Source organism: Aeoliella straminimaris, from assembly GCF_024054565.1.
GTDB lineage: Bacteria > Planctomycetota > Planctomycetia > Pirellulales > Lacipirellulaceae > Aeoliella > Aeoliella straminimaris.
In genome coordinates, this window is record NZ_JAMXLR010000038.1 from 57,672 (window position 1) to 173,014 (window position 115,343).

General features: G+C 56.8%; 86 protein-coding genes, 1 tRNA gene and 2 pseudogenes (2 of these 89 cut by a window edge). 53 read left to right on the forward strand and 36 right to left on the reverse strand.

The genetic code is table 11. The annotated features are described in order from the left end of the window. A protein-coding gene (locus NG895_RS12275; RefSeq protein WP_252852801.1) for a hypothetical protein crosses the window boundary here: on the forward strand, nt 1-4,826 show its 3' portion. The gene continues 1,150 nt to the left of window position 1, outside the view; the window shows 4,826 of its 5,976 coding nt (coding positions 1,151-5,976); its start codon lies beyond the left edge, outside the window; it ends in the stop codon at nt 4,824-4,826. 272 nt (nt 4,827-5,098) lie between these two features. On the opposite strand, the gene NG895_RS12280 is transcribed toward NG895_RS12275, so the two are convergent. From NG895_RS12280 to NG895_RS12290, 3 genes are all read right to left on the reverse strand, one after another. Beyond that, nucleotides 5,099-6,028 (reverse strand): hypothetical protein, encoded by a 930-nt coding sequence (locus NG895_RS12280; protein WP_252852802.1) that lies wholly within the window; start codon nt 6,026-6,028, stop codon nt 5,099-5,101. A 135-nt stretch (nt 6,029-6,163) separates the two neighbouring features. Then, complete coding sequence (locus NG895_RS12285; protein WP_252852803.1) at nt 6,164-7,489, reverse strand: ArsB/NhaD family transporter; 1,326 nt, start codon at nt 7,487-7,489, stop codon at nt 6,164-6,166. A 938-nt stretch (nt 7,490-8,427) separates the two neighbouring features. Continuing rightward, complete coding sequence (locus NG895_RS12290; RefSeq protein ID WP_252852804.1) at nt 8,428-8,694, reverse strand: hypothetical protein; 267 nt, start codon at nt 8,692-8,694, stop codon at nt 8,428-8,430. A 339-nt stretch (nt 8,695-9,033) separates the two neighbouring features. Here NG895_RS12290 and NG895_RS12295 point away from each other — a divergent pair, with 339 nt between their 5' ends. From NG895_RS12295 to NG895_RS12340, 11 genes are all read left to right on the forward strand, one after another. Further along, nucleotides 9,034-9,336 carry a hypothetical protein gene (locus NG895_RS12295; RefSeq protein ID WP_252852805.1) on the forward strand — a complete coding sequence of 101 codons (303 nt, stop codon included), beginning with the start codon at nt 9,034-9,036 and terminating at the stop codon, nt 9,334-9,336. Nucleotides 9,337-9,539: 203 nt separating this feature from the next. Next, a complete protein-coding gene (locus tag NG895_RS12300) occupies nt 9,540-11,672 on the forward strand; it encodes a bifunctional DNA primase/polymerase (protein WP_252852806.1) in 2,133 nt (710 codons plus the stop codon). Between the two features lie 504 nt (nt 11,673-12,176). After that, nucleotides 12,177-12,305 carry a hypothetical protein gene (locus NG895_RS30260; protein WP_261360811.1) on the forward strand — a complete coding sequence of 43 codons (129 nt, stop codon included), beginning with the start codon at nt 12,177-12,179 and terminating at the stop codon, nt 12,303-12,305. Between the two features lie 11 nt (nt 12,306-12,316). Further along, complete coding sequence (locus NG895_RS12305) at nt 12,317-12,715, forward strand: hypothetical protein (protein ID WP_252852807.1); 399 nt, start codon at nt 12,317-12,319, stop codon at nt 12,713-12,715. Between the two features lie 104 nt (nt 12,716-12,819). Further along, complete coding sequence (locus NG895_RS12310) at nt 12,820-13,515, forward strand: HNH endonuclease (RefSeq protein ID WP_252852808.1); 696 nt, start codon at nt 12,820-12,822, stop codon at nt 13,513-13,515. 58 nt (nt 13,516-13,573) lie between these two features. After that, on the forward strand, nt 13,574-14,071 hold the full coding sequence (locus tag NG895_RS12315; RefSeq protein WP_252852809.1) for a hypothetical protein: 498 nt from the start codon (nt 13,574-13,576) through the stop codon (nt 14,069-14,071). Nucleotides 14,072-14,124: 53 nt separating this feature from the next. Beyond that, nucleotides 14,125-14,760, forward strand: coding sequence for a hypothetical protein (locus NG895_RS12320; RefSeq protein WP_252852810.1), 636 nt, complete (start codon nt 14,125-14,127; stop codon nt 14,758-14,760). A 103-nt stretch (nt 14,761-14,863) separates the two neighbouring features. Beyond that, nucleotides 14,864-15,070 (forward strand): hypothetical protein, encoded by a 207-nt coding sequence (locus NG895_RS12325; RefSeq protein WP_252852811.1) that lies wholly within the window; start codon nt 14,864-14,866, stop codon nt 15,068-15,070. Nucleotides 15,071-15,106: 36 nt separating this feature from the next. Next, nucleotides 15,107-17,284 carry a hypothetical protein gene (locus tag NG895_RS12330; RefSeq protein ID WP_252852812.1) on the forward strand — a complete coding sequence of 726 codons (2,178 nt, stop codon included), beginning with the start codon at nt 15,107-15,109 and terminating at the stop codon, nt 17,282-17,284. Then, nucleotides 17,281-17,754 (forward strand): hypothetical protein, encoded by a 474-nt coding sequence (locus NG895_RS12335; RefSeq protein ID WP_252852813.1) that lies wholly within the window; start codon nt 17,281-17,283, stop codon nt 17,752-17,754. Before NG895_RS12330 ends, NG895_RS12335 begins: the two co-directional genes overlap by 4 nt. Nucleotides 17,755-17,982: 228 nt before the next feature. Continuing rightward, nucleotides 17,983-18,903, forward strand: a complete 921-nt coding sequence (locus NG895_RS12340; RefSeq protein WP_252852814.1) for a hypothetical protein — start codon at nt 17,983-17,985, stop codon at nt 18,901-18,903. 304 nt (nt 18,904-19,207) lie between these two features. On the opposite strand, the gene NG895_RS12345 is transcribed toward NG895_RS12340, so the two are convergent. Continuing rightward, nucleotides 19,208-19,936: an NYN domain-containing protein gene (locus tag NG895_RS12345; RefSeq protein ID WP_252852815.1), complete on the reverse strand. Its 729-nt coding sequence runs from the start codon at nt 19,934-19,936 to the stop codon at nt 19,208-19,210. A 499-nt stretch (nt 19,937-20,435) separates the two neighbouring features. Here NG895_RS12345 and NG895_RS12350 point away from each other — a divergent pair, with 499 nt between their 5' ends. The 3 genes from NG895_RS12350 to NG895_RS12360 all read left to right on the forward strand — a co-directional run bounded on the left by NG895_RS12350 (nt 20,436) and on the right by NG895_RS12360 (nt 22,505). Continuing rightward, a complete protein-coding gene (locus NG895_RS12350; protein WP_252852816.1) occupies nt 20,436-20,918 on the forward strand; it encodes a hypothetical protein in 483 nt (160 codons plus the stop codon). Between the two features lie 104 nt (nt 20,919-21,022). Beyond that, the gene (locus tag NG895_RS12355; RefSeq protein ID WP_252852817.1) at nt 21,023-21,205 is read left to right on the forward strand and encodes a hypothetical protein; all 183 of its coding nucleotides are present in this window, start codon (nt 21,023-21,025) and stop codon (nt 21,203-21,205) included. Between the two features lie 100 nt (nt 21,206-21,305). Further along, on the forward strand, nt 21,306-22,505 hold the full coding sequence (locus NG895_RS12360; RefSeq protein ID WP_252852818.1) for a tyrosine-type recombinase/integrase: 1,200 nt from the start codon (nt 21,306-21,308) through the stop codon (nt 22,503-22,505). 2 nt (nt 22,506-22,507) lie between these two features. On the opposite strand, the gene NG895_RS12365 is transcribed toward NG895_RS12360, so the two are convergent. The 20 genes from NG895_RS12365 to NG895_RS12460 all read right to left on the reverse strand — a co-directional run bounded on the left by NG895_RS12365 (nt 22,508) and on the right by NG895_RS12460 (nt 44,117). Next, nucleotides 22,508-22,591: transfer RNA gene (locus NG895_RS12365), tRNA-Leu, on the reverse strand. Nucleotides 22,592-22,885: 294 nt separating this feature from the next. Further along, nucleotides 22,886-24,349 (reverse strand): hypothetical protein, encoded by a 1,464-nt coding sequence (locus NG895_RS12370; protein ID WP_252852819.1) that lies wholly within the window; start codon nt 24,347-24,349, stop codon nt 22,886-22,888. Next, on the reverse strand, nt 24,346-26,547 hold the full coding sequence (locus NG895_RS12375) for an ABC transporter substrate-binding protein (protein WP_252852820.1): 2,202 nt from the start codon (nt 26,545-26,547) through the stop codon (nt 24,346-24,348). Before NG895_RS12375 ends, NG895_RS12370 begins: the two co-directional genes overlap by 4 nt. A 154-nt stretch (nt 26,548-26,701) precedes the next feature. Further along, on the reverse strand, nt 26,702-29,980 hold the full coding sequence (locus NG895_RS12380) for an outer membrane protein assembly factor BamB family protein (protein ID WP_252852821.1): 3,279 nt from the start codon (nt 29,978-29,980) through the stop codon (nt 26,702-26,704). 55 nt (nt 29,981-30,035) lie between these two features. Beyond that, nucleotides 30,036-30,530, reverse strand: a complete 495-nt coding sequence (locus tag NG895_RS12385) for an ExbD/TolR family protein (protein WP_252852822.1) — start codon at nt 30,528-30,530, stop codon at nt 30,036-30,038. Nucleotides 30,531-30,632: 102 nt separating this feature from the next. Further along, a complete protein-coding gene (locus NG895_RS12390) occupies nt 30,633-31,169 on the reverse strand; it encodes an ExbD/TolR family protein (RefSeq protein WP_252852823.1) in 537 nt (178 codons plus the stop codon). Nucleotides 31,170-31,215: 46 nt separating this feature from the next. Continuing rightward, complete coding sequence (locus NG895_RS12395; protein ID WP_252852824.1) at nt 31,216-31,854, reverse strand: MotA/TolQ/ExbB proton channel family protein; 639 nt, start codon at nt 31,852-31,854, stop codon at nt 31,216-31,218. 22 nt (nt 31,855-31,876) lie between these two features. Beyond that, a complete protein-coding gene (locus NG895_RS12400) occupies nt 31,877-32,764 on the reverse strand; it encodes a hypothetical protein (RefSeq protein ID WP_252852825.1) in 888 nt (295 codons plus the stop codon). 81 nt (nt 32,765-32,845) lie between these two features. Continuing rightward, nucleotides 32,846-33,826, reverse strand: a complete 981-nt coding sequence (locus tag NG895_RS12405) for a hypothetical protein (RefSeq protein ID WP_252852826.1) — start codon at nt 33,824-33,826, stop codon at nt 32,846-32,848. A gap of 87 nt (nt 33,827-33,913) precedes the next feature. Next, nucleotides 33,914-35,545, reverse strand: coding sequence for a hypothetical protein (locus NG895_RS12410; protein ID WP_252852827.1), 1,632 nt, complete (start codon nt 35,543-35,545; stop codon nt 33,914-33,916). Nucleotides 35,546-35,708: 163 nt separating this feature from the next. After that, nucleotides 35,709-36,149 (reverse strand): amino acid kinase family protein, encoded by a 441-nt coding sequence (locus NG895_RS12415; RefSeq protein WP_252852828.1) that lies wholly within the window; start codon nt 36,147-36,149, stop codon nt 35,709-35,711. Between the two features lie 182 nt (nt 36,150-36,331). After that, entirely contained in the window at nt 36,332-37,333 is a 1,002-nt protein-coding gene (locus tag NG895_RS12420) for a hydantoinase/oxoprolinase family protein (protein ID WP_252852829.1), read from the reverse strand. A gap of 8 nt (nt 37,334-37,341) precedes the next feature. Beyond that, nucleotides 37,342-38,355 (reverse strand): ATP-grasp domain-containing protein, encoded by a 1,014-nt coding sequence (locus tag NG895_RS12425; protein WP_252852830.1) that lies wholly within the window; start codon nt 38,353-38,355, stop codon nt 37,342-37,344. Nucleotides 38,356-38,377: 22 nt separating this feature from the next. After that, entirely contained in the window at nt 38,378-38,695 is a 318-nt protein-coding gene (locus tag NG895_RS12430) for a metal-sulfur cluster assembly factor (protein ID WP_252852831.1), read from the reverse strand. A gap of 18 nt (nt 38,696-38,713) precedes the next feature. Continuing rightward, nucleotides 38,714-39,034 (reverse strand): Rieske (2Fe-2S) protein, encoded by a 321-nt coding sequence (locus NG895_RS12435; protein ID WP_252852832.1) that lies wholly within the window; start codon nt 39,032-39,034, stop codon nt 38,714-38,716. A 4-nt stretch (nt 39,035-39,038) separates the two neighbouring features. Further along, nucleotides 39,039-40,382, reverse strand: coding sequence for a Fe-S cluster assembly protein SufD (gene sufD, locus NG895_RS12440; protein ID WP_252852833.1), 1,344 nt, complete (start codon nt 40,380-40,382; stop codon nt 39,039-39,041). Between the two features lie 54 nt (nt 40,383-40,436). Next, on the reverse strand, nt 40,437-41,852 hold the full coding sequence (sufB, locus tag NG895_RS12445) for a Fe-S cluster assembly protein SufB (RefSeq protein ID WP_252852834.1): 1,416 nt from the start codon (nt 41,850-41,852) through the stop codon (nt 40,437-40,439). A 60-nt stretch (nt 41,853-41,912) separates the two neighbouring features. After that, nucleotides 41,913-42,728, reverse strand: coding sequence for a Fe-S cluster assembly ATPase SufC (gene sufC / locus NG895_RS12450; RefSeq protein ID WP_252852835.1), 816 nt, complete (start codon nt 42,726-42,728; stop codon nt 41,913-41,915). Between the two features lie 72 nt (nt 42,729-42,800). Next, nucleotides 42,801-43,400 carry an NADH-quinone oxidoreductase subunit B gene (locus NG895_RS12455; protein ID WP_252852836.1) on the reverse strand — a complete coding sequence of 200 codons (600 nt, stop codon included), beginning with the start codon at nt 43,398-43,400 and terminating at the stop codon, nt 42,801-42,803. 69 nt (nt 43,401-43,469) lie between these two features. Continuing rightward, the gene (locus NG895_RS12460) at nt 43,470-44,117 is read right to left on the reverse strand and encodes a helix-turn-helix transcriptional regulator (protein ID WP_252852837.1); all 648 of its coding nucleotides are present in this window, start codon (nt 44,115-44,117) and stop codon (nt 43,470-43,472) included. Between the two features lie 304 nt (nt 44,118-44,421). Between NG895_RS12460 and NG895_RS12465 the strand changes: the two genes are divergently transcribed. From NG895_RS12465 to NG895_RS12495, 7 genes are all read left to right on the forward strand, one after another. Continuing rightward, nucleotides 44,422-46,125 (forward strand): alanine/glycine:cation symporter family protein, encoded by a 1,704-nt coding sequence (locus NG895_RS12465; protein WP_252852838.1) that lies wholly within the window; start codon nt 44,422-44,424, stop codon nt 46,123-46,125. Between the two features lie 573 nt (nt 46,126-46,698). Beyond that, nucleotides 46,699-49,722 carry a hypothetical protein gene (locus NG895_RS12470; RefSeq protein WP_252852839.1) on the forward strand — a complete coding sequence of 1,008 codons (3,024 nt, stop codon included), beginning with the start codon at nt 46,699-46,701 and terminating at the stop codon, nt 49,720-49,722. Nucleotides 49,723-49,808: 86 nt separating this feature from the next. Then, nucleotides 49,809-50,672, forward strand: coding sequence for a hypothetical protein (locus tag NG895_RS12475; protein WP_252852840.1), 864 nt, complete (start codon nt 49,809-49,811; stop codon nt 50,670-50,672). 94 nt (nt 50,673-50,766) lie between these two features. After that, nucleotides 50,767-51,849, forward strand: a complete 1,083-nt coding sequence (locus NG895_RS12480; RefSeq protein ID WP_252852841.1) for a dockerin type I domain-containing protein — start codon at nt 50,767-50,769, stop codon at nt 51,847-51,849. 186 nt (nt 51,850-52,035) lie between these two features. Then, the gene (locus tag NG895_RS12485; RefSeq protein ID WP_252852842.1) at nt 52,036-54,564 is read left to right on the forward strand and encodes a PQQ-dependent sugar dehydrogenase; all 2,529 of its coding nucleotides are present in this window, start codon (nt 52,036-52,038) and stop codon (nt 54,562-54,564) included. A 380-nt stretch (nt 54,565-54,944) separates the two neighbouring features. Next, nucleotides 54,945-56,018, forward strand: coding sequence for a DUF1559 domain-containing protein (locus tag NG895_RS12490; protein WP_252852843.1), 1,074 nt, complete (start codon nt 54,945-54,947; stop codon nt 56,016-56,018). A gap of 53 nt (nt 56,019-56,071) precedes the next feature. Then, complete coding sequence (locus NG895_RS12495) at nt 56,072-56,482, forward strand: hypothetical protein (protein WP_252852844.1); 411 nt, start codon at nt 56,072-56,074, stop codon at nt 56,480-56,482. A 166-nt stretch (nt 56,483-56,648) separates the two neighbouring features. On the opposite strand, the gene NG895_RS12500 is transcribed toward NG895_RS12495, so the two are convergent. Next, nucleotides 56,649-57,683, reverse strand: coding sequence for a hypothetical protein (locus NG895_RS12500; RefSeq protein ID WP_252852845.1), 1,035 nt, complete (start codon nt 57,681-57,683; stop codon nt 56,649-56,651). 119 nt (nt 57,684-57,802) lie between these two features. After that, nucleotides 57,803-58,729 carry a DUF1559 domain-containing protein gene (locus NG895_RS12505; RefSeq protein ID WP_252852846.1) on the reverse strand — a complete coding sequence of 309 codons (927 nt, stop codon included), beginning with the start codon at nt 58,727-58,729 and terminating at the stop codon, nt 57,803-57,805. 726 nt (nt 58,730-59,455) lie between these two features. Between NG895_RS12505 and NG895_RS12510 the strand changes: the two genes are divergently transcribed. The 16 genes from NG895_RS12510 (at nt 59,456) to NG895_RS12585 (ending at nt 84,755) form a co-directional block, all read left to right on the forward strand. Continuing rightward, nucleotides 59,456-62,074 (forward strand): glycosyltransferase, encoded by a 2,619-nt coding sequence (locus NG895_RS12510; RefSeq protein ID WP_252852847.1) that lies wholly within the window; start codon nt 59,456-59,458, stop codon nt 62,072-62,074. Then, nucleotides 62,071-63,837 carry an ABC transporter ATP-binding protein gene (locus tag NG895_RS12515; protein WP_252852848.1) on the forward strand — a complete coding sequence of 589 codons (1,767 nt, stop codon included), beginning with the start codon at nt 62,071-62,073 and terminating at the stop codon, nt 63,835-63,837. The genes NG895_RS12510 and NG895_RS12515 overlap by 4 nt, the downstream gene beginning before the upstream one ends. Then, a complete protein-coding gene (locus tag NG895_RS12520) occupies nt 63,834-65,624 on the forward strand; it encodes an ABC transporter ATP-binding protein (protein WP_252852849.1) in 1,791 nt (596 codons plus the stop codon). The genes NG895_RS12515 and NG895_RS12520 overlap by 4 nt, the downstream gene beginning before the upstream one ends. Before the next feature lie 25 nt (nt 65,625-65,649). Continuing rightward, complete coding sequence (locus tag NG895_RS12525; RefSeq protein ID WP_252852850.1) at nt 65,650-66,594, forward strand: sulfotransferase family protein; 945 nt, start codon at nt 65,650-65,652, stop codon at nt 66,592-66,594. Between the two features lie 41 nt (nt 66,595-66,635). Further along, nucleotides 66,636-67,181, forward strand: coding sequence for an acyltransferase (locus tag NG895_RS12530; protein ID WP_252852851.1), 546 nt, complete (start codon nt 66,636-66,638; stop codon nt 67,179-67,181). Beyond that, on the forward strand, nt 67,181-67,753 hold the full coding sequence (locus NG895_RS12535; RefSeq protein WP_252852852.1) for an acyltransferase: 573 nt from the start codon (nt 67,181-67,183) through the stop codon (nt 67,751-67,753). Before NG895_RS12530 ends, NG895_RS12535 begins: the two co-directional genes overlap by 1 nt. A 15-nt stretch (nt 67,754-67,768) precedes the next feature. Continuing rightward, nucleotides 67,769-68,953, forward strand: coding sequence for a hypothetical protein (locus NG895_RS12540; RefSeq protein WP_252852853.1), 1,185 nt, complete (start codon nt 67,769-67,771; stop codon nt 68,951-68,953). 50 nt (nt 68,954-69,003) lie between these two features. Further along, on the forward strand, nt 69,004-70,149 hold the full coding sequence (locus tag NG895_RS12545) for a hypothetical protein (protein ID WP_252852854.1): 1,146 nt from the start codon (nt 69,004-69,006) through the stop codon (nt 70,147-70,149). Continuing rightward, nucleotides 70,146-71,297, forward strand: a complete 1,152-nt coding sequence (locus NG895_RS12550; RefSeq protein ID WP_252852855.1) for a glycosyltransferase family 2 protein — start codon at nt 70,146-70,148, stop codon at nt 71,295-71,297. The genes NG895_RS12545 and NG895_RS12550 overlap by 4 nt, the downstream gene beginning before the upstream one ends. 515 nt (nt 71,298-71,812) lie before the next feature. Beyond that, nucleotides 71,813-72,874, forward strand: coding sequence for a sialidase family protein (locus NG895_RS12555; RefSeq protein WP_252852856.1), 1,062 nt, complete (start codon nt 71,813-71,815; stop codon nt 72,872-72,874). A 700-nt stretch (nt 72,875-73,574) separates the two neighbouring features. Continuing rightward, nucleotides 73,575-74,927, forward strand: coding sequence for a Gfo/Idh/MocA family protein (locus tag NG895_RS12560; RefSeq protein ID WP_252852857.1), 1,353 nt, complete (start codon nt 73,575-73,577; stop codon nt 74,925-74,927). Between the two features lie 784 nt (nt 74,928-75,711). Further along, nucleotides 75,712-78,321, forward strand: coding sequence for a CARDB domain-containing protein (locus NG895_RS12565; protein WP_252852858.1), 2,610 nt, complete (start codon nt 75,712-75,714; stop codon nt 78,319-78,321). A 651-nt stretch (nt 78,322-78,972) separates the two neighbouring features. After that, on the forward strand, nt 78,973-79,317 hold the full coding sequence (locus NG895_RS12570; protein WP_252852859.1) for a helix-turn-helix transcriptional regulator: 345 nt from the start codon (nt 78,973-78,975) through the stop codon (nt 79,315-79,317). Between the two features lie 41 nt (nt 79,318-79,358). Then, on the forward strand, nt 79,359-81,473 hold the full coding sequence (locus NG895_RS12575) for a peptidase domain-containing ABC transporter (RefSeq protein ID WP_252852860.1): 2,115 nt from the start codon (nt 79,359-79,361) through the stop codon (nt 81,471-81,473). Between the two features lie 19 nt (nt 81,474-81,492). Then, entirely contained in the window at nt 81,493-82,950 is a 1,458-nt protein-coding gene (locus NG895_RS12580) for an HlyD family secretion protein (protein ID WP_252852861.1), read from the forward strand. Nucleotides 82,951-83,132: 182 nt separating this feature from the next. Next, nucleotides 83,133-84,755: a TolC family protein gene (locus NG895_RS12585; protein ID WP_252852862.1), complete on the forward strand. Its 1,623-nt coding sequence runs from the start codon at nt 83,133-83,135 to the stop codon at nt 84,753-84,755. A gap of 492 nt (nt 84,756-85,247) precedes the next feature. Here the strand turns inward: NG895_RS12585 and NG895_RS12590 are convergent, their stop codons facing one another. The 6 genes from NG895_RS12590 to NG895_RS12615 form a co-directional block, all read right to left on the reverse strand. Continuing rightward, nucleotides 85,248-87,275: a glycoside hydrolase family 97 protein gene (locus tag NG895_RS12590; protein WP_252852863.1), complete on the reverse strand. Its 2,028-nt coding sequence runs from the start codon at nt 87,273-87,275 to the stop codon at nt 85,248-85,250. Between the two features lie 139 nt (nt 87,276-87,414). Then, entirely contained in the window at nt 87,415-87,894 is a 480-nt protein-coding gene (locus tag NG895_RS12595; protein WP_252852864.1) for a hypothetical protein, read from the reverse strand. Nucleotides 87,895-87,976: 82 nt separating this feature from the next. After that, complete coding sequence (locus tag NG895_RS12600) at nt 87,977-89,005, reverse strand: DUF1559 domain-containing protein (RefSeq protein WP_252852865.1); 1,029 nt, start codon at nt 89,003-89,005, stop codon at nt 87,977-87,979. Nucleotides 89,006-89,154: 149 nt separating this feature from the next. Then, complete coding sequence (locus tag NG895_RS12605; protein ID WP_252852866.1) at nt 89,155-90,282, reverse strand: hypothetical protein; 1,128 nt, start codon at nt 90,280-90,282, stop codon at nt 89,155-89,157. Between the two features lie 101 nt (nt 90,283-90,383). Continuing rightward, the gene (locus NG895_RS12610; RefSeq protein WP_252852867.1) at nt 90,384-91,535 is read right to left on the reverse strand and encodes a LamG-like jellyroll fold domain-containing protein; all 1,152 of its coding nucleotides are present in this window, start codon (nt 91,533-91,535) and stop codon (nt 90,384-90,386) included. A gap of 61 nt (nt 91,536-91,596) precedes the next feature. Beyond that, a complete protein-coding gene (locus tag NG895_RS12615; RefSeq protein WP_252852868.1) occupies nt 91,597-92,676 on the reverse strand; it encodes a LamG-like jellyroll fold domain-containing protein in 1,080 nt (359 codons plus the stop codon). 714 nt (nt 92,677-93,390) lie between these two features. Between NG895_RS12615 and NG895_RS12620 the strand changes: the two genes are divergently transcribed. From NG895_RS12620 to NG895_RS12655, 9 genes are all read left to right on the forward strand, one after another. Continuing rightward, the gene (locus tag NG895_RS12620) at nt 93,391-93,915 is read left to right on the forward strand and encodes a sigma-70 family RNA polymerase sigma factor (RefSeq protein ID WP_252852869.1); all 525 of its coding nucleotides are present in this window, start codon (nt 93,391-93,393) and stop codon (nt 93,913-93,915) included. Further along, entirely contained in the window at nt 93,912-95,696 is a 1,785-nt protein-coding gene (locus tag NG895_RS12625; RefSeq protein WP_252852870.1) for a hypothetical protein, read from the forward strand. Before NG895_RS12620 ends, NG895_RS12625 begins: the two co-directional genes overlap by 4 nt. Before the next feature lie 181 nt (nt 95,697-95,877). Continuing rightward, a complete protein-coding gene (locus NG895_RS12630; RefSeq protein ID WP_252852871.1) occupies nt 95,878-98,652 on the forward strand; it encodes a sulfatase-like hydrolase/transferase in 2,775 nt (924 codons plus the stop codon). Nucleotides 98,653-98,734: 82 nt separating this feature from the next. Beyond that, nucleotides 98,735-100,222, forward strand: a complete 1,488-nt coding sequence (locus NG895_RS12635; RefSeq protein WP_252852872.1) for a sulfatase family protein — start codon at nt 98,735-98,737, stop codon at nt 100,220-100,222. 199 nt (nt 100,223-100,421) lie between these two features. After that, the gene (locus NG895_RS12640) at nt 100,422-100,700 is read left to right on the forward strand and encodes an alpha-L-fucosidase (RefSeq protein ID WP_252852873.1); all 279 of its coding nucleotides are present in this window, start codon (nt 100,422-100,424) and stop codon (nt 100,698-100,700) included. A 17-nt stretch (nt 100,701-100,717) separates the two neighbouring features. Next, complete coding sequence (locus tag NG895_RS12645) at nt 100,718-101,065, forward strand: alpha-amylase family protein (RefSeq protein ID WP_252852874.1); 348 nt, start codon at nt 100,718-100,720, stop codon at nt 101,063-101,065. Nucleotides 101,066-101,299: 234 nt separating this feature from the next. Continuing rightward, nucleotides 101,300-101,872 carry a hypothetical protein gene (locus tag NG895_RS12650; protein WP_252852875.1) on the forward strand — a complete coding sequence of 191 codons (573 nt, stop codon included), beginning with the start codon at nt 101,300-101,302 and terminating at the stop codon, nt 101,870-101,872. After that, a complete protein-coding gene (locus NG895_RS30885; RefSeq protein WP_425267226.1) occupies nt 101,863-101,997 on the forward strand; it encodes a hypothetical protein in 135 nt (44 codons plus the stop codon). Before NG895_RS12650 ends, NG895_RS30885 begins: the two co-directional genes overlap by 10 nt. Before the next feature lie 371 nt (nt 101,998-102,368). Next, nucleotides 102,369-102,530, forward strand: coding sequence for a hypothetical protein (locus NG895_RS12655; protein ID WP_252852876.1), 162 nt, complete (start codon nt 102,369-102,371; stop codon nt 102,528-102,530). A 247-nt stretch (nt 102,531-102,777) separates the two neighbouring features. Here the strand turns inward: NG895_RS12655 and NG895_RS12660 are convergent, their stop codons facing one another. Further along, nucleotides 102,778-103,359, reverse strand: coding sequence for an Ig-like domain-containing protein (locus tag NG895_RS12660; protein WP_252852877.1), 582 nt, complete (start codon nt 103,357-103,359; stop codon nt 102,778-102,780). 3 nt (nt 103,360-103,362) lie between these two features. On the opposite strand from NG895_RS12660, the gene NG895_RS12665 reads away from it, so the two are divergent. Then, on the forward strand, nt 103,363-103,695 hold the full coding sequence (locus tag NG895_RS12665; protein ID WP_252852878.1) for a hypothetical protein: 333 nt from the start codon (nt 103,363-103,365) through the stop codon (nt 103,693-103,695). Between the two features lie 120 nt (nt 103,696-103,815). Here the strand turns inward: NG895_RS12665 and NG895_RS12670 are convergent, their stop codons facing one another. The 3 genes from NG895_RS12670 to NG895_RS12680 all read right to left on the reverse strand — a co-directional run bounded on the left by NG895_RS12670 (nt 103,816) and on the right by NG895_RS12680 (nt 107,551). After that, nucleotides 103,816-105,831, reverse strand: a complete 2,016-nt coding sequence (locus NG895_RS12670) for an FG-GAP-like repeat-containing protein (protein WP_252852879.1) — start codon at nt 105,829-105,831, stop codon at nt 103,816-103,818. A 113-nt stretch (nt 105,832-105,944) separates the two neighbouring features. Beyond that, nucleotides 105,945-106,268: a hypothetical protein gene (locus tag NG895_RS12675; RefSeq protein ID WP_252852880.1), complete on the reverse strand. Its 324-nt coding sequence runs from the start codon at nt 106,266-106,268 to the stop codon at nt 105,945-105,947. A 593-nt stretch (nt 106,269-106,861) separates the two neighbouring features. Further along, complete coding sequence (locus tag NG895_RS12680; RefSeq protein ID WP_252852881.1) at nt 106,862-107,551, reverse strand: GntR family transcriptional regulator; 690 nt, start codon at nt 107,549-107,551, stop codon at nt 106,862-106,864. 380 nt (nt 107,552-107,931) lie between these two features. Here NG895_RS12680 and NG895_RS12685 point away from each other — a divergent pair, with 380 nt between their 5' ends. From NG895_RS12685 to NG895_RS12700, 5 genes and pseudogenes are all read left to right on the forward strand, one after another. Next, nucleotides 107,932-109,524: a sodium:solute symporter family protein gene (locus tag NG895_RS12685; RefSeq protein ID WP_252852882.1), complete on the forward strand. Its 1,593-nt coding sequence runs from the start codon at nt 107,932-107,934 to the stop codon at nt 109,522-109,524. A 39-nt stretch (nt 109,525-109,563) separates the two neighbouring features. Next, nucleotides 109,564-112,563, forward strand: a complete 3,000-nt coding sequence (locus NG895_RS12690) for an exo-alpha-sialidase (protein ID WP_425267227.1) — start codon at nt 109,564-109,566, stop codon at nt 112,561-112,563. 725 nt (nt 112,564-113,288) lie between these two features. Continuing rightward, complete coding sequence (locus tag NG895_RS12695; protein ID WP_252852884.1) at nt 113,289-114,077, forward strand: GntR family transcriptional regulator; 789 nt, start codon at nt 113,289-113,291, stop codon at nt 114,075-114,077. A 675-nt stretch (nt 114,078-114,752) separates the two neighbouring features. Continuing rightward, a pseudogene (locus NG895_RS30890) lies at nt 114,753-114,797 on the forward strand (hypothetical protein); the annotation flags it as partial. A gap of 88 nt (nt 114,798-114,885) precedes the next feature. Next, a pseudogene (locus NG895_RS12700) lies at nt 114,886-115,343 on the forward strand (glycosyl hydrolase) (it continues 88 nt past the right edge of the window).

Genomic DNA, 115,343 nt, shown 5'->3' on the forward strand with positions numbered 1-115,343 from the left:
ATACCGAAGTACCCGCTCTTAGGGTGGCTGCGGGAAGTGTCGGTGCATTGGGTGGTGTGATGTTACTTGCATCAGTGCGCCTCGCTTGGCCGCTCCCGTTTGCGCTGATTGCCACAGCACTGGCCAACTGCGTGCTGTGGGCCGTCTTGGCGTGGTGTGCCCGGATACCTCGCCTCAACGTGTTGGCAGCAGTATTCATGACGCTGGCCTGGTTGATCGGGGCGGCAATCGTAGATCAGCAAGTCAGTTGGAACGTGGCCGACGCGCAGGCGATTACCAACTCCATTTTCTCGGCACTCGGTGGCCAACGAATGCTACCGGTTGTGGCGGTGTGCTGCGTACTTGGAGCCGTGTGCCGGTGGATGGGGGCCAAGGCCACGGCCATCGAATGGGGAGCTTCAGCCGCAACGGCCACATTGGTGAGCTTCTTGTTGCTCATGATTTTCGGATTCGGCCGCGTCGGCGATCCTGCAAACACTGTTTGGTACTTCGTGTTCTATGCCGTACTCGCAACCACAGCGGCATGGATATTCGACAGTCTTCCACTAACACGCGCCGCCGTGACGTTTGTGCTCGTGGCGTTCGTGCAGTCAACCGTGTTCCGATATGGAGAAGGCTGGCACGACACGAGAGCGTGGATCCTGGCGATGCTGTTATTCGGCACTTTGAACATTATCGTTAGCAGCACCGCAATGCTATGGCAACCTGTCCGAACTAAAACGCTTCGTTCGGGTTTCGCCACAGCCGGGCTGGCTGCGGGGATAGTGGCCGCCGCACTCCTGTTGTTTCTTGGGTGGAGACTTGACTACGATTCAATCGCCATTGGTGTCGCATGGTTGGCTCTGCTATGGCTCGCCTTAGCCTGGCTGCTCCGCGAGTCTCAGCTGTTTGTGGCTTTCCAGGTTTCACTCGCAGTTGCTGTTGGCGTCATGGTTACATCGTACCTCGCCAAGCAATCGTGGTACGCCGAAGAGTCCACGCCCTGGTTCGATCCGTGGTTCTGGCAGGCCCAAGGTATCGCCCTCGCGGCCTCGGCGACAATCTGGAAAACCCTCAGGATTGTGATCAGTCGGCTCCCGCAGGTATCTCGCAACGCCTTGAATGCGGACGTGAGCCGTCCTCCCTGGGCAACGTTTGATCGCTTTGCGGGTGGCCTGCTTTTTACTCTTACCATCTTGCTGGCATCATACGCCGTCTATCCTGGCATGGCTCAGGAGCTTTCACCTTCGGTGGAGGCCGGAGCTCGGGTTCCGGTGCCGCTTTCGGTGCTGGAGTTACCGAGTGTATCGTCTCACCACGCAGGTGGATGGGGTAGCTGGTTGCTGCTGACCGCGACCGGTGTGCTCGTCGGACTTGGATGTTGGGATCGAAGGCCCAGCTTGCATATTGTTGCGTTGTATGTTCTTGGTGCCGCAGCATGCCTGCTGGGCGCGTCTCTATTCGCCCAGCAAACCGCTGCTGCTTCGGCACTACGCTGGTTGCTCGGCATCTATACGTTATTGGCAGCGATAACCATCGCTGCTCGACGACACTTACGGCCCAGGCTGGCAGCCGTTGGAGTCGAAATTGACACTCCACCACCACATTTTCTGGGCGCCAGCTTGTCGCAAGCCAGCCGAACCATTGTCGTGGCACTAGTTGCAGGACTGTATCTGGCGATTGCCGGCTTTGTCATCACCAGTTCGTTCCGTAGCGGGCCACTGACGCCCGGTGCTGATCGCATGCTCCTCTGGTCCGGAGTACTAGCGGCAGTTGGTGCAATCGTCTGGCTTGTGATGACGTTGCCAGCCGTGAGGAAAAACAACCCTAGCGAGGTGGAGAAGGCAACTTATTCTGGAGTAACCAGGATTGGTCGTCATCTAATCGGCCTGTGCCTGGTTCTGCCATTGCTGATCGTCTTCGCCTACATCTTGGCCAGCAAACTCACGCAGCACCCGCTCATCGGACCAGACCCGAAGTCCTGGTTTGGTGATTTGGGTAACTCCCTGCTCTACGGCGGGCCACTGGCAATGTTCGCCGTTGTACTGCTAGTCTTCGCAATACGTGAAGCATCGAGCCGCTTTGCCTTCAGCTTCGGTTTGCTCGTAGCTAGTGTTGCAACTCTTGTGTACTTGCTCGAACTGGCTGCCGCTGGGCGATCGCTTGACGCCGTGGCATGGATCACGCTTGCTCAACTCAACGCAGCCACCATGGCAGTCGTGGCGATCGGGTGGTGGCTCGCAATGGTGTGGCGATACGACCGACATACGGATACGAGGCGAAATCCGTTGTTGTTGCAGGTGCTGGCCGGTCTTGCGGTCACCTTCAGCGCTGAGACTTTGCTTGCCGGATGCTGGGGAGTATTCGTCAGTCCCACGAACCTCACATGGCAAGCATCCGTCGCCAATACCCTAGGGTTGGTATCAGTATCTCTCGCAACAATAGCGCTTTGGCTAACCACCAAGCCGTCAAAAGTCGCGTTTACAACAATGCATGTCGCCGCATTGTCGCTCTTGGTGGTGACCTTGCTCACCAATGCTGCAGTGAAAATTGACACTGGCAACTGGGAAGCGTTTCATACCATGCTGGTGATGTCGGCGGCTGCTAGCTGGGCTCTCGTGGTACTGCCTACACCGTGGCGTACCCCCTTGTGGTCCACACTGTTTGCCGGAGTAACCACAGTCATCTCAATACGTGAACTCGTGCCGGGTGCCGTTACCCCTCAATGGCCTTGGTGGAGTCTTTTTGGCTTGGTATCCGTGTATGGAGTGCTCTTGCGTATCGCCTGGGTTCGAACGGCTCGCTGGCCCATTTGGCTTGCGTCCCCCGCTCTCGCCATCGCGGCCCACGCCTGGTGGTGGAACCTGATGCCACAACGTGGCGCACAAGTGGAGATCAACTTCTTAGATCTGACCGCGATCGTTCTGGCAATCGCATCCATCGGATCGGTGCTGGTTGAGCTGCGGTTCACAAGTCGTTTGGCGAGCGATCCTTCGCCACGCTGGCGGCTCATCGGTTTTCACCGATTTGCCGTCTGGCTCGCCATCGCAGTCGTGTTGTTGGGTGTAGCAATAGAGCTATCCAAGGTCGGCAGCACTCCTGGATTGGGCACTTATTGGTGGCTGGGACTATTGGCCATTGTCTCCGTGCTTTGTGCCATCTTCACCACTCTTTGGGATCCTTGCATTCGCTGGCCGATCGTTGCCTTCTACACGCTCAGCCTGGCGGCAGTCGGCAAGTTTCTTGGAATCCTGTCGCTCGAAGGAGACGACTTCACTTGGGCACTGGCAATGGCACTGGGAGCGTTCGTGCTGGCTACCAGCTATCTCTGGCAACGTCGCCAGGCGATTGCGGAGTTTGCCATAAGGCTCGGAGCCCCAGCCCATCTTCGCGAGCGACTCCACTCACAGATGTGGATTCTCTCTGCCAACGGGCTAGCCATTCTGGTTGTTCTCGCCTTAGTTGTTCAGATTGAGTTCACCCACACGATGTTCAGTCAAAGAATGACCGCGGCGTACTCCGTACTCGCGTGCGCTGTCGGGCTTGCCTTCCTGGCAGCCGGACGTGTCGAACCGCCACTGCGATATCTGGCAATTGCAATGGGGGCGCTATTTGCAGTGGCATTTGCCTGGGCTTGGATACCGCCTGGTTTGGAGGTAGCGAACTTGCATCGCCTGGTAGCTGCGGGAGTTGCCATTGCGGCAATGGTACCTCTCTATGGCACACTGCTGGTAAAAATCTGGCGGCGAAGCAATCCTTGGGTCGAAGCTGCACAAGCGAGCATTCTGACTCTAGTTGCCGTAGCTGGGGTATTGCTGGTGGTAACACTGGCATCCGAAGTGTCGTTTTTTGTCCATGGCAAGGACGCCCCTCTGGTTTGGCCCGCGGTTCTCGCAGTCGCCTTGGCCGTTATGGCGTTGGCAGTGAGTTCACTTGCGGCAGCTCTAATACCCGGTCGTGACCCGCTAAATCTCAGTGAGCGAGGTCGCACTGCCTATGTTTATGCCGCTGAGGCCTTTGTCGGCCTGCTGTTCGTGCATATTCGAGTGACCATGCCTTGGCTGTTTGCCAGTTGGTTTGCCCAATACTGGCCGTTTGTCGTTATGTTCCTCGCTTTTGCTGGCGTGGGCCTTTCCGAGTGGTTCGCCCGACGTCAAACGAAAGTGCTGGCTGAGCCTTTGAACAATACTGGCCTCCTGTTGCCACTACTGCCCGTCATCGGATTCTGGTCTTCAGGTCAGGCAGGTCAATACTCGGTGCTGTTGATTGCTGTGGGATTGCTATACACCACGATGGCCTTGATGCGTAAAGCACCTGTCTTGATGGGATTGGCGCTACTGGCATTCAATGGCAGCTTGTGGACGATGCTGAATTCCGTCGAAGGATTGGGCTTGTTGCGGCACCCTCAGTTCTGGCTCATTCCGCCCATACTATGTGTGCTGATTGGAGCAGAACTCAGTCGCAGGCACCTGAGTGCTTCGACCCTCAGTACGGTGCGCTACATCTGCGCGGTGATGATCTACGCCTCGTCGACCGCCGACATATTCATCAATGGAGTAGGCGCTGGCTTATGGCTGCCCCTGGTTCTCGCCGCGCTGTCGTTGGCAGGAGTATTCGCCGGCATCCTACTTCGAGTACGTGCGTTTCTTTTCCTGGGAATTGCGTTTCTGTGCGTATCCTTGTTCTCTGTGGTTTGGCACGCAGCGGTTGAGCTGGAGCGGACCTGGATCTGGTGGGTAGCAGGGATACTCACGGGGACGGCCATCATCGTGTTGTTTGGGCTCTTTGAGAAGAAACGCGAACAGGCCCTTGTCTTGGTCGAGCAGATGAAGCGGTGGGAGCCGTAAGCTCTGTATCAGCACTACTCGCAAGTCGAGCTATGGCACCGGGTGCACTAGTCGTTCAGCTGGAACTTCATTGCTGACGGAACGCCATGGCCAAGGCGACATAGATCGCGGCAACTCCAGACAAGAGCCTTCCGGCAGGACTGTGATACGAACACAATCGATGCGATCGAGGACCTTCCCATGCACGCTAAAGGAAAATGCTGCGGTACTCGGTGCTACTAATCTCGACGGTCCTCCTTCGCGCACTCGTCGACTATCTATTGACTCCCTCATCAATCGACGGGAACCACAAGCACCGGATGCGGTGATCGCCTCACAAAGTCGTGTATCTCGTTTCTCGAATCGTGGTCGTGACGGACGAGGCCCAAGGCAATCAGTGCAGGGTGCGTTTTGGGATGTTCGGGTGTAATCGGCTGCTCGTCTGCTTCGTATCGAATGATTAGCTCGTAGGCGAACCCTTGCTTTCTGGATGACCGTTGAAGTCCAGAATGCAGTCGGGCGTAGGTGCGGGCTAGCGCGTCTTCCAGATCCTCGGGATTAAACTCGGCATCGGGCTGCAGCGAGTTCATGATCTCCCTGAAATTCTTGTACGTGCTTTCTTCGACCATCAGCAGTAGTTCCAACCTTCCGCTCGGCTGAACGAGCCCCGCAGCCCAATTGGCCGTCTTTTCTGCAGCCGCGTTTTCTCGCGTCAGGACGATCCGAATATGGTCGGAGGGGTCCCGCCCTACCGCGTCGGGGCGGCGAATGAAGATCGTGGGGATCTCGGACCGTGCCGCTATCACCTCCATCACGGTTCCTGCGCTGTCTTCTCCCAGTGATTCGAAGTCTCGACGAAACGGGCACGGTAGCATCAGCAGGTCGGCGCCAAAGGACTCGACAGCCGCGAGGATTTGATCGTAATCCTCTTCAATGGATGCATCCACGTCGACGATTGTTGCGTTCGCTTCGACGTGCTGCCCTGCACTTGCCGATGCTTCGCCACCGATGGCCAGGTAGCCCATCTCGCACGCCAAACGGCTTTGTAGTTGTTTCGCGAACAGCGTGAGGGCATGATCTTGACTCGAACCGTCGGTCGCCACAAGGACTTTGCGGGGCCGCTGTTGTGAGATTTCTATGGTAGCACCTACATCTGCACGCTCGAACAAGTCCATCGAGTCACTGAGTTCGTTATCGACATGGCGTTGAGTTGGGTCAGGCATTGTTGAGTTCTCCCAGCCTCCGTTCACTTGGTTACAGCAGCTTGTACAGGACTTTTCGATGGCTAACGCCAACGACCTGGGACTTCTGGCGAAACGTCCCGGAGGCCACCGCTCACGGTGGAATCTGCTTCATCGCTATCGCGGCAGAGGCGGAATCCACCCCATCGAATTCAAAGTCAACAGATACGCGATCGCCCCGGCGATCTGAATAACCATAATCGTACCACCGAGGCGGATGAATTCCCCCCACGACACAGTCTCGTGCGCTTCTTTCTTCAACGTGTACAGAGCGATGACGCACGATATCGAACCAATTGGTGTCCCGTTGCCACCAAGGTTACAGCCAAGGATTGTCCCCCACCAAAGTGGCTCTACGGCGACGCCACCGTCGCCAATCTGGTCGACAACGGGAATGAGCGTTGCGGCGACAGGAATGTTGTCGACAATCGCCGAGGCGACAGCCGAAAATATCGTGAGCAATGCAACCAACAGCCCGGTGCTTCCATTCGACAGGTCGACAACCTGTTCGGCCAACCAACTGAGAGCCCCTGTCGCCTTAACGCAGCCAATGATTAAGAACAGCCCCAGAAAGAAGAGTATGATCGTCCAGTTGACCTTAGCGATAGAGTCCTCAATGGACTTCCCGGCGAAGAGCAGTGCCGCGGTGCCGCCGGCGATGGCGATGAAGTCCATTCCCACTCCGAGTTGTTGCGCCAGGGCAAAGCCAACAACCGTAATCAACAAGATGATGGCGCTGCGAATGAGCACCCGACGGTCTTCCACAAGTGCCCAGGCGTCGAACTGCTCAATGCGGACCTTTAGGTCCGCCTGTTCCGATACGCTTTGATTCCATGGCAAGGACCGCCGGAATGCAAACCGCAATAAAGCCAGTGCGATAAGGAAGCTGATCAGAGCATAAGGCGCGGACACCATCAGGAAGTGAACGTAGGGAATGCCGGCCTGTGTGCCAATCATGATATTCGGCAAACCACTTGCAAAAGTGACCACCGCACCGCTGTTGGCGCAAATGGCGACTGACAGCAAAAACGGTTTAGGGGGATAATCTAGCTTACGGCAGATCACCAGGACCAAGGAACTGAGGATGAGCATCGCCGGCACGATGGTCAGCACCGCAACAAACAAGAATGTTAACGTGCAAATTGCGAAGTAAAGCGCCGAAGCCCGACCACCCGTCGCTTTGACCATCAATATACTGAAGAAGTGAAACAAGCCACTCCGCCCGGTGACGTCGACAAGTATCCCTGTCCCAATGATGACGCCAAAGATGTTGAGATCGTGGGAGAGGATTTCGTAGGTGGCGTCGTAGTTGGGCAATACGCCCAGGATAAGTGCCAGCGGGACGAGGACGACGGCGCCTGCCAACGCCGCGACGGTCTTGTGAAAGCTATCAAGGGCAACACCTACGTAGGTGGCTATCATCCCCAGGGCGAACAGAATCATCACCCACGCGGGCGCGCGAGCCCCCGGCTCGACAGCGGCAATTAGCAGTGTTTCAGAGAACTCCATCATCTCTCTCTCGGGTCAGGCTCGCTATTTCTGAGCCGATACGTTCTGCACCGCACTCTCCGGACAGCCATTCTACGCAAAGCAGCCGTCCGCGGGCAGGTGGAGCCATCATTCGCGGCTTAGGAAGAAGCCCCTTGAGTAGAGACCGAAGGCTCTGAGATCCCAAGTGGCTCTTGAGGTAGCTCTTCTTACAGAGGCCCAGGTCGTTGCCCAGTACCTACGAATGATGTGGAAGCATAGTAGGCACGGCGCAAACACCAGGAGGTCACTTCAGTGCCATAGGCGATACAGGGCGCTAGCCGGCCGTGATATCGGCTAAGTGAGATAACTTGAAGCTGGTGCAGCCAACGCTGAGCTCACTCGACAAGTCGTGTCGACTTGTCCGGCGCGCTGCCTGTTGAACAGGGAGCGAAACCATCGGTCACCGGCCTTTGTCGGCGATACCCCCGACGCGGCCATCAATGCTCCGAAAGCGGCACTTGCAATCGCTCCGCCAATTTGGCGGCAGGTATTCAAGACGCCACTTGCTGTTCCGGCCCGTCGACTCGGCACACTGTTGAGCAATGGCGAGGTCGCCGAGGGCACGGTAAGTCCACCACCAATTCCAACGGGCACCATCCAGGCGACAATAGCCGGAACTGTGCCCTGTCACCTCTGGTGGTACACGAGATTACCTACCTTACACTACGGGCGTAGAACACCAATCACACGATTGGTCACCACGGTGCGGGTAGGTCAGAAACGACCGAGAAAAATAGAGTACCGGAGGTGGGACTCGAACCCACACGATCTTGCGATCACTGGATTTTGAATCTGAGTTCACCTGCTCGTTGATTTTTATTAGCTTTCTCGCCCCGCAAAACACAGGCTTTTCACAACGCAAAAAGTCGAATCGGGAAGCGACTTGCTAACACTTCGCTAACACCCACCACGTACCCCGCAGGCCACAAGCCTAGCGGGGTGTTTTCGTTGAAATCGCTGGCGGCCGGGTCGAAAACAGCCGTCCGGTCGAAGAATTCCAAAAAGTTTTTTCGTGCGAAAGCGTGCGAAAGCGTGCCATAGCGTGCCATAGCGTGCCATAGCGTGCAAAGTGGTTTTGCCGCTGGTGTTTTGGATGCGACAAACTTCTGGTTGCGCATAAACTGGGGCCTTATCACCACTGCGGCAACCAAAGGCAACAGAAGCTACTGCCTGCGACAGACTGCCCCAAACCGGAACGACAAAATCCAAAAAGTATTTTCGTGCGAGAACTTGCGAAAACTTGCGAGAACGTGCGAAAGCGTGCGAGAGCGTGCAAAGTGGTTTTGCCGCTGGTGTTTTGGATGCGACAAACTTCTGGTTGCGCATAAACTGGGGCCTTATCAGCGAAAGCTCCTGCCGAAACCAACGAAAGCTTCTGCTTGGACAGATCACCGAAACGTGGCCAAAATGGTCGCCAGCATTCACGACACCCCCTTACCGAAATTGGAGTTCAAACAATGGCCGTACCCGCCCTTGGTACCGAGGCAATTCTTCCCGACGCCCTCTACCCGGTGTCGGCCTTCGAACGCACCGCCGGCATTTCGCCAGCGCGTCGGTCCGAAGCCAAGAAACACGGCATCGAACTAGAGGTTCTCGAAGTCGGCCGGCGGAAGTTTACCACCGGCAAAAATGCCATCGACTACCTACACCGACTGGCCGCGCACACGGCCGCGCCACGCTGCCCCGCGCAGTTCACCACCATGGCAGGCCCGCAGGCCGGCCCGCAAGCGCGTGAGCACTTCGGCGCCAGCCGGAACTAACCAAACAGCCGCGGTAGCTCGCCCTGCGAGGCGCCAGCTAGACGCTGTCGACGCGTCGCCGGGCGTCGCGGCATTTTCGAGACAACGCCGGCCGTGGGGGCTGGCTAAACGTAATCCGTTCGCCCTGCCGGGCCTGGTCGACCGCTTCCGGAAACTGCGGTCGGCCAGGTCTCAAGGGTGAGAGCTTTTTGGAGAATGGATTTTTGAACGGAATCTTGGACCAAGCGGCGGCCGAAGTCGACTACAGCGACGCGGTAAGTGAGAAACACCAAGCGGCCATCGAGTACGCACAGAACGGCGATCCTGTTTTTCCATGCGTGGAAAACGGCAAGCCGCCAGCCTGTGAGCACGGCTGCAAAGACGCGACAACCGACCTGGCGACAATCCACGCCTGGTGGTCCGAAAATCCGGAATATAATATCGGCCGATCGACCGATGGCTTGCTGGTGGTCGACGTTGACGGCAAGTCGAACCCCTGGCTGTACGACATTGGATCGGAACGCCAGTCGGAATTGTTGGCGGCGCCGCACGCTACCACGCCTAACGACGGCCTGCACTTTGTGTTTCGCCAGCCAGACGGCGCGAATTACCGGAATACGACAGGTCACCTGGCAGAGAAAGTCGACACCCGGGCCAACGGTGGCTACATCGTCGTGGCCCCATCGACCATCGACGGCCGCGAATACTTGTGGCGAGGCCAGGACGGCGAACTGCCGCCTTTCGACCAATTACCGGTGGCGCCGGCCTGGCTGTTGGACGCGCTGGCGGCCAGTGACAAAAAGCCGAAGCAACGCAAGGCCGGCACCGACGGCGCGGCCGCCGTACGCGGTAGCATGCCGGTCTACCGCGAGGGTGAGCGGAACGACGCGCTGTACCGCGAAGCCTGCAGCCTGGCCAACGTGGTTAAATCGCCTGGCGTCTTGGAGGCAGCGTTGCAGCGGACCAACGCCGAACGTTGCCAGCCACCGTTGCCGCCGGCCGAGGTGTCGCGGATCGCGAACAGCGCCGCGGAATACATTGGGGCTGGCGGTAATTGGCCGACCGCGCAGCCGGCGCCGGCGGTAGTTGAGCCTGACGAGGCGTTTCCGACGCACCTACTACACCCCGGCGGCCTGCTGGAAGAAATCATCGAATACCACCTGGCGACTGCCTACAGGCCGGACCGCGGCATAGCGTTTTCCGCTGCCCTGGCTTTGGTGTCGACCATCTTAGGCCGCAAAGTTGTGGACGACTGGGGCACCAGACCAAATCTGTACATAGTCCAGCTGGCGCCGCAGGGTGCCGGCAAAGACGCCGGACGCCTCGGCAACGAAAAACTGCTGATCGAAGCCGGCGCCGAGTGGTTGCTACTGGCCGGCGACATCGCCAGCGCTACGGGGCTCGAAATGGCCATCAGACAGCACGGCGTCGGACTGCTGCAGATCGACGAAGCCGGCGACAGTCTGCAGGCGATGATGGGCCAAGGGGCAGCGCCGCACATAGCGCAGGCCGTCGCGGTCCTGAAAAAGCTGTACACGTCAAGCGGCGGTTACTATCGCGGGAAGTGCTATGCCAACCAGGACAAAAACCCGACTATCGTTATCTGCCAACCGTACTTAACCGCCTACCTGACGGCGACGGAAGACCAGTTCAAGAAATCGCTGCAGGCTGCTTCGGTGCTGGATGGCTTTATGTCGCGGCTGGGGGTGTTCGAGGCCGCCAATAAAAAGATACCGTACACGCAATCGCCGCAGCTGGACTACGGCCGCCAGTCGATCGTCGGCAAGGTAAAAGCCTGGGTCGATTACCAACCTGGCGGGAATCTATCGTCTACTTCGACAGGCAACCCGGCGCCGGTCGAGATTCCATCATTAGACGGAGCGGTCCGCATCTTCGCTGAACACGACAACCGGTGCACCGACCTGGCCAACAATGATCGCGACGCCTACCGCGGCTTGTGGTGCCGGGCGCACCTGAACGCGCGGAAGTTTGCGTTAATCCACGCCTGCAGCCTGGCTGGTAAGCCGGCACCGAAATCGGTCGCCGCTGAGTCTGCTAAGTGGGGCTGCGAGCTGTCCGACTACTTGACGCGGCAGCTGGTGGCTATCGCCCGCGACGACGTCGCCGAATCGCCGTTCGACGCGGACTGCAAAAAGGTGGTTCGGTTCCTCAAAGGACGGAAGGGGCGAGCCACGGGCGACCAGGTCCGGCGCGCACTACGCCACCTTTCGAAACGCGACCGGGCAGCCGTCATAGAAACCATGGAAGAGGACGGCCGAATTGGCCGCGAGACGCAATACCCAAATGGCCCTGGGCGCCCGGCGACCGTCTACTACTTGGCTGCGGAGAGGGGTTGAGCATCCTTTGGCCGGTATGGCCGGTAATTGGCCGGTAATTTGGCCGGTAATTCAAGGGCAAAAACAACATATATATATGTTGTTTTTTATTATTCATACATATTACCGACCATTACCGACGCCCCCCTCTGTTAACTCAAAAAGAGAGTGGCCCCTTGAGGAAAAAGAACACCCCTGGTCGGTAATGGCCGGTAATTCGAAAACAGCGAGCACGCCCTAGAAAAACAGGGTTTTTTTCTCCGAGATACCGGCCAAAAAGCATGGTCGGTATTCAATTACCGGCCACCACGGAGCTGCACCACCATCGGGACTGACCCGGACTCACCCGGATTGGTTCCGGTGACCCACTACTGACACACACCGCCGCGACGGTCGCGGCACACTGGCCACCAAAAACGAGAACCACGCCAACCGACCCTAGCGCCCCAAAGCGGGTTGGCCAACACAGCAGGAGTAACGACGCGGGGCGAAAACGAACTGAGCTTCGGCGAGGAGGTCCAACTGATGAAGACCATCGCCGAGCAGCAGGGGATTTCCGTTGAGACAGTCGCGATGGTCGCGCTGCAAAAGGAAGTCCGGACATTGCAGGAACTGGTCGCCACCGTCGGCGACCTGGTCATTGCGAAACTTTAACCGGGGGACCGATGAGAATTCGATTTAAACCAACCGAGGCCAACGCATTCCAGGCCGAACGCCAACGGCAGACCGCCGAGCAACGCGCACGCGAACTGGGCGTCGACCCTGCCGGCAAGAGTCGCGACCAATTGACGGCCGCGGTGGCCGCCAGGTTAAAGCAGGGCACCGCACGCAAGCCGTCGCAGCCTGCGAAGCCTGCCGGCGATGCAAACAACCTGGCAGCCGGCGGACGCAACGCAGAGCCTGTGCGGCGTTCTAGTGACACGTCCGAACGACTGGCGAACTTCCAGCCACCAGGCGGCCGGCAATACCTGCTTATCGAAGGCGGAGAGGAGCGTTTGGAAACGGCGCCGTCGAAGGCGTTCCGCAGTTTCAGCGGCGCCGGCGCGTCGTTTGTGCTGGCGTAATCGCCACCCCCGCGGGTCCTACTTTGGGATCCGAGCGAAGCAACCAAGGGGAACTGCACATACCACCAACTGCCTATCTACCCCATCTGAAAGGAGATAACGGGGTGTATAAGACTAAACCGCTGCCAGATTTGTCGGAACAGGACGCCAAGCGTTTCTGGTCGCGCGTCGCCAAGACGCCTGACGAAGTAAACGATGGCTGCTGGGCGTGGCTAGGGGCCAAAAACCAGGAAGGCTATGGTCTGTTCAAGCTGAGCCAGACCAAGCAGGTATTCGCCCACCGGGTCGCCTATCGGCTGGCCACTGGCAAGCCGATTCCGCCCGGCCTGGGTGTCTTGCACTCTTGCCACAATCGCTGGTGCGTTCGGCCAGGTCACCTGCGGGCCGGCACGCACCAGGAGAACATGCGCGACCTAGTTAGGACGCGGCCGCGCGGCGAGCAATGCAGCAACGCAAAACTTGACGTCGCGCAGGTCGCCGAGATCCGCAGGCGATACAAGCTGGACGGCCAGACCGTCCAGCAGATCGCCGACGAGCTAGGCGTTAGCATCGCGGCCGTTCGCGACGCGGCGACAGGTAAGACTTGGTCGCATGTTACGGGTGCCGTAGCTCGCAAAAATCCGGCGCGAGCGTCGAACACCAAGCTGCAGCCGAGTGACAAGCCATTGATTCTATCGCTGGCTCGGCAGGGCTGGTCGCACGCGAAGATTGCCGAACGGTTCGGCGTTAGTCGCCGCGCGATTGGCTACGTGCTGTCGGGCCAGCGGTGGGCAGGGATTCAACCACCATCGGGGAACTGAAACTAAAGCCGTGCCGGTTGTCGGCTCGGATGAACTCAAAGAAGACCGAGGGAAAATTATGGCACTGTTGCCTACCAAACACATTCCAAGACCACAAAAACTAGGCACCGCCGAAGGCAGCCCAAGCACGGCCGAAGTGGTCGCGGACCGCGCGGCCGTCGAAAGCGGCGCGCAGACGTACCGTACGGTGTTCGACGCCAACGACCTGCAAACCTTGGCCACCGATAAAGAAGCCGCTGGCGTGGTCAGAACGCCGATTAACCCCGCCTGGCCGTACGGCAGGTCGGTGTCACCCATAAACATGCGAGAACAAAGCCCCATTGCCTGGTTCCCACCTAGCGACTGGATGTTCAAGATGGTCATGCCGGTCCCGCTTTACAACCGGTGCGTCGCCGAGTTCGCATCCGACGGCGGCGACGCCGATCGCAACCTGTTCCACGCGGTGCTTTCCGTCGTACGCCGGGGCGTGAAGGTCGATCAACTACCGCCAGCGGCCAAGACTGTTTACGACGATGGCGTTTCTCGCGGATGGGACAAGCAGGCGCCGACGTACTAACGGGCCAATTGCGACAAGCACCCAACATCAATTTTCTAAAAGGTAAGATAACTATGCAAGCAACAATCTCCGCCCGACGCCCCAAGTCCGTCACACTGGACCAGGTGGTCGACGCGGCCGACCCACACACCTGGCGATTCGCAGGCGAAGAGGTTAACGCCGCGATCACCGAACTACAGGCCGAAGCTATCGAGCTACAGGCCGCGGCGGCGGGCGACGTCGAACGCGCGTTGCAGGACTCGACCGGCGACACGTACGAAGACCTGCAGCGAAAACGCGACATGCTGGCCGCGGTCCGCTATTCGTGCGGCCAGAAGGCCTTGGAGATCGCGCAGGCCTGGCACCAGGTAATCGACCAGGCTGAAGTATCGCTGCGAGCCAAGCAAGGCGACCTGGCCGCCGTAGCCGACAAGGAACGCGAGAAGTCCCGCAAAGCATTGCTAAAAGCCAACTCCGGGCCGGAGAGCGATCCTGTTTTTGCAAACGCGCCGCAGGTTGCGGAACGAAAGTTCGCGCATAAAGTCGCCGCGACTACCAACGTGGCGAAGGCCATGGCGGACGCGAACGACTGCCGAAACGAACTGCGGGCGATCCCAGAGCACCGGCGACGCGCCCAGCAGGCAGTCAGCCTGGCGGAACGTTACCTGGCCGATTTCCGTCGCCGGTTCATCGAATCGGCGGCCCGGTAACCGGCACCACCAAAGCCGGCCCGGGAGTGGTTCCCCGAGCAAGGCCGTTGCGGTCAGACTTCCACCGCGGCGGCCGGCCGGCTTATCACCCGAGGGGCAACCAATGCAAGACGACAGCGAACGTTTCGACATGATGGACCGACCGACGGCCGCAACCACGATGGCCACGGTAGACGATTGGCACGCTGTGGATGAGGCAGCGGACCCGCGAGAGGACCCGACGCCCGAGCAGATCGCCGAGCGGTGCGCGGAGGTCCGGCGGGGCTGGTCCAAGAATCGAACACTAAAAAGGGCTGCCTGGCAGTCGTAACCAACTTAATTTTGAGGAATGGGGGGCAAAAGTATCATGGCAAATAGAAGCATCGAAGCCGGCCGCGCGTTTATGCGGTTGTTTGTGGACGACAACGAACTTCGCCGCGGCCTGGACAAAGCGGCGAAGCAAATGCGGGCATTCGGCCAGTCTATCGCCAAGGTGGGCGCCGGGTTTACTGCGCTGGGCGCGACCATCGTGGCACCGCTGACGGCCGCGGTTAAAATTTTCCAGTCGACCGGCGACGCGCTCGACAAAATGTCGCAACGCACCGGCGTCAGTGTCGAAGCGCTTTCGGAAATCGGGTTTGCTGCCGAGCAGTCGGGAAAAGACCTGGCGGTTTTCGAAAAGGCGTTTATCGGCCAGGCCCGCAGCATTCGAAACCTAGAGCGGGGGCTATCGACGTCCGCCGAGGCTTACGACGCGTTAGGACTGTCCATCGAAGACCTGCAGGGGCTGGCGCCGGACGAACAGTTTGCGCTGATCGCCAGGCGGCTGGCTGGAATCGAGGACCCGACCCGCAAAGCGGCCCTGGCGATGGAAGTATTCGGCCGCGCTGGTTCGCAGCTGGTCCCGCTGCTGGGCTCGCTGGACGGCCTGCGGCAGCAGGCGCGAGACTTAGGCCTGACGATCGACACCGAAACCGCGCAGAGCGCAGCAGAGCTGACGGACGCGTTTAACGAAGTCCGGCGGGTAGTCCTGCGGACCGCGGTAGCGATCGGCGCCGAACTGGCCGAACCACTGATTAAGGCTGCCCGCTGGATCCGCGACACGGCCAAGGCGTCGATAGCTTGGGCGAAGGAAAATGGCGGCCTAATCCGATCGGTGGCAGCTGTTGGCGCCGGCCTGGTCGCTGTGGGCGTTACGCTGGCGACCGTCGGGGCTGGGTTCATCGCGGCGGGGGCTGCTGTGACGGGCTTTACCGTGGTTGTTAACGCGTTGAACGTGTCGCTGGTGTTTCTAGCCGCGAATCCGTTGGTTGCCCTGGTGGCGGCCATTGGGGCCGTTGTCGTAGGCCTGGGGCTGTGGGTGGCGGCCACTAAAGAGTCGACGGCCGCAAACCGCGATTCCATAAAGAGCGTCCAGGACCTGGCGGGCGAACTGAACGCGGCCAGGTCGGAGTTCGCAAACGCCGGCGACGAAGTCGACATTTTCCGGGCCAAGCTGGCCGCGTTCCAGGGTGGCCAACAGCTGACCGGCCAGCAGCTGGTCGCGCAGGCGAAGATTGTGCGCGAACTGCAGGACGCGTTCGGCGATTTGGGCATTGTGTACGACCGGACCACCGGCGCAATTGCCAACCTGGACGAAGCGTTAACCAAACTGGCGGCGTCGGAGAAAAAAGCAGCGGCCACCAAGGCCTACGAAGATTCGCTGGACCAGGTCAACGCAGAGGCGCTAAAGGCCGCGAATCGCATGCGCGAACTGCAGCAGCAGGTGGAGGGCCTAGAGAGCAACGGATTTGGGCTGCAGTTTCGATCAGCTGGCGTTCTGACGGCGAAAAGCCAGTTGGAGGAAGTCGCGAAGGTCTACGAAGACCTGGTTACGCGTCGCGACGAATTGAAACTGCAGTTTGACGCAGACATCCGGGCCATCGACCAGGCGTCTAGTCGCACGCTGGAAATTACCGCCGAGCAGGCCGGCGCCGTCGCCAACCAGGCTGGCCAGTCGATCGCCGCGGGCATCGAACAGGCGTTCGGCGTTGGTATCCCGGCTGTTTCGTCCGCTATCGAAAGCCTGGGGGCAGCTGCACAGCGCAGCGCCGAAGCTATTCAGCGCGAGAAGGAACTGCGCGAGCAACAAAGGCTGTCCAGTCTCAGGCTTTCGGACGAACTGGCGGCGCTGAAGATCGCCACCACGCAAGACGGCCTGGCGGAGCGAAAATCGCTGATCGACCTGCAGACGCAACAGGACCGCCGCGACCTGAAAGGCGAAGGGTTGCTGACGCCTGAAATAGAGGCGGCACTAAAACAGCGCGGCGAACTGCTAAAGCAGCAGGCCGAACAGGACTTCGAACGGTTTAACAAGAAACCGAAAAACGACCTGGCGGCCGCCGAGTCGCGGGGAACGTTCAGCGGCCGGGCTGCGTCGCTGGGCGCGTTGAACAACGCCGGGAGTATCGACAAAGAGCAATTAGAGGAGTTGAAAAAGCTGGTCGATGAGGCCGGCAGAACTCGCAGGGCTATCCAGAACGGAAAGGGGGTGCCGGTAACATGATGACGGACCACAGCGAAACCGTCGCGCACGTCGAGCGCATCTGCCTTTCGGGGCTGACGCGGTTCGATGGCTCGGAGCATGACCAACGCGCCGCGAAAACCACAGCCAGCTTGGTGGCCAACCTGGCCGACCTGTTGGACAGCGGCGAAGTCGAGGCCTGGCAGCTATCGGCGATCGAAAACGTAAACGACGTTATCCAATTCTTCACCGACTGGCAGCGGGACCGCGGCGACATCGACCAGGACGAATACGACCAGCGGACGCTGGAGACACAGCGGTTCCGGCTGGTCGAATTAGTGGGGCCGACCTGCGGCCAGAAACAATCGCAGGACGTCGACCGCGCAGTCTGCGAGGCCGTCCAGGCCGGCTGGGTCACGCTGGACGACCTGCGCGAGCTGGAGACGGCGGAGAACGTTGTCCGGTTGCTGAACCGGGCAGCGGACGAAGGGCGGCGCCAGCGGCTGGAGTAGGCGGCTGCGGAGACTGGGGGCCGGCTGGGGATGTATGGCCGGGAGGTTCTTTGACAATTTGAAAGTCTGCGCCCTTGCCCACGTGTGGCGGGGCGTGGGCTATTGCGTTGGACTGTGTATTCCCATGACTTGAAAATTGATTGCGAATTCGGCCAAGATTGAATTCGGTGCGTCGAATATGCTGGGTGTACGTACATTTACTATGTTCAGTTTTGGGAGAAAGATCGAATGCGGGTTCCGTTTAATCTCGCCTCTATAGTCGGTTTTCTCGGGAATTACTGGCTTCTGATAGTCGGCTTAGTGGCGGCCATTGCCTGTATCGCCTTGCACGTTAGGCGAGACCCTAACACGCCGTACGGTCCGTTGGTTATTATGGCGGCCGCTGGCCTTCTCGCCATCGGGGGGACTTGGTGGGGCGCCGTCCAACAGATGGCGGCAGACGAAAAGGTCCAGACGGACCTGGAGACGGCCAACCAAACTCTTGTCAAGGCAACCGAGAAGCAGGACCAGACGATTGCAGAACAGGCGAAGACGATTGCGGAACTGGAGCGGACGCAGGAAATGCTGACTGGCGGCGACGGTGCTATTTTCCTTGAGTTCACCGATTCGCAGGCCGTCCTTCGAAACACGGGGAAGTATCCAGTTCACGACGTCAGGTTCGTTGTAGTTGACCTAACGAAAGGCATATTAGACTGGAGAAAGAACCCGAACAAATCGGCCAAAGAAGTGTTCAACCAGCAACGAAGACCTGCCGAGTTTGAGACCATAAGGCCAGGCGGCCGCACGGCGATGTATGCGTTCAGGTTCCCTCCCCAAGGGGCCAGGCACTACTATGTGATTGAGGCCTCAGTCTGGACCAGCATTTTTCGGCAGTTCGCTGTCATCGACCATACCGAGGACGGCGCAATGACCTATGCGTACAAGGTCGTTAGGTGTGACATCGACAAACTCCGGTACCAGGATTTGTCGCCCCCTGTGGTGCAAGTTGACGAAGACTTCCCTCGCAATGCGGAGGGGAAGGTCGATTGGATTGACTACTTGGATAACAGTTGCTTTAGTGACGAAGATGCACTCCAGTACATAAAGCAACACTTATCTCCTCCTCAGGCAACTGAAGGCGGGGGGGCAGAGCCAACAGCCGAAGAGTAGCAGGCGTGGAACCGGACGAAGTCGACGTAACAGAGAACAGCGACCCGGTGGCCTGGGTGCTGTCGAAGAATCTTCACCGCAAACCATTGCTGCCGGCCGTCGTCTGTGTGCATTAATGGCCAAGTGTCGATTGTCATTCGACGCCTTCGGATCTTCGAGTTGCCCACCCACTACGTTTCAACGCCGAGGTCTTCCACTGCGTCCCAAGAGTCGAACTCGTGAACGATGACAATCTGCTGGCCTTTACGGCGCGATCGTTGGCCATGGGTGTACCCGTAGACTGACTGGACTGGCGACTCATCGTCTATGCTGGTTCGTACCTGAATATTTTGGGGAACTCTGCGGCAGCGCAGGAGCATAGAACTTGCAAGTTAGTGTGTCTCCGCAGTTCGGCTCCGCCGCCAATTCCCGGGACCTCGAGGTAGTAGTACCCCTGTGCTTCCGCGACTTTCTTTTGAAAGTCTTTCCCAGGAAGGTCGGTAGGGGCGAGGATTCTGGTGTGAGTATTATTATTCGAGAACTTTGCAAGGTCGCCATTCGACATGGAAGGCCATTTATGCGATCCGCGAAAGCTGCCGTCTGTGAAAAAAAGAACCTCTCTCCAAGACATGCAGTGCGATTCGTCCGCAGCGTCGACCAGAGCATCGCTGAACGAGTCGGATATATAGACAAGCCTCAAGTACATTCCTGCCAGCTTTAGTGCCTCCAAAACCGGCAAAAAGTCCTGGTCTCCTGCTATCAATGTCGCCGATCGCATATTTCCGTGCAATGTGTGCGACAACATATCCACCGCGAGTTTTACGTCTACCTGTTTTTGACGCTTCTTTTTACCCATGGTCCTGCCGACAAAAACGTGGCACCCCCTGGTACGGTTGAACTCCCGCATCAACTCGTCGAAAATCTGGCCTGCGTTGGCATCGGCAGCTTGCGGGTGTGTGTCCGAGACCGGCGAGGCGTCGTAGTAAAAAACCTTGGTGAATACATCGGAAAACACTTCCAGGCTAAGCTGAGGCACGTCCTCCGTAAGCAGCATGGCAGGTAGCCTGCTGATTCCTCCTCGCAGGTATGCACCGTCTATGAAAAGGTAGGATGGCCGTTCTACCGCCGGGGTGTTTTGGTCGTTAGTCCAATACATTCTGGCCTCGCTACGCGGCAGGTCGAAATCTGCAGGTTGTCTGCTTTTAGGACCATTCTAGCGAAACAGTGGTTCGCGGTGGAGGTTTCACAAGCCGGAGCGAAGCAACCCAAGCTGCTTCTCTGAGGTCCTGGGCGAGTGACGTAGCAGTGTTGACACCAGCGCCCCCCGTGGCACAATGACGGGTGCTAAACCCTGTCGCCCGCGGCTGCTACCGCGGACGGCAAAAGAGGACATCTGACAATGCTAAATCTTCATCTGAAATCAGAGCGCGTCCGCGCGCAGGTTTGTGGTACCCGTAAGGGCCACGGGCGGTGTCAGATGCCGCCTAGCAAAGCCTACGCGCGGTCGCGCTTTCTTTGGCCTGGCAATCTGCCGGGCCAGAAAGGCCACCCCTATGGTCAATTTCTTCCCGCAACGCTTAACCGTCTGGCGGATCCTTCGTAACTATCGCAAGGTTCTCGACCTGGTCGACCGCCTGGCACGCAAAACCGACTGCCCGCCGCGTCTAAGTTTTCGCAACCAGGTCGCCTGGCTGTGTGACGGCGATCGGATCGGCCACCGGACTGCCGGCCGGTTGCGAAAACTGGCGACCCTGGTACGCAAAGCTGCGGTCGGCGAATCGCTGGCGCCGGAATCGCTCGAGCAGCTGCTAGGCAGCGCACGCCGGCTGCGTCGCAAGCTTGAGAACGTCGACCGGAACACTCGCCAGGCGATTACCATCGACAGCCTGGCGGCAACGCTGGGGCTGCCTGGCGAATGGATCACCAAGCACTGGTTGCAGCGATCGGTCGATCCGATGCCGACAGTAGGGCGAGGTCGCTTCGTCCTGGTCGACGAGCTAGACGCTTGGGTCCGCCGGCGCGCTGCTGCACTGTAGACCCGCTACCTACCGCCTTGGCCGTTCTGCCAAGTGCGATTTAGGCCTATTTGTTACCGCTACCCACTATTCCCACGAAACGAAAGAAAGCGAGGCTCCCTACCATGCCGTCACACATCACCATCAAGACCCTGGCCGCCGAACTAGGTCTTAGCGTCGCCTGGATCGAAACCAACTGGTTGCGGCGTCCGACCAACCCGCTGCCGACCGTCGAGCGCGACGGCCGGCAGTTTGTCGCGGTCGACGCGCTTAAGTCCTGGTGCAAGGCCCGCGTTGCATCGCTGTAACCCCTGACGCCCAGGCCCGGCGGTTTTCGAATCGCTGGGCCTGGGGTTTTTTCGCGAATCTTTGGTAACTATACACACCGGTAAGAATCGAGGTTTCCCTATGGCCGAAGAAATCAAAGTCTACACGTTCCTCCCCGCTGACCGAACGAACTACCAAATGCGATACCGCGACCCCTACGACGGCAAGGAGCGTACCAGGTCGGCCGGCTGTCGGACGAAGAAGGAGGCCGAACGCGCCGCAGCGGTTTGGGAAGACGAACTGCGCCGCGGCGTGTACGTTCCGACCAGCAAGGCCACCTGGCAGGACCTGGTAGACCATTACGTCGAACACGTCCTGCCGGGCTTGGGCACCGGGACGGCCACCACCTACCTGTCAACGTTCAACGTCTTCGGCAAGGTGGCCACGCCCGCGCGTGTCGCGGACTTCACCACCAACCGGGTAACGCGGTTCGTTGCCCAATGTCGCGAGAATGGACTATCTGACGCCACGATAGCCCGGCACCTGCGAACGCTAAAGGTGCTGGCCCGTTGGGCGCATGGGCAGGGCATTCTGTCGATCGTTCCCAAGTTCGAAATGCCGAAGCGGGCGAAGGGATCGAAACGCATGAAGGGCCGGCCGGTGACGCTGCAGGAGTTTAACGAGATGCTGGCGAAGGTGCCAGCTGTCCTGCCAGAGTGGCCCAGCGTGCCGCAGGACGTCGACGCCTGGCGGTTCTACCTCAAAGGCCTTTGGTGTTCTGGCCTACGTCTGGGCGAGTCTCTGGCCCTGCGGTGGGACGATGCCCCCGGCGCTATCGTGGTCGACTACTCGAGGCAGCACCCGCTGTTTCGGATTCCTGCCGAAGCGCAGAAGTCAGGTAAAGACCAAATGCTGCCGATGGTTCCCGAGTTCGCCCGGCTGTTGGGTACTGCCGCACCAGAAGACCGCAGCGGCCCGGTGTTTGCCGTCGGCACCAGCCGGCACATCGTTGGGAAGGTTGTATCGGCGATCGGCCAAGCGGCCGGCGTAGTGGTTGACAGTAAGTCTGGCAAGTTCGCCAGCGCCCACGATCTGCGGCGATCGTTTGGTTCCCGGTGGAGCCGGAAGGTTATGCCCGCTGTCCTGAAAGAACTGATGCGCCACGCCAACGTCGCCACAACGCTTGATTTCTACGTAGGGGACGATGCCCAGCGCACCGCGGCCGAACTGTGGGGCATGGAAACCCCGGCTGCTAACAGTTTACCTAACAGCGAGGTGGAGTTAGGCAGCCAGCCGGAAGTCGAAGATGGCGAAGACGCCTGCTTTTCCAGAGATTTTTAGAGTACCGGAGGTGGGACTCGAACCCACACGCCCTTGCGGGCACTGGATTTTGAATCCAGCGCGTCTGCCAATTCCGCCACTCCGGCAAAGTGAAGGACTGAAACAGTTTACGTCAAATCTGGGGGGGCTCCAAGGGGGCTGGCGAGGATTACGTGGGACTGGCGGATCATCAAGGGCCAATCCCTTGGAAGGGAGTACCGGGCTGTCTGCGCGGTCTTTAGAAGTCTGCCGCTGTCTGGCAACTGGCTCGGTCCAAGCTACCCGGTTGGGGCCCAAACAGAACGGGTTTTGGGCCGATGCATCTTTTGCTCTGAGAGGGTGACAATTTGGGGAAAGTCAGCGACCATCGGACTAAGCGGTCCAGAAAGAGATCCCGGCCCCTAGCGTTGAGCTGAAGAGCTGTTGGCCAGTTCGGTGCGGAGTTCCTGCACAAGACCAGGTGCCAGGAACTCGCCCAGGACATCGCGTGTGTCACTGAACATCTTCTCGATGCGCTGCTGGATTTTGGGATCGTCGCTTGTAATCATGCGCTCTTGTGGACGCAGACGCTGCTGCTCGAATTCAGTGGCAGTCCGTATACCTTCGAGCTGGCGAATCAGGTTGTTGGCCCCTTCGATGTCTCCAGCTTTGATCTTCGCCCGAGTTCGAAACGCGAGGATGTTTCGGCGGGCCACCAGATCGATCAGTTCTTCTTGGATACCAATGAGTTTCGCTTCTGCTTCCAGGCGACTGCGATCGTCCATAAGGGGCGCGTTCACCGTGCCATCGGTTCCGGGAACGACTGGCACTTTCGCTATCCATTGCCCACCACTCTGGACAAAGACAACCTGTACGGGGGTTTCACCAGGCTCAATAGTAATGGCACCGTCATCGTCCGTCTTGCCGATGTACGCTTCCTTTTCGGCATTCGAATCGCGCTGATAGACGCGGAATCCGGCGAGAGGTTGATCTTCTTTGTCACGGGCGTGGAGCCGAAGCTTCGTCTGCTCGCTTCCGGGACGGACAAGAGCTGCTAACTGGTCGACTCGACCACGCTGCCGCGCGCCGAGAGGCGAACGAGTATGGCTAATGATCGTGGCGGTGGTCGCACCGTCGGCTACCGAATCGAGACTCAGGTAGGTCCAGGGGACGCGCTGAATACCGTTCTCGACGGGAATGCCATCCCGATCCACCCGACGAACCACGGGGCGAAATACATCTCCCTCGGCAACCATCCGCATCTGTTCGCTGACTCCCGGCAGGTGAGCACCGCGAAAGCTCATCTCCACTTTCTCCGGCGTTTCGCGAATGACGCGAAAGGTAGCTAAAGGGGTGAACGCGCGGTGAATGGCGTCGAAGGCAAGTTCAGGAATCGCCGCCCCATCGCGTGTATCGGCCCCCCAAATGGAACCCCACTCTTCGAGCAAGCAGTCTTGCTCTTGGGCGGCGACTTCGAATCCCAGGGAACTCTCACGAATCTTTAGGACCATGATCTTGTCATGGTCGCGACGAAGCGAGGTCAACTCTTCGTCGGACAGATAAGCCAGTTGCCCAGCGGCCGGTAACGTTGCCGAGGTGGGGACGGGCTCGATTGTCGTCCTCCACAAGGGGCCAAAAGCGGTGCGAATGCGTTTGCGGAGGTACCCAGGGAGCGATTGCTTCAGTCGCTCGCGCCAGACCTGCGAGACATCATACTCCACGAGCAGTTGAACGCGATACGGCGAAACCTCCCAATACCTATCCACCGTTGCGGCCCGGCTGTCCTCCGCACTTATCGCCATCACCATCGCCATTGCAACAGCCATCACGGCCAGCCACTGCCCGGCGACAATGCGAGAAACGTTATTGCGTGGTCTACAATTCACAGTCGATTGGCCTGGAATTCGAGCTGCCAGTTGGAAAGATCTTGAAACAAATGAACCGGTTGTTCGGAGATGCCGGACAACTCGCGACGATATGCGAAGTAGTTGACGGTCTGCCAAAGAGGTATGACCGGCAGGTCCGTGCTTGCGGCATCGTGGATCTGATAAAGTCTTCCACGCACATCGTTCCAATTGCGGGCCGCGTCAAGTCGATCCAGAGCAAGTCGCATAAAATCGCTGGTACCAGTCACAATACCGCCAGCTCCCAGCAGTCGCCGAGCATCGCTTACCGGCTCCCAAGTGCTAAGTTCGGCATACTTCAGATCCACATACTTTTCAGCCTCGAGCATCTGCTCGGTGGTCAACTCGACCAATTCGATGGGGATGCCAAGACTGTTGAGATCCTTCGCGATTTCGGTGCAAGCCATGCGAGCAACTGCATCAGCCGAGTGGCCCAGTGTCACTGTCGGCAGTGGCGTGTCACCAGGCTCCTTTACACCTTTCGCCTTCTGCACATTGCTCCACGCAGCGGTCGAAAGCACGATTGCCATGTACGGATCGTAAGGACGAGGCTTTACCTGGCTGTTGTATCCGTAGCGAATCGGATCGCTAAGCGATACACCGGCCGGAAATGGCCCGCTGACCGTTTGAAATCCTGAGACCTCCTGCCCTGCCAGCAACACGTCATGGACAAACCGATCGCGTCGAATTCCATAACACAGCGCCCTGCGGAACTCACGCTGTTCGGTAAGCGGTGAGCGTCCGGTGGGAACCAACACGTGCACCGTGGGCAACAGGTAACTCTCCACAACCAAGCTATCGTCTGCCTGCAGCTGACGGATCTGCCACGGCGGCACCCGGTCGACTACATCCACGACGCCCTGCGACAGTGCTGTGATCAGCTGATCATCGTCCGGAAAAGCTCGCTCGTGAATCTCGGCAATAGCGCCTCGATGGGCTGGCGAAGTGGCAAAGCGAATCAACTCGTCATTGTATTCCTCGATACCAAACGCACCGCGGTCGGAGAGCCCCACTAGTTCGGAGCCCATTGGCAACGTGAGCAAAGACTCGGGGCGAACATGCGGATGTCGGAAGTGAACTCGCACATTCTGTGGGTACTCCACATCGACGCGTTCGACCAACTCAGCCAACAACTCACTTCCATGTCCCGATGCGAGATTCGCAGCTTCGAGTAATTGTCGGGCCAGGGCAGAAGCGGCAAGGCTCACGTCGAGTGGTGCTGAGGACTGCGACTCAAGCAGCTCAAAGTTGAGTTCAAGTCCCGATGGAGCGAGTTCCACCTGTGCAATGTTCGACTGGTACTCGCCACCCTCGGCAGTGTACCCCCGCAACTCCAGGATAGTGGGATTCGTCAGCGAGGCCGCCCGCACCGAGGCAGAGCTATCAATCCGATACTGGGGATCCTGCGGAGAGCGTTGCAGCACGCCCAGTGTGACGACAGGGTACTCTTGCTGCAAACGGGCACGCAATTCGTTGACACCGTTGAGTTCCGGCCATACCCCAACCGCTTGATTGACAGCTTGGCGCGCCGCCAGATACTTCTTGGCATTCAACAGTTTTTCCGCTTCGGCAAGCTGGCTCGTAGCCGCTTGCAGGAATCGCTGTCGCCAGCGTTGAACCACCGTGAGTCGAAGACCGTTGAAAGTTTGCTCCACAACGTCCAGCGTCGTGCGAGCGGACTTGAAGTTGCGCTCGGCCAGATACTTCTCAATGATCTTTCCAGCGACCGTATCCACAGCTCCGCTCAAACCACTAGCGTTCGGCGTCCGATCGTATAGGCTGCCCAGAATTGCCAGTGATCGGTCGTATTCACCACCGTTGTAGGCTGCCAGCGCATTCGCCTGCAGGTAGCTGTTAATCGCCTGGTCGAGTCCACGAGTATGCGGAGCCTTGTTCAACAAGTGTGAAAAGTAGGGAAAGGCTTCATCGAATTTTTTCTGCTCGGCGAGGGCTAAGGCCTCGCGCATAATCATGTCCTCAAACAGATCGATGCGTTGAACAGCGGTCCAGGGGACGGAGACCTCCGCGGCGGCCACCTCCAAATTCAGTGGCCGGATTTGTAGGTCACCTCCCGCCGGGAACGGATTGGGAACGGTGCGCGAGCCACCTGGGAACCGCAACGGTTGCACATTGACTGTTTCGCCGGTCTTCAGCACGATGCGGTCAAAGGCCGGTTGCATGTAGATTGGGCCTTCGTCTTCGGCCAAATCATCGGCCGCGAAGGCGCAGCGCGCCCCTACCCCACTCAGTAACACACTGAATAGCAGACATCGAACTAGTTGACAAAAACGGAATGGCATTTAAGCGTTCGCGAACAGCACACTGATTCGGAAATTAAGGCGATTCGATCACAAGCAGCGCGGCGTCGCGGCCGGCCACAACCAACCGATTGTTGAGCAACACAGGCCCTCCGGCGATTGGCTCCCCAGCATCAACACGTCCCTGCTCGTTTCCATCAGCCAGGGCCAGCTTCAATACGACGCCATCTTGTTGAGCTAGCAACACGGACTGATCAACGATCAGAGGGGGGCCAGCGAGCTGAGCATCTTTCAATGAGACCTCCCAGACAAACTTGCCAGTGGAGTCAATGGCCATCAGTTGACTGGAGGTAGCCACCAGAGCGTAGTCCCCCGCCTTGTACGGTCCCCAAACTACCCGCCCACCGGTGTTGAGGGACTCGCCGACGTCAAGTGTTGGTAACTGATAAGAAATGACCTGACCATTATCCGCCAGAGCGATTGCCAATTGACCGACAACGACAAAGCCGCTGGCCAGCGGAGTCGCGCTGAGTTTTGCCTCGGCTGAAGCAGTCAGCGCGCCACCTGGCTCGTACTCCAATAGGTAAACTTTGGAGACGCCATCAGACACAAGCACTTGCTCGCCATCCACTACCGCTGCGGGACGCCAGGCAACCGTTCTGCCAGCTTCGAGTGGCGGCTGGAAGGGTGCCGCAAGGGGCTTACCTGTGTCGGCATCGAGGACGAACACCTGCCCAATACTGAGCGGCGCTACCCAGCCTTTGCCGAGGGCTGTTGGGCGACACGCGAGCGATCCGGGCAGCGTAACCGGGGCAAGTGGCTTGGCGCCACTTGGAGAGTACAGCAGCGCGGCATCGGAATCGGAACCAGCGAAAACCGCTGCCCCCCCCGCCAAGAGTTCTGCGAAGTCGTAGAGAATAGGACTCGCCCCCGGCGCGGTTCGGTTCAGTGGTTCATTCTGCACGCGGGTACGAATGGTATCAGGATCGAATCGGAAAACGCATCCGTTGGCATCTGCTTCGAGCAACGCTACTGGTGCCGTGCTGGCCAGGGGATTGTCGGCAGGCGGAACAGCAACATCTGTTTCCCAATATGGCTTTCCGTTGCTCATGCTACAGGCCGTTACCGTGAAACCCGAGCGGCGGCGTCGCGAACGAGTGTGAAACAATACTCCATCGCGTCCTGTGAGAGGTCCCACAAACTGGGAACGGTTGTAGTCGTCGTCGAGCGCATCGACAACGAGCCGGTTACCAGTTGGCGCAATGGCATATTTGGCCAGCGAGTTCTCGGCAATCCATATTTTCCCATCGAGCACAGCCGCGTGCGGCGGCGCGGGTTGGGTGGAGCGACCGGTGCGGCTAGCCAGTACGGTTAACGGATCGCCGTCGGGTCCGGCACTTACCTCGTACACGGCTACCGCCCCATGATCAGTAACCACGGTTATCCGCCGTCCCTCGACCATGGGCTGCGTGACCACGCGCCCAGTGATGCGTTGTTCGGCTATCTGCTCGGTGAGCAAACCACTTCCGTCAACCGCGTACAGCAGAACCTTGGAAGTATCAGCCCCATCAGACTCGGCCAGCATCACCTTGTCGAGCGCCACGGCTGCGGGAGCTGCGATCGAACCACGTGCATGATTAGAGTAAAACACCCCTGTGCACGTGAAATCTGAAGCCGACAGCGTATAAACGCTCGACCTTTCGCCAATAACGTACAGAACGCCAGCTTGAGCATTGATCGCGGGCGGAACTCGCAAGGGCTGGGCAAACTGAACATAGCCGGTCCGTTCTCCCGTTTCGCTATCTACAACATGTAGCTTGCCGGAACTGCCGGCAAGCAAGACGTTGCTGCCCACCAGGACGGGAGCCGTCACCTCATCGTCAATCGTCAAACGCCAGATCAACTTGCCTGAGCCAGCATCCACTCGTACGAGCGTCTGCTGGGAAGCACCACCTTCGCCCGCCCGCCATTCGACCAATAACACGTCGTTGCCGACGATTACGGGAGCCGTTGGCGTAAGCGCCGGCCCCGTATAACGCCGCCACAGCACATTGCCACTAGAGGCGTCGATTCCGTAGGCCACACCATCCACCTGGGCACAGAACACGCCGCTTGTCGGAGCCTTTCCCTCCACTCGGCGATTCGCCACGGTTAGCGCAGCGACCAGGGCGGTATCGGGCTCTGTAGTTTCGGCTTGAATCTTGTCATCGACAAATCGAATACTCTGTTGTTCCGCCGCGGAGATTTCAACCAACGCTTCCGCTAAACGAGCATTGCCAATCAGTGCAGGGTGCTTTTCGACCAAAGCCTCTTGAGCGGCGAACGCAGCGGCGATGTCACCTTCGGCAGTCTTCGCATCGATGGTGGCCAGCGTTTCCTCCAGGTCGGAGAGCGACTGCTGCTTCTGCTCAATCCGATCGAGAGTGGCCCGAATCTCTTCCAACTCGGTGTTGTCTCGACGCGACTTGGGTACATACTTGGTGTTGTTGGCCCAACCCAGTGCGGTAGTTGCCTTGTCGTAGAGTTCCTTCGTGGAGGCGACTTCCTCGCTCGCCGCGGCGTCATCGGCCAAGCCACGGGCAATACGTGGCAACAGGTCGCTCAGGTCCTCTTCGGCCACATTGAAATCTGGCTCATCTGCCACCGCGCGCAGCTCCGCCTGCGTCTTGTCGAATGCCAGGCTTTCGTTACCGGTCTCGAGCGTCTGGCGGATGCGAGCCATCGCCAGTTCCATCCGGGCTTTGCTGAATTCAGCATTACCAGGATAGTCTTCGACAAACTTCTCGTAATTCGCGATCGCATTGCCGTAGGAGCCCGACTTCATTTCCGACCGAGCAGTCGATAGCAGATTGTCAGCATTCTCGGCGAACATGATGAACCAGATCAGCAGGCCCACGACGACGAGTAGCACCAATGAGCCGCCACCGATCAGCAAGAGAGGCGAGTCCCATTCATTCTCTTTCTTGCCCTTCTTTTTCTTCTTTTTCTTTTTCGAGCCTTTGGGCTCAGCAGACGGTTCCGGCTCTGGTTCTCCAAATCCGCCAGTTCCGGCTTCGTCCATCGACCATTCGGCCGAACTGCTAAGATCCTGCAGTTGGTCCATCGGCAGATCAACACCCGAAGGCTCGCCCGATGGCTCTGGCTGCGGTGGCGGCTTGATCTCGCCTCCCGCAGCAAGGGCATCCATCGCTTGTTGTTTATCGAGCAGTCCCTTGTCGATCAGAAACCGCGCAAGCGACTTCGCCGAGAGGGGCTTGCTCCCCCCTGCCGCTACCTTCTTGCGAAGCTTCTCGACAGTGCTGGCCGGAAGCAAGGCTTTCGCTTCTAGCGAGTCAATGAATTCTTCGGCTGTCATCGATTCTCTGTTCGTGTCGTTTCTGTACGTTGTGAAAACCTGAGCGCAGCGGTAGCTAGAACTCGTAGTCTTCTAGTATTGATACGCTTACATCGTTCACGCCCGCGGCCGCGCCGGCGTCGATTGAGTCGACCAGCTTCTCATAGACTGCCTCCTCGTGCGCTCGAATGATGAGTTTGGCGGGCCCTGGGGTTCCGCCCTTGCCTTGCCGCGCATCACGAACCTTAGCCCGCATGTCCAGTGACGACTGAGCCTTTTGTTGCTCGTCCCACAACGGTGCAGTGATCCAAAATACGTTGTCTGCGTCGATTGCGATGAGGATCGAATCCTTCTCGATATCGTCTACCGGCTGGGCTGATACTTCCTCGTCGTCTGCTACCGGCGGAATCTTCAACACCTTCTGCAGGGCAAACGCCGCAGTGACCATGAAGAAAATCAGTAGCAGAAATGTCACATCCACCATCGGTGTCATGTCCAACTCGTCGTCCGAGCGCGTTTTCGGCGCCGGCGGCGTGAAGTTGTCGGTGGGTTCTACTAGATCAGCGGACATGCGGTCTTCGGTAGGTGAACTGCAACTCGATTATTAGACTGGTGATCCACTTTGGCCGCAGGCGAGTAGGTCCCTGCCCCAAGACCTACTCGCCCGCGAACCTCAGTTGGAATGTGATTCAAGCACGCCGAGGTAAATATCCACCCCCTCGACTTTCGACACCGCTTTCAAAACGCCGTCGATGTCACGGCAGGCCACGCCACGATCGGCTTTGATCACGACATCCGTTTTTCCTTCCGCTACGCCGGCCTGTATATGCTGCGCGATTTCATCGCTTCTGGTTTCTGGATCCCGAGACAACTCGTTTTGCGAGAACTTTCCATCGCCTCGAAAAACGGGGGCCTGGTCGATGCCACCTTCGCCAACAGAGATAACACTCGAAAATCTTTGGCTCACGGCATCGCCGTGCACCGCCTTCGGCAGCTGGATAGCCGTGGTCTCATCGGGCCGTGACGAGACCAGGAAGAAAATTAGCAACAGGAACGTGATATCGATCATCGGGGTGATGTCCATATCCAGCTCCTCCTCGTCACGTTTCGAACGAGGTGGACGAACAAACTCCTCATCGCCCTCCGCGAGGACGATGGAGCCTTCGTCTCGTTTCATCACTACCGAATCGAGTTTGTCGTTTAAAGACATCGTCTGGTGCTATCTATGTGTAAGTGCTAACTCGAAACGGCGGGAACTATTTCGAACGGGCAAACGCCAACTTCAGCGAGTCGATCAACCTGCCAATCCCAAGTCCCACCAAGTCTTCCATCTTGCGAATTCGAACCACGATGCTGTTGGTTACCAGCAGCAGTGGAACAGCGATTGCCAAGCCGCAGGCCGTGGTGATCAGGGCGAGCATGATGTTACCAGCCATTGCCGTCGGATCGACGTCGGAACCGCCAGTGGCAATGCCACGGAACGCCCCCATCATACCGAGCACCGTACCGAACAGTCCCACCATGGGAGCACTCTTCACCACCGTGGCGACCCAACTCAAGCGATGCTCAATATCGGCCAAGACATCTTGCTGGAAACGTTCCCACAAGCGCCGCTGCAGTTTAGTGATGCCGAGTTCCCGATTCTCGATGGCAAAGAGAGCCAACTGCGGTAACGCTCGACGATCGTCCTCGCACAGCTGCGCAGCGGCCGAATAATTGCCCTGCCCCAATGAAGCGTCGAGCTCGGCCAGAAACTCATCCTGCTCGTCTTCATCGTCAAAACGAACCTGGCCGACGCGCCGCCAAACCAGCACTGCGCAGAACGCCCCCCACAGCGCCAACAGCCCCAGGGCGACATAAACTACAATTCCAACTACATTAAACAGGACGTCCATCGGGTCTCACGAAAGGGCTATGCTAAAAATACTTCTGGTCTTCAACGCTGATCACGTACTCACGACCTTCTTTGGTGATACGGAAGACTGTCCGATCGACGTCCTCCAATGCTTTGACTCCGTTCTTGAACATCATCTTCTCTTCGGCCACGAAGAACTTATTGGCCGTCTCATCGGGGTAGAACACAAGGATGATGGCACCGGCCTTCATAATGCCCGCCTTGCGCGCCAGTCGAAGCTCGATCTGGCCAAGGACGCCACTGGAAAGCAATCGATAACGGTTTGCCTTGTTTTCTGCTTCCGGCGTCCCTTCGCGTGTGGTGGGACTGCCCTGCGCCAGGTTCTTGGCGTAGTAGACCTTGTTGTTTCGTCGATCGAGCACGGCCAACTCGCCGCCGAAGAAGTCGATCATCCGGGCATAATCCAGGTCCGAGGCAGGGTCGAAGCGAAGTTCCTGAATGGGCATATTGCCGCCTTCACCACCGGTGCCATCGTAGTCTTTATGTCCCTTGCCGGTGCCATAACCTGACGCAGCTGCGTCCGATTGGAACACCTCGTTAGAGAGCATGGCAGTCTTGCTGGTGATGGCGTTAGTCAGCTCTTTCAGCGTGTCTTGCAACTGCGGCGGGACATCGGTAGGGGCATCTTCCAGCCCTGGTGGCTCGATGTCTTCCTCGTATCCCTTGGGCGGCTCACCCCGCATCTTGGGAATCCGCTGCAACAGAGGCTGCTCCGTTTCAGGACTGAAGCGGCGAAACAAAAACACGATGATCATCACGGCCACCGTGGTGCCGATCAAGACCAGCAGCGACACCAGCAAACTCGATACCCGATCGAAGGCGTTAACCTCCAAGCGATACCGATGACCAGTAGCACTGGGATGTGCCTGGCGCTGCGGTGCACTGCTCATTGTCGTCGTCCTTTGCGACCGGGGTAGGTTGACAATCTATCCAGTATATTTAGGCAGGATGGAATAACCAGGGGCAAGCGGTCATTCCAACATGATGGGTAAAGCTCCGAATTGGGAGGAGGGGCCCTTCGCGGCACAATCGCCAAATTCGGGACTCCCTACACGACATTCGGAGGGGCGGTTCCACAGGTAGGTTTGGTGTTCGATCGTGATCTCGAAATTCTGGCCCACTCGGGTAACCCGAAAAACAGTCCGTGCAACGTCCTCCAATCGATCGTAGCCGTTCTTGCGCAAATGGGCCTGCTCTTTGGCAAGAAACTCGTCGGCCGCCTGCTCGGAATAGAAGACCAGAATGATGGCATCCGGGCTCATGATGCCCGCCTTTCTGGCCATTCTCACTTCTATCTGCTGCAGAGTCCCGGCCGACAATAGTCGATAGCGAGCTTGCTTGTTCTCAGCGGCAGGAGTACCTTCGCGGATGGTTGGAGACGACTTGGTCAGGTGCTTCGCATAGTAGATCTTGTTGTTTCGCCGATCGAGCACGGCAAGTTCGCCATCGAAGTAATCAATCATGCGGGCGTAGTCGGCATCCGACATGGGGTCGAAGCGCAACTCATGGACCGGCATGTAGGCCTCCGCTGCAACGCAGTGATACGACAATGCACTGTTCTGCGTACCTTGAGTACTGTCAGCTACCCGTTCTAACGACTCCGTTGAAAGCAGCGCCGTCCTGGTGCTAATGGCGTCGCTCAGCTGCTTGAGAGTATCTTGCAACTGCAGTGGGAGATCGTCAGGCGTTTCTTCCAGTTTTGCCAGCTCGACTTTTTCGGCAACTGCAGAAGGCACTTGGCTCACTGCGGGAGAGATGTACACCGCCGTATCGTTTGACGCCGGACTGAATGTGCGAAAAAGAAACATCACAGTCAAACCAGCTACTACTGCACCGACCAGCATCAGCAGAGCAACTAACAAGCTCGCAATCCGGTCGAAGGCATTTACCGCCAAGCGATACCGATGGCCAATCGCACAGGAATGTGCCTGATGCCGTGGGGTACTGCTCATCGTCGACTTCCTCAACAACCGGGAACTCATCTATCGTGTAGCGTTCAAGAACCTGAAAGAGACTACGTGTCGCGAACGGAACTCTAACTATTCAAGAACCACCGGCACTCCTGGACGGACACCGTGGTACCATTTCACCCACTTATCCACCGCCTCCAATTGTTCTTCGCGGGTGAACTTGTCTTTTAATCCGAAACCCGTGAATCGACGACTAATAAATCGCAGGCCGTCGCGGGCTTCGATTGCCAAACGCGGGTCCGGGCTAGCCAGGGCGTAGAGCATGGTAGGCACGTGATCGAAATCGCCTGTCTGGGCCAGCGCTTTCACGGCCACGATTCGAGCTGCCGGCTGATCCCCACGCACCATTTGCTTGAGCTGCCGGATAGTCTTTTCATCGACTTCGCCGATAACCAACTCGCTCTTGCCACTGATAACTTGGTCCATGTCCGCAAGCTTGTCTTCGTCGAGATTGTCCAAGAAGCTGGCGATGTTAGCTTTCGATTGCGATTCCACTAGCTGGCCACCACGAAGCTTCACCTTGCTCAGGTCGCGAGGGATCCCGCGGCCGGCAAGTGCTGCTCCTTCGCCCAAGCTGCCGAGGGCGGACTCCATGGAGCGAATGAGAAACAGGATCGAAAAGGCCGTATCGCACTCGAAGCCGCAACCGGTTTCCCACGAACCGTCCTGACCTTGCGTGCTCATCAGGTGCTTCACGCCGTTGTTGTACCACTCCGGCTCGGGATCGTCGGAACCCTCTAGAATCGCCTGCAACGACTTGTAGCGTTCCAGTGCGTAAAGGTAATAAGACGTGTAGCGTTCAATCTCTACTTCGTAGTTCTTCTCCATCCAGGCATCGCCGCGTGCCACGGCTTCCAGCAGGTTCTGCCGGTTAATCGTAGAGCCAGACAGGCGGGGTCGGCTAGAGTCTCGTTCGCTCTTGATCTTCACCAGCGAGGGCAAACCACTTTCTTCTTTGGCCTTGGCTCCTGGCTCGAGGATGCCAACCAAGTCAGCACAGATGAGTAGGCTTCCCATTGCGGCCGAGACCATCGAACAGGTAACTTCCGTTTGTTCCTTCAGTTGGCCAGGCGCCCCGACAATCCCCTGGTACCCCCAGGCGCCGCTGGGATCCTGAGTGTTGATTAGCCAGCGGGCAACTCCGTCAATCGAGCTGGTGCTGATAGGCACGCCCCGCTGGTACGCCTCCCAGAATCCAAGGCAACCATATTGCGACTGCGAGGTATCGCCAGATGCTCGTCCGTCATAGCCCCAACCACCATGTTGCTTCTGACGTTTCAGCATTGCTGCCATAAAGAACTGGAGCTCTTTCTGGTGTGCCTTGGCGTCCAGATCGCTGAGGAAGATGATCGCCAGCCCGTTGGAATAGACATCGTCCGCGTGGCCCTGGGCTGCTGCCACCTGACACGCCTTGAGGGCCTCCTGGACGAGGCGGTGGTCTTTCTGCCCCTCCTTTATAAACACCAAGGCAATCAAGCAGCGCCCCCCGAGCCGTTGCTCCTGGGTGTTCGCTTCCAGAAACTTCTTGCCCTTATCGACCATCGCCCGCACTTCGGGGCTTTCCTTCGTGTACCCGTGCACCGTGGGCGCAATCGCACATCCAGCGGCAAGTCCAATTGCCAGAAGGATGATGCGCGATGGCTGGGTGTGAATGGGAGCTTGTGCAGCAGAATGCGTTCTGGGTTGCCAGTATCCTGACACGTGGCGACCTCCTAATCGCATGGTTAGGTGGGGGCGAACGCTTGAGCGGGGAGCTCGAAGCATGGGGGCACGATCCCGGCAAGCCGGGGATGCCTCGTCGCCGATTCCGGTAGGTGGGGGTGTTCCGAGAGACCTATATACTACCCCCCCGCCACACCAAATGTCAACGAATGGAGCTTAAATCTCCCCCACCGTCCGGAAGTGTCTCAAAGCAGACCTCGGGCAACAAGCCTGCCAAGTGGGGGAAGAAGGCATCGACCAACCCTCCAGCCACGGCTTGATCCCAGTGGGAGCGTTCGCCAGGAGTCGCTCCGCGGGACTTTAGCAGCAAGAGCCGCCTGGCCCCGAGGCAGATTGCCAATCTCGCGGCGATGGAGTCACTCGTCACGTGCCAGCCCGTCGGCAACGTCCGACCAGGCAACTCCGGCTCGGTGGAAAGCAGAAAGGCCTCGGAAAAGAACAAGGAAATGCCCGGCTGAGAAGTACGCCGACGAAGCTTGTCGTACGACTCGACCGCCGTCCATTCAGGTAACCAACTTCCCACAATCCGGCCAGCGATCTGCATCAACTCAATCGCTCGCCAATGGGCGTCGGACTCGTCCAAAGGCGTTGATCCATCGAGTTGCCGGAGCGCATCGACCAACGGTCCCCCGCCAACGAGCAAAACACGATGACCCCCGGGCTGCATTTGGATTCGAGCATCCAACCAATGCCGAATCGCTGGGACGAAATCGCCGCGGGTGAGCAGGCTTCCGCCTATTTTCGCTACCTCTATCGCCGTATCCATCACGACCGCCCCGCCAAACAGGCAACCGCCGCCGCAGCAGCGCAGTGGCTGTGCTGCACCCCATAGTAGGCGGATAGCGATACTACCTTATCAGCGACGCCGGCTAGTGAGAGAGCATCACGAGCCAGCGCCTCGCCGCTACCCGACACCACGGCCGGCACGTGCCCCGGAGTCAGACCAATCGCAACTTTGTTGATGGCCCGGCTTATCGCCTCCAGTTGGGTCTGCTTGACGTAATGGCTAGCTTCCACGGCGTCCGCAAGAGTGAAGGACTGACGGTCCGCACAAATCTGTCGGGCTAGTCGATCGACGCAATGCTCGACACTGGTGGAACGGCCGTCAGCCGTTCCACGCGAAGTCTCGCTCACAGTGCCGAGCACGCGGTACACATCCAGCGTGGTCGCAAACAACTCGGCTGACACGGGACAGATGTGACCGCGGTACGGTAACTCACGAACGATTGCACACAGCGGAGTTCGCTCTGCCCCCGAGTATACAAGCTCGCCAGCCAGCAGCCGGTCGGTGTCGGTCGAGGACGTAGTCGCGACAGCGCCTTGGACGACCGGAATGATGTCGCTGGTGGTCGACCCCACGTCGACCACCACACCAGTCCCGCCCGGCAGTTGGCGAGCAGCATGGCGAGCCAACGCATGCCAGTTGCTGGCCGCGGCCAACAGGGGGGTCTCCATCACCTGCTCGGGTTTTCGAAACTCACCATCAATGCAGTACACGGCGAGACGACGCCCCGCATTCGCTTGACTCAGGCATTCGGTAATGTGTCGCACGCCAGCCGACTTGGTTTCGTAGCAATCTGCCAGTTCTCCAGTCATGGTCGCCGCCAGAAAATCGACCTGCGGAGCGTCTTTGAGCAGTGTCGCGATGGCGTCCGCCAAACGGTCGGGCTGCCGCCAAAGCTCGAAGGGAGTGCTTTTGGCGAACTGGTCACCATCAGCAACTTTCAGATTCGCTCCGCCGACGTCGATTCCCAGCCACTTCGTCATCGCTGCGTTCAATCCAGAATGCTTACTTCCCCGGCCGCGTTCCATTTCACGGGTCGAGAGATCTCGGGCGGCGTAACCTGCCCGCCATTCGACACGGCCAGCACCAGCTCCGCAAGGTTCACGTCATACGCCGCACGCAGGCCTACGTACGAAGTGGTACAACGAGGGTTCACTTCGATTACAAAGTCCTCGGAGCCATCCTCCGCTTCCCCCAGAACCAGATCGACGCCCACGAGCCCTTGTGTGGGCGGCAAAATGTGCACTGCGGAAAGGGCAAGTTTCGCTGCGCGGGCACGCAAGTGCTCCTCGAGCGGTAGTGCTCCGCCCTGGTAGGCGAAGTCGTCCGCGCCAGCCAAACACTGCAGACACGGCTCCAGAGCAAGGGTCTGCTCGGCGCCGCAGATGCACAGCACACTGACTGGCAGCCCCCTGACGCGTTCTTCCAGCCGGTAGGCACCATCACCGCGAGAAAGCTGGTGTCCTTCTTGCACCAACTCGACTCCAAGTGAACCGCAGCCGTCGATCGGCTTGACTACGGCGGGGTAGCTAACCCCAAGTGGGCAACGTTCACCTGGCATCAGCACCTGCCCCTTCGGCACAGCAACCTTGGCGGCGAACAACCGCTCGATCGTCGACTGCTTATCGCTGGCTACGGATACGAACTCAGGCGATGGCGAAAGCAGCTTCCCCCCCTGCTCTGTCACCCGTTTGCCGAGCCCGAGAAGCGTTCCCCTGAACTCAGGAGCGATCAATACCGTTTCGTCCGCCCAGCAAACCAGTTCGTCGAACTTCTGACTTCGCTCTTCAGCGGTCCGCGCTCGGTGAGTGACGATACGCTCATCCAGGGCGAGCTGAACGCCATCCGCCACGATCACGTGAACCTGGTATTCTCGGATGGACAAGAAGTCTGCAGCCACAGCGGAGAGCATTGCTGCGCCCTCTGCCACTAGAGATTGTGGCGGCTGCTGACCATCCTCCAGGGCTCCGCCACCGCATACCCATTCGTAGACGAAGATGTTCAAGGCGGGCTATGCTGCTGGATGCTTAGAAGATACCTAGTTGATCGCGGGCGTCTTCGGTCATGCGATCAGGAGTCCAGGGTGGCGTCATCACCAGCTTGATCTCCACATCATCCACCCCATCGAGCTTTTCGACAGCAGCCTGAGACTGCGCCATCAACTGCGGGCCTGCGGGGCACGCGGGGCTGGTCATCGTCATGTCGACCGCCACATGATTTGCACCGCCCTCTTGCTCCTCTTGTTTGATTTCGTAGATCAATCCAAGATCCACGATGTTCACGAACAATTCGGGGTCGATCACTTCCTTGAGTGCTTCGCGAATGGTGTCTTCGGCAATGGCCATAATGAACCTTTCGTGTGTCTATTGCGAAAGTCGAACGAGCACTTGCCCGTCTTCCACTTTCACTTCGTGGGCCACTGTTGCTTTGGTAGCGGGCATCGTCTTCGCCTCGCCAGTCGCCAGATCGAACTTTGCCCCATGACGCGGACAGGCGATCGTGCACCCTGCCGGATCAATCGCGCCGTCGCTCAACGGCCCACCATCGTGAGTGCACACGTCGTCGAGAGCATAAAAACTGCCTCCCACGTGCACCACCACGACCAATTGATCATCTACTTCCACCAACTTGCGATCGGGATCGCCAAAGTCGCTCACTGGGGCTACCGGGACAAATTCGCTCATGCCGTTAACCCTGCACTTCCGGCGCAGCCTGCTGGTCGAGGTCCTGCACACGGCTGGCGATGGCATCACCCAATGCGTTGCGAACCGACTCGATCGTAATCCGATCGAAAACCTGCTGGAAAAAGCCGGCCACGATCAAGCGAATGGCCTCGGTGCGGGTGTAGCCACGTGACATGGCGTAAAACACCTGCGGTTCGTCTACCCGCCCCGAAGTGCTGCCGTGGGTGCAGCGCACATCATCGGCTTCGATCTCCAGACCAGGAATTGAATCGGCACGTGCTGTCGGTGCGAGCATTAAATTGTCGTTACGTTGGTAGGCATCGGTCCGCTGAGCGGCGAGGTCGACCTTAATCATGCCCCGCCACACGGTACGCGAACGGTCCTGCAACGCCGACTTGTATAGTAAGTCGCTTCGGCAATAGGGAGCCATGTGATGCTGGTGCGTGTTGTACGACAAATGCTGCCGGCCCTCAGTAAACATCACGCCGTTCACTTGAGCATTGGCATCGGGTCCGGTGAGCGCCACTTGCTGATTCACCTTCGCCAGCTTGCTGCCCAGTGCACCAATGGTCCACTGCAGCGAGGCGTTTCGATCCACCGTCGCTCGCTGGTGAGCAAAGTGCCACACACTGGTCGACCAGTTCTGCAGGTTGACATAGCGGAGGTGCGCTTCGGGTTCGACGATGAGCTCAATTGAACCACAATGCAGTCCACCGCCGTTGGGCGAGGTGCTCGCCGTTTCGCTCAGCATGGTAGCCTCGGCACCCTCTTCGAGGATCACCAAGGTCTTCGACAAATCGACACCGCTATCGCCCATCGCCGACATGCCGTGTAGTGGCTGCGAAATGGCGACACCTTTGGGCACGTATAGCAGCGTACCGCCACTCCAGCAGGCAGCGTGCAGGGCGGCAAACTTGTCGTGAGTTCGGTTTACGACCTGGCGCTCAAAGAATGGCCGCAACAGATCGCCATGCTCGACCACCAGACGGTCGAGGCTACCGAACAGCACCCCCTTACTTGCCAGCTCACCGATAAGCGAATCTTCAGTCGCCGAGCTGTTGTAGCTGACCAATGTCCCGCCGAGTTCCACGTCGTGGGTCAACAGGCCGGGCGCGAGCTCAGGAGCGGTCGCCGGTTCCGTTGGCAGCGCGAACTTATCAAGGTGGAACATGCGAATGTCAGTTCGCATCCACTCTTCATCATTGCGCGCGGGCCAGTCCATCTCACTGAAGGCCTGCCACGCTTCGCGGCGGATCGTGGTCAACCAGTCGGGCTCGGCCGACCGGGTTTCCAAGAAGCTCTCAAACGCCGCGTCAGTAAAACCATTGGCTGCAGTCGCAGTCGTCATTCGTCTCTCAATTCCAATCTTGATCGTTTATTCGATTATGAACCCGGCCACAAATTACCCGACGCTGCCTTCCATTTGCAGCTCGATCAGGCGATTCATCTCCACTGCGTATTCCATCGGCAGCTCTTTGATCAACGGCTCGATAAAGCCACTAACGATCATCGAGCTGGCTTCGGCTTCGGTCAGGCCGCGGCTCATAAGGTAGAACAGTTGCTCTTCGCCAATTCGCGAGACGCTTGCCTCGTGTTCGATCTGCACATCCTGCTCTTCCACTTCGATGTAGGGGTAAGTATCGCTACGGCTGTCAGGGTCGAGGATCAACGCATCGCACACCACATTGCTCTTCGAGCCAACGGCACCGTCTTCCACTTTGCATAGGCCGCGATAGCTACTGCGACCGCCGTTCTTGCTGATGCTCTTGGAAATAATGCGACCCGAGGTATTGGGTGCACAATGCACCAACTTGGCACCAGCATCCTGATGCTGCCCCTTCGATGCAAAAGCGATCGACAGGATCTCTCCGCGAGCCCCCGGTTCCATCATGTAGACGGCCGGGTACTTCATCGTGAGCTGACTCCCAAGATTGCCATCGATCCACTCCATGAGGGAGTTCTCGTACGCCATGGCACGCTTGGTGACCAAATTGTAGATATTGTTGGCCCAGTTCTGAATGGTCGTATAGCGACAACGACCATTCTTCTTGACCATGATCTCCACAACGGCCGAGTGCAGGCTCTCGGTGGAGTACATCGGCGCGGTGCATCCTTCGACGTAGTGCACTTCGGCACCTTCGTCGACGATGATGAGCGTCCGCTCGAACTGGCCCATACTTTCGGCGTTAATGCGGAAGTAGGCTTGCAGCGGGAAATCAATCTTCACGCCGGGGGGTACGTAAATGAATGAGCCACCCGACCAAACGGCCGAGTTGAGCGCGGCGAACTTGTTGTCGTGCGGCGGGATGATCGTTCCGAAGTACTCCCGCAGTAGCTCAGGATGTTCGCGTACGGCAGTGTCGGTGTCGGTGAAGATCACACCCTTCTTGGCGAGGTCTTCCTGCAACGAACCGTAAACCACTTCGCTCTCGAACTGGGCTTTTACGCCAGCCAAGAACTTTCGTTCTGCTTCGGGAATGCCGAGCCGGTCAAACGTGTCCTTAATCTCCTGCGGCACGTCGTCCCAGGTCTTACCCTGGCGGTCGGTCGGCTTCAGGTAGTAGTAAACATCCTGGAAGTCGAGCCCAATTTTGCCCCCCCAGTTAGGCATTGGCTTCGACTCGAAGATCTCCAATGCCTCCAGACGAAACTCGCGCATCCACGAGGGCTCGTTCTTCAATTCGGAGATCTGCGCAACAACTTCACGATCCAGACCCTTGCGTGCCTTGAAGACGCCGGAGGTCTGAGTGATAAAGTCGTACTTATTGATTTCGCCAATGCCAGTTTCATCGGCGGGCGACATGACGTCAGTTGACATAGGTTATTCCTTCGTCGGGCTCTTGGGGGCACCGTTGGATTCAAATCAGGTGCGGCTGCTCTAGGCGGTGGCGGTTTCTTCTGCCAGCTCTTCTTCCAGGGCTGCTTCTTCCGGGTAAGCAGCGCGAATGCGATCGTAGCCTTGTGTGTACAACTCTTGGGCAAGTTCCACGCCACCGGTCTCGACGATCTTTCCGCCCAACATCACATGGGTGAAGTCAGGCGCGTTATAGTCCAGCAGCTTGTCGTGGTGAGTGATGATCAGAATGCCCATCTCGGCACCACCAATTTCGGCGATACTCTGGCTGGCGAGCTTAACAGCGTCGACATCCAGACCACTGTCGGTCTCGTCGAGAATCGCGAACTTCGGTCGCAGCATCGCCATTTGCAGGATCTCGGCCCGCTTCATTTCGCCGCCGGAAAAACCATCGTTCACGTACCGCCGGGCAAATTCAACGTCCATGCGAAGTTGCGACATTTTCTCCTTGAGTTCCTTCCGGAACTCGCGCATCGGAATCAGGTCTTCGCCTTCCTTACGCTCCGGGTTGCGAACGTTGGTCGCCGCGTGACGCAGGAAGTCGGCCATCTTCACGCCGGGGATCGACATCGGGCGCTGGAAAGCCATAAAAATGCCGGCACGGGCACGCTCCGAGGCGTCCCACTCCATGATGTCCTGACCGTTGATCTCGATCGTCCCGCCCGTCACGTCGTAACTGGGATGTCCCATGATGGCATTGCCCAACGTGCTCTTTCCCGAGCCGTTGGGGCCCATCAGGGCGTGGGTCTCACCTCGATTGATAGTGAGATTCACACCGCGGAGAATCGGCTTGCCTTCCACTGCCACGTGCAGATCGGTGATCTTGAGGGTTTCGCTCATCGTTTTCCTTGTCTCTGGAGGCGACCGGTCTCAAACAATCGAGAGGTTGCCCAACATTAGTTATCGCTTCTGTTATCCGGTTATTTTCTGGTGATCGAACATCGGCTGGCCATCCGCTGGAGCAGTGACATAACCCGAGTGATGCGGCACGGGCAACTCGTCGTCGATCTTCGTGCCCTCCATGCCCTTCGCAATGCGGTGGCCGTTAATCTTGTCCTGGATCCGCATCAGTCCTTCCAGCAAGGCCTCGGGTCGCGGCGGACAACCTGGTACGTAGACGTCTACCGGCACAACCAAGTCGACACCCTTCACCACGTGATAGCCATACTTGAAGTAAGGTCCGCCACCGACCGTGCAGGCCCCCATGGCGATCACGAACTTCGGGTCCGGCATTAGGTTGTAAAGTCGCCGCACGCGGCTGGCCATCTTGTAGGTTACGGTGCCCGCCACAATCATCAGGTCGGCCTGCCGGGGAGTCGCGCGAAACGCTCCCGCACCAAAACGATCCATGTCAAAGCGGCTCGCACCTGCGGCCATCATCTCAATTGCACAACAGGCAAGGCCAAAGGTCATTGGCCAAATGCTCGACTGTCGGGCCCAGTTAATTGCTTGCTCTACGGTCGTCGTTAAGACGTTGTCTTCAAAACGGCCTTCAATCCATGGCTCGTTCATTTGAAAGTTCGTGATTCAGGGGTGAGAGTAAACTTGGATGCCGGACCGATAACGAGGCGCGGCTTGTTTCTACGGTTCGCCAACTGGCAACTTGGAAGCACTGCTGGGCTCAAACGAACAACAAGCGTCGCCCAACGGGCGACAGCCGGAAATTCGCATTGTTTCGCCCAGCACCTCCGAAAACAGCATTCGCTCCATCGCGCAAATGCTCTTATCATGCTCAACCAATTCGGGGTACGGACACGCTACCGCGGTGAGCACTGGCAACTCGCCAGATTCGTCGACCTCGAATGGGATGTGTCGTTGTTTCATCATTTCTGCGAGGCGATGCATCTTCTCCTCCAGCGATCCGCCCGGCAGTTCGCCTGCCCGCTCTGCGAGCTGTTTCGCGATACGCCTCAACAGTCCGACACGAATCTCAGGATCGTCGATCGCGCGAATCTCGGCCCACAACACATCGACCAAGTCGGCGTAGTTGTTGCCTCCCGAACGACGCCCCTTCTCTGTGAGCTGATAACAATGGCTCGGCCGACCTCGCCCGGTGCGAACCACCTCTTCCCGGCAAATCAATTCATCCTCCATCAATCGTGCCAGCCGCTGCCTGACGGCGGTGGCCGTGACGCCCAACTCATCGACAAGCTGGCTGATGCCCATTCCGCCCTGCTTGCGGAGCAGGTTGAGCAAAGCCTCGTCGGAATCCGTTACAGTGGGGATCATTTCTGCGCAGATTGATAGGGGGATGGCGGCTGCATGCCGCCAGATCACATAGCCTTAACTCTTGTATCGTAAGGCTTTAGCTATTATTGACAAGGGTCGGTTTGAAAAATAGCCTCCAAAATCTCAACAAAAGTCGCAAAGTCTTGCACTGCAACGGCTTATCGACTAAAAGTGCATACCAGCCAGCCACTTCGGCCACCCCGCTCCGTAACGCTTGTGTCGGCTATCCGTAGGAGCTGGTGGCCCCTCCACGAGGGGCACAACTTCCGACCGACTCACTTCAGTTATCAACGGAGCTGCGCGAATGCTATCGCTTTTTCATCGTACGAAGACTGGACTCTTTGCGGCAGTGGCCCTTTCGCTGGGTACCTGGCTGGCTGGGGTGGCTGACGCCCAGGAGCCGGACGCAACTGCAGTTCCACAGGTGGAAAGCAGCGATGCCGCGCCCGATGCCCCCAGCACCGAAGCAGCGGGAGAGGAAGGTGCGACGGAACTGACGGGCTTTCGCAAATGGGAAGCCGCTGCGGACGCCTGGGCAAAGAAGTGGCTAGTCGACCCGATGGATGCGGTGCTGTTTGCTCCGATCTTTTCATACAAGGGCAAAGGGCTCGACGGTGAAATTACGACCTACAAGCTACCGATTGTGGTGGTCTGGCTGGCCGGGGCGGCACTGTTTCTCACGGTGTTTTTCAAATTCATCAACATCCGAGCGTTTTGGCATGCCATCCGCGTGACGAAAGGCGACTACGATAACCCCAATGACGATGGCGAAGTAAGTCACTTTCAGGCGCTGGCTTCCGCCCTGTCTGCCACGGTTGGTCTTGGCAACATCGCAGGTGTCGCAATAGCTGTTGCCACAGGTGGGCCCGGCGCGATCTTTTGGATCATCCTCGCAGGATTATTCGGGATGACCAGCAAGTTTGCCGAATGCACGCTGGGCCAGATGTACCGCAAGATTGACGCCGATGGGCACGTGTCTGGCGGCCCGATGCGTTATCTCCGAGACGGTTTGGCCGAGATGAAACTCGGTCCGCTAGGTGTGGTGTTGTCCATAGTGTTCGCGGTACTCTGTATTGGAGGTTCATTTGGTGGCGGTTGCTCGTTCCAAGTTTCGCAATCCAAGAATCTTGTGCTGGAACAGCTGAATCTCGCGGATGCGGCCTGGGCGCCGTGGGCGTATGGCATCCTGATGGTCATCATGGTGGGCGTCGTAATCATTGGTGGCATTCGCCGCATCGCATCTACCGCGGAGAAGATCGTACCTTTGATGTGCGGCGTGTATGTCTTGGCTGCCATCATCATCCTGATTACCAACTATCACCGCATCCCAGATGCGTTCGGCCGAATCTTCTCCGAAGCATTTACCCCGCAAGCGGGCTATGGTGGATTTTTGGGGGTACTGGTGGTGGGCATTCGCCGGGCCGTGTTCTCCAACGAAGCAGGCGCCGGTTCGGCAGCGATCGCTCACTCTGCCGCCCGCACCAAGTACGCCGTGCGAGAAGGAATTGTCGCGCTGCTCGAACCCTTTATCGATACGGTAGTAGTCTGCACGATGACCGGGTTGGTCATCGTGATCACGGGGGTCTATGAGCCATCGCATCCCGGCACCATGGAGCTGATCGAAGCAGGCAACGGCGCTACCCTCACAGCCAGGGCTTTCGAGACAGAAATTGACTGGTTTCCTGCAATTCTCACTTTGGCTTCGTTCTTGTTCGCTTACTCGACAATGATTTCCTGGTCCTATTACGGGGAACGCTGTTTCACCTTCTTGTTTGGAACGCGGACATCAATGCTCTATCGAATACTCTTCCTGATCGCCATCATGATGGGAGCCCTGGTCAACGCCAACAACGTGCTTGGGTTCAGTGACTACCTGATCCTCTCTATGGCATTTCCCAACTTGCTTGGGGTGCTCATCATGAGCGGCAAAATCAAGGCCGCGCTCAACGAGTACTGGGCGAAGTACAAGGCCGGCGAGTTCACCGAGTACAACAAACTCGAGTCGTAACTAACACAAGAGGAGCCCTGGAGATGGGCTGGCGCCGCCATCCAGGAGCAGCAGGCGCCCATGGAAGTAGTTGCAAAATTGTAGCCGTTTTCTCGGCGGTGTCGATTTGATTGAGCAATAGCATCACGTGAAGACAAAGCATTCTTCGATCACTCCCGTCTCCAAAGCTTCTTATTCGCAACCTTGCATCCATTCTTTGCAAATACTGACATGCTTAGCAGTATTCCTTGCATAAGGCCGGCGTGATCACTAGCCTGTGACCAATGTAAACAACGGCCACTCATGGTTTCGATTGATGTGTGGGCTTGTTTACGAGCTTGTGGACTTCGTGGGCTTGGCGGCGTTTTGTGCCCAGCCCCTTTTCCTAGTGCTTTTCTGGGCGGCCGCCTTGCGAGTGCTGCCGCCCGGCGTTTCGTCTTTTCCGAACCCAAACACGACTGCAAAGCGTTGCGAGTGCGTCGGATTCTTTACCGGCTAGTGATTCACTAGCGGGTTGAGGCTCCCGTTGTATCAAGACGTCTTGGTACTTACGTCTCACCAGGATCAAGCGACAGTCTAATAGGGCAAAAAACTATGAAGCAGTGCTCCGCCATTGCATGGACTCCGTGCGCAATCGCCTTCGCGTTACTAGCATTAGCAGGCCCACGCCTGGCCCACGGTCAATTTAATGTGACGTGGCAAGGCCCCAACAACGGTCAGTGGTGGGAAGACAGCAACTGGCCTCCACCAGCCGGAGGTACCGAAGGGGTGGAGCCTTTGGCCGAGTTTGCCGAGCAGGCGATTATTGACAACGACACGACGGCCGTCGTATCACGCGCAGCTGACACAAATATAGATCCAGACGAAGGAAACCCGGGAGGCGTGAAACTAGGGCCAACTGCAGGCACTTCTGGAGGGCTGCGAATTGTATCCGGTGGCACGCTGACAGTGGACGCAGGCATCTACGATGACGGTATCGTCATCACAACTACCGACGGCTTCGTCGACGCGGGGCAAAGTGGCACCGGTACTCTCACCGTACTGGGAGGCGGCACCCTGAATTCTGTCGGCATTCGGTCGGGCGGCGAATCGACCAGCAGTATCAACCTGGGAGATAGCTCGGGACTAACGGCCACCGTATCTACGGGCTTTGCCGAACTGGCCCGCACCACCCGGGTTGTGGGGCCCAACGTCAATTTCAACGCCACCAATGGCATTCAGTTCACAGGCGAACACACGCTTATCGCAGAAATCACCCATCAAACCAATCATTCCGCCCTGAAGACGCCGGCGCTGGCACAACTTGGGGGGACGCTTCGACCGGAATTCAACGGCGTTACCCCACAGGTCAATGACGAATGGACTCTCATCGATGCCGGCTTCACGTACGGAGACTTCGACGCCCTCGACTTGTCCGCTTTGCCGGCGCTCGGGCCAGCTCAGGCGTATCGCATCAAACGGGACAGTGGTGGCAACGGCGACCTGGTGAAGCTCGCTGTTGATCAACTCTTAACGCTGGTCATCGACCGCGAATCTGGTGCGGCGACGATCACCAACGAAGGATCAGCGGCGGTGGCGATTGACGGTTACTCCATTCTATCGCCATCAGGCGGACTCACTGGCACATGGAATAGTCTAGCGAACCAAGGCACAGCTGGCTGGCAGGAAGCCACTCCTACAGCCAATGCTCTCAACGAGTTGAGCGACTCGGCAACCCTTAACGTAACTGGCGCCTCGCCAGCCAGCGTGGGAACTCCATACGAAGCTGTCTTCCCCGCCTTTGGCGTCGACCCCGACGACATCGAGTTTGAGTTCACGCTGGATGGCGACGTCGCTCAAGGCCTGGTGGAGTATACAGGAACCAAGGTCAACAACAATCTGGCCATTATCGTCGATCCATCGACGGGTGAGGTGCAGTTCAAGAACGATTCGCCCTTCGATGTAGCGATCGATGGCTACTCCATCTACTCAACTTCTGGCTCTTTGAACGTCGACGACAGCAACTGGAATAGTCTCAGCGACGCAGGTATCACGGGATGGAGGGAGGCATCGCCTGTTTCGACGGTGGCTTCGGAATTGAATCCCGACGGTAGCTTGCTTCTAGGCGGATTCGACGCCTATGAGTTTGGCACCCTCTTCGACTCAATGGGAACACAGGATCTGGTATTCGAGTTCGTGATGGAAGGCGAGGACACACCACGCCAGGGAGCGGTCGTCTATGCTGAAATCATCGAATTACCTGGAGACTACAACGAGGATGGCAAAGTTGATATCGCCGACTACACGGTCTGGAGGAACAATCTTGGCTCGGCTGTTACTCTGCCAAACGAAGGGGATGGAGTAACTCCCGGTCAGGTCACGGCGGAAGACTATGCGTTCTGGAAGTCCAACTTTGGAGCATCCGCGAGCGCTGCGGCTGTATCCACTTCCGGAGTACCGGAACCCTTGTCACTGCAGTTGCTTGCATTGCTTGCGATGGTCGGCGCTTGCGTCTGTCGAACTAAGAAGTCCGCCCTGCCCTTCTCTGCCAGTTCAGTAAAGCACAGAGGTAGCGCCCTGGCAGGCTTGTTGTTGGCCTTCGCCGTTTCGGCACCATTCTCCCAGGCGGCAGTTGTGATTGACGAGGATTTTGAAGGGGAAACGGGGCTGCCGACTGGTTGGGTGCTCGTCGACAACAATCCAGGAACAGCCGATCCATCGTTCAGTATTCTCACCGGTCATGACGGCTCGGGAGGCGATCTAGGTCAGTCAGGACACATTGGCGACATGATTGACGGGGTTCCTGGTCCAGGGCAGCCAACCGGTGGATGGTTTCAGGCACCAAGTACGGTGAACGCCTCGACGAGTTGGGAGCTCTCCTTTGACATCAAGTTTGGTTTTCCCGCCGAAGGTACCGCTGACGACTCCGCGATTGTCTTTGGGGATCTCGACAATCGCAACTACTACACTCTCGTGATCACTGAAGTCGCAGGCAACAACGACTTGCTCTACTTGCTCAATGACGACCGCCAAGGCAATACCGACAGCGGCACCCCTGTGGTAGGCACTGACGGGTTCGCGAGTGGGTTGGTCGAGAACACCTGGTACAGTGGGACGCTTACCTACGACTCGGTCATGCAAGGCCTGAGTTTTCAACTGGTCGACCCAGCTACCGATAGCTCCCTGGGCTCGTTCGCTACCAAATTGAATGGTACTCACATGGTGTTGAACTCGACGACTGCCATGTTCGAAACCGTCAATCCCGCCTTGTCAGGAGACGTTCAGTTCGGCTTTGGGACCCTCAACGACAACGGCACCTACGACAATATCGTCCTGGAAACCATTAGCACCGCTCCGGGGGACGTCGATGGCGATGGAGTGGCGGATATCGACGACTTCAACATCATTCGCGACAACTTCCGCCAAAGTGCTTCTTCGCGATCGGATGGCGATCTTACCGGCGACGGGTTCGTTGACTTCTATGACTATCGACAATGGAGTGAAACGCAGCCAGGCAGCGTCGTGGCAGCAGTTGCGCATACGATACCCGAACCGACAACCGCGCTACTGCTACTAACCGCCTTCGGTTTGTTGGCCTCATGTCCGGTGGCACGTCGGGTTCACAAAGCTGATACGTAGATGCACTGATGGTGTCCGACTCAGATTCCCATTTTTCCTGCAACAAACTTTTCTTCTTTTGACTTTTCCACAGGGAGCGTAATGAAATGAGCAACCGACAGCTTCGATCGGACAAATACGGCAATTGGCTACTGCTGCTTGCCATGTTTAGCTTTCTGTCGTTGGCCCACATTGCCACTGCAGCAAACATCTTGGTTGTGGGCGGCACCGAGGCCACCGATGATACCTTTCAAGCATTTCTTGAAGGCAAGGGACATACGGTAAGTAATACCCTGCAACCGTACGCGGGCACCACGCCCTCGGCGATGGAACTCGACGCGGCCGACTTGGTGATCGTCAGCCGCAGCATTAATAGCGGAAACTATATCGACGACGCCGGATTGGCAGCCGCTTGGAATGCCATCGATAAACCAATGCTGATGATGAGTAGTTACCTCATCCGCACGAGCCGCTGGGGATGGGTCGACACCACAGCAGTCAATGGCGACGTGGCAGCACCGACCGACTTCAATGCGTATCCAGCCCCCAGTCATCCGTTTGTCGACGGTCTCACGACAAGCGTCTTCCCGAGTACCTTCGATGGTGGCAATCCAATGGACATCGACTGGGGCGGCACCGCTTCGCAAGTGCCTGCTGGATCGACCGTTGTGGCTACCATGACCGTCGGTGCGGAGGCCAACGCCCTGGGAATTTTGGACATCCCCGCCGGTACCACGCTGTTTGCCGACAATGAAGGCACCGTCTCCGTAACGCCTCAGCGGCGCGTGTTCTTTCAAATGAACGACTATGCGGACGAAGATGACGTCTTTGTCCTTTCCGAGAATGGCGGCATAATCCTCGATCGCATCGTCACCTCGCTGGCAATCCCAGAGCCATCAAGCTGTACGCTCGGCCTGCTTCTGGCAGCTGGGGTGACTTCGCTGACGTTGCGACGTCGTCTCCATTCTTAACAGTTGCGACTAGGGCAGCGGTGTCCGATGGAATCGGCTTGACGTTGAAATGACTGCTTTTCTTTGTATCGAAACTATTTTGGAGCGGATAAAGATGAGAGAGCCGGTACACTACTCAACGAAGAGTCGATTCTATCGGATGCTCTGGATGGGCGGCCTCGTCGTGGCTGCGATGTCGCAATGGGCCACTGCAGCAAACATCTTGGTTGTGGGCGGCACCGAGGCCACCGATGATACCTTTCAAGCATTTCTCGAAGGCAAGGGACATACGATAAGCAATACCCTGCAACCGTACGCGGGCACCACGCCCTCGGCGATGGAACTCGACGCGGCCGACTTGGTGATCGTCAGCCGCAGCATTAATAGCGGAAACTATATCGACGACGCCGGATTGGCAGCCGCTTGGAATGCCATCGATAAACCAATGCTGCTGATGAGTAGTTACCTCATCCGCACGAGCCGCTGGGGCTGGGTCGACACCACAGCAGTCAATGGCGACGTGGCAGCACCGACCGACTTCAATGCGTATCCAGCCCCCAGTCATCCGTTTGTCGACGGTCTCACGACAAGCGTCTTCCCGAGTACCTTCGATGGCGGCAATCCAATGGACATCGACTGGGGCGGCACCGCTTCGCAAGTGCCTGCTGGATCGACCGTTGTGGCCACAATGACCGTCGGTGCGGAGGCCAACGCCCTGGGAATTTTGGACATCCCCGCCGGTACCACGCTGTTTGCCGACAATGAAGGCACCGTCTCCGTAACGCCTCAGCGGCGCGTGTTCTTTCAAATGAACGACTATGTAGACGAAGATGACGTCTTTGTCCTTTCCGAGAATGGCGGCGCCATTTTGAACAACATCCTAAATGAACTCTCTGACAATCCCATCGTGCCTGGAGACGTAAACGGGAATGGAATTGTTGACATTGATGACTACTACATCATTGAGGATCACTTTCAACAAAACGTTACCATGCGATCTGAAGGCGATCTAAACAACGACGGAATAGTCGATTTTACTGATTTCAGACAATGGAAAAGCAACCGCACCGATGTGGGCAGCGGCAACCTCTCGGACTCAACGATCCCTGAACCCAGTGGCTTGACGATCATCGCCTTCTTGGGAGCAGGGATTGCCGTTGCCGCACGCGCCCGTAGCAGGCCTGCCCAAAAACGATAGACTTTGGCCGCCATCTACCGCGTATAGCCGTGTGTGGCCTAGCGGTGAGATACATGACAGGTCAATCCGCTTCCCCGCCAACTGGAATCATTGGCGCCGCTATCTTAAGGCCCAGCGATCCAGCACTCAGAAGCCAAAGAGATCACAGCATCACCGAAGAGGCACCGGAGAGAGAGAGAGCAGCCGATGAGAGTCGCCCCTACGTTCTATATTGTTCTGAGTCTCGTAATCCATTGCACGATATTGGGATCGGTACTTTCCCAGAAAGCCACGGCCCAGATCGCGGCGTCCCCTATCCCTGGGATATCTGTCGAAATTGCCGATGTCATTCAACTACCCGATACTCGCAACCTGGGTGCCGAGGAACAGTCGGAGGACAATCGAGTCAACGACAGCAAGGCTCGCATCAACTTCATGCGCGAACTGCCTGACAGCACGGGGCGATGGTTCGTCAACGACCTGCGTGGCGATCTATACCTGGTTGATTCCAATTCCAATACATCGCAGCCGTTCCTGAACCTCCGATCGGAATTCTCCCGCTTTCGCTACGGTCCAAGCGGCCTTTCCACCGGGCTGCTCAGTGTGACTCCCCACCCCGAGTATGCCGCCAACGGCAAGTTCTATACCCTGCATTCGGAGACGTTCAGCGGATCGCCCACGCCAGACTTCGTCGCACAAGGAAACGCCGGCAACATCAACGGCGGCAGCGCCAACCATGTCGTGCTAACCGAGTGGACAGCCACCGACCCGAGCTCCGATAGTTGGGCAGGAAGCCACACGGAAATGATGAGAATCGCTGCCCCTTCAGGCTTCTTGCACGCACACGGCGATGTGGCCTTCAACCCGGTGGCTGAACCAGGCGACGAGGACTACGGCCTGCTGTACGTGGGAGGAGGCGACTACGGCTACGACGCCTATTCCCGTGGCGATCCCCAAGCCCAGCGGCTCGATTCCATCTACGGCAAGATCCTCCGCATCGACCCTGCTGGCAACAACAGCGCAAACGGCAATTACGGCGTACCCACGAGCAATCCTTATGCTGCGGACGGCAACGCAGACACGGCAGACGAGATCTACGCGTCTGGTCTTCGTAACGCCCATCGCTTGATGTGGGATCAACAGACGGGCGTCATGTATACAACTGATATTGGTCAAGGGCGCATTGAGGAGATCAACATCGTTCGGTCTGGCGAAAACTACGGCTGGTCCGAGCGTGAAGGAACGTTCGAGTATCTTGGTGGAAACGTGGGACCACTGCCCGGCAATGATGCGATATTCGGTTACACCTACCCTGTTGTACAGTACGACCATGACGAGGGCAACGCCATCGCAGGTGGGTTTGTCTACCGCGGCACACAATTGCCCGAACTATACGGCAAGTTTGTCTTTGGAGACATTGTCAATGGGCGCGTCTTCTATAGCGACGTCGCCGAAATGGATACGGCCGACGACGGCGACCCCGCCACAACAGCCGACATTTATGAGTTGTTCCTCACTCGCAATGGCGCACCTACCACGCTGGAGGACCTGATCCTGGCGGACCGTGGGACAGGAACGTTGCCGAATGGTCGACACGATCTCAGATTCGGACAGACCTCGGATGGAGAAGTGTACTTGATGACGAAGCAGGACGGCTGGATTCGACAACTTGTCGGCGATGGTCCACCATCCCAGTTGGTACTCTCTGTCGACCGTGCCACCGGCACAGCAACGATGCGCAACAGCAGTGGCAGTGCCGTCGACATTCAAGGGTACTCCATCTTGTCGGCCTCTGGATCGTTGGGGCCGGACAACGCGACCTGGAACAGCTTCTCCGACCAATTACTCCCAGATTGGAACGAGTCGGTAGCAACGTCCGCTGAACTCGATGAGGCGAGTTCTGGAGAGGCACTGTCCTTCGCCGATTCCCAACAGCGATCGATCGGTACTCCCTACCAGCCCGCCTACTCATCTTTTGGCACCACAGGGCCGGAAGACCTTCAGTTCACCTACATCGAAGCTGCCACCCAGCAGCAGGTGACTGGGCTCATCGAGTACACTGGCATCGACGAAACGAACAATCTTGTCCTCACGGTCGATCCAACAACAGGCCTGGCACGGCTTTCGAATCCCTCTCCTTTTGATGTTTCCATTGACGGATACTCCGTCGATTCCTTTGAAGGTTCTCTTCAGCCTGGAGATGGCAACTGGAATAGCCTCTCGGATCAGTCGCAAGCGGGCTGGCGAGAGGTGCTGACAGAGACGACGGCGATCTCCGAACTCAACCCGGATTCCGACTTGTTTCTCGCCAGCGGCTCCGAGATCGAACTGGGAACGTTCTTTCTGGTTGGTGGCGAGCAAGATCTGGAATTCAACTTTCTTCTCGCCGACGAGGAGACCGCCCGGCTGGGAGTTGTGCTGTACCAGCAACTTGGAATTTCAGGGGACTACAACAATGATGGCGAGGTGAACATCGCCGACTACACGGTCTGGCGGAATCATCTTGGATCGAACTTTCAGTTGCCCAATGAGGGGGGAGCCACACCGGGCCAGGTCACGGTGGAGGACTACGCACTTTGGAAATCGAACTTTGGCCAAACGACAAACTCTGCAGCAACATCAAGGGCAAGAGTGCCCGAGCCGTCGACCCTAGCGGCGATGTCACTCTCATTGTTATTACTTGCCGCACGATTTCGCCTCGGCACAGCCCCAGCTAATTGTGAAAACGTCGCCTAGAACTGGACTCTTCGACATTCCACAGAGGGCAATAGGGGAGTGGTTTTTCCCCTAGAGAAGCAGCGTCCGGCGTGACTTCCAACGCAGCCGAAGGGGTAATTTCCGCATTGCCTGGACGACAGCTCCCATTTGGCTCGACGACCGTCGGCCAACACGATAAGTTCTAACTTGGTCCTAAATTGTGACCGCTTTTCATGTACTTACTTGTCAACACTTCGTCGCCCACGCCCGGCCAGCCAATCGAGGCATGTGACGCGACAACAAACCGCCTTATCCAGAAACGCTTCGCATTTCTCCGTCTTTCAACGGACACGTTGCGAACTAAAACCGACCTTTCTTGGCTCTGTTCCTGACCACAGTTCAAGCGGGAAACTTTCACTATGCTCATCGCCAAAAAGCCCCAGCTCGGTATTACCCCCCTGGGACAACGACGAACAGCCGGATTCACACTTGTCGAACTCCTCGTGGTCATCGCCATCATTGGGATACTCGTGGCGCTGCTGCTACCGGCAGTTCAGGCCGCTCGCGAGGCGGCCCGACGCAGCCAGTGCATGAACAATCTAAAGCAGATGGCGCTGGCACTGCACAACCATCATGACACAATTGGAGCTTTGCCAGCAGGCGCTGTCATGAGTGGTAGCGCGGGTATCGGCTCGCTCAACTACCACAACGGCTGGACTCGTGAAATCATGCCGTTCTCCGAGGACGCAGCTTTGGCCGATTTGTATGATCCGGACATTGCGGTCACCCATCGAACCGATCCTGGGGCCAAAGCGTTCCGCGAAACCCAGGTGCCCATGTATACCTGCCCTTCCGATTTGCCGATGGTCCTCGCGAATCCATCCAGCGGTCCTGGAAATTCAATTCTCTTCATGACCTCGTCCTACAAAGGAAATGCAGGGCGTGGTGATGGATTTGTCACCTGGTACTTGCTCGAAGACTTGCCCGAGAAGTCCCGCGGTAAAGGCACGGGATGCATTTGGGGATGGCGTGGCCCGCTGCACGCCGTGGCCATGGATAATAGTGTCTCGCTGCGTCCTGAGAAGTTCAAAAGCATCAGCGATGGCTTGACTCACACGCTGTTGGTTGCCGAGGGCGCCAACCGCTATCAACCCCGTCGTCCCTACTGGGCTTATACCTGGGGAAACTGCTTGCTCTCCCAACCCACCGCTCAACCGCGAACCCTGCTTGGCGACTATGAAGCCTGCACCGCCCTGCCCGAAGACAACAATGGGCAGTCGCAGTTCACTCCACTCTCCGGCCGGTCACGACGTGCTTGTATGTCCGGATGGTATGCGTTCCACCCGGGCGGCATGAATGGCGCGATGTGTGATGGCTCTGTCGACTACATTTCGTTCGATATGGACTTGCATGTCTTCTCCTGCATGGGCAGCATCGCGGGCCAGGATGGAGAGAATATTGCGGACCAGGTTAGCACGGGTGGCCGTCGCTGATAGCCCTATTACTCCATGACGTTTTGCCGCTGACGGAAGAGGTTCAGAGCACTATGCGGGCAGTTTCGTTTCTTGCGTTTAGTGTGATCGCCGTGATCACTTTTGTCGGGTGTAACAGCGGAGAGACGCTGGCACCCGTCGCTGGGCATGTCACTCTGGACGGAGTTCCGTTGGCAGACGCACAGGTCATCTTCTACCCGATCGACGATGGTGGCATGCGCGCCTTTGCAGGATTCGCAAACGAACAAGGTGTTTACGAACTCAGCGAGGCCGGTGCCGATTCACCGGGTGTGCCACCAGGCAAGTACCGGGTGTCGATCAGTACTGCCGTTCCCAGGGGACAGATCGACGAGCTGACGCCGATCCCTCGCGAAAAGGTGCCTGCAAAGTATCGGGATGGAGCCTTGGAGTACGAAGTTCCAGCTAGCGGAACTTCGGACGCCGACTTCAACCTTGAAACATAGCACTCACTACCGATCAAACGGGCGGGTCGTTCGAGAGCGAGAGTTCAGAATATCACTCTGCTGGCAACCACAAGCAAGTCAGTGCGTGGATCGTATAAGCAGAGTCACCCGGGGCAGCGCGCCGCATTCGGACTTGCTCATTCTATGCAGGTCTATCACCCCGGCTTCATCGCCGACCCTTGGCTCCCAAGACAATAGCCACCACGCCACACGAGAAAACATCCCAGGTGGCGGGTTCAGGCACGGCGTGCAAGCCGCTTTCAGCGGTCGCCGCAGCGACTCCGCCGAAATTGTTCGTCCATAGTTCGTAGTCACCAATATCTACCACCTCCGAACCGGAATCCGCACTCCCCGCGGCCAGTGCGTCATCTGGTCCCCCCAAGTTGTTTCGCCACGTGGTGTAGTCCGCGATATCCACCAGCCCGTCACCGTTGAAGTCCCCAGGTGGAGCAGATGTCGATGACTCGATGGCCAGGTTAGTGAAGAACAACTCTCGCTCGCCAGTCGGGCTGACAATTCCATCCCCACTGGTATTGCCCGTGAGCGTAAACTGAACGGATGCCGGAACACCCGCTTTGAGGTCGACACCGAACGCCTGGCCATCTAGCACTACGCTTCCCACGCCACTCGAGGTCAGAGCAAACGCAAAGCTGGCCCCGTCGCTGGTATCGGTAGGAGAAATTCCAGTCGTTGCTTTGCCGTTGGCGTCCAATATCTCCCAACTGTAAAGCGCCCCCTGTGGACTCGCACCAGCTTGGGCGGTCAACGTCGCGGCGCCTTCGGCATCGCGGAGGGTAAAGATGACAAATGGATATTGCGTATTGTCGCGGGCGTCGAGCTTGGCGGGACTATCGAAGTCGAAGGAGAAGGTGTCACCCACCAGCATCGGATTGGCAAAGGATCGTGTAGCACTTGCGGTCAAGTACCCTGTTGCCTGCCCGTTGGTAAGCCCAAACGCTGGCGAACCCAAATCATTGAAGGCACTTGGGCCAAAGTCGAGCCCATCGATAAAGTGATTCAGCCGCCCGTATGGAGACACGGCAGGCAGGTGGTATCCGCCGGCGAAATCCCAGGGCCCGAAGCCAGTGCCTCCATTATCGTCGCCGGGCGGGTTTTCGCCCGCTGTTGGATTGAGCCCCAGCCAGGATCCATCAGGATTGTAAGCATAGGCCACATCAACAGCATGGTCGGAGGCAATCACTTCTGCCCTCGACTGTGATTCTATGCTACCAATACACGTGACAAGGAGCAGGATTTGCAGATTTCGAATTTCGGACATTTATCACAGGGTGTGAATTCAAGAGAAGTGCAGATGCCGAACTAAATGGGATCCTGAATGATGGCCCCTTCGTCCTTGCCACCGGCAGCTTGATAAGAATTGTAGTCGATGTCTTCGGTGACGAAATGCACGCTTCCATCGCCCAGCAGGAAGTTACTTCCCCCCGGGTGCAGCGACTTGAATCCAACTTCGGCATTCCAATTGCACGGGCGATGACATGGATCATCGGCATTGGGATCACAGGTGTCGTAGTTGATCGGGATCAGAGTGGTACAGTAGCCACTTCCATTGTTCGTCGCCAACCAACCATTCTCAGCATGCTGCGAGCATGCCGGCCGAACTTCGCCGAAGAAAATCGTATTTGACGTACCATCAACCACCTGGGCCAAGCGGGCCGTCTTACCAATCCGCGTAAATGGGCCCGCGAAGTTGCGAGGATGATCAATAGGCGCGATGGCGTTGTCTTGCCAAGGGTGATTGCACATACATTCCGAGTTGAAGTACACCTCTGTGGGGCCTCGTGAGGCCGCGTAGTTGTGTTTTGCTCTACCAGGACGCGCGTCTTCGGTCGGTGGGCTATCACTCGGGCACAACAGTGTGTCGATCTCTGAGCCAGCTATTAGTTCCGATGTGCCTGCGAATTTTTGATTGTCAATGTTCATTGACTTCAAATTGATAGCATCGTAGAGAACCCCTTGCTCCAGGTACGGCAGCAGATAGACGAACACCGAACCACGGCGTACTCCATTGTCGGACCTCCAAACGGCACCGGGGGGAAGGTGGTTGTTGCTGTCCTCGTAGTTGAGTACAGCGATTCCGATCTGCTTCATATTGTTGGTGCAGGTTGTGCGTCGCGCCGACTCGCGCGCAGCTTGGATGGCTGGCAGCAACAAGGCTACCAGAATGCCAATGATGGCAATGACGACCAACAACTCGACCAACGTAAAGGCCAGACATTTTTTCGACATCGTACTTCTGTGGTGGGGGTGGTGCGGGCAAGTACTGGTCTGCTGGGCGACGCACCGACTGTTGAATGAACAATCAGGCAGAACCTCGACGGTACTTATCAACATGTAACAACTCACAGCCAACAAATCAAACAAGTTTGCTCAAGATGTCAGCAAGTCGGTGCGTCAATTGGTTGCAGAGGGTCCTGCGGCTAACAACACCTTCGGCAACCAACGAGCCACGAAGATTCTTCTTTGCTGGCGAACCCCGCATCCCTTCAAAGTCCGTTGGCAATAAGCAACAAACCTTGGTTTAGCGAGTCCGTCGCTGCGCTCGCCACTCTTCGATTGGATCAACATCAAACCAGTAAGCGATGCATGACTCGTGGCTTTGGCATTTCGATTGCTGCAAGTATTAAGCCAAGAAGGATAGCTGTGGGTACCACGGCAACCGGCGAAAGCACTTGGAAGTGTTGATACACCACGCAACACTTCGCGGTGAGTCGCATCGTAGCCCCACTCTCTCCACTTTGTTCGCTTGACCAACTCACAGCACCTACGCTTGACCGCAACATCAGGTTTTGCGGTTCTTCGCAGTACGCTTGCTTGCGCCTTTAACTGTTACGAATGCGCGAAGTAACACCCGCGAAAGCGGACACATTGTGTATGTTGAACCTACATAACTCGCGAAGCATACTGAGGTGCTCGTCTTAGGCCAGGGGCGCCAGATTCATACGTCGGATGACCATGTCTACACTACTGGGAACGGATCAGCGTATTCGATGCGCGGGGAAATACTTCACTTTGGACGACCAACGTTGGGCGGTTCAAGGTTTCAGCTATGGCCCCTTTCCGCCGCGTTCGGACGGACAGTTCCTTCCCGAACTGAACGATCTGCGGCGGGACTTGCAGCATATTGCGTCACTAAATGGCAACTGCATCCGTGTATACCATCCCCCTAGTCGCGAGTTGCTTGATGAAGCACTTCGATACGGTATACGCGTATTCGTAGACGTGCCGTGGGAGAAGCATCGATGTTTTTTCGAGGACTGGGAAGGCCGCCGCAACGCATTGGAGGTGGCCGGGAACCTGGCGCGTGACCTCGGCAATCACCCTGGGCTATTTGCCATCAGTGTCGGCAACGAAATTCCAGCGGACATCATTCGATTTCAGTCCCGACATAAGGTCGCACAGTTTGTCACTCAATTACTGGATACTGTTAAACAAGAGGCGCCAGACTGCCTGACAACTTACGTTAGCTATCCGACCACCGAGTTCTTTCAAGTAAGTGAATGTGACTTCGTCACCCTCAACGTGTACCTCGATGATGAGGCCAAGCTTGGCGCGTACATTGATCGACTCCAGCATATTGCAGGCAATCGTCCTCTGCTACTTGGTGAGTATGGTAGCGACTGCTTGCGAGGTGGGGAGCAGCAGCAGGCCGAACGTCTCGAAGCGATGGTCCGTCAGTGTGACAACCATGGCGTTTCAGGGGCCTTCGTATTCGCTTACACGGACGAGTGGTTCACCGGTGGGAAATTGATTGACGACTGGCAGTTTGGTGTGACCCGAGCCGATCGCTCGGAGAAACCGGCCGCTCATGTGTTGCGGCAAAAGTGGTCGGGGCAAGAAGAAATCGATCCCGAGCTACCAGGCGTGTCGGTAGTCGTTTGTTCCTACAATGGAGGAACCACACTCGAGGAGTGCCTGCATTCGCTCATGGCGCTCGAATACCCAGATTACGAAGTGATTCTGGTCGACGATGGGTCAACTGATAACAGTCGTGCCATCGCGGAGCAGTTTCCACAGATCAACTACTACTACCAAGCGAATAAGGGCTTGAGCGTTGCTCGCAATGTGGGTGCCGAAATCGCCACCAAGGACGTTGTCGCCTACACCGACTCCGATTGCGTGGTTACCTCTGATTGGCTGCGGAAGCTGATGACTGCCATGCGAGCACAAAATGTCCAGGCCATTGGCGGACCGAATATCACGCCACCTTCAGATGGTTGGGTTGCCAAGTGCGTAGCCGCAAGTCCGGGCAATCCGAGCCATGTGATGCTCAATGACCAACTCGCCGAGCACGTCCCCGGCTGCAACATGGCTTTCCAACGCGCTGCTCTGCTCAACATGGGAGGCTTCGATCCGCAGTTTCGCCAGGCGGGTGACGACGTGGATATTTGTTGGCGTTTCCTGGATTCGGGGATGCAGATTGGCTACGCCTCCGGTGCCATGGTGTGGCACAAGCGGCGCTCAACCGTGAAGGCCTATGGCAAGCAGCAGAGCGGTTATGGCAGAAGCGAAGCACTGGTAATCTTCAAACATCCGCAGCGTTGCGATCTGCTAGGGCAGGCAATATGGAAGGGCATCATCTATGGGGATGGTGCGGTTGGTTTGCCTTTGGCCTCGGACTTGATCTATCACGGCCAGTTTGGCAATGGCTTATTTCAACTCGTCTATCGCCACAATCGCTATGCTCCGTGGTCCATCGCCATGTCCCTGGCATGGCACCTCGTCGCCCTCTATGTACTATTGCTCGCACTGCTGTTTCCGCCATTGGCGTTGGTGGCGATAGCCATGGAACTTGCCACAGTCGTTCTTTGTGTACGTTCCGCCATTAGCGCGCCACTTGGAAAGAGTGCGCCATGGTGGTGCCGGCCGCTGGTTGCCTATCTCTATTGGGTGCAACCCATATTGCGCGGCTGGCATCGAACGACTCACTTGCTGAAGATCCGTAAGGTGCCCAGGCATCCAGTCAGTTTCCGGGCCCCGCAGGTCGAAAACGAACGAACCTTATGCAAGGTCGAAAAGTCCAGTTGCTATGCTCATTGGGACAATCGCTCCGGTCGCGGCCGAACCGAGATGCTGCACGCGTTGGTCAATCTTGCCAAACGCGGCGGATGGAAGGGAGACTTTGAAAACGCTTGGGCGGACTGGGATGTCAAACTCTTGGGAGACTTGTGGCACCACATCACTGTGCGTACCGCCACGGAGGAACTTGGCTGGCCTCGTCGCTTCACGCGAGCCCGGTGCGACCTTAGAAAAACCCAGTTGAGTCAGGTCATTGCTGTCGCCATCGCCATCTGGCTAATTTGCGCAGCCATTTCCATGCAATACTGGGCAATGGGCGCGGGGCTGGTTGCCGCCGCCACCTACTGGTTGGCTACCCAACGCAGTCGGCGGATGTGCCTCAGTGCCGTCGCCTCCCTGGTCACTGCGGCTGGGGACGTTAGCGGGCTCAGCGCAGATGACGACTTTGACACAAAAGCTTCCAAAGCAGACCTGGAGCCCGTTGTTGAGTCTTGGGTGCGACTGGAAGCATCAAGCCATGAAAGGAGTCCGGCAGGCAAGGTAGTGGTCTCATGATTCAAAGGTTCGCTATACTGCTACCCTATTTCTTCCAGCAACGTAAGCGACTGATCGGTATCGCCGCCACGACGGTGCTGCTGTCACTGGTATCGATTGCTGGTCCTTGGCCGATCAAATTACTGATCGATTACGCACTGGGCGATTCCCCAGGGCTTTGGGGCATGAGTCGCTGGACTCTTGTAATGCTGTCCGCAACAAGTGTGCTATTGCTGTACGCCCTCGGCGCCCTTTTCGACCTGCTTCTCAGTTGGCAGTGGATGGCATCAGGTCAGCGCATGGTCTATGGACTGATGGTCGATGTTTACGATCGAGCGCTGCGTGTTCCCATCGGCAAACGGAGCCGCAACGTGGGCGATCTGCTGGAACGCATGTTCAACGACACTTGGTGCGTGTATACAGTCGCCACCGATGCGTTAATCTCCCCCCTTCAGCAAACGATTACTTTCGTCGGTATCGTCATCGTGGCGTCGCAAGTCGATGTGCAACTCACCCTGTTGTCGCTAGTAGCGGCACCCGCCATTGCAGCGTCCGTGTGGTGGTTTGGCCCTCGACTGAAGAACCGAGCCAAACGCGGACGCGAGACTCGCGCCGAACTGACCAGTTTTGTACACCAAACTCTCACTTCCCTGCCATTGGTGCAGGCTAATTGGGCGCAGTCGCATCACCAGAAACGCTACCATGCGTTGGCGGACGAAGTCGTCGCTACAGCCCAGAAAGCAGTGCTCACCAACAAGTCGTTCGGATTGGTAAATGGAGCTCTCTCCGAGACGGGCCGGGCCCTCATACTACTAGTCGGTGGTATCGGCGTACTGCAGGGCAGCACTACGGTTGGCACCCTGGTACTGTTCATGGCTTACGTGCGAACCATGCAGAAGTCCGCTGGAAAATTGCTGAACACGTACGCCAAGCTGCGAAAGATTGAAGCCAGCGTTGAGCGTCTGCAAGAGGTGATGGACGACGCAGGACCAAGTCGAGACGCCGGGACGGTGGACCACATTCCTCGCGCTGAAACAGGCGCTAGTATCCAATTGGAGCGAGTGACCTACCACTATCTTCCCGACGTGCCTGCGGTCTCCGAGATCAGTTTCCGAGTTGCCCCAGGTGAACGAATTGGCATCGTGGGTCAATCTGGCGCAGGCAAGAGCACACTGGCTTACCTCATTGCCAGTCTTGCCGAACCCAACGAAGGCCGTATTACCATCAATGGAGTTGATCTTCGCAAGGTTTCGCTGAGCGAATCGCGAAAGCAGGTATCCATACTGCTGCAGGATGCCTTTCTGCTACCCATCTCGGTTTCTCAAAACATCGCAATTGGACGTCCTGGTGCCACCCAAGTCGATATCGAGAAGGCGGCAACTCTGGCCGGTGCCCACGACTTCATCTCCGCGTTACCCGATGGGTATGAAACCGTACTTGGTGAACGGGGATCAACCCTGTCAGTCGGCCAGCAACAGCGAGTGGCCATCGCGCGAGCATTTCTGCGAGACGCCCCCATCATAATCCTAGACGAGCCCACATCGGCGCTCGATGTGGGAGCCGAACGCGCATTACTGTCAAACCTCGAGCAACTTACAGCAGGTAAGACAACCATCATCATTTCTCATCGCCTGACAACCCTCGAAGGAGTGGACCGCATCTTCGTATTTGAAGATGGGCGTATTGTTGAACAAGGCACCCCCGAAGCGCTGCGTTCAGAGGCCGGACACTTTGCCACTCTCAACAAGGCTCAATGTCTCACCGAGCAGGAGGCCTGCACTTGAGTCGCCCCTGGTGGTTACGTCTGCTCGCGCTTGGATTGCCCTATTGGCGATCAATGGTTGCGATTGCGCTATTGATGCTTGTTGCGGCCGCCTTTAATGCATTGAAGCCGTGGCCGGTAAAGCTACTGATCGATCATGCATCGGAGCCCTCCTCTTCGACGCTAACGCATTGGGCTGCACCATCTCTCGAGTCTTTAAGCCCAACGGCTCTCGCTAGCTACTTGGCATTGGCGATGTTGCTGATTTTTGTAGCAATATGGTGCACGAATACGCTGCTCGCCTATGTCCAATCGGGACTTGGCATAAAAATAACATGCGGTCTGGGTGCTCGAGTTCTCGAGCACCTGCAGAACATTTCACTCGCTCACTATGGGAAGCACCCCACTGGTGATCTAGTTCGTCGGGTCACTCGTGACAGCAACTGTGCTCGTACACTGTTGATTGATATTATGCTTCCCGCTCAAGCAGCCATCATCACCTTGGTAGTCATGGCTGGAGTGATGTTGATGATGGACCCGATTCTGGGCCTGGTGACCCTATCTATACTGCCACTGACAGCCTGGTTTCAGCGTCGGTACTACCGCCCAATGCAGGAGAATCAACTGCGGCAATATGAGCTTGAGGCCGAGATGACCACAGAAGCCGAACGCTCGCTAACGGCCAAGCCAATGCTGCAGGCCTACGGGCAAGAATCGCATTGCGTCACGCGACTAAAGGATGCGTCTGAAAACACCCTCCGGGCGTATTTTGCCTGTCTCTTTGCAGAGTTGAAATTTCGCACCTTTTCAGGTGGTTGTGGTGCATTTGGCAGGGCCGCCGTGGTTGCGGTCGGTGGCTATCGAGTGCTTGCCAATGACATTTCCATTGGCGACCTGATCGTCTTCATCAGTTATGTAGAAATGCTCTATTCTCCCGTCGACACCCTGGCAACCTTAACAGCATCGATCGCCAGTGTTCACGCCAGTGCCGAGAGAGTGTTTCAGATGCTTGATCGCAAAGACATGGTTGTCGTCGACACAGGGAAGCACAATGCTCACCTCGCCGACAAGCACTGGGAAGGTGTCGTGGAGTGCAATGGGGTGTCTTTTGCTTATAACGACAGTCGACGCGTACTCGACGATGTCACCTTTAGGGCAGAACCGGGAGAACTTGTCGCTGTCATCGGACCTTCAGGCGCGGGCAAGAGCACTCTGATGTCGCTGCTGCTGAGATTCTTCGACCCGACCAAGGGACGGATTACCCTGGATGGCATCGACTTGAAGGAAATACCGCTGGAAGTACTGCGCCGCCAAATATCGATACTGTTGCAGGATCCATTTTTGCTACCGACTAGTGTCGCCGACAACATTTCTTATGGTCACCCGGGCGCATCAATTCAGAGCATTTGCAAAGCTGCCACTGCCGCCGGTGCCGATGGGTTTATTAATCGATTGCCACAGGGGTACGACACGGTACTGGGAGAACGCGGTGCATCACTTTCAGGGGGGGAACGACAGCGAATTGCCCTGGCGCGAACCTTTCTGAAGGATTCGCCTATATTGATTCTCGATGAGCCGACCTCGGCTCTCGATGCCTTGAACGAGAAGGCATTTGTCGACGTCTTGACGCACCTTCGAGAAGGTCGCACTTGTTTCATGATCGCTCACCGACTTTCAACCATTCGGCACGCCGATCAAATACTATTTTTGAATGAAGGACAGCTAGTGCCGGTCGATGGTCCGTTGGACGACCTTGACCTCTTCCATAAGCCAAGCCCTCCCTCACCGATACTAACAGGCAAACGATAGCTCGCCCCATCAATGGAGAAGCACGATGACCAAAACCTGGAACAAAGTGTTCGGCATAGGTCTCAGCAAGACTGGCACCACTAGCCTCGCTGCTGCGCTCCGAAAGCTGAGTATTCGAATCGTCGACTACCCCAACGATGCCCGCACGCAGGAACAACTGGAAACGGGCGACTACGAACTAGATGTCCTGCGAGACAGCGATGGCATGACGGACACGCCCGCTGCCTACTGCTTTGCCCAATTGGACAAGACGTATCCGGACAGCCTGTTTATTCTGACAGAACGAGAGAATCGCGATAGATGGCTTGAATCGCTGAGATCTCAGTGGGAAACCACCGATCGATGGGGCAAGCACCATCGCCAGTCAGCGAAGTTTGCCTACTTTATTCGCTGCGCTAACTATGGCGTTCGCTGCTATGTGCCCGAGCGGCTCAAGTATGCATATGAACGCCACAGCGAGGAGGTCCGTCAGTACTTTTCGGACAAGCCAGGGAGACTACTTACGCTGGATATTACAAAAGGCGACGGCTGGAAACAGCTCTGTGAGTTCCTTGATATGCCGATTCCCGACGAACCCTTTCCCCATGCAAACAGCCGCTCGGAAAAGGCGAAGCAGGTTGCCTACCGAGGTCGACTGGAAGCTTGCTACGATGCCGTTGAGCAACACGTTCCTCGTGGCGAACTTCTCGTAGTTTTGGACGATGAAGTACTGCACGGCACAGCTCTCCACGAATTGAGACGCTGCATGCCATTGGTCAACAGGGCCGGTGTTTACGATGGCTTTCCTGTCGATCAAGCGCAGTGCCTGCAGCACACAGAGGAACTCAAACGCAACGGTGGCCAGTTCCTTTTTGTCTTTTACACCAATTTCTGGTGGTACGAACACTACCCGGCCTGGAGTGAGTACATGGCGACGGATTTCCAACTGCTGCATGCTGATGATGGATGCCACATCTATCGGGCCAAGTAGCACATCTTCAGGCACAGCTAATCACTACGACCAAGCTACTCATGTCCAAGCAACTTCCACAGAACGTACTGGTGGGCGAAGGCACGCGCATTCAAGGTCAGAATTGCTTTAACCGCTTCTTCAGTGAGCATTCCCCCGCACTAACCATCGGGAGCAACTGCATGATAGCCAATGCGCATTTTGCTCTGGGTGCCAAAGCCCAGATGCAAGTTGGCGACGAATGCCTGCTAAGCAGTCCCATGTTCCTATGCGAGGAGAGAATTTCCATCGGCAGTCGCGTGGTCATGGGATGGAACGTGGCCGTCATGGATACCGATTTTCACCCTCTCGATCCTGACTTGAGAAAAACAGACGCTATAGCCTGTTCGCCGCTTGCAGGTGGTATTTCAAGGCCGGCGATTGACTCGGCTCCGGTAACCATTGGAGACGACGTATGGATTGGGCCACAAGCCACCATCCTCAAAGGCACAAGCATCGGTAGCGGATCCTTCATCGAACCAGGCACGATGGTCACTCAGGACGTTCCCGCCGGTAGCCGAGTTTCGGGCAACCCAGGTCGTTGCACCCCCCTTTCTGAGTTCCAATGATGTCGAATCCCCAGCTTATCGAGGGCGACTGGTTCGATGGGGTGATCCCTTCCAACACCAGCATCGACTCAGACGCCTACGTAGAGAGCACGTACAGCTTCCATTGCTTCGAAAGCACAAGAACCATCGGACTTACCCTCGGCCCTGGCGTCGGCGTATATCGCCAGACTGTGTTCGATGCAGGTCCCCATGCGCAGATCGAAGTCGGGTCGTACTCCATGCTCAATGGAGTACGTATTGTGTGCGACTCGCAGATCACCATCGGCTCGCACTGTTTACTTGCGTGGAATGTGATACTCATGGACACCAGGCGTGCTCCTTACGACCGAAATGCCCGGCGCCAACTCATATCGCTGGCAATTGAGAACGATTTTCGCTGGCCGACTGACCAGGTAGCTGCCGAACGGATAACGGTGGCCGACAATGTCTGGGTGGGGTTCGACTGCATTGTGTTACCGGGCGTCTCGATTGGCGAAGGATCGGTGATAGGCGCGCGGTCGGTCGTCTACGACAACATTCCTCCCTATAGCGTCGCCGTCGGGAATCCCGCTCGGGTTGTCCGCCAACTCTAACCAGCAAGATTCTCAATGCCACTCAGAGAGCAAACTCAGCGTACCAAGGTCATTGTCTTCGGTATTGCATTCTTCTACCCACTTGCAGGTGTCACTTTCCAGTTCCTGCACTATCTGCTTGGCTTGCGCGAACTGGGATTCGACCCCTATTACGTAGAAGACTCGACGCGTCGCGTTTATGATCCGTGGTTAAACGACATGGCTGACGACGCGACCAATAATATTCGCCATGTTGGCAAGGTTTTCGACGATTTTGGCTTTGAGGGTCGCTGGGCATATCGTAGTCACTATGGCGACAAGCAATGCTATGGACTTCACCACCAACAGCTTGACCAGCTGTACAAAGAGTCCGACGCTTTCCTGAATGTTACTGGAGCGCAGGAACTGCGCGAGGAACATTTGCAGATCCCGTGCCGGGTCTATGTCGAGTCGGATCCTTTCGCCGCCCAGGTTCGCGTAGCCCAAGAAGACAACTACTGGCTGAAACTCCTAGGCGCCCACACTCACCATTTCAGTTTCGGTGAAAACCTTGGCCATCCCGACTGCCCAGTACCCATCGAACAATTCGATTGGAAGCCAACCAGGCAACCAGTCAGTCTGGCATTGTGGAATGATTGCCCTACCGTGGGAGGCCAGCAGTATACAACCATTGCCACCTGGTCGAACAAGAACAACGATGTCGAATGGAATGGCGAGACCTATTACTGGACGAAGCAGTTCGCGTTCGAAAAGATTATGCAGTTGCCGCAGCATCGCACCGACCAGACTTTCCATGTTGCTGTCAAAGCAAGTCCCTCCGTAAAGGAGACTCTAACCACTCATGGCTGGCAGGTTTCTGACTCCCTCGCCATATCCAGCGACCTGAAGACGTACAAAGAGTTCATCCAATCGTCACGAGGTGAGTTCACCGTCGCTCGCGATCAATATGTGCGAGGCCGGACGGGCTGGCAATCAGACCGAAGTGTTTGCTATCTGGCAGCGGGCCGGCCAGTAATCACGGAAGACACCTCGTTCGACAAATTCGTTCCGAGCGGCGAGGGGCTATTCGCCTTTTCATCCATGGATGACGTGCTGGCAGCCCTGGACACCATCGAGTCCGACTATCCCAGACACTGTCAGGCCGCGCGCGACTTGGCGGCTGAGTACCTGGATGCTCCAAAAGTTGTCGGTAGCCTCATGTCGCGAGTCGGTTTGCTTTGACACTTCACGTGTGGGCCGCCGTCCCACTGAGGAATTCATAGACTAACATTATGGCACGCATCGTTGTCGCAGGTTACATGATCAGGCTACCTCTGGCTGGCAATATTCTAGCCTTCGCGCAATACCTGCGCGGCTTGGAGCTACTGGGGCACGAAGTGCTTTACGTGGAAGAGAGTGGCTGGCCAGATTCGTGTTACGAGCCTCTGGCTAACTGCTATTCATCCTGTCCAGTCGCCGGAATGGACGCCACCAAAGACCTTCTCGCCACCATCGACTGCCGATGTACCATCTCCTACGTCGATTCGACCCATCAGGTTGGCTACGGCGTTGACCGTCTCGACATTCGCCGGTTTATACAGAATGCAGACTTGGTGATCAACCTTGGTGGCGTGAACTGGCTCGAAGAGTTTGCCGAGGCTCAACACGTGGTGCTCGTAGACATGGATCCCATGTTCACCCAGATCGGATCGTTCGCCAAAGAAGGGTTTGATCGTTACAACATTTGCTTCACGTACGGCACTAATGTGGGGCGTCCCGATTGCGATGTTCCTGCCGCCGACGTCGAATGGGTGCCGATCGTTCCGCCTGTCATCCCCGAGCTCTGGAGTAGCTTACCCTGCCCTACGGCGGAGCCCGTCTTCTCAACGGTTGCCAACTGGTCGGCCTACGGTGACGTGGAGTGGAATGGAATACGCTACGGACAGAAGGGAGAAGAATTCCTCAAGATGCAACAACTCCCTCGACTTGTGGATGCAAAGCTACGTATCGCCACCTCTGGCATGCCCCGCCGAATCGCGGCGCAGTTCCGCGAGTTCAACTGGGAGATTGTCGATGGTCAGCACACGAGTTTGAACCTGAGCACTTACCAGTCTTATATCGCAGATTCCAGCGGCGAGTTCAGTGTAGCAAAAAATGGTTACGTCAAGGCTCGCACAGGATGGATTAGCGATCGCACCGTATGCTACCTTGCCGCCGGTCGGCCTGCAATTTTGCAGGACACCGGTGTGCCAGATCCTCTCCGCGGTCTTCCCGGCTGGAATACTTTTGACACAGTTGAGGAGGCGGCCGAAGCAATCAACCGCGTTACAAGAGATTGGCACCATGAAAGGAGTCGCGCTCAACAGCTGGCGCGAGAACGTTTCGACTACCGCGTGGTCTTACCGGAACTCGTCCATCGGGCGTTGGAGGCAGCATGAAGGTCACCACTCCGCCTCACAGCCACGAGTCTCCCCTCGTCAGCGTGATCATCGACAACTACAACTATGACAGGTTTGTCGCGGCTGCAGTGGAAAGCGCACTGCAGTTCGATCCACAGCAGGTTGAAGTTATCGTCGTCGACGACGGCTCTACCGATGACTCCAAAGGGGTGCTCAGCAAGTTCACGGATCAGGTACAGCTGATCCTAAAGCAGAACGGCGGACAGGCGTCCGCTTTCAACGCTGGGTTGGACGTGGCGAAGGGCGATTGGATTATCTTTCTGGACGCCGATGACATGCTCACCGAGCATACGCTGGAGATTGTAAAGCAGTGTATGGCCAGCGATGTTTCCAAGATCACCTGGAAAATGCCGATCATCAATCCCGTCGGCAAACGCACAGGACAAACGCTACGCGTGCCCGACGACGACTCTAAGATGCTACTCGATCGACTCCGATACCAGGGGCCGCACTCTTTCGCCTGCTCGCCAACATCCGGAAACGTGTGGTCTCGACAGTTCCTCGAGAAGGTTCGCCCAATTCCTGAAGGAGCCTTTCGGCGTGGGGCCGACGGATACTTACTGCACATCTCGCCCATTTATGGCCGCACGGTAGTTGCAGCACAACCAGGCAGCGTCTATCGAAAGCACGGCAGCAATTTCCTAGCAGGCAAGAACGAATTCGAGATTCGGGATGTTCTCCGCGATCGCTTCGAGAGAACCGCTGGGGCGATTCGCACGCATCTGAAACGCCGCTCACTGCAGTTCGATTGGAGTGACTGGGGACACGATCACTGGGACAGGCTGGATGACATCGAACAAGCCATTAATGAGCATGTGCCCCAAGATGCAGAAGTCGTGTTGATCGACGACGATACCATGAACGTGCGAACTTCTCTTCTTGGTCGGCCACGGCACTACCTATTGGCAGATGAGAATCAATGCTTTGCTGGCCCTCCGGCGGATGGCGATCAGGCCGTTGAACAACTCCGCGAGTACAATCAACGCGGTATAAAACACGTCGTCATCGTATGGTACTGCTACTGGTGGCTGGATCACTACGCGGCTCTCCAGCAGGAACTTGCGAATGCCTATGCTGAACTGTACCGCGATGCTTCGGTACTGATTTGCAAGCATACCAGCGGCTAGGTATCTCCGGCCGCGTACTCCGTGGAGCGACGCACGCCAGCGAACTGTGTACCACGCTGGCTGCAATCATCCCAGCAGGTCACGGGCAGCGTGCGTGCTGCGGCCTCCGCGGTGGGCAGGAAAACGGAAGCCGTGTGATCGCCCTCGCGTTATCGGTTCTTCCCGAAGTACGACGCGAGATTTCTACCGATTGCAGACTTCAACCAGCGACGCCAAGACGACGAGAACTTGCCAGGCCCCGGCGATGGACGACATGACAAAATGCCACGATTTTTGACGGGCATCGTGCCGCCTGCTAGAACTACCCAAGTCGATCAAGTGGCAGAGAGAGTTGGCACTCAACGCATCATATCCATGGCAGTTAGGACGGCATCATAATGGAAATCGTTAGACCTCGTTTGACTAGTATCTTGTGGTGTGCCATCCGTGTAATCTGTTTCTTCGCCATCTGCCACTTGCCCTCCACGGTTTACTCGCAAGAAGCGCAAAGTGAGATTTCCATTCCTCTGCTAGACTTGGCCAGACAAGAACATCGTCAGGTAGTAGTCGATCGCGAACCAGGCCAATACCTGGGGCATCCCACAACAGTTCTGCTGGAAGACGGGAGGACGATGTTTGCTGTCTATCCAAAGGGGCACGGACGCGGTGCGATCGTCATGAAGCGAAGTGATGATGGGGGCGAAACCTGGTCCGACCGCCTACCAACCCCACAGAGTTGGACCACGTCGAAAGAAACTCCAACGATACATCGGGTCGTCGACGGAGAGGGAAGCAAGCGGCTCATCCTCTGGTCGGGTTTGTACCCGGCGCGGTTGTCTGTGAGCGAAAACGATGGGAAATCATGGAGTGAACTGAAAGCAGCGGGCGATTGGGGCGGCATTGTCGTGATGGGATTCGTCGAACCTCTCTCTACTCCCGGCCATTATCTTGCCATGTTCCACGACGACGGGAGGTTCAGGAGAAAACAGCCGACAAAGCAGGAAGAAAAGGCGATGACCCTCTATAAGACGCTTAGCGAAGATGGCGGGAGGACTTGGAGCGAGCCGGAAGAAGTCTGGAGTTCAGAAGAGATCCATTTATGCGAACCTGGTTGTATTCGCTCGCCCGATGGCGAGCAACTGGCAGTTCTGTTACGGGAGAACCGACGTCGCAAGAACTCGCACGTCATCTTTTCCAATGACGAGGGAGAAACCTGGACCGAACCTCGGCAGTTGCCACTCGCATTGAGTGGAGACCGACACGTCTGCGAATATGGCCCCGATGGCCGCTTGTTCATCAGCTTTCGTTGCGTATCGCCCAAGCCCCTGCAACCCATCCGCCCATTTGAAGGCGACTGGGTGGCGTGGGTGGGGTCCTACGACGATTTGGTCAATAACACCGAGGGGCAGTACTTTGTTAGGCTGGGCGACAATACAAAAGCCTACGATACCGCCTATCCCGGCGTAGAAATCTTGCCGGATGGGACCTTTGTGGCGATTACCTACGGTCATTGGGACAAGAATAAGCAGCCCTATATACTCTCCGTGCGTCTCAAGCTCAGCGAACTGGACGAGCTGAGCAGCGATCTTCGGAACTGAGCTACTCATCTCTAAATCGCACTCTAATCCAAAGTAGCGCACCTCCCATTGCGGCTTACTATTTTACCCATCATATTGCCGCCATCTTTGAACATGGAGGTTGCGATGAAGGCAAGGAGTCACTTGCCGTTGGAAGTACTCCAGCGGTGGGTGCGTCACGATTGCGCGTCAGGACTGGCAGGGCTGAACGACCAGCGAGAACTCCAGCCGCGTCGTCGCTTGACGCCAGCTGACAATGGCTGCTGACAAACATCTTCAGGGACTCTGCGTACAGTCGATCGGAGTTGCCAGAATTGGTCCAAGAAACTCTTGGCTGGGTACTTCAGACGGTGCTTCGCCCGGTGGTCATTGGAGGATCTGTCATCTTGCCGAAACAATGGATGGTGCAACACCTCTGCGGCTGACTCGCACGCCATCACCGCCAATACAAGGACTACGAACAAACCGCAGCCTCCAGCGTAGCGATGACCTAATATCGCCATGATCAGTCTCATGTCCAAACGGCTCGTCTCGGCGGAGAACTGAAGTTCAAAACATGTCCTGCAAAGCTGCATGTGAACGTTGTCGGGGGCACGTGGGCCATTGAAACGGGTGTGATGCCTCTGGTGCCTTCGCGCGACCGTCGAGATTCTTTGTAGCGAATCCCTTTTGACTACCGTAGAATGGGCCCTATGGATAGCCTTTCCAAAGTGAGATGACCATGCATCGACGTGATTTTCTACAGGCAGGCCTCGGAACGGTAGCTTCTCTTTCGGCGCTAAATGCCACCGTTTATGCGGCGGCGAATGAAGCGTCACTGCGCGTCGCGCTGATCGGCTGCGGCTGGTATGGCAAGACCGACTTGTTTCATCTGATCCAGGTTGCCCCCGTGGAGGTGGTAGGGCTTTGCGATGTCGATCAACAGGCTTCCGATCAGGCGGCTGCACTGGTTGCTGGCCGCCAGCCTTCCGGAAAGCGGCCTCCCTTGTACGGTGACTATCGCGAACTTCTGAAGAAGGAACGCCCCGAAGTTGTCTTGATCGGTACGCCCGACCATTGGCATTGCCTGCCGATGGTGGCCGCCTGTAAGGCGGGAGCAGATGTCTATGTACAGAAGCCCGTCAGCTACGACGTGGTTGAAGGACAGGCGATGGTCGCGGCGGCGCGCAAGTACAACCGTACCGTCCAAGTCGGCTTACAGCGGCGCAGCACCCACCATCTCATGGAAGCGCGAGACCGCTTCATCCGTTCGGGAAAGCTAGGCAAAGTCGCGGCCATCGACATTCACAGCTACTACGGTCCACCACGCGACTTTCCCGATCCGGAAGCCGCTCCCGCACATTTAGATTGGGACATGTACGTGGGGCCCGCCACCTGGCGCGACTACAGCCCTGGTATCCATCCCCGCAGATGGCGAGCCTGCCGGGAGTTCAGCAATGGACAGACTGGCGACTTGTGTGTGCATCTGCTCGATCTGATTCGCTTCTACTTCGACCTCGGGTGGCCCAAGTCAATTTCGGCCACAGGAGGTATCATGATGCGGTCCGCGACGTCCAACATTAATACACACGATACACAAACGGCTTTGTTCGACTTCGAAGACCTGCACGTCGTCTGGAACCAACGGAATTGGGGGGAGAACCCCGAGCCGGACTACCCGTGGGGCGTCACATTGTACGGCGACAAGGGCACGCTGAAGCTTAGCGTCTGGCAGTACCATTTCTATCCGCACGGCGGTGGTCAGCCGGAGCATGCCAAAGCGTTAGAGGAACGAGAGCGCTATCCGGAAGATACTCAGCACAAAGAGACCGAGCTATTCGCCGCCCCCGCCACCCGAGCCCATATGCGAAACTTCCTCGAGGCACGTCGCGAACGCAGGCTACCGATCGCCGACATCGAGCAAGGACACATCTCGTCCGCCTGCTGCATACTCGCCAACCTGTCGATGGAACTGGGGCGCGGGCTAGTCTGGGATGCGGAACATGGACGAGTCAAAGATGACGAAGAGGCCAATGCCCGCCTAGCGCGATCCTACCGAGGCGACTGGGTTCATCCATTGCCCAGCAGTGTGTGAATTTGGAAGTGTCGGCGATGGAATTCAGGTCATCGTTGTACACCAATGAACCTTGCGTCGGTTGCGGTGGGTGCTGCGACCTTGGTCGGTCACGTACCCGTACTCGTTCATCGTACATATCCTATAGGCAAGCACAGCGTGCAGCATCTGTAGCGGCGTTGCCACCAGTGTCGATCCGATCGTGAGCGATAACGAGGCCCCCTGGTCGAATAGAGCCCTGACCGCTCGTCGACGCCCGAAAAGGTGATTCACAACGTCCACATCACGCGTCCGCGACATCATGCTCGGCACGTGTACTCTGACAGATAGACTGGTCGTTTCCACCCCAAAGTGAGACGAGGTATGACTACCGTCTCATGGCAGAAGTTGCTGGCGGCGGGATCAGTTGGGTCTGAAGTGATGAGAGTCCCTGGAGAGGTTGCCGGCAGCAACTCGTATTGCTCCCTGCGGAGAGCGACAGCGTAATTCGCATCGCCAAAATCAAGAACCATGGCAGTTCGCGCCGCCCGAGAGAACAGACCGAGTCATACCGGAAGTGCTCGCCTGATAATAAAAGGGGTACTTTACGACCATCACGTGTGTCGGAGCATCACGAGCCACGGGCACCACCGGCGCCGATGGGTTGCGGACAGATCGCCCAATGTGCGGTTTTTCTATGTCACTTGTGAGTACGATCGACCAAAGCACCGCTCATTGTATGATCATGAACGAGTTTGCTTTGCGCTGGTGGCCCTGCTAGTATCAGAAGAGCTTTTCCGCCATCCTAACTTCTAAGGAGCGTCTCTTGAGTATCGATCGCCGCCAAGGAGATGCTGCAAGGACGAAGCGCCGAGCCTATGCGAACCACTTCTGCCGCCAGCTGAGCGTCGAGGCCTTGGAGACGCGATGCTTGCTCGCTGCGGACTTGGTCGTGGACAATATCTGGACCGTGCCCTCGACCGTTGTGGAGGGCGAGTCGTTCTACATACGTGCACGGATCCGCAATGCCGGCACTTCGACTGCCAACGCTGGTCTATTCGCGAACCAGGAAGTCACCTTCTACCTCAACGGTGTGAAGTATGGCGAGGGGGACGACTACGACAACCTGGACCCCGGGGAGACGCTGGTCACCCGGTCGATCAGCATCACGGCTCCCAGCGCAGGGGTGCACTCGATTCGCGCCAAAGCCGACGGCAATAATGAGGTGGATGAGAGCAACGAGGGGAACAATAACCGCACCGAATCGCTCACGGTGCAACCGCCGCCGGCACCGGACTTGATCGTCGAAAACATTTGGACCGATCCTGCCCGAGTGTATGCCGGCGAGGACTTCATCATCCGTGGGCGGATTAAGAATCAAGGCAACGCCACGGCCGATGCCGGGCTGTTTGCCAACCAGGAAGTCACTTTCTTTCTTAACGACGATGAGTACGGCGAGGGAGACGACTACGACGGCTTGGATCCCAATGAGACGCTAAATGTCCGCTCGATTAGCATCGACTCACCAGGCGTTGGGACACACTCGATTCGAGCCAAAGCCGACGGCAATAACGAAGTCGCCGAGAGCGACGAAGGGAACAATAGCCGCACCGAAGATATCACTGTCTATCGCCGGCTGAGTTGGCGCACGGGACCCAGCCCCGACGATGCCGAAGTGACATCCATTCGCGCGGGCGAAAGCGTATGGGCAGTGGCGGATGGTGCCTCTGATCCTGGCGAGACGATCGTCGTGGCAGTGATCGAAGACGACACCGAAGGGCTCGACATCTTGGGCAACGACAATATCGCTAACCTCTCGATCGCGCTCGATTCCGAGGGCATTGGCGCGGTGGAGTGGGTTGCGCCCTGGCAGGGAGACGATCTTGATACGCCCAACAATCGCTTTTATCTAAGCTACGACGGCGGGCTATTCGATCCGCAGTACGAGTCGCCCTATTTGCGGACTTATGTCGGTTCTGGTGCCGGCAATTCGTTTACGGGGCACCTGGCGTACGACTGGGGCGGTAACATTCCCATCGAAGGCACCATCGACGCAACGATCAAGCGGTTCGACAGTAGCCTGCCCATCGATCCGAACACCCGCACGTGGCTGGTGATCCACGGACGCAATGGCTCGTTTGCTCCGGGCAACACCAACGACGAGACAAACGAAAACCGGATGCTGCAATTGGCCGAATCGGTCGACGAGGTCACGGGCGCGGACCAGGTGCTGACGCTCGATTGGCGTGATGGCGCCGAAGCCTTCTTCAATGAAGTGACAGAAACCTACGACTTTAGTGGCGAGGGTTGGCTGGAGACGGTTGGCAAATGGGCCAGTGCAGCGCTCGACAACATGGGCTTTACCACGAGTGTGCTGAACGTGATTGGCCATAGCTGGGGTGGCGTGATCACCGGCGAACTGGCAGGCGCCTTTCCGGGTGGAGTGAATCGCGTGGTGGCCATCGACCCTGCCGAGGACGCCCCGCCACCGCTCGGCAAGCTCTACTCCACCGAAAGCGTTGATTTTGGTGGCGCCCACAGTGGTTACTCGTGGTCGTTCTACAGCCGCGACGGCGGCAGTTTCGGCATTACCGCCGGCAGCGATGTCTCGCCTGAAACAGCCGATGAGGCGTTCGTGGTGACCGGCAGCGAACACAGCCGCGTGGTCGACCTATTCCGACTTATGATCAGCGATCCGACCGGCCCGGTGAGTCGCTTCTTTTCGCTGGAGCGTTTGCTCTCCGGCAAGCGAGGCCCTTGGGTACGTGACGTCTACGCCAGCGACGGGACGACCGACCCCGAAGGGCTGTACGAAGCCGTGATCGCGTCGACGGATGTGGTGAGCCGGCCAACCGGCATCAGCTATAACTCGAGCGGCGCTGCGATTGCCTACCCTGGTGACTACAACGGCGACGGTGCTGTGAACCTCGCCGACTATACGGTATGGCGAAACAACTTGGGTAGCGAGCCTGCACCATTTCGCGGAGCAGACGGTAACGGCACAGGCACCGTGACCCTGTCCGACTACGATCTGTGGAAGGCCAACTTTGGGCAGTCGGCCGCCGCAAGTGTGGCTGCCCCCCTGGCTGCTTCCTCGTCCGGTCAATCGCAGGTATCTCTGGCTGATTCCCCCGAATCATCCGGCAGCTTGCCCACGTCGGCGAGCAGGTCGGCAACGGATGCTGCCCTGGCGAGCCTTGTGTCGCCGACCTCATCTGCCAAGACCGAACACAAGGACGCCTCGACTGCCGGCGATTCGTCGGACGGCCCACTCGACAACGTCAACAACGAGCTTGAACTCTTGTTGTTGGATGGAGAATGGCCCAACTTGGACGAACCAGAGCTGAGCATGGCGCCGCACAGAGCGGAGGTTGCCAGCACGGACTTGCTGCACGATCTCGCCTTGGAGTTGGAAGTCGAACTCTGGCAGATCTAGCCACCTCGGCTGTCGTGTGTTGGTAAGCAGTGTTTTCATGGATGTAAAAACTTCGCCGTAGAGTTCCCCCCACCATCTGATCTAATGGCTCCGTCGGGGGAGGGGTATTGTGACGTGTCCCCCTGACCGCAGACCACTGGCGAGCGGATTGGCATTTCGAAGTGCCGCCTATGCCTTCCGCCCAGCGATGCCTGCCCCCCCAACCCGAGAGGAGTTTTGCCACTACGCCGGCGCGTTGGGACAAAACTGGGCTGGCCCAAAACGCGAGCATTACTGTAACGTGTTCTCAAACAAGGACTTACGGAATTGCCAAGTCCCCAGGTCCCCCGAGTTTTGGGACCATGGATCAATTACTCCCGTGGCGGGGTGGGGACAAAATTCGGAGCTGGCTTGGAGCAGTAGGGATATGGAGAACACGGGGTTGGCTGCATAGCTCGCTGTTGCGGCTTTCCCGCTGGCAGCACGGGCCCGCCCCTCCATGTTACGCAAACCTCTATCTCACAAGCACTTGCGAAGACACCCGAGGCAATTCTGGGCCGAGGGAGCCCCGGATCGTGCGGAACCCTATTGGCGAACTTCGTTTCGCGTAATACAATTCACGTAATGCATATCGGCTGTTCTGTTGAATTCGAGGATAGGAACATTCTCTTCATGAATAATGACGATTCGAGTGCGGTGGGTGTCGCCGACGACACTCTACTGCGATGGACCTTTTTGACAAACCACGCCCATGTGTTGATTCAACTGCAGGCCGAGCCCGATCTGGTGTTGAGGAAAGTTGCCGAGCGAGTCGGCATCACCGAGCGAGCCGTGCAAAGGATTGTCCATGAATTGGAAGAAGAGGGGTACCTGGAGCGGGAACGAGTAGGCAGGCGAAATCACTACCGGGTGATGCTCGACAAGCATCTGCGCCATCCGATCGAGTCGCACTGCTCGATTGGCGATCTGCTGAGTTTGGTTGTGGGTACGACCGGGAAAACCGGTAACGGGAAATAGCAGTCTCCGCCACCAAGCGGGTTTCGCACAGGATACGATTGATGCTAACGCTGGCCGATTCAGAATCGAAGACAACACTCGCCACGGTGCTGGTACGTCTGTGCCGAGAGTGTGATGTCGACATCGAGCTGCTCCGCGCAGAACAGGTGCTGGGCGAAGTGCAGGAAGCCTGGCCGGGAGACGAACGTCGGCTGTGGCGAAAGTGGCTGGTCGAAAGTTGTGAGAGCCTGCACCTGCGCGCTCGGCAGGTTGAACTCACCATGGAGGAAGTGGAGGATCTTGCGAAGGACGGGGCCAAACTGGTCGGAAGTCGCGATTCGTCTGGTGAAATTCAGGTTGTGGTAGGAAAATCGCCGAAGGGTTTGCTATTGGGCGAAGGACCATTCGAGGCCACGCGGGTGATCGCGCTAACGGAGCTCTTGGCCAGCACCATCGAGCAGTCGTCACCGGCTCAGCATGAGTGGGTAGTCGTAGAGCACCCGGAGTTGACCAATATCCATGACGCACAGCACTTGCACGATCGACCGATCGAACGACTGCTGCGAATCATTCGCCCCGAATGGTCAGACATCTGGATCATCCTGGTCTTCGCCCTGTTCGCAGGTGTGTTGAACCTGGCAACTCCAATCGCCGTGGAAGCATTGGTCAACACGGTGGCTTTTGGACAGCTGCTGCAGCCAGTGGTAGTGTTGGCTGTCATGCTGTTCATCTTCCTGGCGTTTGCGGCGTTGCTAAGGGCACTCCAAACCTACGTGGCAGAGATCATTCAACGACGCCTGTTTGCACGGGTGGCCGCCGATTTGGCCTATCGTCTGCCACGCGTGGATGCCCGCTCGCTGACGAACAGCTACGGTCCAGAGTTGGTCAATCGATTCCTCGACGTCGCCACGCTGCAGAAGGTGGTGGCGAACTTGCTATTGGATGGCGTGAGTATCGCGTTGGCGACACTGGTCGGCATGACGGTCCTGGCATTCTATCATCCCTGGCTTCTTGGCTTCGATTTGCTGCTGATCGCAACCGTCTCCATCGGCCTGGTACTGCTAGGCAGGGGAGCGATTGCCTCGGGAATCGACGAATCGAAACTGAAGTATAAACTCACGGCCTGGTTCGAAGAGGTCACGCGTTGCCAACTTGGATTCAAGGCAGACGGAGGTCCCGAATTCGCTTTCGACCGGGCGAACCAACTAACGGCCCAGTACCTGAAGATCCGGCAGTCGCACTTTCGTATTCTCTTCCGACAAATCGTCTTCACGCTGGGGCTGCAAGCGGTGGCCGGCACTGTGTTGCTGGGCGTTGGTGGCTGGCTGGTGATCCAGGGCCAATTGTCGCTGGGCCAGCTCGTCGCGGCCGAACTCATCGTAACCACCATCCTTGCTTCGTTAGCGAAGCTGGGCAAACACATTGAAGGCTTCTATGACCTGGTTGCGGCGGTGGACAAACTTGGGTATTTGTTCGACCTCGAGGTCGAAAAGCCGTCTGGTCTGACCGGCGTTCTCAATACGGGCGCAGGTCTTTCGCTTCGGCTGACCGACTTGCGATCGAAGACGGGCGACTGCCTGGCCACCCATGGTTTCACGGCGTCCATTGCGGCGGGAGAGCATGTGGCCATCATCGGCGCTGCCGGCAGTGGCAAGACTACGTTGGCGAGGATGATTTATGGCCTGGAACAGCCGGTCGCTGGACAACTGGAGATCGGCGACTGCGATCCAACAGACCTCCGCCCCGACCTGTTGAGGGCAGCCGTGGCGATTGCCGGTGAGACCGAGATCATCGATAGCAGCATCGCCGAAAATCTGCGACTTGGTCGCCCCTACATCACCAGCAGCCACGTACGCCACGCCCTGGAGCAAACCGGGCTGCTGGAGTCGATCATCACGCTGCCCGATGGCATCGATCAACGGTTGCTGCCCACGGGCAGGCCCCTTTCATCGAATCAGCAGCGACTGCTGATGATTGCCCGCGCGATCGCCGGCGACCCCGAGTTGCTGGTTATCGACGGCATACTCGACTCGCTGCCAGAGGAGCAACTCGATAAGGTGCTGGCCACGCTACTGTCGGCGGAGCAAAGCTGGACCTTGATTGTGATGACCACTCGGCAGGAAATTGCGGCACGTCTGGATCGCCACTTCTGGTTACGCAAGCGCCAAGCTGCCTAACGGAGCAACAAACATCGCCATGAGTAATCTAGCCAAAAGAGTGTCGAAGCCTCGGGTGTTGGGAGATGCCGCGTACAACGAGGAGATGTTTCCCGCTCTGCGATTGGCCCGCGCTGGGCGACTGGTGAGGCGACTCGGCAAAGCGCTGCTAGTCACCATGTTCTTACTGGTAGTGGCCATGCTGTTTGCCCCCTGGCAGCAGTCGATTCGGGGACGGGGCGATGTGATCGCGTTCGACCCGTTCGAACGTCCACAATCCGTTCAAGCGCCGGTGAAGGGTCGAATCGCCGAACGTGGCGAGGGAGTGCAGGAAAACGCTTACGTCGAGAAGGGGCAGTTGCTCTTCCGAATCGAGGACCAAGACCCCCTTTACCTTTCGCGGCTCGAGCAGCAAGTGACCAATGTCGAATCAGAAATCCGTGTAGCAAAAAGCCGTTTGGAGCGGGCCCGAGAACTGAGAGACAACAACCTTCGCATTGTGGACGTCACCAGCGAAGAGCTCGAGGCCATGCAGACCGCTCGCGACGAACTGGTGCAGGCCTACGACCGCTTTGTACTTCAGGCCCAAAACAAGGTGGAAGCCGAGCGAAACAAGCTCACCGCCACCTTGGCAAAGCTCTCCCAGGCCGAGGCCGATTACAATCGCAAGAATGCACTATTCCAGGAAGGAATCGAGTCACAACTCAAACAACAGGAAGCCGAGCAGAAGTATCGCGATGCCCGGGCCTACGTGAAGGTTGCCGAACAGGAAGTTGACAACGCAGTGAACGGCGTGGAAGGCAAGAAGAACGAGCGAGAGTCGAAACGCCAGGAATGGCAGGCGAAGATCAACAAAGTGCAGTCGCAGTTGGAGAAAGCCCGGGCCGACGTGGCGAAAGCCGAGATCGACATCAACAAGACCGATGAAGAAATCAATCAAAAGCAGTCGAAATTGCTCGATCAACAACGCAAGGTGGCCGTCCAACGCACCCAAGAGGTGGTCGCCCCCAGGGACGGCTACATCATGAATCTGACCGTGTTCGACTCCTCCTCGATTGTGAAGCCGGGCGACCAACTCTGCCGCATCGTTCCCAAAACGGAGCAACCTGCCGTACAGGTTTGGGTTGCGGGAAACGATGCGCCGTTGATTGCCCCGGGCCGCAAGGTCCGCTTGCAGTTCGAAGGCTGGCCGGCGATTCAGTTTTCGGGTTGGCCCTCGGTGGCTGTCGGCACCTTTGGGGGGGAAGTCGCCCTGGTCGACCCAACCGACAACGGAATGGGCAAATTCCGGGTCGTGATCGTTCCCGACCCCGACCCCGAAGAGGACCCCTGGCCCGAGTATCCCTACCTGCGTCAAGGCGTGCAGGCCAATAGCTGGATTCTGCTCGATCAGGTTCCGCTGGGTTACGAGATCTGGCGGCGAATGAACGGCTTCCCCCCTGCCCTGAAATCGAAACAGGATGCCGAAAAGCCAAAACCACCGAAGATCAAGATCTGAATTCCGTTCGCTGACACGATCGCAAATTGTTAGAGTTTGCGGCCTGAACAAACCAGGATGGCTTGGCCCCCACAATAATGCCGATATTGCAGGTTGTAAGTGTCGCAACGGAAGCTCCGCTCTCATCGTTTTGGTTCGAGGTCACCTAAAAAGTGCGTAGCTGGGCAGGATATCTATGGCTGATGATAGCACTCGGCGTGGTCGCTGGTGGGTGCCGGAGTTCGCATCCGCCCTACTCCTGGCACAACAACACACCTAGCACCGCCAGCAGCAAGGTCGCGCAACAGGCAACCAACGACCAGCAAATCTCTCAGGTGTCCTTCGAGGAAGACCTGCCACGGGCAACCGAGGATTCCGTAACAACCACTGGCGACGAACTGCAACAGCCACCAGAGCTAGCAGCTGAATTGATCGAAACGCCAACCCCCGAGCCCTCATCGCCGGGCGAGCCTTCGGTGCTGGCAGTCATCTCCTCCGTCCGCAATCACTTTCCGCGACTCCGCGAGGCCGAAGCCACTCGAATCATTGCTTCGGGCGAGCAACTGTCGGCCTGGGGAGCGTTTGACCACAAGCTCGACGGGTACAGCAACGTCCAGCCGCTGGATTACTACGAAAACAACTGGCATGAGTGGGGTGTCAAGCGAAACACCATGTGGGGCGGGCAGGTGGGAGCCGGCTATCGCCTGGGGCGGGGGTCGTTCGAACCGTGGTACAAGGAACGCGAAACCAACGACGGCGGCGAGATCGCCCTGTCGCTCCGCGCGCCAATCATCCGCGACAGAACCATCGACAAGAACCGTGCCGACCTATGGCGTGCTCAGCTGGAGCAGAACCGCGTCGAGCCGTATATCCGCTCGCAACTCATTCTGGCCGTCCGCGACGGCATTCAGGCCTACTGGGAGTGGGTCGCCGCCTGCGAGAACCTGAAGATCGCCGAGAACCTTTTGGAACTGGGCCTGGACCGGGCCAAGTACCTGAAACGGCAGGTGGAGCTTGGCGAGAAGGCACAGATCGATATCGTCGACAATCGCAGGATCATTGTCTCCCGTGAAGCAAAGCGCACGGCCGCCAGGCAAAAGCTCACGCAAGCCGCCGCCAAGCTTTCACTCTATTTCCGCGATAGCGCCGGTACCCCACTGGTGGTCGACCAAACACTTTCCGGCAGCTTTCCCAAGGTCGAAGTTCCCGAGGAAGCTACCCTGGGACGCGACGTGGAACTGGCCCTGGCGAATCGTCCCGAGTTGGCCGAGCTGGCCATTGTCCGCCGGCAACTCTCTGTCGACCGCAGCCAAGCGGTCAACGAAACGCTCGCCGACGTGGACGCAGGTGTGAAACTCGCCCAGGACATGGGCGCCCCCACCAAAGACGCCGACAAATCGGAAACCGAACTCGAGGCCATCCTCACCGTGTCGGTGCCGCTGGAACGCCGCAAGGCTCTTGGCAAACTGCGACAGGTTCGTGGCAAGCAGGCTCAGCTTCGCGCCAAGACCGAGTTCGCCGAAGACAAGATCTCCGTCGAGGTGCAGATCGCCCGAGCCGCCGTGACAGCGGCCGCCGAGCGAGTCGGTCAGAACACGGAGAACCTGGAACTTGCCCAGCGTATGCAAGAGGCCGAAAACCGGCTGTACGAAGAAGGTCAGAACACTCTGTTCAATCTGAACATCCGCGAACAACAACTGGCCGAAGCGGCTGCCGAGCTCGTCGCCTCGCAACGCGACTTCTTCGCCGCCCTGGCCGAATACACCGCCGCCCTGGGCCTGGACGGCAGCGACCTGTCTACCCTCTACCGCAACGAAACTGAGTAAACGCCCGCCACCTCGGTTGGTGGTGATAGATTCTAACCAATCGCCAAGCCATTTCGCCCCGCAGGCATCTGCTTGGGCCAACTGGTGCCTTGGGCCAGTCACGGCTGATTTGGAACGCGCACTTGCGGTAGGCCTAATTGGCTTCTGAGCCTAAGCGATTTAAAGTGTGTACATTTCCGGAAGTTTGCTTTGCTGCACTGCTTGGTTGGATAACCTGCAACTAATCACATCCGGAACCAAAAGTCTAGACTTCCTGGCGGTAGAGGCACCACCTCGAATTCGCAGAATACCTGCGGTGTATCGGCCGATGCGACCGCACCTGCATGAGACAACTGCCCGATGGTGCAAGAGGTTGATCGTCCGGGACAGCCAAGCAATGTCGAAGCTCTGACCATGTTTCAAGAGAACCACGACCTTCCCCGGATACTGATTCACTCGGAAGTTGGCACGGTTACCCGAAATTGGCTTGCTGGACACAACCTCGACAGTGGTTCAGTTTTGCAGCTTGGAAGTAGAACTTGATTGGGAATCAGGTTGGGGCTGAACAGCCTTCGCGAGGCGGCTTGACGGCGTGAGCCACACCGCCTGCCCACCATGCGACTTTAACCGGACATCGAGGCTCTCATCTGCTTCTACCAGATGATCCTCAATCCGGATTTTCGTCGGAGTGTCAACACTAGGATCATCCCGGTAGACACGCGCACGGTATTGCAGTCCCTCCTCTAAGAAGTTAAACAGCACGTCTATCTCGCGCTTCGTGCCGTTGTTCATGGAGCCGACGAACCAGTCTTGGCCGCTGCGTCTGGCAATCACAACGAATTCTCCGATCTCAGCCTTGATGACTCGTGTCTCATCCCACACCGTTGGGACCTTCGCGAAGAACTCCAGTTCAGGAGTCGCAATAATCGAAGTCCGATGTCTCCCAGGGGGCTTAGGAGACAATGGGGTGTCGTACCAAAACATAAATTGCCATGGTGAATAGGTGCAAACTGCCTTAGCGAGTTGGTGGCCGTGGGTCCATTTTTCCGTTACCCGAGGGTCGAAGTAGCAAATTGTGTGATCTGCTGCCCCGGCTAGGTTTCTCGTGAATAGCGTCACGATGGCTTGTTCACTCGACGGCGCGGCCTCATCTCCACGGACACCCTCCTGCGTCATCAGGTTAGGGTAGGTGCGAGAGTACCCTACCGGCCGATATTCGTCATGCACATCAATCATCAAATGGTGGTCTGCGGCCTTTCGCACGGCGTTATGCAACCAGCTCATCCATTCTTGAGAGCCGGTATTCACAAAGCCATACTTGACTCCTTTAATCCCCCACTTTTCATATAGAGGAAGAATTTCGTCCAGTTGCTTCTCCAACGCTCGGCGATTGACATACACAATGATTCCAATCCCACGTTCGTCCGCGTACTCGATGACGTGAGGCAGATCTAGTGGTCCTGCTGATCGCTTCGGATCGAGTGTTACTGTGGTCGCATCCGATGCGTTGTGATTTTCGTTCCCATACCAACCAGCATCGAATTCTACATATTGGAAGTTGTGTTTAGCTGCAAAGTCGACACTGGCTTTTGCCCCTCGAGTTGTCAGCGTGATTTCACGTAGTACCTTCCCCGGTTTGATCCACGAGGTGTCAGCAATTGCACAGGGTTCGCTCAAATTCATCACAAGTTCGTTGTTTTCCAGCAAGTCGCCCGGACTAGCTCCAACCATGACAACCCGCCAAGGTGTGCGAAGCTCACCCTTGGCCTTTACATCGCTGAGCAGTGATGTGACCAGACAATTGTCGCGCCCCTCTTGTCGCCGCAGCTTCATTGCTGCATAGTCGACTAACCCGGCTTCCAAAATCGCTGCGTAGATATCATCGCTGAGCTTCATGGTAAGAGGCCGCTCTACGGTGCCGGAGATCTCGCTCAGTTTTTTTGCCTCAAAACTACCTTGAGGTCTTTGGGTACACCAAACCGCGTGGTCCTTAGTAAATCTGAACTCGGATCGTTCCGAGGCGATATGGATAGACTCTGAGTCTTCAGGTGGTGTGATAGTCGCTCTGAACGATATTCCAGCGTCATAACACCGAAACTCGAACTGTATCTCGCAGTCTGAGCTTTCGTCGACGCAGTTCAGGGTGAGTTGGTTGTAGTGATCGCGAATGGTGTTCTGTTCGCCATAGACAGGTTGCCAGGTGCTGTCGTGTGATGACAGCGGCGGATCTCCTTGTGTGAGAAGGCTCTCGCCGATAGTGCTTCCTTCGGCTGTGATGAATCGAATAGTTGATTCGTCAAGAACTTGATGACCATTGAATGTTACCGAGTACTCAAGTAGGGAGTCCGTGTTTCGGTCTACAAGGGAGACATCTAATTCGACTCTACCATCGGGAGAGCGAAGGGAATGCGCGTGGCTGTCGCCAGCAAAGTGCGCGCAAATCGCCACCACCGCTAGCAATCGCAGAGTTTCCACCTGGATGAGCCGCCCCAAGGTGTGCCTCAAAACGGCGGCTGGGTGAGTATGTTCGAAACAACGCATGAGTTGGCCTGCAATTGCTGGTCTGATCGATTAATTTTCAAGTAATGCGAGATCGCCTGAGTGGTCTACCATCCGACCTTGGCATCACGACAACAGTGTGGAGTTCCTCGTTCGTATAGCGACCCCGAAAAGACCTCGCCTACGGCAGATTGAAATCAATCTTGTTGTCACCCTCGCTCACCGTAGCAGTCAGTTCAGATGTTGCTACGGCAGCGTATTTTTCTGGAACAATCCATGTGACGGTGGTATTCGATACGGCGCTGGCGCCGGGGTTCGCGACTTCTTCCTTTAGAGACTTTGGCTTTGGTGCATTGCCGCTAACCTCTTTCGATTCGATCGCCACCTTGTGCTCCCCCAACAGCGCACCGTCACCCGGGTCGAATGTAGAAAGCTTGTAGGTGCCATCGGATTGAATCTGGCCCGAGGCTGGTCTACCTCCGCCAACCGGGTAGAAGCTGATAGTTCCCTTTGGTACCTTTTCGCCATCGAAAACAATCAGCCCCGAAACCTGGGCGGTATCTGGCCCCGAATCGCAGCCGGCTACTAGTAGTAGGCTGCTAATCAGGAAAGCGAAGCGCGGAGCTATTTGAGATGCAACAAGTGGTATTCGTGGTGTCATGTGCGATTGTGATGAAGGCTTGAGTGGTGACGACGTTCACTGAGGCGACCTGTAGTTGACAGCCTACATGATCTGCGAGAGATCAAATCTCATCAGATTGGATCACCTCTCCACCAGCGAAGCTGGCCAAGGTCTGATAGACGTCATAGTCAATACTTTCCTGCAGGAAAGCAACGTGACCGTCGATGAAGACAAACTGCGCCCCCCCAGGATGATCACTGCTGAAGCAGGCATCGTTCTGTTGATCGGCCTGTGTTTGGGGATCAGTGAGGTGGGAATTGATGGGCTTGTAGGTGCTTCGCAATCCACGATAGTGATGCCCCGAGTAATCGCTTGCAAACTGGGGAGCACATGACCCGCCAAACCACCATGCGCTCGGCCCTCCCTCATCGGTGCCGTAGCCAGGTCCAGCCCCGTACCGAGTGGCGCTGACGCTCTCTCCTACGGCGAAGGTGTTGCTTGTGCCGTCCAGTACCCTTCTCAGGGGTATCGCGACGCCCATATTGAAGGGACCGTTGGAATAAACTCTGCCTCGCGCGTTAATCGCGATCGGCTGCTTGTTTGGATCCCGTGGGTGATAACCGATACTTGTGTCGCCAGGCCCTCCCACCACGGGGACGTAGTCGAGACGAGGCAAGATGCCAGGCCAATTCTGCGTGCTGGGACAGACGTAGGCTTCGATGCGCGTGTTTCCAACGTCGTCGCCTTCATCCGCTGCAATCAATCCCCAGGCGCCTCCATTGCCGTTCCTTGCGTCCAATCGCTGCTTCAGGATGTCGGGCAAAAGCCCTTCTTCCAGGTAGGGCATGATGAGAATGGGTAGGGGAATTCCGCGACATTGGTTGCCCCCACAGTAGTCCGGCACCTTTACTTTAGAACCAGCGGGCAACTCAGAAAGAGCCGATTCGAAGTTCAGGATACCCAGGCCAATTTGCTTAAGGTTATTCTGGCATTGCGTGCGTCGAGCTGCCTCGCGGGCCGCCTGTACTGCGGGCAGCAAGAGGCTGACCAAGATACCGATGATCGCAATTACTACTAATAGCTCAACTAGTGTGAAGCCTGTGGACGTCCGATGATTTGCGTATCGAACTGAATGAAAGCAACTTGTCATTCCGGTTTGCTCCTAAGGCAACTTTCGTCAACAACGACTGAATTGGGTTAAACTGTTTCAATACCCGCCGCAGGTTGGAATGCACCAACCTGCGACGGTGTTGGCCATGGTGGTGGCTGCCCACACGCCACCATGGCCCGATCACTAGCCTATGCCGATGCCACTCGATGATCGCAGCGTCGACGGTTTACTATGTAGACTGTTCCGAATAGGGCAGCCCCAACGATGTACAGCATCGAAGGTTCTGGCACGGCTTGCCGGTTGGACTGAAGTCCAGCCACCGACATCGACCCGGCACCAAAGTTGTCCTTCCATAATTGGTAGTCATCGGTGGTCACTCCACCACCATCGCCATTAAAGTTGAGGGCTGTTTCGTCTGCTGCGCCGAGATTGTTACGCCACACCGCGTAGTCCGCGATGTTGACGATGCCATCGCTGTTGAAATCACCCGGGCTGTTCTGAGCAGCTACGTACTTGACGAATCCGGTTCTACTGGACTCGCCCGCACCGGCCAGGAGAAAGGTAACACTCAGATCATCGACGATGCCCCCGATCGTACCGAGATCGTAGGATTGCCCCGCTTTGATCGCTATGCCATCTTCGGTTGGATCCAACTCGGCCAGGTTGCTGCCGTCAAGACTCGCGGGTGGCTCAAAGCTGCCACCCCCAGTCTCGTCTCGCAGACCATTAAAAGTGGCTAAACTCGTGTTAAGAGTTCCCGGAGTCGAGGCCTTGATGACATAGCCGATAATTGTCTGATCGAAGGTCGACTCGTTTTCGATAAAGGCGCTACCAGTACTTAAGTCGACGGTGATGCCAATCGTGTTGAGATCCCCATCGCCGTAGTACTCAACAATGCCGATCCTGCTAGACTCGAAGCTGGTGTCGGCATAGTGAAGTGTCAAGTCGTTAAGTTCGACATTGAATCCAAATCCTCCGTTAATCTGTGCAGCATCAGGATCGTACAGGTTACCCAGGTCGAGTGTAATGGAGTTATCAACAGCTGTGACAACCGCGGGATCTCCGTTCTCATTAAACTCGGCGATCCCCGTTGGTAGCTGTGGCCCAGCTAGGACCCAGTCCGAATCGATAGAGTGAAGGCCAGTGAAGACACCCGGGTCAGGGTTGAGTGTCTCCAGGGTCGAGTTGATCTGGTAGCCCGCTAAACCGACAACGGTCTCGCTTGAACCAGTCAGTTGTAGTGCGCCGGTTGCTCGATTGACTCTGAGCTTTAGGTCTTGAGCCTGAATAAGGCGCGGTAGGAAAATTCCTGTCATAAGCAGCACGGGCAATATCGTCCGGACAATCATTTTGTATATCACCTATGAAGAGGAGTCGACTTTGAAGAGATGCTTGTGATCCGGCAACGAAACGCCTATCAGGAGTGGATGCCTCGACGTCCCACACAGACGACAGTAGTGGCGGCTAGTACGAGCAGAAGGGTCTTCGGTTCCGGTACGGCCGTCGACATGCTGGCCAAAGCCTCCGCCGCCAAGGCTGGTGGCGCCACATCAAGCCACATCCGAAAGTCGTCGAGGTCGACTTCCTTGTTGCCATTCAGGTCCCCCAGATTCCTGGCATTCACCTGCTGGCCAATATGGTCGCGGATGATCTGAAAGTCGGCGATCGTGACACCATCTACCTCGTTTACGTCGCCCGGCTCGAAGACTCCGGTGGCATTTCCGGCGGCATCGATGCCGAGCAGACCGTTGTTGTAGAGTGTTGAGACCTGACTGTCCGACATTGCCACATCGAACATGGCCAAGTCGTCCAGCAAGGCATTGATTTCGCGACCTCCGCAACACGTGTCTTCTCCAATGAGCCAGGATCCGCTGGAGATGATCTGCCAGATGCCCGTGTCTTCGATGAATGCATCTTGCCTGACACCATCGACATACACAATTTGCGAAGGCGGAATGAAGCTGGCCTCGGAATCAACGTTACCCCACACCATGGCGACGTGGTGCCACTGGTTTCGGGTGATGGAGTCCGCATTGGAGTCGCTCTGACTCCCTGATATACGGGCGTCAATGTGATCCCCACCCTCCCATGCAAGTCCCCAGTCTTGTCCGCTTTGCTCGCCCGCGGACGACAGATCCGTTACTTCCCGGCTCTTAAAGATCCCCTTGTAGCCAGATGGTGCATCATCGTCGACATACGTCCAAGCCGAAATCGTGATACCAACCCCTAGTTCTGCAGTGCCTGCCGGCGTCGGTTCAATACCGTCAATTTGTGAGATCGAAGGAATCACAAAGTAATCGTCGTCGTTACCCCTTAGACTCACAGCTCCGCCAATCCTCCCAATGGCGTAGCTCAGACCGTCCGTGTTGGTGTTCTGCCAGACGCCGTTGTTTCCATTCACGCTGTCAATGGCAATGTCTACAGTGTAGTCATTGAGCCCTTCGTCGAATGTGTAATGAGCCACCGGGGTCTGTCCAACCACGGGGAGTGCCGCTACGAAGCCTATGATCAGCACTGGCATGCCGACACGGACTATCGCCAAAAAGGGTGAAACGCTTGGTAAGTACATTGCGTTGTGCCTTCGTTGTGAATGAGACTTGCTTGTAAGGGCAGAGAAGCAATTGGTTGCGTCAGACGCGGCGACGGAGGAAATAGAGAGATGCAACGGTGGAAACTAGGATCAATGCGGTAGGTTCCGGCACCGAGCCTTTGACTGCCGCCAGCCCCTCGGGGTCCTTAACTGCTAGCTTCCATTGCAGGTAGTCGTCGAGATCGATGAAGTTGTTGTTTACGAGGTCGCCTTCAGTTCGAGCCCCGAAGGCTTGACCGAAATTCTGCCGAATCACATCGATGTCAGCAGAATTGACCAGACCTTCTCCAGTTACGTCACCAGGCGTATAGTCGGTAGAAAAATCGGCGTAGACTGTCGCTGCATCAATGCCAAACAGGCCATCGTAATAGAGGTTCGTAACAAGCTCGGGCGGGAGAACCTCGTCCCACATTGCCAAATCGTCGAGTGCGCCGGTCCAACCGCGGGTAGTACCACAGCAATCGACGCCGCCAATCCACCATTCTCCGCTAGCGGTTATCATGGCGGCCGCCGCAGTGTGACTTACTTCGTTGGCCAATTCACCATCGAAGTAGAGTTTCGTTATGCCAGTACCTTCACCGCCAGAGTCATCGGTTCCATCCCAGACCATCAATGCATGGTGCCACCCAGGATCGCTGGAGAAGCTGCCGCCGTCTACTTGGCCGTTGCCACTGTTAATACGGGCATCGATATGTCCGCTTTCGGTGTTCATTCCTGCCGTACGATCGCTAGTACCGGTGGTGTCAAGCCTAAGGTTCCTAACGCGAGTCAACCCGTTGTTTCCGTTATTGGAATTGGGACCATCGTTCTGATTGAACCAGATCGAAACCGTGAGTTGCGTGGCCCCAGCCATCTGCGGAATTGAAGCAATGGAGAAATACTCTTGCATATCATTGTCCTCGTCGTTCAGTCCGGCAGCACCTCCAATAAGTCCAGTCTGCCAGCCGGGTTCTGGATCGTCGCTAGCGACGTAGACGCCATTGTTGCCATTGACGCTATCGACGGCGGTAGTTCCGGAGGTCTCGTCCAACTTCCAATGGCCAATTAGAACTGCCTGGGCCGGCCCCACACTGAAGAGCAAAGAGACGACAATAGTCGCTGCGGTGCAGGTAGGTTTCATAAGTGGATATCTCCTTGGTCATCGATTCAGAAAAGGTCCATGCTGGGTGCCATTCGGGTACGACAGCACTCGTGGCGGCTGGTAAGCATGTGAGCCTTCGTTCATGCATGCTACATCCGCATAAATTCGTAACTCACCTCGGGATTGGAGCTTCAATACGCGAATCCGCAAGTGAACTTCCCAACGACGGATGCCAGGCACTCGCGACCGACTGTTTCCGCTGCGCAGTTAGCCCTGTTGGGAACGGAGCCACCATGACGAGCACACGAGGCATGCACTCGCCTTACATCTAGTCGAGGTCAGACCAATTGGAAAAAGTAAAGCGAACCACCACCTGGTCGCCAAAGGTGAAAAGCCCTGAACTCAGGGGCGACGGCTGTCCGTGAATCAACTGTTTGCAGTGAGTCGCAAACGTTGAGCCTCTCCTACACCGCTAAAGACAGTCAGGACACCATTTACATCCAGAAATCTGAAAAAAGCTGAGATTTGCGGACCATGTCCGCGTAAACAATCGTGCCGCTACTTTGGACCATCCCTTCATTTGGGCGGCACTTTGACCGCCACCGTTGATTCCGCCTCGGAAATTTCCACGAAAAGGCGAAAGTTGTGAGTTAAAAATGCGACGCAAGCAGCTTATATAGGTAGGAAGTGTACCCGTAGAAGTATCTTGTCTCCTATTTCTCCTCGTCTTACTAGATCGCCGAGACTCGAGCGATGCCTTCAAAAGAAGAAGAATTTGCGGAGTTGTTCGGTGCAACCCAGCAGCGACTGTTTGGCATGCTGGTTAGCATGTTGCGCAACTCCGAGGATGCTCGAGACGTACTGCAACAGACTGCAGTTACCGCTTGGGAAAACTACAGCGACTTTGAGCCCGGCACGGATTTCTTTCGCTGGATGGCCGCACTGGCCAAGTACGAGACGTTAACTTTCATTAATTACAAACGGCGGAGCAAGCTGTACTTCAAGCAGGAGATGATGGATCAACTGGTCGATGATGCGTGCGGCTTATCCGATGAATCGATCGAAGCTCGCTGCACCGCACTGCGAGAATGCGTAACAAAGCTGGCGGATACCGACCGCAAGCTAATCGATTGCCGTTACACTCACGGGCTTGGCTCCCACGGAACGGCCAAACTCTTGGATCGCTCGCAGGCGAGCGTGTGCAACTCTCTGCGGCGCATCAGGCAATCGTTGCTCCGGTGTATCAAGAGGACTCTCTCAGAGGAGAAGGTGGCATGAGCAAGCATAATGGCCATCCACACCTCCCCTTGGATCTTCAAAAACTGATTCAGCGGAGCTTTGATGAACCGCTAGACGAAGTGGAGGTCCGACAGCTAGAGCATGCGATTGCGAATGACGTGCGCGCGCGTGAGATGTACGAAGAAGTGGCCCACCTGCACGCGGCTTTGGTGTCGCAGGAGCAGACTAGTGAGTTCTGTCGGAAAGTTGTCCAACGAGAACTCCAGAGCTCTCCTGAAGTAGCAGTTGCACCCGGGCAGGATGAACCATCGACGGTACTATACTGGGATGGTTTTTTGAACACGGCACGCGTGTTTCCGCTGCGGGCTGCGGCTGTTCTGCTGGCACTGGGGGTTGGTCTGGGGTGTGGCGTTGGCATACTGGCGGCAGTTATCGTGCATGGCCCTCCACAATTCTTGTCCATACCGTGGGAGTGGAGTGTCCCCGAAGAGGTCGTCGCGAGGATCGAGTCGACGCAGGGAGTCAAATGGCAGGTGGCAGAGAACCCAGAAACGCCACCGACGCGCGGTTTACGTGTTGGACAGGAGATTAGAATCGAAGAAGGCCTGCTGCAGGTAACCTACCGAAGTGGCGTCAGCGTTATCCTCCAGGGACCGGCCGTCTACGTGATTCGTTCTGAAGGTGGAGGGAAGCTGTTCTCCGGCAGGCTTACCGCTGTCGTCCCCTCTGCCTCCCCGGTCTTTTGCACCGAGACGCCAGCCGGCGTCCTCAAGACCGGGCCAGGGCATTTTGGTGTGGATGTAGAGAATTCAGCATCGAATCGACAGGTTGCTGTACATGTCTTCGAGGGGCACCTGTATGAAATGCCCTCGGCGCAGTTTGTGAGGACTTCGGGGGGGGGCATTAAACTCGTCGCGGGCGACTCAATTCGGCTAGACCAGGATCAATCTGTGACGTCCATAGATGTTCCCCATCGAAAAGACTATCCCATTCGGATGCCGACCGCTCATCGAGAGCTATACCAGGAACAGACAATCTTCCTAGGAAACTTGTTTGATGACTGCCAGTCCCAGTCGCTTACCGAGGCAATGTTGAGCGACACGTATCAAGCGGCTGCCGAAACAATTGATTTAGGCGTCGCTGCTGTTCACGATGGCGGCTTGGACCTGGATGTATGCCTCGCAGAAGACGGTGTGCTCTTCAATTTCTCGAACGTGGGTGGGGGTGGCTCGGCCGTCGTGGGGCTCCCAAGTAACGACACGTACCGCTCGAATCTTGGCATACCAATTCGTACAACGGGTGAAGATTTGCCCTATAGTACGAACGCCGACCACTCGCTTGTCCTGGGAAAGCCGTCGAAGATTGAGGAAGGGGTCGGTCTCTCTTCGAACGAGCTATTAACTTTCGACTTGGACGAAATCCGACGTGCGGGTGCACTCACAGGTAGGGCAATGCGATTTGTTTCGGACCGCGCAGGAATTAATGATCGTGAGTTGCCCGTGGAGACCAGCAGAACAAAAGCCCTTGCCAATCTTATCGTAGTCGTGAGCAATGAGGAGCGTGTACTGTCGGCGTACCTTAATGGCCAGCCGGTTGATGTGGCAAAACAAGCAGCCGTCTATTCGGTGCGCGTCGACGAGGAACGCGCATCCAGTGGTCTTCGCTATGACGGCCATTTCGTCGAGATCGACGTCCCGATTCCGGCGGAAGCCAGATTTCTGACACTTGTTTCAGCAAGTCTCGGCGCAGATGTCCATGACCACGTTGTGTTCTCGGGTGCGCGGCTTGAGATTGAGCCAGAAGCTAGCATCGCGCGTTAGAGAGCTGTTGCAAGGCACGGGTCGATTCTCGGCGTCGCACCGCCAAACATGAAGAACATCCGCAGCAATGCTCACGGCTTGAGCTATTGCTGTAGGTGCGATGGGGAAACGCATCTTTCTGATGTCTCGACAACGACCCACCCAACGAGAGGAGAGCGGGCTTCGAATATACAATTTGGATATGGCGGTGGTATCAGCCCTCTTATCGCTGTTCATGTTGGCTTTCGTGGTCGCCATCAGTTGCATCGAAGTCGCACAGGCAGAATCCGTGGGCGATCCTCATGTCTCGGATAAATCCCTATCTTCGAAAGCCACATCCGGTTTGGCGATCGAGTCCCAGCAAGAGTTGCAGGCGGGCGTCGATGTCGACGGCGATGGGACAATCGACGAGTTGACCGAGTGGCGAACGGTCGAGGAAGATTACTCGAGAATCCCAGGCTTCGCCAAGGTGTTCAAGGCGACTCCTGCCACGCTCGACCTTTCTGCCCTGCCAGCGGAATACGCGGTTCAATTAAAGTTCAAAACAAGTGCCCCCGAGGCGGTGCTAAATCGGGTGAAGGTCACTTCTGCGGCCGTCAACAGCGTGCCACAGGAAGCAGAAGAAGCCGAGCCAACATCGACGCCGGCAAAGTACACGGCCGACTGGAAGTCTATGGACGGCTACCCCGTGCCGCAATGGTTCGACGACGCCAAGTTCGGCATCTTTATTCATTGGGGGCCGTATAGCGTGATGGGCTACAAGAAGGGTGGCTATGGTTACGCCGAACATACACCCAGTAATTTCTACAACGATCCGAAACACCATTACCCGTGGATGGAAGAGAGGTTCGGGGGCCATCCAAACTGGCCGGTGGAGCTGGGATGCCGTGAGAAAGACAACATGCAGATCAAGCAGGTTGGCCCCAAGTGGGAGAACCCAGCCACGCTCGGCACTTCCTATGGATACCTGCAGGCCGAAGAAGAGCGGGACGCTTACAAGTCGCCCACCGCGCTCATTCATCTGCTGTGCGATGTGGTCAGCAAGAACGGCAACCTGCTGCTGAAAATTGCCCCGAAGGCCGATGGCACCATTCCTGAAGGCATGCAGCGGCGGCTGTTAGCCATGGGCGAGTGGTTGGACCTCAATGGCGAACCAATCTACGGCACGCGCCCCTGGGAACAGTACCAGGAGAAACTCGACAAGGCGTCGGGGACCAATAATCCATCCGGCAAGCATACGATCGATGCGAACAGTATTCGATTCACTCGCTCCGCCGATGGCAGCCAGGTATACTGCATCTTGCTTTCCTGGCCCGAAGAACAGGTGCAAATCAATTCGTTGGCCGGCCATCGTGTATCTAAAGTCCGATTGCTGGGCAGTAGAGTTGGTGTGGCCTGGCACACCGAAAAGGACGGACTCGTAGTCACGCGCCCTAAAGTCAAGCCATGTAAGTATGCCAATTTACTGGTAGTGTCTTCCAGCGATAGCCAGGAGCAACCACAACATTTCCTTGCGCCAAGCCATCTCTGTTTGAGAAGGATCCAAATTACACGACTTTTTGAGAACAACATGGTTATACGTATCTTAAGCATGCTGCTTGCAGGCATAGGGTGTCTACCCGTTGCGGCCAAAGAAGCGCCAAGCCAACCGAACATCCTATTCATACTAGTGGACGATCTTGGCAAGGAGTGGATCAGTTGCTACGGCGCCGAAAATGTCGAGACCAAGAACATCGATGACTTCGCTGCCAGTGGCATGAAGTTCAACAACGCCTGGTGCATGCCCCAGTGCACGCCGACACGGGTGACGCTGCTCACCGGCCAATATCCCTTCCGCCATGGCTGGACCAATCACTGGGACGTACCTCGTTGGGGAGCGGGTGCGCACTTCGACCCAAATTGGAACACTACGTTTGCCAATGTTCTCCGCGATGCCGGCTATGCCACGTGTGCGGCAGGCAAGTGGCAAATCGACGATTTTCGCGTCGAGCCGAAAGCTATGGACGAAGCCGGATTTGACGATTGGTGCATGTGGACGGGTTTCGAGACGGGCAACCCGCGCAGCAGCCATCGGTACTGGCACCCCTACATCAATACGCCAGCCGAAGGCTCCCGCACTTACGAGGATCGTTTTGGTCCCGATGTTTACTGTGACCATCTGATCCAGTTCATCCGCGAAAACAAAGACCGCCCGATGCTGCTGTATTACGCAATGGCATTAACGCACTTTCCGTTAACTAAAACGCCCGATAGCAAGGCTAAGGAAACGAAGCGGGAACAGTTTATTGGCATGGTCGAATACACCGACAAACTGGTCGGCAGGCTGCTCAGGAGCTTGGAAGAAGAAGGAATCCGCGACAATACCATCGTCCTGTTCACGACCGACAATGGGACAGGCAGGGGAGGCTTCGGCAATAATACGCGTCTCGGTCGAAACGTACCGGGAGGAAAGCACTCGTTGTACGAACAGAACGGGGTAGCTCAGCCGTTCATCGTGAGCTGCCCGGGCCTGGTTCCCGAAGGCATCACTTCGGATGCCCTAGTTGACTTTACAGATCTCTTGCCAACATTTGCCGAACTAGGCGGTGGCACCCTGCCCGAGGGCCGCGTCGTCGATGGCAAGAGCTTTGCGCCTTTGATCCTCGGCTTGACCAATGACTCCCCTCGCGACTGGATCCTGTCCATGGGTGGAGGACCGGCCGTCCTTCGTGATGGCAGGGTGCATCCGGAGCTGACCTACGACGAGCGAGTGATCCGCAATAAACGCTATAAGCTTTGGATCGACTCAGACCGCTTACCGGTCAAGCTGTACGATTTGCAGGAGGATCTCTGGGAAGAGAACAATTTGATCGATTCTTCAGCTCCAGACGTAGTTGAAGCCAAGCAGCAGCTGATGCAAGTGGCAGCGCAGTTCCCCGAAGAAGACGCCTCGCCGGCGTACAAAAAAAACCCACCACAGAGTTGGGATAAGCAATGAATACACGCTGTCATTAGAGTTGTTAGCGGGCGTTGGCTCCTCGGTTGCAGATTGATGAATGTAAGAGAAAGGTACTGGTCAGGTGAATTATCGCATCTACTCCACTTTAACTGCCCTATTGTCTACCTTGGCGTCGGCGGTCGCGGCTGCTGCGGCTCCCAACATCGTCTACATCATCTGCGACGACCTCGGTTACGGAGACGTCCACTGCCTGAACCCCGTGCATGGCAAGATCCCCACGCCCAATATCGATAAGCTCGCTTCCGAAGGAATGGTATTTACCGACGCCCATTCCGGTTCATCGGTCTGCACTCCCACTCGCTATGGGATAATGACCGGTCGATACGCCTGGCGGACACGCCTGCAGGGCGGAGTCGTTCAGGGCTTTGCACCGAGCTTGATTGCCCCAGATCGTACGACCGTCGCGGGTTTCGCCAAACAGCAGGGCTACGTCACCGCGGCCCTCGGCAAGTGGCACATAGACTTTCAATACTGTGATCCGGAGACTGGTAAAACCTCCCCCCATATGGCAAAAAAGAACCTTCCCCCTGTCGGGTCAACGATCCCCGATGGGCCGGTAAATCGCGGCTTCGATCACTACCATGGTTTTCACCACTCAGGCCACATGCAAGCAGTGATCGAGGACGATCGCGTCGTAGAATATGACGAGGTGATACACATGCTTCCCCGCTTGCAGCATAAGGCCGTCGAGTACCTGCATTCGCGAACGGACGCCCATGAACCCTTCTTCCTGTACTTCGCACTCAGCTCACCGCACTCCCCGATTGTGCCTTCGCCCGAGTGGCAGGGGAAAAGCGAACTTGGCACTTACGGCGACTTCGTGATGCAGACCGACCACGTGGTGGGGGAAGTCTGCAAGGCCGTTGAAGAGCTAGGTATGAGCGACAACACGCTCATCATTTTCACCAGTGACAACGGATGCTCCAAAGCAGCCGGTATTGAGAAACTGGCGGAGCAAGGGCACTTGGTAAGCGCCAACCTAAGAGGCTCAAAGGCAGACATCTGGGATGGTGGTCACCGAATCCCGTTCGTCGTCCGCTGGCCCGGAGTGGTTGCGCCGGGATCGCACTGCGATCAATTGATTTGCCTGACCGATCTATTTGCCACCGTGGCGGACGCCCTCGGCACGGACACCCCGACCGGAACCTGCGAGGACAGTGTCAGCTTTTTGCCGGCACTCTCTGGAGAGCCAATTGCATCCACGCGGTCTGGCGTGGTTCATCATTCGATTTCAGGCCACTTCGCCTACCGCACCGACAAATGGAAGCTTGTCCTGGCGCGAGGCTCGGGCGGGTGGACATCGCCTCGGGAGAATCAGGTCTCGAGCGATGCTCCTGAAGGGCAGCTTTACAACATGGAGACGGATGTTGGTGAGCAACACAACCTTTACATCCAGAAACCAGAAGTGGTGCAAGAACTGTTGAAGCAACTGGAGAGTGACATACGTAGCGGACGGAGTACCGACGGTCCTCCTGCAAGCAACGACATAGGCAAAGTAAAAATATGGAAGAGTTCTCGCCAGGCCGTTCCCAATCTCCGTTCGAATTGAATCCATCCCTGACCGTATCGCATTGGAGATACGATGTTACCGGTTTCACCAAGGCTTACACCCCGATCAAGTTACGTGATTTGCAGCCTGATCGCGGCATTCTGTACCGATGTCGCCCAGGCGCAGCCCCAAGACAAACCTGCCCAGAAGCTCGACAACCGGCCCGAATGACTGGAGTGGCTACAAGGCGAGATCCGAGTTGTCCGTCCACTGGAGCCTCGATAGCCAGGTCGGCAGCGTGATCAGCCACAGCCTGGTCGGTTCGTCGGACGACTACAAGCAGTGGTACTGTGACGAACTGCCCAAGACCTTTCATCCCCGCCAATGGAATCCCGACGAACTGGCGGAACTTGCCAACATCAGTGGCGCTAAGTACGTGGTGTTCACCACCCAGCACCACAACGGTTTCTGCATGTGGGACACAGAGACCACAGGGTTTGACATCACGACCACGCCATTTATAAGTAGGATCTTGTAAAAGACTACGTCGACGCCATGCGTCGACAAGGTCTCGGCGTCGGTTTTTATGTTTCGCCCGAAGACTTTCACTGGATGCACCAAAACGGTTACGAGGTGCGCCGTCGAGAGCTGCCGATCGACCCGAACACGCAAGAATCTCTCGTGAAACTCAATCAGGCGCAAATCAAGGAACTGTTCACCAGCTACGGCCAGATCGACGTCTTGTTCATCGATGGAAAAGGCGAAGAGCCGGTTAAGCAGATGGCGTGGTCGCTACAGCCCGACTGCTTGATCACTCGCGGGCCGATCGAGACTCCCGAACAAGGCATCCCGGGCAAACTTCTCCCAAAGGCCAGTGGGAATCGTGCTCCACGATGGTCGTAGAAATCATGCACGCAGAGCCATTGGAAACCCCGCCGAGAACTAGCTTAGACGGCTTGAGCAGTCGGCATCGGGCATTGCCGTTTGCGATGAACGGGAGTGGTCAAGCTGGAAGATCGCCGGGAAAGAAAACGAGAAAGATGATGTACATCAACCGAATGGCTATGCTCGCGGTATTCTCCTTTGTCACTCTAAACACGGTGGCCGCGGATTACTATGTTGCACCGAACGGGTCGGATGCCAACCCCGGCATGGTGGTTGAACCTTTTCGCTCAATTGGGCGTGCGCAAGACCAGGTCCGACAGGCCCCATCGCGGCACCCAGCCTACGACTGTCTTCTGGCGGGCCGGGACCTACCATCTCGATGACGCGATCGTTTTCACCGACAAGGACTCCGGCTCCCCAAACGCCCCGGTGTTTTACCGAGCATTCGAGTCGGAGCCAGTCGTCGTGAGTGGAGGCCGGCGGCTCGAACTGGATTGGCAGCCTTATCGAAACGGAATCCTGCAGGCCAAGACCCCAAACGGCGTGCAGTTCGATCAACTGTTCGTGGATAGAGAGCGGCAGGTACTGGCTCGCTATCCCAGCTACGGTCCAGACGTGCTGCCCTACCACCGCTTTAGCGCCGATGCGTTCAGTCCCGAGCGGGCGGAACGGTGGTCAAACCCAGCCGGGGGTTTCATTCACGCCATGCATCGGAACCACTGGGGCGGCTACCACTATCGGATCACTGGCAAGAAGCCGAATCACGAAGTCACCTATGAAGGGGGCTCACGAACGAACAATCCCGCGAACTGGAAGTGCCACTAGACTTCTTGGAAGAGGAACTGCAATACCGCGCTCGTGTCTACCGTGATGATAGTTCCATCGACACGTTGACAAATATCCGAATCGAGGATGTAGTGTTAACGGCCAACGAAATGCTTGACGTCTAGTTGAAGCCGCACGGTGGGCAAACGGTATGGTTTACAACGGCACTACGCCAAAAGAATGACCACTAAACATCACTTGATTCTCAACATGCCATTCCCGGCAAGTTGACCACCAACCAACAAGTGCTGATTGCTGTTGGCCAGTTAGCTCGCGAGGTAGGGTGCCTCCCTCCAAACTGGGACGAATACCGCTTTTTCCGCGATGGATGAGAGCTTGACCGAGTAAAGTAGAAAGATCTCTTCGCCAATCCACCCCGCACACTGGGACGACGCGCGTTAGAAGCCGCGACACTTGTCGCTGTAAGCCGTTGCAATGCAACAACTTAAAAGTGGCGGGGGCCGGATTCGAACAAAGTGAAAGAAATGCAGTAAACATGGCGAATGGCGATTCCCACGGCGCAGTTGGTGCAGATTTGGCTCCGATCGACCCCGAACTGGCCCTCATCGTCGAGCGGTGGGAGGAGCTCCCCGAGGCTGTGCGGGCTAGCATCCTGGCAATGGTGCGGGCGTCGGGTGCGAGTGCGGAAGAGGGGTAGAAGAGCTAGCTCACTTTGTAGCCCCGTGACTCTGTATCCCGTGCAGCGGACAATCTGATCTACGTGCTTACCAGCCCGCATTGAGGGCGACCTAAACACCGAACGCAGCTTTTCGTTAGCTGCCGAGCGTCATCGAATGAACTACACTCGCGGTATTCCCGAACTGCGGTCGGTGAAAACGACCGCTGCGCCGAACGCCGTCGAACCGTCCACCTGCAGGCCCGTCGCCGCTGCCGGTGCCTCGTCGTCAACCGAGGTTGAGGATCGTCTCGCCGCCCTCGGTAAGCTCGTCGCTGGTCGTGAAGGTAACGGCGTCGCTGGTGACCTCGCCAGCGTTGTCCCTCGCCCGCACCGTGATCTCGTACCTCGTGCCCGCCTGCAGCGGGACCGTCCAGCCGTAAGGTGCCCTCGTCGCCACGCCCGGGGAGGGCTCGCCGTTCACTAGCAGTTGCACCACGACGCGGGCGTCGGCCCCGTCGCGGTCGTCGATCATCGCCCGGATGTCCACGGTCGGCGCGGTCATCATCGACCCGGTGATCGGGCTCGTGATCTCGACGTCCGGCGGCAGGTTGTCGACGCCCAGCCGCCGCTTCAGCTGGGCGAGGTAGATGTTCCGCGGGCGAATGTCGTCGTAGTTCCCGATGTACTCGTACCAAGGCCCATCCTCGTTCCGCTTCTCCTCCTCGCTTTCGGGCCACTCGAGCCACCACCCGACAATGATGGTCCGCTTCTCATCGGGGATGAGCGGGATGCCTTGGCGGATGCCCGAACTCGTCGGGTCGAACGGCAGGATCTGCGTGGACCGCAGGTTCCAGTACGTCTCCTTCACGGCATGAGTATGGATGCTCCGCTGCCCCTCGGCGCCGAGGCCCAGGCCCATGTCGATGTCGGTGAACAGGTTGTTCTGCGTGCCGGCCGAGTGGTGGTCGATCTCGATGTTCGGCCCCTTGCAGCGGTGCCAAACGTTCCACGTCGCATGGTTTTCGGAGCCGAGGCTGTGGATGTACTTGATCGTCTCTTGGTATTTCTCGACGAGGTTGTGGTCGCCGCCCTGGATGTCGATCGCGTGGTGCCCGGCACGATGGTTCTTAGCGATGCTGTTGGTCTGGCGCGGCCGACCAGGGTAGACGCCATGCTACCCCCGCCAAAGAGGCCATTTGGATGAGCTTCCGAGATGGGTATTCCAATGGGATCCCAGAAGAACACCAGTGCCGTTAGGTGGTGGCAACTATTTGCACCATGTTTTTTGCTTACTTCATCGACAGCGATCTTTGCTGGTTCGGAATCATCTGTCAGTTCGCTTCACATTCGGCCACGACAGTTCCTCTCGCGGAAAGAAAAGCACCACCCCCTGCTCCATTTCCACCATCAAATCAAGCTTGCCCCGTCCGAGGTCGACCGCCAGCGGTGAGCACGAATGAGTACCCATGTCGATCGCCTTTCCCTCGTGTTGCAAAACCTTTGGATACTCGAAAACCGGGTCGGCATTGCTTCCCGCGTTTCGGAGCAGCAGCACGGCTGCGTGACGCTCGTCACCCTCCAAGACGTCTTCGGGATAGCCTCCCTCACCAGGGATGGCCGCTGTCCGACCGGTCCCGCAGAGCAGGTCGATAGCGCCGTCACCGTCCCAGTCGATAGCCTGAATCTTGGTCCGACCCAATTGACCGGCGACCCGCTTGCTATGGGTTTGGATAGGTTCGCCTGTTGTTAGCCGTAGTATGTCACCCCGACGGACGTTGTAATCGTCGATGCGCCAAAAGCAACGTAGGTGGTTGTTTTCATCATTGACGACGATACAGTTTCTTCCGTTCTGGCCCCAGTTGGTCACCGCCGGTTGCGTTCGCCACACAAGGTGCAGTTCCAGACTATCGCACTTCAGCTCGACCGGTTTTTCAAAAGCAGGTGGATTGGATCCCGGAATGTGAAGAAGCACAGTTACATCGGCGCGGATGCTGTTGAAGATAATGTCAAGAAGGCCGTCGTTGTTCCAGTCGCATAATGTTGGGCAGGTATAGCCCCATCGAGCCTCACCAGGCCCTTGGATCATTCCGTAGCCAGCGTTGACCTTAAGCACGTCTCCGCCTGCTTCAACCAGTTGAGGCACATCAAACGTCGGTGTGGTCTTCGAGCCTATGTTGCGAACGAAATAGATGTCGCCAACGTCATTGCCAGCCACCAAGTCCAAAAGTCCATCGTTGTCCAGGTCACCCGCAGTAATCACTGGCAGAGCGCCGAGAACCATTGTCGGATTCTCGACCAATACGCGGTTCGGTGGCCGATATATCGGGCCACCTTGTTCATTGAACCGCCCCGTGAATCGATAGAACCACAGGAGCCCGGTATCGCCTACCAGCAAGTCTGATTGGCCGGAGTCTGCACTTGGTAGGGCAGCGGGTGTAGGGTTTATTCCCGGATGGCGCAGGGCATTACCACGCTCGTCGCTCGCAAACACGGCCGGATCGAGGTCGATGGAATTGATTGACCGGTTGTGATAATAGAAGAACGTGCCGTGTCTGTCGCTGGCAATTATGTCGCGTTCGCGCCCTGGACCGAAGTCAACAACGGTGATGCCTGGATTGCTGAATTGAAAATCCCGCGCCTTCTCGAATATGGGAAATTTCATTTGGTGTTGCCCCAACGCAAGCCCGTCCTCGAACTTGGCGCCGCCCAGGACAGAAAATGGTAGTCCTCCCCGCCAGATTCCGGCACCGTCGAAAGGCCGAAAATCGGGTGAATGATGATGCGCATCGGTCGGGTAATAGGGCTCTCCATCCGGCACGCTAAAAAAGGCGAGCAGCTGTCCACCTGGGGTCCTGGTGGCTGCCAGCGATCTCGCGCCTCTTGGAAGCGATGAACCCCGAACGTCGGTGGATTCGAAACTGCGTTTCTTGGCATCGTATTTCGCGAGCCGAAGACTTGTACCGCTGAGATACACAGCCCATAGGCCTGAATCTAAATCGGTTACTAGTGCCGCCGATCTGCTCGGTATATCGAATCCTAAGGGCTGGCCGTAGATCGGTGTACCATCGGTGTGGAATCGCCGGAAGGGAAGCAGTTTGCGGTCCGCGAGAAAGAGATCATAGGGTCCGTTACCGAAGGCATCCGCGGTCCCCAAGGGCTTGACTTCATAATCTCGCGTCCCGCCAATCGGGCCGACATCAACTCCGAGCGGAATTGCTTCGCCGGAGGTCCAGCCATCGTACGGTTGGGACGCGTCGGCATCGAAGGAATGGTTCGCTGCGAAGAGGACGCAGGCCGCCAGTGACAGTCCATGTAATCCGAATCGAAATCGTGGCCGCATGAACTATCTCTACCCGAAACCAGGAATTGGAAAAATTTCACACCGCGCCAAGTCGGGGCGATGTGAGACATCAGAAAAGTCGCGAATGGGCTTTCCTACCACAAATATTGAGACTAGCGCTTCGCGACCAAGCCGATCGCGCCAACAGCGAAAAAAGCAAGTCGGGCCGGTCCAGGGATCGTATAAACTTGACGCAGTGCCTCGGTTGCTTTCGCACGCTCCAAGGGAGTCAGAACGCGGTTGTAGATGACCAGGGCTGCCAACTCACCCGCCCAAGAATCTCCGTGGCTCAGGTTGGTAGTCCCGCTTGGCTGGGAACCGATTTGTGTCTGCAACTGATTTGACAACCACAGCGTTGCAACATAGTTGCTGTTCGAAAACTGACTTCCATTCGGCAGCGTCACCATAGCGGAAATTTCATCGCTTGCCGTGTCCAAGAAGCTTGTTCCAACAACAAGCTGTGAGTCACTGACCGCAGTTGGGGTGGCGACGCAACCGCGCAGACCACAGCGGCTATTAGCCAGCGACCGATATGGGCACGAAGCTTAACTCGATTCGTATTAACGAGGACTCCTCCAAAGATGGTGAGAAACTTGAAAGCCAAGCTCAGCTACCGCTCCGAGCGACGCGCCGGGTCGACACTGATACCCCGCGCACGAGTCACGGCCTACAGCAAGAGACTGCATCGCAAACATCCCGGCGTCGAAGCACGGCACGCCAATCTCTCAGACTTGGCGTGCGTCTGCCCCGTGGATTGCTTAGCGATCGCATGCAACCGAGAAGGCGCAGTGCTCAAAAAAAGCTGCTATTGAGCTCGTTATCGTGGATTGTGAGCGCAAAATCCCAGGACGAGGGACCCGCGAACCCCCTAGGATTCCTTGAGTATTCCCAGCAGTCTACTCGTGGCAATACATCTGGTCAACAGTTGTTTGGCGAGCTTTTGGCTTAGGCAGGGTTCTCCGTGAAGTGCAGCTGATCCGCGAGAGGCGGTTGGCAAGTAATCGCTAGATCGAAGCTCGACATTTGCTAGTTAAGCGGAGCTCCCCGCGGCGGCCCCCTGTAGTGACAGTTGAAGGCCGTTACTAATGTGTTTGGCGGCTGCCTTGGCTGCTCGAATGGGCGCCTTAGACCGAATAGCATCTAGTATTGCTTTGTGTTCATCGCAGGTCGCTTGCATGGAAGACGCGTCGAAACGATGCCGACGAGTACCGAAGACACGGGTGAGCCCGTGGGATTGCCCCGCCGCTCGCATCATCTCTCGATTACCGGTCGCTTCAATCATGCAAAGGTGAAACTCGCAGTCAGCCTTGTTAAACTGCGAAGCAGTACGCTTGCTGGCAAACTTGCTTGCCGAGCCCTTTTGCCGGGTGGTCAGCTCCATTAAGCGCGCTAGTTTCTTCTCCAAACGAGCGATCTGCCCGTTGTTGGCGCGTAGGGCGGCAAGGCGAGCGGCGTAGGGTTCAATGGCCAGACGCACTTCGTAAATCTCAATCAGCTCAGAGCGGTCCAATCTCCGAACGACTGCTCCTAACTGCGGAATAAGGTCGATGAGCCCCTCCTGGGCAAGCTGGCCCGCCGCCTCACGTACGGGCGTGGCGCTGACACCGATCTCCCTACCAATCGGGCCATATAGCAATCGCGTGCCCGGCTCAAATTGGCCGGCAATCAGCTTGTCTCGCAGGTGTTCGTAAGCGCGGTTGGCTTGAGTCGTCGTGCTCATGCTTGAATGCCTTAGGCCCATAGGGTATGCTAATTCACAAGTCTATAGATTATGGCAGCCACAAGTGTGATTGACCAGGGAAGTTGAAATCGAGTCTCAACGAAGATTGCCTGGATTGTTGCGGCCATTGTCCATGAGTTTTTGCTTTTCATCCTTCTGCAGGTGGCACTCTCACGACTTCGGACGGCAATCGATTGCTTGTGAAATGCGATGGCCGAAGAACGATTCAGTCATCTGTTGTCGCAAGACATCGTGAATGTGGCTGCAATGTCCCCTCCGATTCGACGTGGCTGAGGTGATTTGCATGGGACTGCGGAGTTTGCTTTAACCGATACACTGGTGCTTGCAGGACGAGCGTCAAACGGCCCGGTGGAGGCAGCATGATTTCAGTAGTGTACTTCTCCGGCGTCGACTGGGGCGTACTGACCGGCTACTTTGTCGGCATCATGGCCCTTGGGCTATTCTTCTGGCGACGGAACAATTCGGCCGACCAATTTACTGCCGGGGGAAGGACCTTGTCGGGTTGGTTGTGTGGTTTATCAATCTTCGCGACCTACCTGAGCAGCATCAGCTTCCTAGCGCTTCCTGGAAAAGCGTTCGTTGACAATTGGAATTTCTTTCTGTATTCGTTGGCGCTTCCGCTTGCTGCCCTGATTGCCGTCCGATATTTCGTGCCGCTATATCGCAAGTCAGGGGAGATATCCGCCTATTCGTGGTTGGAGACGCGATTCGGCTTGTGGGCGCGGATGTGTGCGAGCGTTTTTTACCTCTTGTTTCAGGTCGCGCGTATCGGTGTTGTGATGTACTTAATGGCACTTCCGATGGCGGTGCTTTTTGGCTGGGACCTGCGTACGGTAATCTGCGTGACAGGTGTGGTGGTGACGATCTATTCGTTCGTAGGTGGAATTGTCGCCGTGATTTGGGCAGATGCGATTCAAGCTGTGGTGTTGCTTGTCGGAGCACTCTTGGCGCTTGGCATCTTGTTGGCGGGCATGCCCGGTGGCCCTTCGGAGGTAATCAAAGTGGCTGCCGATAACGGAAAATTCTCACTCGGCAGTGCTTCTCTGCTCGAAGTCTCGCAAACTACGATTTGGGTTATCTTGGCCTTTGGATTATTTGACAATCTTCGCAATTTCGGCGTGGACCAGAGCTACATCCAACGCTACATCGCCGCCCGATCCGACCGCGAAGCAGCCAAGAGCGTGTGGTTGGGAGCATTGCTTTATGTACCCGTGAGCGCCCTGTTCTTCTTTATCGGATCATCACTGTACGCTTTCTACGAAAGCCATCCCTTAGAAACGCAAGAATTGCGAAGAATCGTCGCCGAGCAGAAACTGATGCAGTCGGGCGTTTCGGTCGATGCCCTCGACTACCAGGAGCAACTCGATCGAATCGCTGGCGAGCTGACGGATCAGCAGTTGGGGGATCGCGTGTTTCCACACTTCATAGCCGCGCAGCTTCCCCAAGGTGCTCGAGGGTTATTGATTGCCGCTGTTTTTGCAGCGGCGATGAGCACGGTTTCGACGTCGCTCAATTCATCCGCCACGCTGGTGATGAGCGACATCTACCAGAGATTGTTCAAACCCGATGCGTCGGATTCCGAGTGCGTCGGCATCTTGCGCCTGGCGACCGTTGCTTGGGGGGCGATGGGAACCGCGATGGCGTTGATCTTAGTAAGGCTTACCGAAAGCGTGCTTGACATATGGTGGGATCTGTCTTCCATATTGGGAGCAGCGATCATCGGCTTGTTCCTACTGGGACTAACTGTGCCGTCCATCCGCAGCAAACAAGCCGTCGCAATTTTCGGATCTGGAATGGCTTTGATTGGTTGGATGGTCTTCGCCGGGGGCAAGTTCTGGCCAGAATCGCTAAGCGAGTACGCTAGTCCGTTCAATTTGAAATTGGTCATCGTAATCGGTCCAATGACGATGGTGCTGCTGGGCTTGCTACTCGCACAAAAAAGGGTTCCCTAGCGGCTCGTCCGTAATCATTCACTGGTTAAGGCTTCATCCATGTCTCATTTCCTCCGCATTCGGACAATCCTCGTTTTGCTGATCGGGCAATGCACTGGGCTTCGTGCTGGTGCGGAAGATTCCGCATGGAAGTTGCAGCCCCTGCAGTACAATAATCCGAACCTAACTGTCGATCTTGGCGTTGGACTGTGGGCCTACCCAATGCCACTGGACTACGACGGCGATGGCGACTTGGACTTGCTTGTGGGTTGTCCCGACAAGCCCACTCGCGGAACCTACTTCTTCGAAAACACTACGCAAGATCCCCGCGAACGAATGCCTGTCTTTAAATCCGGAGTTCGCATCGGCAATGGCTACCACTACATGATGCTCAGCATGGTCGATGAGGAGCCGGTAATACTTACGCCGGCCAAAGAGTACCGCCGCGATCAGACCTCCGGCTCCTTCGACTTCAGCAATCCCCAGAGAGTTCAAGCGCCTTCCGATCCTAACAGTCACGCGAACGGTCGCACGCGGGGAAACATGTGGCGGTACGTCGACTTCGAAGGCGACGGCGATCACGATATTATCGTCGGCATAGGCGACTGGTCGGACCTGGGGTGGGATCATGCCTACGACAATCACGGGCACTGGCAAAATGGTCCGCTGCATGGATATGTCTATCTGATTACGAATGAGGGCACCGACGAGTCACCCGCTTACTCCAAGCAGCCACACCGACTTCGAGCCGGTGGTGGAGAGATCGATGTCTATGGCTGGCCGAGTCCCAATGTTGCTGACTTTGACGGAGACGGAGACCTGGATTTGCTGTGCGGTGAGTTCATGGACGGTTTTACCTACTTCCAGAATACGGGTTCGCGAACCGTGCCTCGGTACGGATCAGGGCAGAAGCTTAAAAACGCCAATGGGGAGCCGCTAACCATGCATCTCCAAATGATAACTCCCACCGCCATTGACTGGGATGCGGACGGCGACTTGGATTTGATCGTTGGAGACGAGGATGGCAGAGTTGCTTTTGTTGAGAACACCGGCAAGCTCCGTAATCACGCACCGGTCTTTGCATCGCCAAAGTACTTCAAGCAAGAGGCTGACACGCTGAAGTTCGGCGCATTGGCTACACCGTTTGCCTACGACTGGGACAACGATGGCGATGAAGACATCGTGTGTGGCAACACGGCAGGCCAGATTGGAATTTTCGAGAATCTGGGTGTGGATGAAAACGGTCTACCAAGATGGAACAAACCAAAGTTGCTCAATGAAAGGCTAGATAGCGGAGCCCTCAAGCCGTTTCGTGTGATGGCGGGTGAAAACGGGTCGATCCAAGGCCCCTGCGAAGCAAAATGGGGCTATACAACCCTTTCCGTAGCCGACTGGGATGGTGACGGAGATGGCGACATCATCTACAACTCAATCCTTGCTCGGCTTGGACTATTGATCAATAACTCTGGCACATTTGTAGACCGCCCCTTCGACACAGGACTCAGCGAGTTTCCACCAAAGTGGTATTGGTGGCAGACGCCATCGGGCTCGGCCTTGACGCAATGGCGTACCACGCCGTTGGCGGTCGATTTCGACGGCGATGAAGAACTCGATTTGGTACTGCTCGATCAGGAGGGCTATTTGACTCTCCGCTCAGCCGGAGGAAAGGCCCAGCGGATTTTCATCGATGAAGATAACAATGCCATTCGATTGACCACCAAAACGTGCGGCGGTTCTGGGCGAGTGAAGTTGGCGATGGTGGACTGGGACGGCGACTCGCGACTGGACCTTTTGGTAAATTCCCAGAACGCCACTTGGTACCGCAATTGTGAGGATCGTGGTGACAAGGTAGTTCTTAAAGAGATTGGAGACTTAGCCCGTCGCAATGTCGCTGGTCACACATCGAGCCCGGCCGCATGTGATTTCAATCGAGATGGTAAACCAGACCTGTTAGTCGGAAGTGAAAATGGTCGCATCTACCACATCGCCCATGACGATTGCATACAGTTTTCAGAAGAGCAAAAACGTGCCCGGCAACCGGCAGAAGTAAGACGATCGGAGTTCCCCGGACTCGTCACGGAAGAGCACATTTTTGAGCGAGCCCCTTTCGAGGAGTGCTATGCTTCGACCATTTGCAGAACCTCTCGTGGCCTTGTGGCAGCATGGTTCGGCGGTAGCTCGGAAGGGGCGGATGATGTCGGCATCTGGACCAGTTATCACGACGGCCAGAAATGGAGTAAACCCATACAGGTAGCCAATGGGATTCAACACAGCGAGCTGCGTTATCCGTGCTGGAATCCAATTCTATATCAACCACCTGGCGATGCCCCAACGTTGTTGTTCTTCAAGGTCGGCCCAACACCGGAGCAGTGGTGGGGAGAGTATATGGTCAGCTACGACCGTGGACGCACCTTTAGGGGCCGGCGTCGACTGCCCGAAGGCATACTGGGGCCGGATCGAAGTAAGCCGATTTTACTTCCTGGTGACCAAACTTTGCTATGCGCTTCCTCCACAGAGTATGACGACTGGCGAATACGCTTCGAATCGGTGCATCTAGTCGATGGTCTGCCGAGTGGAGAGTGGACACGGATCGAACCGGTAGTTGAAACGGGCGATTTCAATGCCGCGCAGCCAACGTTTCTAGGACCCGGCAATGGACAATTGCAGGTTCTCTGCCGTACTAAAGACGGCGTGATCGCCACCAGTTCGTCATCAGACAACGGCAAATCTTGGTCCGCTATGAAGAGCACCAATCTGCCTAATCCCCATTCGGGCATCGACGCCCTGCCCCTGAAGGACGGTCGTCAGCTCATCGTCTACAATGCCATGCAACATGATCAGGACGACGATAAGCAACGCGGACTATTGCGTGTTGCGATATCTGTCGACGGGACAAAGTGGAAGCGACTTGGCGATCTCGAGGGAGATAGGAAAGGCGAATTCAGCTTTCCGGCCGTTGTTCAAACTGCCGATGGCTTGGTCCACGTAATCTACACGTGGAATCGCCGCCTCATTAAGCACGTAGCTTTTGCTCTGGAAGGCGGATATGGAGAACTGTAGTGCCTTCAAATAACTCCAATTACGGCGCGTATTCCGAATCGCTACGTGAAACCGGATGTACCTTGATGTCCCGTTTTCAGACTTTGATAGCGGCGCTGTATTTCGATCGCTGGCCAGCCCTGCCGGTGCAGATCTCGACCCGATTTCACACGGCTGGAGGCACTTCGTTTAGAGGAGGCATGGCAATGTATGTCAGCGCACCAATCCTTACAGCTGTTTCAGAAACCCCGCTATTTTGTGGCTGAGCTAATGCCCAAAAGGCTTCCGACTGGACAACAGGCGATGTTTAAAATACGATTCAGGCACTGGAATTCTGTTAGCATTTCTTTGGAATCACAGGCGTTTTAGGGCATCAAGAAGGGGCCGGCAGAGCTATTCCGAAAAGTGATCGTCTACATTTGGGGACTTGCTGTTGCGGTGTAGGTGATGTCGAGGCGATGTATTGAGTTGGATTAGGATTCGGAAGGCGGAGCTGACTTCAAGGCGAACGCCTGACGGGCTATTTAGCGCTTGTATCCTGTCGGTTAGCTGCCCACCGACCTCGAACATTGCGGCAATTGACAGTTGGTTACATCAACGTGCTTGCTCGCAACCAGTGCCTCCAACCTGCCGGAAGAGACTATCCGCGGTGAGGCTTGCAACTCGAGCAGTTGAACAACTGATGTTCGCTACTCACCGCGGCTGCAATTCGGTCCGTGCGTACGTGTTAAAGAGAGAATACGAAAATGGAATTCACTGGATTGGCAGGCCAAGTTTACTCCCAACTCCAAAGCGAGCTGCTGAGTGGTCAACTGCTTCCAGGTGCAGTGATTTCAGAGAAGCAACTCGCAGAACGACTAGGCATGAGCCGGACACCCGTGGGTGAAGCCGTGCGGAAACTCGTGTCCGAGGGATTCATTGAACAGCTCCCCCGTTACGGAACTGTAGTCAAAGAAATTACCATCGATGATGTGGCTGAAATCTATGAACTTCGAGAGGCCATTGAGCCGTACGCGGCCCGGAAAGCTGCTGGGAAGCTTTCACCCGCTCAGCTGAAACAGCTGGAGATTCTCAGCAATGCTATTGAACAGATAGCAGAAGACTTAGACAAGACCAAGGGTAAGGTATTAGAGGGAGAACGCCTAAGGCGATTTCTCGCTGCCGACATGGCATTTCACATGCTCATCGTTCGCGTTGCAGCCAACTCCCGCATGCAAAAGGTAGTTTCCGATTCTCGGGCCGTGTCGCAGGTGTTTCGCATCCGGCGCAGATCTCATGACTCCGCCATCGTCCTCGGCGCGTGCTCATTCCACAAGCATATACTCAAAGCGCTCCGGGAAAGAGATGGCCAGGCGGCTTCGAAGTGGATGTTCGACCACATTCATCAATCGATGAATGAGACACTCGCTTACTTCGGGCAGAGGGAAGCTGCACCTCCTAGCCCGGCCTTCGATTCACTCGGTTTGCCAGAGGATTTGGCCAAGGAATTGGAGCAGGTCGCCGATGAGGAGCGTCCATTGGACGATGCGACATAACCCTCCGACTTCCATACAGTTCACAGATATTGGGCGGACGTTTCAGGAATACCATGCTACACCTGAATGCCAATGCTGAAAATCGATCGAGAGAGAGCGCTATTCTCGCGTCGAGAAAAGCCCGCACGACCCACTGGTATGCAACCCAGGCGGAGAGCCAACTCAGGAGCAGGCGAGTTGAGTGCCAAGCGATGCCCTTCGGGACATTGCCGGCCTGCGCGGGTATTGTCTGCCACGTCTAAGTGACACTTCGTTGCCAACGGGGGTGGAGCGGTAGGCCTTTTCCGAGATCCCTTTCGCCTTGAAGGCAAATCTCAGCGATTCGCTGAGGTAAACTGGCATCGCATGGTCGTCAACCGCATCAAACCATAAGAAGGTGGGCTTGTCGGCATGAGCATCAACTGCATTAACCCTACAGCTCATCCTTGTCCTTTGCCGGCGAGTGCCAATTGCCGATCGCTGCTCGGTGCGGCGAGAGAGCCAATTCTGACTCAAACACCAGATTTGTTCGGGGTTCATCTGACGTCTAAGGGTTCGATTACCGTCATGCATTACATTCTGCTCACGTTAGTCTTGGTATTCTCAGCGAACTCGGTGATCCGCGCGGAAGAGTCCTGGCAGGACCGATTTCACGAACCACCAATGACAGCCCGCCCACATACGTGGTGGCACTGGATGGGAGGCAATGTGACCAAGGAGGGTATCACTCGGGATTTAGAAGCAATGAAGGAAGTCGGTCTGGGGGGATTTCAAGCTTTCCATGTCAGCTCAAGTATTCCGTCAGGTCCGGTCGGCTACCCTGATGTCTATGGAGGTCGATCAGGGCCGTCTCGTACTACCCAGCGGTATGCGTTATCGCGTCCTTGTGTTGTCCGACCATTCCACCATAAGACCAGAGATCCTTCGCAAGTTGCAGCAACTCATCGAGTCGGGTGCTACGATTTGGGGTCCACGACCAATTAAATCGCCTAGCCTTAGTAACTACCCCGACTGCGACGGCGAGGTGCAAAAATTGGCGACACAAATGTGGGGCGAGTACGGCATCGTATCGCCAGACACGACACTTGTTGAATTGCTCGATCGACAGGGCTTACTTCCCGATTTCGAAGTCGTCAATGGTGGAGATAATTCGCCACTCGACTACCTACACTGACTAGTAGAAGACACTGACTTCTATTTCGTTTCAAATCAATCGGAATACCCGGTAGATGTTGAATGTCTCTTCCGAATTGCCGATCGAGCACCGGAGTTGTGGCATCCTGATAC

Bases quoted from the DNA above. Each gene is read 5' to 3' on its own strand.
- NG895_RS12540 (WP_252852853.1), top strand. From the start codon at position 67,769: ATGCCACTCAGAGAGCAAACTCAGCGTACCAAGGTCATTGTCTTCGGT.
- NG895_RS12480 (WP_252852841.1), top strand. From the start codon at position 50,767: ATGAGAGAGCCGGTACACTACTCAACGAAGAGTCGATTCTATCGGATG.
- NG895_RS12535 (WP_252852852.1), top strand. From the start codon at position 67,181: ATGTCGAATCCCCAGCTTATCGAGGGCGACTGGTTCGATGGGGTGATC.
- NG895_RS12460 (WP_252852837.1), bottom strand. From the start codon at position 44,117: ATGATCCCCACTGTAACGGATTCCGACGAGGCTTTGCTCAACCTGCTC.
- NG895_RS12690 (WP_425267227.1), top strand. From the start codon at position 109,564: ATGTCTCATTTCCTCCGCATTCGGACAATCCTCGTTTTGCTGATCGGG.
- NG895_RS12390 (WP_252852823.1), bottom strand. From the start codon at position 31,169: ATGTCTTTAAACGACAAACTCGATTCGGTAGTGATGAAACGAGACGAA.
- NG895_RS12280 (WP_252852802.1), bottom strand. From the start codon at position 6,028: ATGCCTGACCCAACTCAACGCCATGTCGATAACGAACTCAGTGACTCG.
- NG895_RS12375 (WP_252852820.1), bottom strand. From the start codon at position 26,547: ATGCAACCGGCCTTTGACCGCATCGTGCTGAAGACCGGCGAAACAGTC.
- NG895_RS12335 (WP_252852813.1), top strand. From the start codon at position 17,281: ATGATGACGGACCACAGCGAAACCGTCGCGCACGTCGAGCGCATCTGC.
- NG895_RS12470 (WP_252852839.1), top strand. From the start codon at position 46,699: ATGAAGCAGTGCTCCGCCATTGCATGGACTCCGTGCGCAATCGCCTTC.
- NG895_RS12655 (WP_252852876.1), top strand. From the start codon at position 102,369: ATGGCGAATGGCGATTCCCACGGCGCAGTTGGTGCAGATTTGGCTCCG.
- sufC (WP_252852835.1), bottom strand. From the start codon at position 42,728: ATGAGCGAAACCCTCAAGATCACCGATCTGCACGTGGCAGTGGAAGGC.
- NG895_RS12525 (WP_252852850.1), top strand. From the start codon at position 65,650: ATGACCAAAACCTGGAACAAAGTGTTCGGCATAGGTCTCAGCAAGACT.
- NG895_RS12305 (WP_252852807.1), top strand. From the start codon at position 12,317: ATGAGAATTCGATTTAAACCAACCGAGGCCAACGCATTCCAGGCCGAA.
- NG895_RS12355 (WP_252852817.1), top strand. From the start codon at position 21,023: ATGCCGTCACACATCACCATCAAGACCCTGGCCGCCGAACTAGGTCTT.
- NG895_RS12550 (WP_252852855.1), top strand. From the start codon at position 70,146: ATGAAGGTCACCACTCCGCCTCACAGCCACGAGTCTCCCCTCGTCAGC.
- sufD (WP_252852833.1), bottom strand. From the start codon at position 40,382: ATGACGACTGCGACTGCAGCCAATGGTTTTACTGACGCGGCGTTTGAG.
- NG895_RS12380 (WP_252852821.1), bottom strand. From the start codon at position 29,980: ATGACAGCCGAAGAATTCATTGACTCGCTAGAAGCGAAAGCCTTGCTT.
- NG895_RS12285 (WP_252852803.1), bottom strand. From the start codon at position 7,489: ATGATTCTGTTCGCCCTGGGGATGATAGCCACCTACGTAGGTGTTGCC.
- NG895_RS12345 (WP_252852815.1), bottom strand. From the start codon at position 19,936: ATGCTGCTTACGGAGGACGTGCCTCAGCTTAGCCTGGAAGTGTTTTCC.
- NG895_RS12330 (WP_252852812.1), top strand. From the start codon at position 15,107: ATGGCAAATAGAAGCATCGAAGCCGGCCGCGCGTTTATGCGGTTGTTT.
- NG895_RS12680 (WP_252852881.1), bottom strand. From the start codon at position 107,551: ATGAGCACGACGACTCAAGCCAACCGCGCTTACGAACACCTGCGAGAC.
- NG895_RS12385 (WP_252852822.1), bottom strand. From the start codon at position 30,530: ATGTCCGCTGATCTAGTAGAACCCACCGACAACTTCACGCCGCCGGCG.
- NG895_RS12420 (WP_252852829.1), bottom strand. From the start codon at position 37,333: ATGACGAAGTGGCTGGGAATCGACGTCGGCGGAGCGAATCTGAAAGTT.
- NG895_RS12625 (WP_252852870.1), top strand. From the start codon at position 93,912: ATGAGCAAGCATAATGGCCATCCACACCTCCCCTTGGATCTTCAAAAA.
- NG895_RS12290 (WP_252852804.1), bottom strand. From the start codon at position 8,694: ATGCGCAACCAGAAGTTTGTCGCATCCAAAACACCAGCGGCAAAACCA.
- NG895_RS12610 (WP_252852867.1), bottom strand. From the start codon at position 91,535: ATGTACTTACCAAGCGTTTCACCCTTTTTGGCGATAGTCCGTGTCGGC.
- NG895_RS12620 (WP_252852869.1), top strand. From the start codon at position 93,391: ATGCCTTCAAAAGAAGAAGAATTTGCGGAGTTGTTCGGTGCAACCCAG.
- NG895_RS12495 (WP_252852844.1), top strand. From the start codon at position 56,072: ATGCGGGCAGTTTCGTTTCTTGCGTTTAGTGTGATCGCCGTGATCACT.
- NG895_RS12600 (WP_252852865.1), bottom strand. From the start codon at position 89,005: ATGACAAGTTGCTTTCATTCAGTTCGATACGCAAATCATCGGACGTCC.
- NG895_RS12545 (WP_252852854.1), top strand. From the start codon at position 69,004: ATGGCACGCATCGTTGTCGCAGGTTACATGATCAGGCTACCTCTGGCT.
- NG895_RS12685 (WP_252852882.1), top strand. From the start codon at position 107,932: ATGATTTCAGTAGTGTACTTCTCCGGCGTCGACTGGGGCGTACTGACC.
- NG895_RS12695 (WP_252852884.1), top strand. From the start codon at position 113,289: ATGGAATTCACTGGATTGGCAGGCCAAGTTTACTCCCAACTCCAAAGC.
- NG895_RS12475 (WP_252852840.1), top strand. From the start codon at position 49,809: ATGAGCAACCGACAGCTTCGATCGGACAAATACGGCAATTGGCTACTG.
- NG895_RS12575 (WP_252852860.1), top strand. From the start codon at position 79,359: ATGCTAACGCTGGCCGATTCAGAATCGAAGACAACACTCGCCACGGTG.
- NG895_RS12630 (WP_252852871.1), top strand. From the start codon at position 95,878: ATGGCGGTGGTATCAGCCCTCTTATCGCTGTTCATGTTGGCTTTCGTG.
- NG895_RS12400 (WP_252852825.1), bottom strand. From the start codon at position 32,764: ATGAGCAGTGCACCGCAGCGCCAGGCACATCCCAGTGCTACTGGTCAT.
- NG895_RS12580 (WP_252852861.1), top strand. From the start codon at position 81,493: ATGAGTAATCTAGCCAAAAGAGTGTCGAAGCCTCGGGTGTTGGGAGAT.
- NG895_RS12465 (WP_252852838.1), top strand. From the start codon at position 44,422: ATGCTATCGCTTTTTCATCGTACGAAGACTGGACTCTTTGCGGCAGTG.
- NG895_RS12505 (WP_252852846.1), bottom strand. From the start codon at position 58,729: ATGTCGAAAAAATGTCTGGCCTTTACGTTGGTCGAGTTGTTGGTCGTC.
- NG895_RS12510 (WP_252852847.1), top strand. From the start codon at position 59,456: ATGTCTACACTACTGGGAACGGATCAGCGTATTCGATGCGCGGGGAAA.
- NG895_RS12515 (WP_252852848.1), top strand. From the start codon at position 62,071: ATGATTCAAAGGTTCGCTATACTGCTACCCTATTTCTTCCAGCAACGT.
- NG895_RS12485 (WP_252852842.1), top strand. From the start codon at position 52,036: ATGAGAGTCGCCCCTACGTTCTATATTGTTCTGAGTCTCGTAATCCAT.
- NG895_RS12295 (WP_252852805.1), top strand. From the start codon at position 9,034: ATGGCCGTACCCGCCCTTGGTACCGAGGCAATTCTTCCCGACGCCCTC.
- NG895_RS12405 (WP_252852826.1), bottom strand. From the start codon at position 33,826: ATGAGCAGTACCCCACGGCATCAGGCACATTCCTGTGCGATTGGCCAT.
- NG895_RS12670 (WP_252852879.1), bottom strand. From the start codon at position 105,831: ATGCGGCCACGATTTCGATTCGGATTACATGGACTGTCACTGGCGGCC.
- NG895_RS12340 (WP_252852814.1), top strand. From the start codon at position 17,983: ATGCGGGTTCCGTTTAATCTCGCCTCTATAGTCGGTTTTCTCGGGAAT.
- NG895_RS12585 (WP_252852862.1), top strand. From the start codon at position 83,133: ATGATAGCACTCGGCGTGGTCGCTGGTGGGTGCCGGAGTTCGCATCCG.
- NG895_RS12615 (WP_252852868.1), bottom strand. From the start codon at position 92,676: ATGAAACCTACCTGCACCGCAGCGACTATTGTCGTCTCTTTGCTCTTC.
- NG895_RS12455 (WP_252852836.1), bottom strand. From the start codon at position 43,400: ATGAACGAGCCATGGATTGAAGGCCGTTTTGAAGACAACGTCTTAACG.
- NG895_RS12645 (WP_252852874.1), top strand. From the start codon at position 100,718: ATGCGTCGACAAGGTCTCGGCGTCGGTTTTTATGTTTCGCCCGAAGAC.
- NG895_RS12665 (WP_252852878.1), top strand. From the start codon at position 103,363: ATGAGTATGGATGCTCCGCTGCCCCTCGGCGCCGAGGCCCAGGCCCAT.
- NG895_RS12605 (WP_252852866.1), bottom strand. From the start codon at position 90,282: ATGACAGGAATTTTCCTACCGCGCCTTATTCAGGCTCAAGACCTAAAG.
- NG895_RS12435 (WP_252852832.1), bottom strand. From the start codon at position 39,034: ATGAGCGAATTTGTCCCGGTAGCCCCAGTGAGCGACTTTGGCGATCCC.
- NG895_RS12350 (WP_252852816.1), top strand. From the start codon at position 20,436: ATGGTCAATTTCTTCCCGCAACGCTTAACCGTCTGGCGGATCCTTCGT.
- NG895_RS12430 (WP_252852831.1), bottom strand. From the start codon at position 38,695: ATGGCCATTGCCGAAGACACCATTCGCGAAGCACTCAAGGAAGTGATC.
- NG895_RS12560 (WP_252852857.1), top strand. From the start codon at position 73,575: ATGCATCGACGTGATTTTCTACAGGCAGGCCTCGGAACGGTAGCTTCT.
- NG895_RS12530 (WP_252852851.1), top strand. From the start codon at position 66,636: ATGTCCAAGCAACTTCCACAGAACGTACTGGTGGGCGAAGGCACGCGC.
- NG895_RS12590 (WP_252852863.1), bottom strand. From the start codon at position 87,275: ATGCGTTGTTTCGAACATACTCACCCAGCCGCCGTTTTGAGGCACACC.
- NG895_RS30260 (WP_261360811.1), top strand. From the start codon at position 12,177: ATGAAGACCATCGCCGAGCAGCAGGGGATTTCCGTTGAGACAGTCGCG.
- NG895_RS12650 (WP_252852875.1), top strand. From the start codon at position 101,300: ATGCCAACCCCGGCATGGTGGTTGAACCTTTTCGCTCAATTGGGCGTG.
- NG895_RS12325 (WP_252852811.1), top strand. From the start codon at position 14,864: ATGCAAGACGACAGCGAACGTTTCGACATGATGGACCGACCGACGGCC.
- NG895_RS12490 (WP_252852843.1), top strand. From the start codon at position 54,945: ATGCTCATCGCCAAAAAGCCCCAGCTCGGTATTACCCCCCTGGGACAA.
- sufB (WP_252852834.1), bottom strand. From the start codon at position 41,852: ATGTCAACTGACGTCATGTCGCCCGCCGATGAAACTGGCATTGGCGAA.
- NG895_RS12570 (WP_252852859.1), top strand. From the start codon at position 78,973: ATGAATAATGACGATTCGAGTGCGGTGGGTGTCGCCGACGACACTCTA.
- NG895_RS12320 (WP_252852810.1), top strand. From the start codon at position 14,125: ATGCAAGCAACAATCTCCGCCCGACGCCCCAAGTCCGTCACACTGGAC.
- NG895_RS12595 (WP_252852864.1), bottom strand. From the start codon at position 87,894: ATGACACCACGAATACCACTTGTTGCATCTCAAATAGCTCCGCGCTTC.
- NG895_RS12315 (WP_252852809.1), top strand. From the start codon at position 13,574: ATGGCACTGTTGCCTACCAAACACATTCCAAGACCACAAAAACTAGGC.
- NG895_RS12395 (WP_252852824.1), bottom strand. From the start codon at position 31,854: ATGGACGTCCTGTTTAATGTAGTTGGAATTGTAGTTTATGTCGCCCTG.
- NG895_RS12360 (WP_252852818.1), top strand. From the start codon at position 21,306: ATGGCCGAAGAAATCAAAGTCTACACGTTCCTCCCCGCTGACCGAACG.